Source organism: Klebsiella sp. KE9456 (assembly GCF_043832615.1).
Classification (GTDB): domain Bacteria; phylum Pseudomonadota; class Gammaproteobacteria; order Enterobacterales; family Enterobacteriaceae; genus Klebsiella; species Klebsiella indica.
The window spans coordinates 1-115,343 of record NZ_JBDYQK010000013.1; the positions used below are offsets into that span (position 1 = coordinate 1).

The window sequence follows — 115,343 nt, forward strand, 5'->3', positions numbered from 1 at the left end:
AGCCTGCTCAACGAGCAGGCTTTTTTGCATCTGTAGTCAACGAGGATGAGAACCTCCGGGGGCAGGAGGTTCGACCCGAGCGAAGCGAGAGAACGTTGCGTCAGCAACGGCCCGCAGGGCGAGCCACACAGTGGCGAGTTATCCTCTATCAGCGACCAGATTCGAAAAGCCTGCTCAACGAGCAGGCTTTTTTGCATCTGTAGTCAACGAGGATGAGAACCTCCGGGGGCAGGAGGTTCGACCCGAGCGAAGCGAGAGAACGTTGCGTCAGCAACGGCCCGCAGGGCGAGCCACGCAGTGGCGAGTTATCCTCTATCACCGACCAGATTCGAAAAGCCTGCTCAACGAGCAGGCTTTTCAGATTGCTGACAAAGTGCGTTTTTCCGGAATTGCCCGGCGGCGCTTCGCTTGCGCGGGCCTACGAAAAACCCATAACATGATGATATTATTGGTTTTACATGCCAGGTAAGGCGATAGCCGCCACCCGGCAGAAATGCGAGCACAATATCTAAATCAGGTTTGTCATCAGCCTCAAAAGCCTGCTCAACGAGCAGGCTTTTTTGCGTCCGTCGCCGTGCAAATCCGGAAAACGGTGCCCGGGGAGTCAATTCCTGGGTCGTGGCGTAAATGCTTCACTCCGTCTGGAGCCTCTCCCGAGCAGGCATATCGCGCTACTTCCAGAGGATGCCAGGCAGAGAAAGGGAGCAAATGTCTCAAAACCCCATCGACGACGGCTTTTTGCCATTTGCTCACGATTTTGTGACATCTTCCATTGTATTTTTTTATATATATACCGATCTTTTTTCGCGAAGCTTATGGATAACTTCAGCATTTTCCGCTGTGCGTTTTAACGTTCACGCTATTTATCGCTCACATATTGGTCACATCGCAAGAAATTTTTACCATTTTCCATAATTGCTTATCACTGCCTGTAGAAAAATATAAAGGTATTTATTCTGGGTTTATGCTGATAGCACAAATTTCTCTGCTGGGAATGACGCTATGAACTTTTTTTAATCTTTGTCTGCTGATTCTCACCCCGGATATAAAACCATGTTGGATGTATTGACGTTTCCCCATTCTGTTGACAGATTGTAGGGCATGAGGGGCATTTCATGGAGAATCCGTACTGCAACTCAGTCGTTTTTGTGAAAGGAATCCCCATCTCTCTCAACGCCTTCGGGCACCACCGACTGGACCGGGTATATTCTCATCGTTCTCGTTGCGGGACGGCGCCAGATTTGACGCTCCGCAGTCAGAAATATGACGAATAAAAATAAATAAAGGTCTGGCGGATATATGCAAACAACATCACATTTGGAGCAGAATAATGAGTATTTCCTTGAAAAAATCAGGGATGCTGAAGCTTGGTCTCAGCCTGGTGGCCATGACCGTTGCCGCAAGCGTACAAGCGAAAACCCTGGTTTATTGTTCTGAAGGTTCGCCGGAAGGCTTTAACCCACAGCTATTTACCTCAGGTACCACCTATGATGCCAGTTCAGTGCCGATTTATAATCGACTGGTCGAGTTTAAAACCGGTACGACGGAAGTTATTCCTGGCCTGGCGGAGAAGTGGGACGTTAGCGCAGATGGCAAAACCTATACTTTCCATTTGCGTAAAGGTGTGAAGTGGCAGAGCAGTAAGGATTTTAAACCGACCCGCACGATGAACGCCGACGACATTGTCTTCTCATTCGACAGACAAAAAAACCCAAAAAATCCATATCATCAGGTGTCTGGCGGCAGCTATGAATACTTCGAAGGGATGGGCTTACCGGACCTGATTAGCGAAGTGAAGAAAGTGGACGATTATACCGTCCAGTTCGTACTGACCCGCCCGGAGTCACCGTTCCTCGCTGACCTCGCCATGGACTTCGCCTCGATTCTGTCGAAAGAGTACGCCGATAACATGCTGAAAGCCGGTACGCCGGAAAAAGTGGACCTGAACCCCATCGGGACTGGCCCATTCCAGCTGGTGCAGTACCAGAAAGACTCCCGTATTCTCTACAAAGCTTTCCCAGGCTACTGGGGTACTAAGCCGAAGATTGACCGTCTGGTCTTCTCAATTACCCCTGATGCTTCCGTGCGCTACGCTAAGCTGCAAAAAAATGAATGCCAGATCATGCCGTATCCGAACCCGGCAGATATTGCGCGCATGAAAGAAGACAAAAACATCACCTTGATGGAACAGCCTGGCCTGAACGTAGGCTATCTCTCTTTCAATACTGAGAAGAAACCGCTGGATGATGTGAGGGTTCGTCAGGCGCTGACCTATGCCGTCAATAAAGAAGCGATTATCAAAGCCGTTTACCAGGGCGCGGGCCAGGCTGCGAAGAACCTGATCCCGCCGACCATGTGGGGCTATAACAACGATGTTAAAGACTACACCTACGATCCAGAGAAAGCGAAAGCGCTGCTGAAAGAAGCGGGCCTGGAAAAAGGCTTCAGTATTGACCTGTGGGCGATGCCGGTGCAGCGTCCGTACAACCCGAACGCACGCCGTATGGCTGAGATGATTCAGGCTGACTGGGCAAAAGTTGGCGTCAAAGCTAAGATCGTCACCTACGAGTGGGGCGAATACCTGAAACGCGCGAAAGCGGGCGAGCATCAGACCGTGATGATGGGCTGGACCGGTGACAATGGGGACCCGGATAACTTCTTCGCGACCCTGTTCAGCTGCGCTGCGGCAAAAGACGGTTCTAACTACTCCCGCTGGTGCTACAAGCCGTTTGAAGACCTGATTCAACCGGCCCGCGCTACCGACGACCACAACAAACGCGTTGAGCTGTACAAACAGGCTCAGGTGGTGATGCATGACCAGGCCCCGGCATTGATCATTGCTCACTCCACCGTGTATGAGCCTGTACGTAAAGAGGTCAAAGGCTATGTGGTTGATCCACTGGGTAAACACCACTTCGATAACGTCTCTATTGAATAATTAAAAGTCAGGGGTGCTTTGACACCCCATGCCTGCGGCGCCGCGCTTACCCGGTCCTACCGTAACAGGCCGGACTGGCGCGGCGCCATCTGGCGTAATGCTTTACCCCGCAGTGGTGTATGCGTGGGATAAAATCTGTGAGCAATACAGACGTCCTGTCACCAGACGGGCCGTCACTAAAGAGAATCCGGGTTATGTTGCAGTTCATTCTCCGACGTTTGGGACTTGTCATCCCGACATTTATCGGTATTACCCTTCTCACTTTTGCCTTCGTTCATATGATCCCCGGCGATCCGGTGATGATTATGGCGGGTGAACGTGGTATTTCCCCTGAACGTCACGCACAGCTACTGGCCGAAATGGGCCTTAATAAGCCGCTGTGGCAACAGTACGTTCACTATATTTGGGGTGTGATGCACGGTGATTTAGGCATCTCGCTGAAAAGCCGTATTCCCGTATGGGATGAGTTCGTTCCGCGCTTTAAGGCGACGATGGAACTGGGCATTTGCGCAATGATTTTCGCCGTCATCGTCGGGATCCCGGTGGGCGTGTTGGCGGCGGTCAAACGCGGTTCTATCTTCGACCACGCCTCAGTCGGCCTCGCGCTGACCGGTTACTCCATGCCTATCTTCTGGTGGGGCATGATGCTGATTATGCTGGTTTCGGTACAGCTCAATCTGACGCCGGTCTCCGGGCGCATCAGCGATACCGTTTTCCTTGACGATACCCTGCCGCTAACCGGCTTTATGCTGATTGATACCGCGATTTGGGGGGAGCCGGGGGACTTTATCGATGCGCTGATGCACATGATCCTGCCGGCGGTGGTGCTGGGCACTATCCCGCTGGCGGTGATTGTACGAATGACCCGTTCATCAATGCTGGAAGTGTTGGGTGAGGATTATATCCGCACCGCGCGTGCGAAAGGTCTGACGCGTATGCGGGTGATTGTCGTTCATGCGCTACGTAACGCAATGTTGCCGGTGGTTACGGTGATTGGGTTGCAGGTTGGTACGCTGCTGGCGGGGGCTATCCTGACAGAAACGATCTTCTCCTGGCCGGGACTCGGTCGCTGGCTGATTGACGCGCTGCAGCGCCGCGACTATCCGGTGGTGCAGGGCGGGGTACTGCTGGTGGCAACGATGATTATTCTCGTCAACCTGCTGGTCGATCTGTTGTATGGCGTGGTGAACCCGCGTATCCGGCATAAGAAGTAAGGGGCCATCATGTCACACGTTACTGAAAATAAAATTGTCGCCGCACCGGTGCCGATGACCCCTCTGCAGGAGTTCTGGCACTATTTTAAACGCAACAAAGGCGCCGTCATTGGGCTGGTCTACGTCATGGCGATGATCATTATTGCCGTGTTTGCCAACGTCATTGCGCCCTATAACCCGGCGGATCAGTTCCGCGATACATTGCTGGCGCCGCCGTTCTGGCAGGACGGTGGGAGTATGTCGCATCTGCTCGGCACCGATGATGTTGGCCGCGATATCCTGTCGCGCCTGATGTACGGCGCGCGCCTGTCTCTGTTGGTTGGTTGTCTGGTCGTGGTGCTATCGCTGATTCTTGGCGTGGTGCTCGGCCTGGTGGCCGGCTATTTCGGCGGCGTCGTTGACGCCATCATCATGCGCATCGTTGATATCATGCTGGCGTTGCCGAGCCTGCTGCTGGCGCTGGTGCTGGTGGCCATCTTCGGTCCCTCTATTGTGAATGCTTCGCTGGCGCTGACGTTTGTCGCTTTGCCGCACTACGTGCGTCTGACGCGCGCGGCGGTACTGGTGGAGGTGAGCCGCGATTACGTGACCGCGTCGCGGGTGGCGGGCGCGGGGGCGATGCGCCAGATGTTCATCAACATTCTTCCTAACTGCCTTGCGCCGCTGATCGTTCAGGCGTCGCTGGGCTTCTCTAACGCCATTCTCGATATGGCCGCTCTTGGCTTCCTTGGCATGGGTGCGCAGCCGCCGACGCCGGAGTGGGGCACCATGCTCTCCGACGTGTTGCAGTTCGCGCAGAGCGCCTGGTGGGTCGTGACCTTTCCGGGGATTGCGATCCTGCTGACGGTGCTGGCATTTAACCTGATGGGTGACGGTCTGCGTGACGCGCTCGATCCCAAACTGAAGCAGTAAGAGGTTCGAGATGGCGTTATTAAATGTAAATAAACTATCGGTGCACTTCGGTGACGAAGGGACGCCGTTCCGCGCCGTAGACCGCGTGAGTTACAGTGTCGATCAGGGGGAAGTGATCGGGATTGTCGGCGAGTCCGGCTCTGGGAAATCGGTCAGCTCGCTGGCGATTATGGGGCTGATTGATTTCCCGGGTCGCGTCATGGCGGAAAAACTGGCGTTTAACGGTCAGGACTTGCAGCGCATCTCTGAGAAAGAGCGTCGCAACCTGGTGGGGGCGGAAGTAGCGATGATCTTCCAGGACCCAATGACCAGCCTGAATCCGTGCTATACCGTTGGTTTCCAGATCATGGAAGCGATTAAGGTGCATCAGGGCGGCAATAAGAAAACCCGTCGGCAGCGGGCAATTGACCTGCTGACGCTGGTCGGTATTCCCGATCCGGCTTCCCGTCTTGATGTCTATCCGCACCAGTTGTCCGGCGGGATGAGTCAGCGCGTAATGATTGCGATGGCCATTGCCTGTCGGCCAAAGCTGCTGATTGCCGATGAACCCACGACGGCGCTGGATGTCACCATCCAGGCGCAAATCATCGAACTGCTGCTGGAACTGCAGCAGAAAGAGAACATGGCGCTGATCCTGATTACGCACGATCTGGCGCTGGTGGCGGAAGCGGCGCACAAAATCATCGTCATGTACGCCGGTCAGGTGGTGGAAACCGGCGATGCGAAAGACATTTTCCGCGCGCCGCGTCATCCGTACACTCAGGCGCTGCTACGGGCGTTGCCGGAGTTTGCTCAGGATAAAGCGCGTCTCGCTTCGCTGCCGGGGGTGGTGCCGGGAAAATATGATCGCCCGAATGGCTGCTTGCTTAACCCGCGTTGCCCCTATGCGACCGACAAATGTCGTAGTGAAGAACCTGAACTGAACTTGCTTAACGGCGGACGCCAGTCGAAATGCCACTACCCACTTGATGATGCCGGGAGGCCGGGGCTATGAGTATGCATGAGGCCACCACGCAACAGCCGCTGTTGCTGGCCACCGATTTGAAAAAACACTACCCTGTGAAGAAGGGGCTTTTCTCGCAGGAACGTCTGGTAAAAGCGCTGGATGGCGTCTCGTTCACCCTTGAGCGGGGTAAAACGCTGGCGGTTGTCGGTGAATCCGGCTGTGGGAAGTCAACGCTTGGCCGTCTGCTGACGATGATTGAAACCCCCACCAGCGGTGAGCTCTATTATCAGGGGCAGAACCTGCTTAAGCGCGATCCGCACGCGCAGAAACTGCGTCGGCAGAAAATCCAGATAGTGTTCCAGAACCCCTACGGTTCGTTGAATCCGCGAAAAAAAGTCGGGCAGATTCTCGAAGAACCGCTGCGGATCAATACGTCGCTGAGCCAGGCGCAGCGCCGTGAGAAAGCACTGGCGATGATGGCGAAGGTGGGCCTGAAAACGGAACACTATGACCGTTATCCGCATATGTTCTCAGGCGGGCAGCGTCAGCGTATCGCTATCGCCCGCGGTCTGATGCTGGACCCGGACGTGGTGATTGCCGATGAGCCGGTTTCCGCACTGGATGTGTCGGTACGTGCGCAGGTGCTGAATCTGATGATGGATTTGCAGCAGGAACTGGGGCTGTCTTACGTCTTTATCTCCCACGACCTGTCGGTCGTGGAGCACATCGCTGATGAAGTGATGGTGATGTATTTAGGCCGCTGCGTGGAGAAAGGGTCGAAGGATCAAATCTTTAATAATCCGCAGCATCCGTATACTCAGGCGCTATTGTCGGCGACACCGCGCCTGAACCCGGATGATCGCCGTGAGCGTATCAAGCTGACTGGCGAACTGCCGAGCCCGCTGAGCCCGCCGCCGGGCTGTGCGTTTAACGCCCGCTGTCGCCGCCGTTTCGGCCCATGTACCCAACTACAGCCGCAGTTGAAGGATTATAATGGTCAACTGGTGGCCTGTTTTGCGGTCGATCAGGATCTCAATGGAGAGAAGCCGCTGGCGTAATGCAGTCGGAGATAAAACTGGCGAACCGGACTGAATGCTGGTCAGGTTAGCCTGTTCAGTTGCGTTATCGGCTTTATTGGCGGTCAGACGAGGGCCGCTAATTCCGCGTTTGCTGCCCTGATTCCGCCTGAATGACGGTATGCGGGGACGCGGTAGCCGCAGTGGAGTCCGGGGGAGCAAAACCTCCCCGGGCTGTCCAGACGCTGCGGGTATGACGATAATTTACCCTGATTAAATATGGCGGATTAAGATCAAAAAATATTAAAATGAACGCGCTTTAGTATTCTGCAGGTGTGCATTACGCTTAATTTAAAAGTTTATCTATACCCTAAATAATTCGCGTTGCTTAAAGGCGGCAAGGGCGTGAGTCCCCAGGAGCATAGATAACGATGTGACTGGAGTGAGTGTAGCCAACGCATAAGCAACTTGAAGTATGACGGGTATATAAAATTATTGAGGATACGTCACGACGGTAGGTAAGTAACAATTCGTCGGCAACGAATTTTAACGGCTATCGGCTGACTTGCGCAGAGAGTTGGACTTCTGACAGGAATACTTGTTTGAAATCTGATTTATTCAACAAAGCCTGTCGGTAGTATAAAAACGCCCCTATGCTAATCGCCTGGCAGAGGGTACGCACGAGATAGACAACGCAGCCACCCAAAAAATGGGACTATGATTTTGAAAAAGAATTGATAGTGTAGCTGTATTATCGCGATGAAATGACACCCAGCCTGACTTATTCAAAACAATTAACCTCATATTAACGTTAGCGTAAGGTGGCGGACATAACGCCGGGTAAGGGTCTAAATAAACTCTTTATAAAACTCCCTGATGCATCAAAACGGCAACAGAGAGAGTGACTGACCGCAATGAGCGGCAAATCTGTCAGCAACGGATTCGCATGTCGCGAAGTGGCAACCAGTAACGATGCAGCGCAAGGATGGACCGGGTCCCTGGCCCGCCAACGACGTGGCGGTTTGCCAGAAAATGTCTCTATGCTTTAGCGGCGTTGAATGACAATTAAAACAGATTAAAAATATGATATATTTAAAATCATGAGGTTATCGATGAACCATTATGATGACTTACAGCGCTTCAAGGAAAAAACGCGAACACAGCGTTTACAATTCAAGGACCTTTCATCAGAAACCGCCGTTGGTGAAAAAGGGGATTGGGCTATCCTCAATCAGCTTATGCCCGTAACGGAAGAACCTACTTTAGCGATGGCTGAGACCGTTTCACTTCCCTCACCGCAGTTGGTTTCTGTCGATACGTTTACTCGCGTTGAAAGTCACCCCGTTCAGGCCGTACCTTCGCCATCGTTGGTTGCTCCGGTGGTAACGGCTCCTGAACCTGTCGCGGCATCAGCGCAGCCTGTTTCGGTGACGGAGACCTCCGAACCGGCTGCCGTTGAAACGGTTGTGCAGGAAAACGTCACGGCGCCTGAGCCTGTTACCCGGGCGGTGATGTCCCAACCGACACCGCCCCGCGAGCCTGCGCCCGCAATCAGATCTCGCCCGGCGATAACATCGACGACGGGAGGCTTCGCCCATCTCTTCGCGACGCAAACGGTGACCGCCGGGCCGGTAGCGAAAGGTAAAGATCAGCCTCTGAAATCACTCTTAGAAAGGATTGCAACATGCCGTTGATTTGTGTCTGTTCTCCGAAAGGCGGCGTAGGCAAAACGACCCTCGCGGCAAACCTGGCCTGGGCGTTGGCCAGAGCGGGGAGTAAAGTTCTGGCCCTTGATTTTGATGTGCAGAACGCTCTGCGTCTGCATTTTGGCGTTCCTCTTAGCGATGAACGCGGCTATGTGGCGAAAGCGCTGGAACTCCACGACTGGAGCCAGTGCGTACTGAGCGCCGGCAGTAATATTTTTGTCTTACCCTATGGTGAGGTGAGTCCGGCTCAGCGCGTGGCTTTTGATGAGCATTTGGTTCATGACGAGCACTTTCTGACGCGCGGCCTGGCTGCACTGCTCAATTATCCGGGGCTGATTATTATCGCCGATCTGCCGCCGGGCCCTTCCCCGGCGCTGACGGCGTTGACCCCCCTTGCGGATATGCATCTGATACCGCTGCTGGCGGATACCGCATCGATGTCCGTGCTGTCGCATGTCGAAAAACAGCGCCTGACCGGCGGCGAACTCAACGATAAGCACGGGCACTATTTTGTGATTAACCAGAGCGATAGCCGCCGTCAGGTGAGTCACGATGTCACCGCGTTAATGGAACAAAAGCTGGGTGACCATCTGCTGGGCATTATCCATCGCGATGAAAGCGTGGTGGAGGCAAATGCGTCCCAGAAATCGATTCTTGACTTTAATTCTTCCTCCGCAGCCGCCTTTGATATTGAAATTATCGCCAAAAAAATCTCTGCGCAGTTGGGTATTAATATTGGCGATGGCACGGTGTACAACCCGCCACGCAGGTCAGGACTTTAATTAAATCGCAGGGCGGCTGAATGAAAAAATCTCTTTTTTGGTTACTGGTACTGGTGCTTGCGCCCGTTGCTGCGCTGGTTGTGATCACGCCGATGGACAGCCAAAAGCAGTATATTTTTGGCCTGCTGAGTATCGGTATCCTCCTCATCATGGGGTTCAGCAAGAACCGCAGTGTCTCCGTCATTATGGTTGTGACATCGCTGCTCATGTCGACCCGTTATATGTATTTCCGTTTAACGCAGACCCTGCATTTTAACTCCACCATCGAAGCGATTCTGGGGATGGGGCTGTTTCTGGCGGAAGTGTATATCTGGGTGATGTTGCTGCTGAACTACCTGCAGACGGTCTGGCCGCTGAAGCGTGAAATCGTTCCGCTGCCGGATGATATGAGCACGTGGCCGACGGTCGATATCTACATTCCGAGCTATAACGAACCGCTTGAGGTGGTTCGCGATACCGTGCTGGCGGCACAATGTATTGATTATCCAGCAGATAAGTTAAAAATTTATCTGCTGGATGATGGTAAACGCAGCGATTTCGCCGTTTTTGCCGCCGATGTTGGGGTGGGGTATATCACCCGTAACGATAACAAACACGCCAAGGCGGGTAACCTGAATCATGCGATGACCCTGACCAACGGCGAACTCATTTGCGTTTTTGACTGCGACCATGTGGCGACCCGCGTGTTCCTGCAGGCGACGGTCGGCGGGTTCCTTAACGATCCGATGCTGGCGCTGGTGCAGACACCACACTACTTCTACTCGCCGGACCCCTTTGAGCGTAACCTCTCCGTTGGCCGCAATATCCCCAACGAAGGGATGCTGTTTTATGGCCCGATTCAGCAGGGTAACGACAACTGGAATGCGACCTTTTTTTGTGGATCCTGTGCCGTTATTCGCCGCACCGCGCTCGATCAGATTGGCGGTTTTGCGGTTGAAACGGTGACAGAAGATGCGCATACCGCGCTGAAGTTCCAGCGTCTGGGCTGGAAATCGGCGTTTCTCGATATTCCGCTGGCGGCGGGTCTGGCCACTGAACGCCTGGTCGTACACGTGATCCAGCGTACCCGCTGGGCGCGCGGGATGACGCAAATCTTCCGTCTCGATAATCCCTTATTGGGGCGCGGGCTGACGTTTCAGCAACGCCTCTGTTACCTCAGCGCCATGCTTTACTATCAGTTTGCTCTGCCGCGGGTGGTGTTTGTTACCGCGCCGCTGGCTTATCTGCTGTTTAACCTGAATATCATCTACTCTTCGGCGAGTCTGGTTGTTTCCTACGCGCTGCCGCATCTGTTCCTCGCGATTTATGTTGGATCGCGGATGAATGGTCGCTATCGCTACAGCTTCTGGGGGGAAATTTACGATATCGTACTGGCGTTCCATCTGGTGCTACCGACGCTGGTGACGATGATTTTCCCTAAGCGCGGGAAATTCAACGTCACCGATAAAGGCGGCTTGCTTGATGTCGGCTATTTTGATTTTACGGTCGTCAGGCCGCACCTGGTTGTTGCTGGTCTGCTGGGCCTGGGCGTGGTGGTGGGTATTGTCCGTGCCGTCGGCCACGATTACTTTGGATCGGACCCGTGGGTTATCGCGCTGAACGTTGGCTGGGGGATTTACAGCCTGATCTTCCTGCTGGCCGCTATCGCCGTCGCGCGGGAAAGTCGCCAGGTGCGCAAAACGATTCGTATTGATGTCGATATTCCGGTACTCATCCACTATACCAGCGGCATTGTCTCTCGTAGCCATACTGCCGACCTGTCAATGGGGGGATGCCGTGTTGTCGCGCCGGATAAGCGTCACCAGCAGGATGAGATTGAAGCGATTGAACTGCTCCTCCAGTCCGGGGCGATTGCGATTCCCGTTCGTCAGGTCACAGGCGACGATCGTTTTGTCCGCCTGCAGTTTGATGAACATATCCCGCTGTCCCGTCGCCGCGAACTGGTCCGTGTGGTACTGGCGCGCGCCGATGCGTGGATTAATCCGCCGCGTCCGCAGGACAATCCGTTCCGCTCTTTTGCTACCATTTTGCGCTGCGTATTTGATCTGTTCTGGCTGACATGGAAAACGCGCAGCCAGCGTCGCCAGCCACCTGCGGCGAAACCCGCGCGGGAGGATGGCGGCTTATGAAACGTTTAACGGCGCTTGCGCTGCTGGTTGGTCTGTTCGCTGTGCCTGCGTTGCATAGCGAGGAGACGCCTGTACATTCCTTATCGCAACTGAACTTCCCGTTACCTGATGCGGGGGGCGGCAGCGCGGCGGTTGCCGAATCGGCAGCGGAATCCAATTCAGCGGCCACGACCGAATCGACTTCGCTGCCGGCGATGCCGCCGCCGGTCATCTCTGACACACCCGATACGCTCCCCTTAACGCCGGTTGTCGGTGGTGATTTGAACCTGACGCAGATGGGCCGGCCGGACGGCATTATGCTGAGCGGCGGGCAAAATCAGGGAGGGGCCAGCTTTACGTTGCCCGCCGATCAGGTGGTCACTCATGCCCAACTGATGCTGGAGGTGAAGGTTTCGCCGGAGATGGCGACCCGCAACGCCACGCTGCAATTAATGCTGAATGGCCAGCCGCTTGGTACCTTACCGCTGGGGGCTGAGGGCAAGGACATTTCGCATTATCAGCTGGATATCCCGGCGGAGCTGATGGTTTCCAGCAACAACCTGAGCTTTAAAATTAACGACGGCGATGGCATGCAGTGTCGGCTGGATAACCATGATACGTCGCGGGTGACCATTTTGCCTGCCTCTCACTTTAGCTGGGAGAGTCAGCAGCTCAATATCAGTAATGATTTAAGCTATTTTCCGCGCCCGTTTTTCGACAGTATGCAGATGACCCCGGCGGATATCGCCATTGCCTATCCGCAGAACGCGACGGCGGATATCTTCAGCGCGGCGGCGCTGGTGTCGTCATGGTTGGGGATTCAGGCCGACTATCGCGGTATCGAGTTCGATGCCCTGCGCGATCGCCTGCCGGAGAAACATGGCATTATTATCGGCCATCCAGGCGAGCAGGTTGGGGGGCTGACGCTACCGCAAACCGACAAACCGTTGCTACAGGTTATTGAAAATCCGGGTAATCCCGCCTACAAGCTGCTGCTGATTGTTGGACGGAATGACGCCGCGCTGCGCATGGCCGCCTGGCGGCTGACGCGCGGCGATTTCGCCCCGCAGACTGCCAGTATGACGGTTGCGCCGCAGGCTATTCCGCTCGGCAAACCGTACGATGCGCCGCGCTGGATAGCCACCGATCGCCCGGTAAAACTCAGCGAACTGCTACGTAAAGATCAAAGTATGACCGTTAACGGCGTATGGCATGAGCCGCTACGTGTGGCCTTCCGCGCGGCGCCGGATCTCTATCTATGGGACGGCGAAACCATCCCTTTGCGGATTGGCTATCGCTTCCCGTCCGAGAGCTGGATTAATGAAGATAAGTCGTTGTTAAGCGTGACGCTCAACAACGCCTTCCTCAACAACCTGCCGATGAACAAGCAGGGGCCGCTGGAGAAGCTCTGGCGTTACCTGGGCGGCGATGCGCGCCAGGAGCGTTTTACTATTCCGCTGGCGCCGTATCTGATTTACGGCGATAACCAGCTTTCGCTCTATTTCAACCTGGTGCCGAAGGACAATGCTCCCTGTTCCGTATTGTTGAACAGCAATATCAAGAGCCGTCTCACCGACGATTCATGGATTGATTTGAGCAGTACGCGACACTTCTCTTTGTTACCGAACCTCTCTTATTTTGTTGGTGCGTCATTCCCCTTTTCGCGGTTAGCGGATTACTCGCAAACCACCCTGCTGCTGCCTGAGCATCCTTCCGAGACACAGGTGGCGACCCTGCTGAACCTGGCCGCGCGTTCAGGAAATTCAACCGGGGAAGCGCTGGCGAATAACCGGGTTGTATTAGGCATTCCTGATGGCGGCGCGAGTTTACAGTACCTGCGCGATCGCGATGTGCTGGCGGTGAGCTCCCTTGATCAAAAAGGGTTTAACCAGCGTCTGTTGGCCGACTCTCCCTATAACCCGGTCGATAATCTGCTTAGCGTACGCGAACCGACGCTGTGGGCAAAAATAGAGCGCAAGCTAAGCGGCGACTGGGCTTCGGACGGTATGGACGCTGACCGCTATCTATCCTCCCGAAGCGCCTGGCGCGGTTTTATCAGCTACCGGTCACCGTGGAATGCCCAACGACTGGTGGTGGTCGCGATGGCCAGTAATGACGATCAGCTGGCGAAACTGGAAAACGATCTTAATTCCGCGCGTATCAATGCCGGTATTCGCGGCGATACGGCAGTGATCACCAGTGAGAATGGCGTGCGCAGTTTTCAGGTCAGTACCCCATTCCCCAGCGGCCAGATGCCCTGGTACATGATGGCGGTGTGGTACGCCAACCAGCACTCCGGCCTGCTGGCGTTGCTGGGGCTGATCGCCACATCAATTCTGGGACTGGCGCTGACCGCCATGTTTAAACGTCATGCTCGTAAGCGTCTGGAGGCGGGGGATCGCCAATGAAAAGAGTGAGCAGAATGAATAACAAGGCCGTCCGCCAGATTTCCACGCTGTGCCTGTCCGGCGTGCTGACGCTCGGCGCGTTCAGTGAGGCTCGGGCGGCAGGTAACGATGCGGCGCTGCAGGCATTGTTTGCCCAGGCAAACTACTGGCATGAAAAATCCCACGACGAGCTGGCGATGGAGTCGCTGCAGAAAGTGTTGTCGGTGGATGCCGACAACACCCGGGCGCTATATCTGATGGCGCTGTGGGCGCAACAGGGAGGGGATCTCCAGGCGGCGGCCCAGTGGCGGGAGCGGCTGGCGAAAGTGGCGCCCGATAGTCCTGATTTACAGGAACTGGATAGCGCCAAAAAAATGGCGCAGGTGCCGCAGGGGCAACTGAATCTGGCAAGACAGCAGGCGCGAAGCGGCAATATTCCCGCTGCGCTGGCGACCTGGCGGAGCATGTTTAACGGCAACGTCCCGCCTTCCGGGCTGGCGGCGGAATACTACATGACGATGGCCAGCGACAAGTCGCTCTATCCGCAGGCCCTGAGTGAACTGCGTCAGTATGTTGCGCAGCATCCGCAGGAGAACGGAGCGCGCGTGGCATTGGGCAAGGTGCTGACCTGGCGCGAAGAGACCCGCCGGGAAGGGATTGCTATGCTGGAACCGATGGCCAGCGGCAGCAAAGAAGCCGACAGCGGGCTGCGGCAGGCACTGTTGTGGATGGGGCCGCAGGCGGGGGACGAGCCGTTTTATGATAACTGGATGCAGCGTCACCCGCAGGATAGCGAAGTGCAGAACTACTTCCGCGAACGGCGCAATGGCCAGGCGCGCGGCCAGGGATATGCCGATCTGAACAGCGGTAATATCCCCGCGGCGAAAAAACAATTTGAGCAGGTTCTGCAGGCCAACCCGCAGGATGCGGACGCGCTGGCCGGAATGGGCTATATCGCTCAGCGTAGCGGCGATTTTCAGGCGGCGTCTCAATATTTGAGTCGGGCGGCGGATCTCGGCGGCGATGCTGCGCAAACCCGGCGTCAGCAGGCGGCGGATGCGCTGTTTTATGGTCAGCTCGCGCAGGCGCAGCAGGCCTATAAACAGGGCAACATTAGCCAGGCGCTGGCGCTTTCCGCACCGCTGGCGCAGCAGAGCGGCACGCAGGGCGCGGCGGCGAAGCTCTTCCGCGCTGATGTATTGCGTCACAACAAAGATTTGCCGCAGGCCGAGCAAACGTTGCGGTCATTACTTAATGAACAGCCGCAAAATGGCCCGGCGCGGGAGAATCTCTATTACGTTCTGCGCGAACAAAATAAAACGGCGGAAGCGCAGGCGATGCTGCAAACGCTGCCGGAAAGCCTGCAGCAAAAGCTCCAGCCCAGGGCGATCGTCGGTAATCCGGGTGATTCTCTGCGCCGACAGGCTCAGGCGCAGTCCAGTAACGGCAACGTGGCGGGCGCTATCGCTACGCTGCGCCAGGGCGTCTCGCGCTATCCGGACGATGCCTGGATGCGCCTCGATTTAGCCCGACTGTTGCAAAAGTCCGGCGCTGGCGATGAGGCAAACTCGATTATGACCGCCGCCTGGCACCCTGGCGCCAACAGCGACTCGCTGTACGCCGCCGCCCTTTTTGCCAGTGATAACGGCGGCTGGCAGCAGGCGCAAACCCTGCTGGCGAGAATTCCCGCCGCCAGACAGACCAGCCAGATGCGCGAGTTGCGTCAGCGGGTAAACTACAATCTGCAACTGTCGATCGCGGAAAGTTATCTGGCGCAGGGGAATACCGTCGCCGCGTCCAATACGTTAAGGGCGATGGCCGGGACGCCGCCAGAAGCGCCGGCGGATGTCGGTAAACTGGCGCGACTGCTGGCCGAGAGCGGCGATATCAGCACGGCGGTATCGCTGGTGCGCAACAACATCAACCACGGTATTTCCGGTAATGCCGGAGATTATGCCGATCAGATAACCGTGCTCAATCAGGCGGGTCTGACTCAAGAAGCACAGCAACTGTTGACTAATCCGCAGTTACAGGCAAACAGTACGCCAACGCAACTGGCCAGTATTAGCAATGGTTACGTGATTAATGAAGCGGACCACCTGCGGGAACAGGGCAACTACGCGGCGGCGTACGACAAGCTGATGCGCGCGATGCAGAGCGATCCGCAAAACACAGACTTGATGTTCGCGATGGCGCGTCTCTATCAGAGCGGCAAAATGAACAAAGAAGCCGGGGTGGTGTACGACTATCTGATGACCCACGATACGCCGAATCAGGACGCGCGCAGCGGCGCCATTAATGTCGCGCTATCGGAGGGGGATAACGACCGGGCGGCACAACTGGCGAGCGGGCTGCGGCCGGATAATTCGCCGGACCGTTTACTGCTGCTGGCTCGCGTCGCCGACTCCCAGGGGGAGCACCAGCAGGCGATGACTTACCTGCGTAGCGCCCGCGGCAAGCTGTTGGGGCTGCAGAGCAGCAACAGTGCGCAAACGCCAACAGTCGACGGTTTGCTGGCGGCGGATAACCCGTTTATCGGCGTATCGCGCACAGCAACGGCGACGCGCTCGGGGCTAGCTATGCCATGGCAGGTTTCCCAGGTTTCGACTGGCGATGGCAGTACGTTGCCGGGGATCCTGCGTCCTGATTTGCCCGTTGAAACCGCGCAGGCTCGAACGTTGCGTCAGGTCGATACCATGATGGCGTCTCTGCAGGAAAAAACCGGGACCTGGCTACAGGGCGGCATGGAGATGCGCGGTCGCGATGGTGAATCCGGCACCAGTAAGCTGACGGAATTGAAAACCCCGTTGACCTGGTCTTCGTCGCCGTTCGGTGATTCACGTTTCGATTTCACCGTTACGCCAATTACCTTGAACGCCGGAACCGCAACCGGCGATGCCTGGCGGCGCTATGGCTCGAACCCGTTGTCGAATGCGGCCTCTAATATTATTTCCACCATTACCAGCGAGCAGAAAGCGATTGCGGCGATGACCGCTGATGAAAAGGCAACGTACTTTGCCAGTAACCCAGGCGCGGAGGATCTGAGCGGGATTGGTACCCTGGATCCGGCGGATTATAACCTGACCAACAGCAGCGTAATTAAGGAACTAGAGGGGCTGGTTAATTCTTATCCTGCAGCAGCGCAATATCTGGCGTCTTCTAACCTGAAGCCTGATGTCGATCAAGCCAGCGGCTCCACGAATGCGCAAAAAGCAAACGGCGTGGCGCTGGCGCTGGCGCTGAGCGGTGATGATTATCGCGTCGATATTGGCAGTACCCCGCTGGGACAAGACCTCAATACCCTGGTGGGCGGTGTGAAATGGTCGCCGAAGCTGACCAACTATCTGTCGTTAATTTTTACCGGCGAACGTCGTGCGATCACCGACAGCCTGCTCTCCTATGTCGGCCTACAGGATGCCTACTCCGGCAAAACCTGGGGCCAGGTGACGAAAAACGGCGGTACTTTGCAACTGAGCTATGACGATGGCGATGCCGGTTTTTACGTTGGCGGCGGGGGCTACAGCTACCTTGGGAAAAACGTCGCCAGCAACACCAGTATCAATGCCAATGCCGGGGTATATCTGCGGCCTTACCATGATGAGTATCGTCAACTGCAGGCCGGGTTGAGTATGAGCTACATGGATTATGCGAAAAACCTCAGCTACTTCACCTACGGACAGGGGGGCTACTTTAGCCCGCAGAACTACGTCAGCGTGTCGCTGCCGGTTAGTCTGATGGAGAAATATGATAACTGGACGATGAAGCTTGGTGGCTCGGTGGGCTATCAATCTTACAGTCAGGATAAGAGCGCCTATTTCCCGACCAATACCGAGTGGCAGCAGACCCTGGAAACCGCAGTGACCAACGGTTTCGCCAAAGAAGCCTACTATTCAGCCACGTCGAAGAGCGGCATTGGCTACACCCTGCGCGCCGGGGCGGATTACAAAGTTAACAAACAGATGACGCTTGGCGGACAGGTTGGCTATGATACTTTCGGCGATTATAACGAGAGCACCGCCAGCCTTTATATTCGCTACATGCTGGGAGACAACTGATCATGACGGATAATAATGAGGCTCTGGTCACCACCTGGTTTCAGCAGCAGCAAACGCCAGCCGGATGGTTCGATCTGTTGCTGATTATGGTAGATGGCATGGTCAGCAACGCCGGGGAACGGGAGAGCATTCCGTTTCTGCGACAGATGGGCGAAGCGCTGGCGGATGAGTATCCATTGCCGGAATCAGAAACAGTTGGCCAACTGGAAGCCAGTATTAATGCGCAGTTGAGGCGCTTTCAGTGGGGGCTGGTGAGTATTGAGGTTAGCGAGGATTGCCTGCGATTACGTCATCAGGCGTTGCCGGTCAGCCGCGATGAAGCGCGCCGTGTCCGCTGGTGTAATGCCTTCAGCGCCGTCCTTGAAGGGCTTTATTCCCGCTGGTTACAAGGACAGGGCGGCGGTGCGCATGTGATTTTACAGCGCGAGCGGATGTTTTCGGTTTCTGATGTCCAGTTTATCTATTTCCATCCATAACAGGGGAATTTATGTCCTTACGTGCTTTGGCTGCAGTCGTAATGGCGACGGTGATGATGCTTCCCCATGCGTGGGCCGATACGGCGTGGCAAAGTTACAAATCGCGTTTTCTGATGCCGGACGGGCGCATTATTGATACCGGAAACGGCAATGTTTCTCATACTGAAGGCCAGGGTTTTGCCATGTTGTTAGCGGTGGCCAATAACGATCGTCCGACGTTTGACAAACTCTGGCAATGGACCAATAAGACGCTGCGTAACAAAGATAATGGGCTGTTTTACTGGCGCTATAACCCGGTGGCGCCTAATCCGGTGGCGGATAAAAACAACGCAACCGATGGCGACACGATGATCGCCTGGGCGCTGTTGCGTGCGCAGCAGCAGTGGCAGGATAGCGCATACGGCACGGCATCCGATGCGATTACCAGCGCACTGCTGAAGTTCACGGTGGTCACGTTCGCCGGTCGTCAGGTGATGTTGCCGGGGGCAAAGGGGTTTTACTTTAACGATCACCTGAACCTGAATCCGTCCTATTTTATCTTTCCGGCATGGCAGGCCTTTGCGGCTCGCACGCATCTGACGGCCTGGCGAAAGCTACAGAGTGATGGTCAGGCGCTGCTGGAAAAAATGGCGTGGGGAAAATCTCAGCTACCCAGCGACTGGGTGGTGTTAAACGCAGATGGCAAGATGGAACCGGCAAAAGAGTGGCCAGCGCGGATGAGCTATGATGCGATTCGTATCCCGCTGTATGTCTCCTGGAGTGATCCGCAAAGTCGTTTGCTGACGCCGTGGAAAAACTGGTTCCAGAGCTATCCGCGTCTGCAAACGCCGGCATGGATTAACGTCAATACCGGTGAGGTCGCCCCCTGGTTTATGACCGGCGGGCTGCTGGCGGTACGTGATTTAACCCTCGGGGAAGCGCGGGGTGAACCTGAGATTACGGCTCAGGACGACTATTATTCCGCCAGTCTGAAACTGCTGGCGTGGCTGGCGAATAAAGACCGCCAGTGAGCGCCGGAATGCGTTTTGCTCCCTGCGTTATGCCAGGGGGCGGCTCCGCCGGAGCCAGTGAAATCAGTTAATCAGTGGCTCCGGCAAACTCGTTTTTAGCCCTGATTCAGCCTGAATAATTTCGGCTGGCGTCTGTTTTTATGTGCTTCAGCGTAATGCCGGGGGCATGGGGGCGCGAAACGGCCCCATGCCGTTCACAGGCTGCGGAGATAGCCAGTATCTACCTATTGACAGCGAACGGAACCGGCCACCGATCAAAACCACGCAAAACAAAAATAGACCATTTCGCCACTCCCCTTAAAAAAGACGCTCCCGCCGACCGGTGCAGATTAGCCTGAATTATGCGAGAGAGCGTCACTCCCCGACGCTCTTCGCGTATACTCGTCAGGCTTTGCCTTTTTTGGCAATACAGGCTGATTATTCCCTGATGGACTGGCCCCTGGCTACGGGCGTGAATGACCGATTTGAGTATATAATCAGCCTGAAAACGATCGGTGTGGATGGATCTATACCGAAAATGCGTTCAGTTTCAGTGGAGAACCCCGTTGCGCGTCAGCCGCTCACTTACAATTAAACAGATGGCGATGGTCGCGAGCGTATCCATGGCGTTCGTATTGGTCTTCTGTTCTATTTTGCTGTTCCACTTTGTTCAGCAGAGTCGCTTTACCACGGCCACGCAATTAGAAAGCATCGCGCGTTCCGTCCGCGAACCGCTATCAGCGGCGATCCTGAAAGCCGATATTCCGGAAGCGGAAACGATTCTGAGCAGCATTCAGCCCGCGGGTGTCGTCAGCCGGGCAGACGTTGTACTGCCTAATCAATTCCAGGCGTTGCGAATGCGCTTTATCCCGGAGCGTCCGGTCCCGGTAATGATCACCCGGATGTTCGAACTGCCAGTCCAGATTTCATTGCCGATCTACTCTCTTGAGCGGCCTGCGAATCCGCAGCCGCTGGCTTACCTGGTGCTACAGGCCGACTCCTGGCGGATGTACAAATTCGTGATGAGCGCACTCTCAACGTTAGTAACCGCTTACTTACTGTTGGTGCTGGTTCTGACGGTGGCGCTCACCTGGTGTATCAACCGTCTCATCGTGCGTCCGTTACGTAAAATCGCCCGCGAACTGAATGATGTGCCGCAGCAGGAGCGCCTCGGCCACCAGCTTACGCTACCGCGTTTACATCATGATGATGAACTTGGAATGCTGGTGCGCAGTTACAACCGTAATCAGCAGACTTTGCTGCGCCAGCATGATGAACTCTCTTTGCAATCGACCCGTTTCCCGGAGTCCGAGCTGCCCAATAAAGCTTTTTTGATGGCGATGCTGGAGCAGATAGTTGCCCGTTCTCAGGCTTCGGCACTGCTGATCATTGCCTGTGAAACGCTGCAGGATACCGCTGGCGTGCTGAAAGAGACGCAGCGCGAAATGCTGCTGCTGACTCTGGTGGAAAAGCTGCGCGCGATTATTCCTTCGCAAATGGTGCTGGCCCAGGTAAGCGGTTACGACTTTGCGATCCTGGCCTCCAGCATGGCTGAACCCTGGCAGGCGGTTACGCTAAGTAAGCAAGTACTTACTGTTATAAATGAGCGTTTACCGTTACACGGTATCCAGCTTCGCCCCTGCGCCAGCGTCGGTATCGCGATGTTTAACGGTGAAATCAGCGCCGAACAGCTCTATCGGCGGGCGTTTTCTGCCGCCGTAACCGCGCGTCGTAAAGGTAAAAACCAGATTGAGTTCTTTGATCCGCAGCAGATGGAGAAAGCGCAACGTCGGCTGAGAGAAGAGCATGATATTTTGACGGCGCTCGATAACCAGCAGTTTGCTATCTGGCTGCAACCTCAGGTAGATGCCCGTAGCGGTGAAGTGTGTGGCGCGAAAGTGCAGCTACGGCAGCGCCAGGCGAATGGCGACTGGTCGCTGCCGGGAGATCTGCTTGAGCGCATTGACGCCTGCGGGCTGACGGCTCCAGTCGGCTACTGGCTACTGGAAGAAGCCTGTCGACAGTTGGTCGCCTGGCAGAATCAGGGGATCATGCTGCCGCTGTCGGTTAATGCCTCGTTGCTGCATAGCGACAGCGAGGTGGAAATACTGGCGCTGCTTGCGCGCTACCGCGTTGTGCCGGATACCCTGGTGCTGGAAGTGACAGAAAGCCGTCGAATGGACGAGCCGCAGATGCTGATTTCCCGGCTGCGTCCGCTGCGTGAAGCAGGCGCGCGGATTACGCTGGATGATTTCGCTATGGGTTACGTGGGCCTGCGTCAACTGCAACATATCAAATCGTTGCCGGTGGACATGTTGAAAATCGATAAGACGTTGATCGATATGCTGCCGGATGACATCAGTCTGGTCCCGGCGATTATACAACTGGCTCGTGGCCTCAATCTGCGTATTGTTGCGGAGGGCGTTGAAACCCAGGCGCAGTATACCTGGCTGCAGGCGGCGGGGATCGATATTGCGCAGGGTGGGCTGTTTAGCGGCGCCATTCCGCCGGAAGCATTTATGACCCGCTTTTTACTGAATGATACCGGGGATGCAAATTTGTAACTGTATTGTTAGCTTGTGCGAGTCAGCTCAAATTTATTAACAATTCCGTTGCAAATGTGCACCTTGTTATTTCTGAAATGTTTCACGGGTGTTATTTTTAAGCCACAGACGCAGTACCCTTTCTTTGTCTGTGGTTATTCCCAAAGGACACCCTATGAAAACCTCTTTCTTTAAAAGCCTCTATTTCCAGGTTTTATCTGCCATAGCGATCGGTATTCTGCTGGGCCACTTTTACCCGGAACTGGGTACGCAGATGAAGCCTTTCGGCGATGCCTTCGTGAAGCTGATTAAAATGGTAATTGCTCCGGTTATCTTCTGTACCGTCGTGACAGGGATTGCCGGGATGGAAAGCATGAAGGCCGTCGGCCGCACCGGCGCGGTGGCGCTGCTCTATTTTGAAATCGTGAGTACCATTGCTCTGATTATCGGCCTGATCATTGTCAATCTGGTGCAACCCGGTGCCGGAATGCACGTTGATCCGGCGACGCTGGATGCGCACGCCGTGGCGGTTTATGCCGCGCAGGCGAAAGAACAGGGCATCGTGGCGTTCTTGCTCGATATTATCCCTGGCAGCGTGATTGGCGCTTTTGCCAGCGGCAATATTCTGCAGGTACTGATGTTCGCGGTACTGTTTGGTTTTGCGCTGCATCGTCTGGGCAGCAAAGGCCAACTGATTTTTAACGTGATTGAAAGCTTCTCGCAGGTCATCTTCGGCATTATCAATATGATTATGCGCCTGGCGCCGATTGGCGCGTTCGGGGCGATGGCTTTTACTATCGGTAAATACGGCGTCGGTACACTGGTACAGCTCGGTCAATTGATCGCCTGTTTCTACATTACCTGTATCCTGTTCGTGGTGCTGGTACTTGGCTCGATCGCCAAAGCAGCCGGCTTTAGCATCTTCAAGTTCATTCGTTATATTCGCGAAGAACTGCTGATTGTGCTGGGAACCTCTTCCTCTGAGTCGGCGCTGCCGCGCATGCTTGATAAGATGGAAAAACTGGGCTGCCGTAAGTCCGTGGTGGGGCTGGTGATCCCGACGGGGTACTCATTTAACCTTGATGGAACCTCAATCTATCTGACAATGGCGGCGGTGTTTATCGCGCAGGCGACCGATAGCCATATGGACATTTTCCATCAGGTTACCCTGCTGGTCGTGTTGCTGCTCTCCTCGAAAGGTGCGGCGGGAGTGACGGGCAGCGGTTTTATCGTGCTGGCGGCGACCATTTCCGCTGTTGGCCATCTGCCGGTGGCCGGTCTGGCGTTAATCCTTGGCATCGACCGCTTTATGTCCGAAGCGCGCGCACTGACCAATCTGGTGGGTAACGGCGTGGCGACCATTGTTGTCGCTAAATGGGTAAAAGAGCTGGACGCCAGACAGCTGGATGATGTCCTGAATAACCGCACTCCGGTACGCGAATCGCACGAATTATCCTCATAAATCCATCTGTTAGGCCCGTTCTCCTTGCTGGAGAACGGGCTCCTGCGCATAATTAGGGAGCGCTGTCGTTTGTACAGCGCGACTCTATACCTTAAATAATTCGAGTTGCAGGAAGGCGGCGAGGCAGTGAATCCCCGGGAGCGTACTCCAGTACGAGACTGGGGTGAACGAGGAAAGCCAACGCACATGCAACTTGAAGTATGACGGGTACAAATGTTTATTTAACGTCTACATGTGACATTTTCATCTTCGCGTGGTCTAACCGACGTACTTCACTTACCACATTTTTCGGCGGTCCGTCCGTGGGCTGCTGTTGTAACCAGGAATGTTGATCAGGGGTTCACATGCAGGGCACAAAAATTCGACTCTTAACCGGTGGGTTGCTGATGATGGCGGCAGCCGGTTATGTGCAGGCTGAAGCGCTCCAGCCGGACCCGGCCTGGCAACAAGGGGTGCTTGCAAATGGCTTTCAGTGGCAGGTGTTAGCGACCCCGCAACGTCCCAGCGATCGCGTCGAAATTCGCTTGTCCGTAAATATTGGCTCGTTGAGTGAGAGCACTCAGCAGAGCGGTTTTAGCCACTTTATCCCCCGTCTTGCGCTGACGCAAAGTGGTGCCCTGCCGACCATGCAGGCACGTTCGTTGTGGCAGCAGAGTATTGATCCAAACCGCCCTTTACCCCCCGCGATCGTCTCTTATGACTACAGTCTGTTTAACCTGAGCTTACCGAATAACCGTAACGATTTGCTGAAAGAGGCGTTGAGCTGGCTGGCAAATGCAAATGGTAAGCTGTCAATTACCCGGGAAACGGTCAATCACGCTTTGCAGAGCGAGGATATGGTGGCGACCTGGCCTGCGAATACCAAAGAAAGCTGGTGGCGCTATCGGCTGAAAGGTTCAACGATGCTGGCGCACGATCCGGCCGTGCCGCTGAAGCAACCGATTGATATTGCCAAATTAAAAGATTTCTATCACAAGTGGTATACGCCGGATGCCATGACGCTGATCGTCGTTGGTAACGTTGACAGTCGCAACGTCGCCGAGCAAATCAACAAAATCTTCGGTAGCCTGAAAGGCAAGCGCGAGACGCCAGCGGCGGTTCCTACGCTCTCGCCGCTACCGACAATGCCGGTCAGTATTATGACCGATGCGGTGCGCCAGGATAAGCTGTCACTGATGTGGGATGCGCCGTGGCAACCGATTCGCGACTCGGTTGCGCTCCAGCGTTACTGGCGCGATGATCTTGCGCGTGAAGCGCTGTTCTGGCACGTACAGCAGAATTTACGCAAAAGTAATATCAAGGACATCAACCTCAGTTTTGACTGTCGCGTTCTCTACTTGCGGGCGCAGTGTGCGATCAATATCGAATCGCCGGCCGAACGTCTGAATGCAAACTTAACGACCGTGGCGCGCGAACTGGCGAAAGTGCGCGATAACGGTCTGTCACAGGATGAGTTTGCTGCCCTGATTGCGCAGAAAAACCTTGAGTTGCAGAAGCTGTTCGCCACCTATGCGCGCACCGATACGTATATCCTGATCAGTCAGCGGATGCGTTCGTTGCAAAACCAGGTGGTGGATATTGCGCCTGAGCAGTATCAGAAGCTGCGCCAGGAGTTCCTTAACTCACTGACGGTTGACATGCTAAACCAGTACCTGCGTCAGCAACTGTCGCAGGATATGGCGCTGGTACTGCAGCAGCCGCAGAGCGAGCCGGAATACAACATAAAGGATCTCCAGGCGACGTGGGAGAAAGTGATGGCGCCTGTACCCGCCGCCGCGCCAGCGACTGAAGGCAGCAACGATGTCGCGGAAGGGAACAACGACGTGACGGATACCCCGCCAGCGCAGTAAGAAAAACCGGATAGCCATGCTATCCGGTGAGGCCGATAACAACGGTATCAGCCATTGGGCTTGCGTTTCAGCCGGGCGGCGGCTGGGGCTTTATCCGGCCAGGTAAATCAATAATATCGTTAGGTTACTGATTTAACGTGGGCCGGATCAGCGTTGCGCCGGGGAGATTACTGCGGCATCGCTTCGCGCGGGATAATCGCGCCACGATACTGTATTACCGTGCTGGCGGTCAGATGCCCGCGTTTTGCCGCGGATTCGGCGTCTCCGCCGGTCAGGCGTACCGCCAGATAGCCAGCGCTGAACGAATCACCTGCCGCTGTGGTATCAATCACACGCTCTTTTGGCAGTTTTACCGCCGGAACTTCCTGTTGCGGTTGGCCAGCAATCGCCACCAGGCAGGATTCGGCGCCGCGTTTGACCACCACTTCTTCGACGCCAGCGGCGTGAGTACGCGCAATCACGTCCTCAACCGGTTTCTCCCCCCATAGGGCATCTTCATCGTCAAGGGTCAGGAAAGCGATATCGGTGCAGGTCAGCATCTGCTGATAAACCTGCTGCGTCTCCTCTTTGCTGCTCCACAGGCGAGGGCGATAGTTGTTATCGAAGATCACTTTGCCGCCGTTCGCGCGGCATTGGCGCAGCAGGGTCAGCAGTTTTTCACGGCTGGCGGGACTGAGGATCGCCAGACTGATACCGCTGAGATAGAGATAGTCAAAGGTCGCCAGTGCTTCACAGATCGCCGCAGACTGTTCGCTTTCCAGCCAGAACCTGGCCGCTGCTTCATTGCGCCAGTAGTAAAAGGTCCGCTCGCCGGTATCGTCGGTTTCGATATAGTACAGGCCCGGTAAACGGTCGGCCATACGCTGAATCAGGTCGGTCTGGACATTTTCGCGCTGCCAGGATTCGAGCATCTGTTGACTAAAGGTATCAGTTCCCAGTGCGGTGACGTAGTGCACACTCAGTGCGCTGGCGTCGGTCTGACGAGCGATATAGACGGAAGTGTTTAGCGTATCGCCGCCGAAGCCGCGGTTTACTGCCGCCCCTTTTTCTGACAGTTCAATCATACATTCGCCAATGACGGCAATTTTCTTCGACATAGTGATGACCTGAAATTAAATCAATATTCGTTCTAGTGTGCGCTGGGTCGCTTTTATGGTCAACCATATTAAAACAACGTTCCATTATTTTTTTTGACCTGACGCGGATTATGTGACGGAGACCGCAATTGTCAGCGTCATTGGCTTTTCCGGTGTTTACCGGATGGTCACGTGGCAAGGAACAGGCGAATCCGGATTGGGCGATGTGGTCGCTGATGAAAAATAGCGGGGTGAAATGTCGCCCCTGGCTGCAATGCGCCGGGGGCGAAGAGCGTTACAGCGACTGATGACGCGTTTCGTGAGTGAGCAGCAGGGCAATCATCGTCAGCGTCGCCATTGCGGCCAGGTAGAGCCCCACCGCAGGCAGGCCGTAATTGCCCTGCAGCCAGGCGGCGATATACGGCGCCACGGAAGCGCCGAGGATCGACGAGACGTTATAGGAGAACGAGGCGCCCGTGTAACGAACTTCCGTCGGGAACAGCTCTGGCAGCAGCGCGCCCATCGGGCCAAAGGTCAGCCCCATCAGGCTCAGACCAAGCAGCAGGAAGACAAAGACCAGCAGAGGGCTGCCGGAGCCGAGCAGCGGTTTAAAGGCAAACAGCGCGAAGAGAATGATCAGGGCCGTGATGACGACCATGCTCTTACGGCGGCCAAATGCATCTGCCAGCATGCCGGCAACCGGTATCATCACGCCAAAACCAATAACCGCCATCATCAGCATCCACAGCACTTCGTTGCGCGGCAAACCGAGACCAATCGGGGCAGCGGCGGTGCTGAAAGTCATGGAGTAGACGGTCATGATATAAAACAGCGTGTAGGTCGCCAGCATGATAAAGGTGCCGAGGACAGTAACGCGAATGTGTTTTGTCAACAGCGTGCCTAACGGGATTTTCACCTGTTTCTTCGCGGCGGCGACTTTAGCGAACACGGGCGACTCGTGCAGGGACACGCGAACGTACAGACCGATGATCACCAGCACGGCGGAGAAGATAAACGGCAGACGCCAGCCCCAGTCCATAAATTGCTGGTCGGTCAGCAGCCAGGAGAGCAGCAGGAAGGTGCCGTTAGCGAAGAAAAAGCCGATAGGCGCGCCCAGTTGTGGGAAAGAACCATACAGCGCGCGCTTGCGCGACGGCGCGTTTTCCGTCGCCAGTAACGCCGCGCCGCCCCATTCTCCACCGAGACCCAGACCCTGGCCAAAACGCGCCAGCGCCAGCAGCATCGGCGCCATAATTCCGATAGTCTCATAGCCAGGCAGCAGGCCGATAACCACGGTGGAGATCCCCATGGTCAGCAATGAAGCCACCAGGGTCGTTTTACGGCCTACCCGGTCGCCAAAATGACCAAATACCGCGGATCCGATAGGGCGGGCAATAAAGGCGATAGCAAACGTCGCCAGCGACTGTAGCGTGGCGGCAGCAGGATCGCCCTGCGGGAAGAAAATGTGCGGGAAGACAATGACCGCTGCAGTGGCATAGATATAGAAGTCAAAGAACTCAATGGCGGTACCAATGAGTGAGGCGACCACGACTTTATTGCGTGAATTAACCGGGACGGTTTCCTGAGCGTTGTCGAGTGTTGTGGCTGTGGATTGCATAGATCTTTCTTATTTTTTGCGAACGAAGGGCCATATAGCCACAGCATCAGGGACATTTCAATCTGTAACAAGGGGAGCGATAGCCTGAAAAAGAGGCAAAAAGTGGATAATTTTTGTTACCGGAAAATAACTTCTATGAAATGCTTCACATAATTCAAGTTATGGTTGATAAAACCAGTTTCTGGTTAAAGAAAAGTTACGTGTTGGATTTATCTGCTGAAATAATAGGTTGGGCTGAATTTTGCGTCTTTATTCAGCCCAGTAATGATTTAATCGTGGGATTTGCCCGGCATCCGATGGTCGCCTTTATACTCGGCAGTCGCAATCCATGCGGCGCAGAAAAGCGTCAGGCGGGCGAAGAAATAAAAGAATGCCATTATCCCCAGTACCGAGCCAAATGCCGCTCCTGAAGGGGACTTCACCAGCGCCGGTAGCGTCCAGGTCATAATGATTTTGATTATCTCAAAGCCGACCGCCGCAATCAGCGTGCCGCGAATCAACGCCTTGCGGCGAGGACGGTGGCGCGGTAGTCGCCAGAAAATCCAGAAAAACAGCAGATAGTTGGCGAAAATAGAGATTGCGAGACCAATCAGTCGCCATGCGGGTTTCAGCCATTCGATATTATCGAGATAAAGCGCCGAGATAATTATCCGCTGGGCGGAACCTGCCACTGAAGTGATCGATAAGGTGATCACTAATGCAACCAGCAGGCCGATCAGCGAGATAAGGTCGCGGAAATACTTTACCCAAATCTTCTCCTGATCCTGCGGCGTGCGTTCCCAGACGTCACGCGACTGGGCGCGAATCGCCTCGCGCAGGTTGCCCATCCAGTTAATCCCCGAATAGAGCGCGACCAGCAGGCCGACGATACCCACCGCGGTGCGCTGCTGGACGGCGGTGTTGATGGTATTTTTCAGCGTTGCGGCGAGAGTCGGGTCGCTCACGTTGAGCAAAATTTTATCGAAGATATCCTGTAGTAAGGTGGGATGTGAAGCCAGCACAAAGCCGGCGGCCGCAAAAGAGACCATCAGGATAGGGATCATCGACAAAAATGAGAAGTAAGTGATGGCGGCGCCAAACTGATTGCCAAGCCTGTCGTTGAAGCGCTCGGCGGCGCGAATGAGGTGCGCAATAATGGGGTTGCGCTGGACTTTTTCTGCCGTTCCGGTGACGGTTTTCAGTGCCTGATTGGCCTTTTTCGCCACGGCAGAATCATTAATCGCGGCTATCGTGCTTTTGTTTTTATCCGGCGGCGAGCCAGGTTCCTGGGGCGGGCGTTGAGCGTCGTTTTCCGGCGTCATAACGTTTTTCTTCCTTTTTTACAGCGGTATTCATCAAAATTATATACGTAAAATCGTTGATACGGTGTCTGATTCCTAATCGACATAGGTTTTCATCAGCCCGCCTAACCACTCCATAAACAGATGTACCCGACGTGAAAGATTACGCCGGTGGGGATAAATCAATGAGACCGGTAATGGTTCGGCGCGGTAATGAGGCAGAATTTCTATCAGTTCGCCGGTGCGCAGCATGTCACGCACGCCAGTTCGCGGAACCTGAATAATTCCCAGACCCGCCAGACACGATGCCTGATAGGTTTCTGTACTGTTGACGGTCAGCACGCCGCCGATTTTAACCCAGCGAACCACGCCATCGCTGAATACCTCAAATCCCAGTGGGCGTACGCCGAGGTTGCTCGCGTAGTGGATCAGCGCATGATCGACCAGATCATCAAGAGACTGCGGGTAGCCGAAGCGCGCCAGATAGTGCGGGCTGGCGCAGTTAATTTGCGTGAGTTTACCCAGAGGCCGCGCGATCAGCCCGGAGTCCTTCAGCGTACCGACGCGAACTACACAGTCAAACCCTTCGCGGACGATATCGACCAACCGATCGCTGCTGCTGAGCTCCAGTTCGATACCGGGATATTGTTGCAGAAATGCCGGTAGCCGCGGGATGACCAGCTTTTTCGCTATCCCGACGGGCATATCTACCCGTAAACGACCGCTGACACTGGAGGGATCGAGCTGGAACATGCCGTCCAGTTCATCAAGATTGCTGAGCAGATCCTTTGCGCGTTCGTAGTAAACCATACCGTCCTGCGTCAGTTGTACCCGGCGGGTCGTACGGTGCAGCAGGCGAGTGCCAAGATGGTTCTCCAGCGCCTGAATCTGGCGCGATACGCTCCCTTTCGGTAGGCCGAGGATATCGGCGGCACGGGAAAAACTCTCCAGTTCCGCGACCCGAATAAACAGCTGCATTGCGTGAATTCTATCCATCCCGGGGGCCTATTGTTATTGATACAGAAACAGTAAAACGCAATTTCCTATATTTATTGTTTTTATAGCAGCTAATAAGCTCTTTAACTATGCAAACGCAAGCAAGAAGGGGGTTCTGATGACACAACGTATCGCTTTAGTCACCGGCGGGAGCCGCGGGTTGGGAAAAAATGCGGCATTAAAGCTGGCAGAGAGGGGAACCGATATTATCCTGACCTGGCACAGCAACCAGCAGGCGGCGCTGGACGTTGTCGCTGAAATTGAACGAAAAGGCGTAAAGGCGGCGGCATTACCGCTCAACGTCGGCGATAGTCATCATTTTGACAGCTTTGCTCATAAGATGACGGAATTACTTCAGCAGCACTGGCAGCGGGATAGCTTCGATTATTTATTGAACAATGCCGGTATTGGTCTGAACGTTCCCTTTGCTGAGACCAGCGAAGCCCAGTTTGATGAGCTGATGAATATCCAGTTTAAAGGACCGTTTTTCCTTACTCAGCGCCTGCTGCCGTTGTTAGCTGACGGCGGACGCATCCTGAATGTATCCAGCGGGCTGGCGCGTTTTGCGCTGCCGGGCTATGCGGCTTATGCTGCCATGAAAGGCGCGATGGAGGTGTTGACCCGCTATCAGGCGAAAGAACTGGGGGCGCGGGGAATTTCGGTCAATATTATTGCCCCTGGCGCCATTGAAACCGATTTTGGCGGCGGTGTAGTGCGGGATAACGCGCAGGTTAATCAGTATATCGCCGCGCAGACTGCGCTGGGAAGAGTGGGCCTCCCGGACGATATCGGCGACGCGATTGCCGCGCTGCTCAGCGATGACCTGCGCTGGATGAACGCCCAGCGCGTCGAAGTTTCCGGCGGGATGTTTTTGTAATCTTTTTTCCTCTACGGGGGATGGTCCGGCGAGCCGAAATAATTCGGCTCGCCGGAGAACACCGTCATCAGGTCGTCGCGGGCAGCGATACCGCCGTGGCATAAGACGTCAGGCATGGCAGAGTCCCTGAAGCGCGTATGCCAGGCATCAATTCTGGAAGCCGCGCGCTTTTACAGGGGTTCGCCATACAGACCAATGAGCCGACGCACGACGCCGTTGGTCCAGCCGAAGCCATCCTGCAGCGGATATTCGCCGCCGCCGCCCTCATGCGGGGTGGCGCTGGCGATATGGTACTTTTCGATCAGCTTATGGTGCCGTTTGTAGAAATGGTTTACCGTTTGCAGCCAGCTGTGAGCTATCTCATCCCCGAGCGGATCCTGACCGTACATTTTAAATCCTTGCACCGCCATCCACTGTAGCGGTGCCCAGCCGTTGGGTTTATCCCACTGTTCGCCGCTTTCGTACTCGGTGGCCATAATCCCGCCGGGAGTCAGCAGACGCGCGCGAACCGCATCGGCGAGCCTGTCGGCCTGCTCATGCGTCGCCATACCGACGTACAGCGCAACGATACTGGCGGCGGAGAACAGGGCCAGCTGTTCGCGGCGCCAGTCGTAGTCGCGAAAACAGCCGCCTTCGTCATCCCACAGGTAGCGGGTCACCGCTGCCCGGCGGTCGTTGGCTTTCTGGCGAAAAGCGGCCTCTGTGTCCCGCTCTCCTTTCAGGCCGGAGAGATTGGCGATGGTGTTCTCCAGCTTGAATAAAAAGGCGTTCAAATCAATCGGGATAAACTGGGTGGTGCGAATACTTGCCAGCCTGGTGATATCCCGTAGCCAGCGGCTGGAGTAATCCCAGCCGGATTCCGCTCCGGCGCGCAGATCGCGGTATACTTCGTTTGGCGGTCGCCCGGAGCGCTTCGCGGTTGCCACATCTTCCCCCCAGGATTCATCGCGCGGCGTATCGCGATCGTCCCAGTAGCGGTTGAGCAGCGAACCGTCCGGCATGCGCACTACGTGGCGATAGGCCTGATTGGGCACCAGCGATTCAGCGCCGTCCATCCAGAAGCTGTATTCCATTTGCAGATGGTCAAGATAACGTCTGGCGCCGCGAACGCCATCTTCCTCAAATAGCTCCACCATCAGCGCGAAAACCGGCGGCTGCGAGCGGCTGAGATAGTAGGTGCGGTTGCCGTTCGGAATATGGCCGTAGATTTCAATCATCCACGCGAAGTTGTCCGCCATACATTTCAGCAGATCTTCGCGGCCGCTTTCCGCCAGCCCTAACATGGTGAAATAGGAGTCCCAGTAGTAGGTTTCGCTAAAACGCCCGCCGGGGACGATATACGACTGCGGCAACGCCAGCAGCGACGACCAGGGAATATGATCCTGCGGCTCGCGGGTCAGAATTGGCCACAGGGCATCAATGTGTTCTTTCAACGATCGATTGGGATCGGAAACGTAATCCTCGGCGCGGTTGTCCGGCAACCAGAAATGCTCTTCAATAAACTGGCGTAAATCGAATTCGGACGTGCGTTTTACGCGCCGGTAGTGAAGCAAAATATCCAGCGGATCCTGCTTCGGCGCACAGTCGGGAAAGGTTTTGCTGTCGGCAAAAATACCTGACTTCTGGACATGGGTAAACAGTTCCAGATAGCGGTCTGCAGGGGTCAGGGCATCTGACGCGGGCAGCCCTTCAATAATCTCCGGTTCCGGTTCAACGTCGAACATTTCATCCAGTTTTAACTCGTACGGATCGGCTTCGTAGCATGGATCGTTTTCGATCCTGAGTTCATCGGCATCAGCGTTACGTAATTTCTGGCTGAACATAATGATACGGACCTCCGGATTGCGTCAGTAGAGGATGCCGGGAGCACCCGACCTGTCTATTAAGCGTAGACATTCGCAGCGGGGGAGGGAGGATAAAATGTGCGATAGATCACGTTTTATTATTAAGATGAGGTAACGGGATATAGCCCTAATTAACTGATCTACCGACTTAAAAAACGCTTCATCGTTGGGTGTTCGCCTGACGAATTTAGAGCATTCGTTTTGCAACAAAATCTAAATTTTCGGCTGATGACCAACCTGTCTCAGACATTATGCTCGCATTTTCGCCGGGTAATTCCGGAACAACACGCTTTGTCTGCAATCTGCAATTCCCCGGCATTTGCACGGCGCGCGATTATTCCCATGCGGCTTCCAGCATCTCCAGTAGCTGCTCGCTGGTCAGCATAACCGGGTTGGCTTTCATCGATGATGAGCCGCAGGCGGCAAGGGCCGCTGGCTCCAGCGCTTCGTGCGGTACGCCGAGCTTCCGCAGGTTTCCCAGTCCGGCGCGCTGACTCCACTCGCGGAGGCTCTGCCAGGCGCTGTCCGGCTCAACGCCCAGCCCGGCGGCCAGCCACTGGCGCACATCAGCAAAGCGTTGACGGACCTTCTCGTCACTTATTTGCGCTTCATTCAGCGCCAGACCGAAGGGGAGCAGGCTGCCGCAAAGCGCGCCGTGGGCGGCATGGCTCAGGCCGCCCAGCGGTCCAGCCAGGCCGTGGATCGCGCCAAGCCCGGCATTCGCTAATGCCAGCCCGCCGCACAGGCTCACCCACGCCATCTCATCGCGGCTGTCCGGGCACTCTTTTTCCATCAGCGTTCTGAGGGCCTTAATGCCGCGCGGGATTGCATCCCGACACAGGGCGTCGGTAAAAGGATTCGCGCGGGCGCACAGCCAGGGCTCGATAACCTGCGTGAGGGCGTCGAGACCGGACGCTAAGGTGACTGCGCGTGGCGCATTGTCGGTGAGCGACGGGTCGACAATCGCCAGATCCGGCAGCATCCGGTCGTCGCGCAGGCTGACTTTGCGTTGTTGCCCGGGAACGTTGATCACCGCGTTTTTTGTCACTTCCGCGCCGGTACCGGCGGTGGTAGGAATGGCGACAAACGGCAGCGGATCGGCCTCTAATCCGCGCCCGTTACCGACCACTTCCAGATAGTCGATTGCGGGTCCCTGAACCGGAACCAGCGCGGCAATAGCTTTACCCGCGTCAATCACCGCGCCGCCGCCGAGGCTGACCACCGCGCCGATGCCCTTTTCCCGCGCCAGGCGAACGCCTTGTTCAATATCCTGCAGGCAGGGTTCATGGGCGATTGCCAGCGTTGTGACGTTCAACTGGCAGGTATGTAATTCGTCCAGTAAAGGCTGTGCCCGTTGCAGGCTGGCACCGTGAACCAGCAGTATCTGCGCTGAACGCCCGGCAAGCCAGGAAGCAGCGCTACACGCAAGGCCGCGGCCAAAACGGATATTGCCCGGCGTTAAAAGGTTAAAATTAGTCAACATGTCGGGGTCCTGTATCGAAGAACAATTTTGCAATCCACTATAGCCGAAATCATTCGGGTTGCAGGGAGGCGGTAATCACATGAATTTCGATGGGCCGAGTTCGGTAAGCGCTTTGCCTGAACGCGCGTAACCAACGCTTATGTCCCTGGAAGTACACATTATCCGGCTGTACACATGCGAACGATGGAGTATGGTGAAACTATCATCTCTTTTGATTGAGGTATTGCTGACAATGATAAAAATACTGGGCAAGCGCTCATCAATTAACGTGCGTAAAGCGCTGTGGACCTGCGAGGAAGCGGGGCTGGAGTATCAGCAGGAGGATTATGGCAGCGGATTCCGGTCGATTGAGACCCCGGAATTTCGCGCGCTCAATCCGAATAGCCTTGTGCCGGTGCTGCTGGATGATGATTTTGTGCTGTGGGAGTCGAACAGCATTTGCCGTTATCTGGCGCGGAAAGCGGGGCGGGACGATCTGCTCCCCGCCGTGCCGCAGGCTGCTGCGGAGGTCGAACACTGGATGGACTGGCAGGCAACAGAGTTTAACAATGCCTGGCGCTACGCCTTTATGGGGCTGGTGCGTAAGGACCCGCGGTTTCAGGACCCGGTGGCGATAAAAGAGAGCATCGCCGCCTGGACCCGCTGCGTGCAGATCGTGAATGCGCAACTTCAGCAAACCGGAGCATGGATCACCGGCAGCCAGTTTACCCTTGCGGATATTGTGCTTGGCCTGTCGGTGCATCGCTGGAAAATGACGCCGTTCGCGCACCCTGAAATGGCGCAGGTTGAACGCTGGTATATGGCGTTGAACCAGCGTCCGGCCTTTAAGCGCCACGGGAACAATGGCGTGGCGTAGAGATAAAAAGGCGCGCCGGGGAGTCCTGCTGGTTAGTTAAGGGCAGTCAGTTGTGTTTATGGCTGCCTGAGCGGTTCCGTTAATCGGTGGTGATGGTGGATTTTTCGTTTTACCTATTTGATTCAGTGGCCTGTTCCGTTCACGGTTAATACGAGGATATTCTTCATATGCATTGCGTGTGAACGGCCAGGGGGACGTTTCGCTCGTCCCCCTGGACCCCCGGCATTGCGCTGAAAACCTGCCGCTGCGCGGTCCGCTCCACTCCGGCTTCATCTGGCCGCCCTCTGGCCGCCCTCTGGCCGCCGTCCTGGCGGCCAGTCCTGGATGCGCGCCTGCGTTCTCGCCAGGTTTCCTTGATGCGCCAAACCCCTTGCGGTAAGCCTGAGCTGAAATGGTAACTCCCCAGTCGCTGTAGGCCAGAAAAAATCGACGATGTCGTCAGTCTTGTAGCCGTATCGCGCTTTCACCATAACCACCGAAAAAGCGATTACCGTTGACCAATAAAACAGAAGACAACGCCGGTGACTCGCTTAACCGATCGGCACTACTCCGGTGAGCGTCTTTTGAGTGCCAGATCATAGGATGACGAGCGTTTTAGCGCATGGTCACAAACTCTTCCGCCGCCGTCGGGTGGATCGCCACCGTATTGTCGAAGTCTTTCTTGGTTGCGCCCATCTTCAGCGCCACCGCAAAGCCCTGCAGCATTTCATCCATACCGAAGCCGATGCCGTGAATGCCGACAATTTTCTCTTCCGGGCCGACGCAGACCAGCTTCATGCGGCACGGCTGACGGTGCGAGGTTACGGCGGTATACATGGCGGTAAAAGAGGATTTATACACTTTTACCGCGTCATCGCCGTACTGTTCGCGCGCCTGCGGTTCAGTTAAGCCGACGGTGCCGACAGGTGGATGGCTGAAGACCACGGTCGGGATGTTGCTGTAATCCAGATGTTCGTCCGGTTTGTGGTTAAACAGACGCTCGGAGAGGCGACGACCGGCGGCCACGGCTACCGGAGTCAGTTCAACGGCGCCAGTATTATCGCCAACGGCGTAGATGCCCGGAACGTTAGTATTCTGGAACTTATCGACGATGATATAGCCTTTGTCGTTGGTCTCTACGCCGGCTGCGGCCAGGTTGATGTTATTGGTCGCCGGTTCGCGGCCAATCGCCCAAATCAGGCAGTCGACGGTCTGGCTGCGGCCATCTTCCAGCTCCAGAGTCAGGCTGCCATCAGCGTTCTTCACCACCGCTTTCGGAATGGCGTTGGTATGCAACTCCGGGCCTTCAGCGTTCATCACCTCAACCAGCGTTTCAACGATCAGCGGATCAAAGCTGCGCAGCGGCGCGTGTTTGCGCACGAACAGATGAGTTTCCGCGCCCAGACCATTAATCACCCCCGCCAGCTCAACGGCGATATAGCCTGCGCCAACCACCGCAACGCGTTTTGGCAGCGCCGGAAGCGCGAAGAAACCATCTGAATCGATACCGTACTCGACGCCCGGAATATTCGGATGGCTCGGGCGTCCGCCGGTGGCGATCAGGATATGATCGGCGGTAATGGTTTCGCCATTCACTTCCACAGTTTTCGCATCGACAAAGCGGGCGAAACCTTTAATCACGTCGACCTTGTTTTTGCCCAGCACGTTATCGTAGGAGGTGTGAATACGATCGATATAGGCGCTGCGGCTGGCGACCAGTTTCTCCCAGTCAAAGTGATTGATGGTAGCGTCAAAGCCGTAATCCGGGCCATACAGATGGATTGCTTCGCGGATTTGCGCCGCGTGCCACATCACTTTCTTCGGTACGCAGCCGACGTTAACGCAGGTACCGCCCAGATCTTTGGCTTCAATCAGCGCGCACTTCTGGCCGTACATTGCCGCACGGTTGATGGAGGCGATACCGCCGCTACCGCCGCCGATAGCGATGTAGTCATAATGTTTGGTCATGGCTCTGGTCCTTAATGATTGAATGGCCGCGATTGTAGCGCGAGGCGTAAAAGGTTCCACCGATGGTTGCGATTACTCAGGCACGATCCAACTGACGGTCGCATGGCCGATGCCGGTCGGCACCAGCGTTTTATGCAGCCACGGCAGAACGTTGTTCATCTGTTGCTCCAGCTTCCATGGCGGATTGATCACAATCATCCCGGAGGCGGTCATCCCGCGCTGGTCGCTGTCCGGGCGTACCGCCAGCTCGATTTGCAGAATTTTGCGAATGCCGGTGGCTTCTAACTCTTTGATCATACGCTTAATTTGTGCCCGTAAGACCACAGGATACCATAGCGCGTAGGTGCCGGTGGCAAAGCGTTTGTAGCCTTCATGAATACCGGTTACCACCGCCTGGTAATCGGTTTTTATTTCGTAAGGCGGGTCGATAAGCACCAGCCCACGGCGGGAAACCGGCGGCAGCTTCGATTTAAGCTGTTGGTAGCCATCGGCTTTTTCTACCCGGGCGCGATTGTCTTTCTGAAACTCGGCACGCAGCAGCGGAAAATCGCTCGGGTGCAACTCGGTCATCTGCAGGCTGTCCTGCTCGCGCAGCAGCTGGCGGGCAATCAGCGGCGAGCCTGGGTAGTAACGCAACTGGCCGCTGCGGTTGAAGTGCTGCACAACGGAAATATAGGGTTCCAGCTCGGCGGGCAGATCATCCTGCTGCCAGATGCGGGCGATACCGTCGAGATATTCGCCGGTACGCTCGGCGTGTTCTCCGCTCAGCTGATAGCGACCAGCGCCGGCGTGGGTGTCCAGATAGAGAAACGGTTTTTCTTTCTCTTTGAGTGATTCAATGATCAGGCTCTGAACGGTATGTTTAAGCACGTCGGCGTGGTTGCCTGCGTGAAAGCTGTGACGATAACTGAGCATGGATACGGTGATTCCGGGAATTAAACAAGATAACCGGTAGTTTACCGCAGATCCGCCTCGATTACCGCTGTGGCGCCGTCTTGTTTCGATTCTGGCTAAAGCGTTGCAAAACATAACGCTGTCATAAAAGTGTCAAACGGTGGCGTTAGCGTTGCTGGCAGGCAAGGTAATTATTTGAATATACCCGTCATACTTCAAGCTGCTTATGTGTTGGCTACGCTCGTTCACCTCAGTCACATAGTTATCTATGCTTCTGGGGAATCACTCCCTTGCCGCCTTTAAGCAACGCGAATTATTTAGGATATAAAGGAAAAATAATGAAACTGCAAATCTCACTGCTGGCATCGGCGTTAATCCTGGCGCTGCCGGTTCTGGCGAAGGATATCCCGTTGAATCAGGCGGCGGCAATCGCCAACAGCGTGACGCCAGCCGCCGCCAGCCCGGCCTTTGACGCGCTGGAGAACCAAAGCCTGGCGCAGTTGCGTAACGCGCTGAAGGGCGATGCGCCAACGCTCACTCGCGATCGGTTAACACACGCCAGGCAGAATAAAATTCAGGCGGATAAAGCGTGGCTAAAAGCCAGCGGCTATGACTTCCAGGTTAAAGCCAACCAGCAGGCGGGGATCGCTCTTCTTTCGGCGTTCAGCACGCTGCCGAAGACGGTGATACAGCAAAACCTTGAGACGGTCACCGCGATTAACCGCGATGCGGTACAAACCACCCGCCATCAGGCGCTGGCGGATGCCGAGGGCATCAGCTATCTCTATTTTCTCAGCGATGCAATGGGTCCGCGTCTCGGAAAAGCTTTCCTCTCCGCCTACGATAAAGGCGAACTCAGCAAGGCGGCGGCGCTGATTAAAGCCTCCGAAGTGAGTACCGGAGCGGCCAAAAAACACTTTAACAACCCGCGCCCGTTTCTGATTCAGGGCAATACCATCCATCTGGTGCCGGATGATGTGGTGGTGAAGGATAACAAACCCTATACCGCAGACGGTGGTTCGTTCCCGAGCGGGCATACGAATACCGGTTATACCGATGCGCTGCTAATGGCGGAGATGATCCCTGAGCGGTTTGACGCACTGGTGACCCGCGGCGCGCGTTACGGTTACTCGCGTATCGTGTTGGGCGTGCATTATCCGCTGGATGTGATGGGGTCGCGGATGGTGGCGCAGCGTAATGTCGCGCACTATCTGAATGACGCTAAGTACCGCGCATTGTTCAATGAAGCTCGCGATCAACTACGCACAGCGCTGGCGAAGGAGTGCGGCATGACGCTGGCGGAGTGTGCAAAGGCGCCAGCGAAGGATGATCCGTACCGCGACCCGGCAATGCGCGATTTTTATCGCTTTACTATGACCTACGATTTGCCGCAGCAGAAGGGTGAAAAGCAGCGCCTGAAGGTGCCGGAGGGAGCGGAAGTGTTGCTGGAGTCTGCGTTGCCGACGTTGTCCGCCGCGCAGCGTCGGGCGCTGATGGTCAAAACGGCTTTGCCTGCGGGATATCCGCTGTCGGGTGAAACCAGCGACCAGCAGTTCTGGCAGCGGCTGAATTTGCCTGCGGCATACGAGATGGCGGTCAGCGCGCATTGAAAACAGAGGGGACGGCGTTCCTGCCGGGCGGCGGCCAGCCCGCACGGCGCTTTTGTTGCCCGGCAAGGCGACGTTTAATGTGTGCCGGGCAAGGGGCAGGTTATCGCCGATTTAGCTCTCTTTTGGCGCTTTTACTGCCGGAAGTGCCCGACTGACCGGCACCGGCAGCCAGGCGCGAATCAATAGCCCGCCACGTTCACTGGAACCCAGTTCCAGTTTGCCATTATGGTTATCGATAATGCGCTGGACAATCGCTAATCCCAGCCCGGTTCCGCTGATTGTACGGGCGCTGTCGCCGCGCACAAACGGCTGAAACAGATGCTCGCGCTGCTCCGGTTTAATTCCTGGTCCGTCATCTTCCACCTGGAACCAGGCCCGGTTGCCTTCGCTACCGCTGCTGACTTTAATCCAGCCGTTGCCGTAACGGGCGGCGTTGACCACCATATTCGCCAGCGCGCGTTTGATGGATAGCGGATGCACGCTTAGCAGAATTTCGCCCGGTTGCAGATCGGTGACGATTTCGCGCTCGTAGCCGCTTTCCGCCGCAATCACTTCGCCCAGCACCGAGTTGAGGTCTGCCATCTCCATCGGCATCTCCTGACCGGTACGCAGGTAGTCGATGAATTGTTCGATAATGGCGTTGCACTCTTCGATGTCCTTATTAATGGACTCCGCGAGATAGCCGTCCTCTTCGCTCATCATCTCCGTCGCCAGACGGATACGCGTTAGCGGGGTACGCAAATCATGGCTCACTCCGGCCATCAGCAGCGTCCGATCGTCCGCCAGTTGTTTCACGCCTGCCGCCATATGGTTAAAAGCGCGGGTTACCGAGCGCACTTCAGAGGCGCCGTATTCGCGCAGGGGCGGGGGAATAATGCCGCGTCCGACCTGAAGCGCGGCATGCTCCAGATCGACCAGCGGCCGGTTCTGAATACGAATAAATAGCCAGGCGCCGCCAATCGCCAGCAGCATAATCGCCAGGGTATAGCGGAACAGCGGCGAAAAGTCGCCCTGATGGATTTCGGTCAGCGGGACGCGCACCCAGATATTGGGCGAGAGCCAGGTTTTCAGCCACACCACGGGGGAGCTTTTATTGACCTCCACCCGCACTTCGGTTGGCCCGCCAAGCTGGTGTGCCATCTGCTGGCTTAAAAATTCATAATGCTGCGCCCAGCGCAGGCCTGCGTCTTCCGCCGCTTCGTTAGAATAGAGCGAAATGCCCAGCTCGCGGTAAATCTCGCGGCGAAACGCCGGCGGCACCACCAGTTGCGTGCCATCTTCCAGTTGCAGCTTATCGGTCATCAGCATACGGACTTCGTAGGCCAGAACCTTATTAAACTGCTGAAGACTCGGCAGAATCGCGAAATTCAGCACCACTAAATAGGTCGTCACCAGGCTGGCGAACAGCAGAGTGACGATCAGTAACAGCGTGCGGGCAAACGAGCTTCGCGGCGAAAAACGCACGCGTTTCATGCCTTAGAACCGTCCGGGACGAATACGTATCCCAGGCCCCACACGGTCTGGATATAGCGTGGATGCGCCGGATCTTCTTCCACCATGCGGCGCAGGCGGGAGATTTGCACGTCGATGGAACGCTCCATTGCTGAATATTCGCGACCACGGGCGAGGTTCATCAGCTTATCGCGGGACAGCGGTTCGCGCGGATGGCTGACCAGCGCTTTGAGCACCGCGAATTCACCGCTGGTCAGCGGCATCGGCTCATCTTCGCGGAACATTTCGCGCGTACCGAGGTTCAGCTTGAACTTGCCGAAGGCGATCACCGCCTCTTCCTGCGAAGGGGCGCCCGGCAGTTCGTTAGCCTGGCGACGCAGCACGGCGCGGATACGGGCCAGCAGTTCGCGCGGGTTGAACGGTTTCGGGATGTAGTCGTCGGCGCCGATTTCCAGACCCACGATACGGTCAACTTCTTCCCCTTTCGCCGTCACCATAATGATCGGCATCGGGTTACTCTGGCTGCGCAGGCGGCGGCAAATGGACAGGCCATCTTCTCCGGGCAGCATGAGATCCAGCACCATCAGGTGGAAGGATTCACGGGTCAGCAGGCGGTCCATTTGTTCGGCGTTCGCCACGCTTCGAACCTGGAAGCCTTGCTCGGTCAGATAACGTTCGAGTAGCGCACGCAGACGCATGTCGTCATCGACAACCAGAATCTTATAATTCTCTTGCATTGTTTATACTCCCAAAGGTTCACTGCAATTGTCAGTGCGTATTCTCAAAAAAGCCCGGGTCGCTCACCAGCGAAATCTGGTATATATTCCAGGCTAAATTGTTACAAAGCATATTTAACAGCAGCTTAAGTATACATTTAAGCATAAGCCACATTATTTATCCTGTTGGTATTATTACGTGCGATGAATTGTGCGTAGCATGGTACAACGATCTGCAATCAGGAGCCGGAACCTGCGATGAGAACGCCGCTGATCACCCGTGAAGGGTATGAGAAACTAAAAAAAGAGATGGACACCCTGTGGCGTGAAGAGCGCCCGGAGGTCACGAAAAAAGTGACCTGGGCGGCGAGCCTCGGCGACCGCAGCGAAAACGCTGATTATCAGTACAATAAAAAGCGCCTGCGTGAAATCGACCGCCGGGTACGCTACCTGACCAAATGCCTTGAACATCTGAAAATCGTTGATTATTCGCCGCAGCAGGAGGGGAGAGTGTTCTTCGGCGCGTGGGTGGAAATTGAAAACGATGATGGCGATACCATGCGCTTTCGTATCGTCGGTTACGATGAAATCTTCGGTCGCAAGGATTACATCTCTATCGACTCGCCGATGGCGCGCGCGCTGCTGAAAAAAGCGGTCGGTGATTTAGCGATCGTGAACACGCCCGCCGGTGAGGCGACCTGGTACGTGAACGAAATTGAATACGTTAAATGAGCCCGCAATCCGCGCCGGAACATTCCGAGAGACTGTGGTCGCGGCTGGTATTTTGCCGTGTCAGTCCGTATAACTATGCCCCTGATTTTTGATCCTAAAGATGAATTAACCTCATGATGAATGATTCGCTCTGCCGCATTATTGCGGGTGAACTTCAGGCCAGGGCTGAACAGGTAGAAGCTGCCGTTCGCCTGCTTGATGAAGGGAATACCGTGCCGTTTATCGCACGCTATCGTAAAGAAGTCACTGGCGGTCTGGATGACACGCAGTTGCGTAATCTGGAAACCCGCCTGGGTTATCTGCGTGAACTCGACGATCGTCGCCAGGCGATCCTCAAGTCCATCGGCGAACAGGGCAAGCTGACCGATGAGCTGGCTAACGCCATCAACGGCACGTTAAGTAAGACCGAACTCGAAGACCTCTACCTGCCCTACAAACCCAAGCGTCGCACCCGCGGGCAAATCGCCATCGAAGCCGGACTTGAACCGCTGGCCGACCTGCTGTGGACAGACCCGTCCCACACCCCGGAAACGGAGGCGGCAAAATATATCAACGCTGACAACGGCGTGGCGGACGTCAAAGCGGCCCTTGACGGCGCGCGCTATATCCTGATGGAGCGCTTCGCTGAAGATGCGGCGCTGCTGGCGAAAGTGCGCGATTATCTGTGGAAGAACGCCCATCTGGTGGCGACCGTCGTCAGTGGCAAAGAGGAGGAAGGGGCGAAATTCCGTGATTATTTCGATCATCACGAACCGATCGCCACCGTGCCGTCGCACCGCGCGCTGGCGATGTTCCGTGGCCGCAACGAAGGCGTGCTGCAACTGTCGCTGAATGCCGATCCGCAATTTGATGAGCCGCCGAAAGAGAGCCACTGCGAGCAAATCATCCAGGATCACCTCGGTCTGCGTCTGAACAACGCTCCGGCGGATAGCTGGCGCAAAGGCGTGGTGAGCTGGACATGGCGCATCAAAGTGCTGATGCATCTGGAAACCGAACTGATGGGCTCCGTGCGTGAGCGTGCGGAAGATGAAGCCATTAACGTCTTTGCCCGCAACCTCCATGACCTGCTGATGGCGGCACCGGCTGGCCTGCGCGCGACTATGGGCCTCGATCCGGGCCTGCGCACCGGGGTGAAAGTCGCCGTTGTTGACGGTACAGGCAAACTGGTCGCCACCGATACTATTTATCCGCATACCGGACAGGCGGCTAAAGCGGCGGTGGCGGTTGCCGCGCTGTGCGAAAAACACAACGTTGAGCTGGTGGCGATTGGTAACGGCACGGCGTCGCGTGAAACCGAGCGTTTCTTCCTTGACGTGCAGAAACAGTTCCCGAAAGTGACGGCGCAGAAAGTGATCGTCAGCGAAGCCGGAGCATCAGTGTATTCCGCTTCCGAACTGGCGGCGCTGGAGTTCCCGGATCTGGACGTTTCGCTGCGCGGCGCGGTTTCTATCGCTCGTCGTCTGCAGGATCCGCTGGCGGAACTGGTGAAAATCGATCCGAAATCCATCGGCGTTGGCCAGTATCAGCACGACGTCAGCCAGACCCAGCTTGCCCGTAAACTGGATGCCGTTGTGGAAGACTGCGTAAACGCCGTCGGCGTCGATCTGAACACCGCGTCCGTGCCGCTGCTCACCCGCGTGGCGGGCTTAACGCGCATGATGGCGCAGAATATCGTCGCCTGGCGTGATGAAAACGGTCAGTTCCAGAATCGCCAGCAGTTGCTGAAAGTGAGCCGCCTGGGGCCGAAAGCGTTTGAGCAGTGCGCGGGCTTCCTGCGTATCAATCATGGCGATAACCCGCTGGATGCCTCAACCGTTCACCCGGAAGCCTATCCGGTGGTTGAGCGAATTCTTGCCGCGACCCAACAGGCGCTAAAAGACCTGATGGGCAACAGCAGCGAGCTGCGCAATCTGAAAGCGGTGGATTTCACTGACGACAAATTCGGCGTGCCGACGGTGTCCGACATCATCAAAGAGCTGGAAAAACCGGGGCGCGATCCGCGTCCGGAGTTTAAAACCGCTCAATTCGCCGATGGCGTGGAGACGATGAACGATCTGCTACCGGGGATGATTCTTGAAGGCGCGGTCACCAACGTTACCAACTTCGGCGCGTTTGTCGATATCGGCGTCCACCAGGATGGTCTGGTACACATCTCTTCCTTGTCGAATAAGTTCGTTGAGGACCCGCACACGGTGGTCAAAGCGGGCGATATTGTGAAGGTCAAAGTCATGGAAGTCGACCTGGCGCGTAAGCGCATCGCCCTGACCATGCGTCTGGACGAACAGCCGGGCGAAACCAGTGCCCGCCGCGGCGGCGGCAATAACGAGCGCTCTCAGGGTAATCGTCCGGCAGCGAAAGCGGCGAAGCCCCGCGGTCGCGACGCGCAACCTGCGGGCAATAGCGCGATGATGGACGCGCTGGCCGCAGCAATGGGTAAAAAACGCTAACCGCTTCCCGGCCTCTCTCGCTGAGGGGCCGATTTCCCTCAGCGCTTCACCCTGTTGCGTACACAATTATTAATATTTTCTTATAATCTATTAATAAATACGCGTTGCGCCTGATGATTCAGGAAAAATTATCATTTTCATTTTGTTAACTAACTAAACCATAATTAAACATTGTGTCATTAAGAAAAATGATTAACCCGGTGGCCGTTACAAAATAGAGTTTGCTCAATATCAACAAAAGCTCAATTTCCTGTTTAAAAATAGCGTCAATCGTATTATATGTATTGATGATAAAAACTATTCTCATTATCATTATTTACAGTAATTATTCTGATTCCTTGTTATCTATGCCCTAAATAATTCGAGTTGCGTGACAAACCGGCGAGCCGTTTTGAACAGCGCTTACGCTGGCTCCGAAGGCGTGAGGCCGTAGGCCAGGTCATCCGCAGCCAACGCATATGCAGCTTGAAGTATGACGGGCACATGCCCCTGGGGCGGCACCTCCGCATATACGGAGTACTCTCTTTCGGTTAGCGATATATAAGTAGGTCCTATGCAATTCACTCCTGATAGTGTGTGGAAAATCACTGGTTTCTCCCGCGATATTAGTCCGGCTTATCGGCAGAAATTACTCTCTCTTGGGATGTTGCCGGGTTCTTCTTTTAGTGTGGTGCGGGTCGCGCCGCTTGGTGACCCTATTCATATTGAGACCCGACGCGTTAACCTGGTATTACGTAAAAAGGATCTTGCATTAATTGAACTGGAAGCGGTTGCACAATAATGTCTGACCGGTACTAAGAGCATGAATATGAAAAAATTAACCATTGGTTTAATTGGTAATCCTAATTCCGGTAAGACAACATTATTCAACCAGCTTACCGGCGCGCGTCAGCGCGTCGGCAACTGGTCGGGGGTGACCGTTGAGCGTAAAGAAGGGGGATTCAATACGACGGATAGTCGGGTCACGCTGGTTGATCTTCCCGGAACCTATTCTCTCACCACCATCTCTTCACAAACCTCGCTGGATGAGCAAATTGCCTGTCACTATATTCTTAGTGGCGATGCTGACATGCTGATTAACGTGGTCGATGCGTCGAATCTGGAGCGAAACCTCTATCTGACCCTGCAACTGCTGGAACTCGGTATTCCCTGCGTGGTTGCGCTGAATATGCTGGATATTGCGGAAAAGCAGAACATCCGTATCGATGTCGATGCGTTGGCCGCTCGTCTTGGGTGCCCGGTTATTCCCCTGGTTTCCACGCGTGGGCGAGGTCTCGACACCTTAAAAATGGCTATCGACCGTCATCAGCAAAATCAGTCCATTGAGCTGGTGCACTATCCGCAACCGCTGCTGGATGAAGCAGATAAGCTGGCACAGGTTATGGCGCAGGATATTCCCCAGCGTCAGCGCCGTTGGCTGAGTCTGCAGATGCTCGAAGGCGACATTTATAGCCGTGCCTATGCTGGTGATGCCGCCCATAAACTGGATGTCGCTCTGGCGCATTTGAATGACGCGCTGGACGATCCGGCGCTGCATATTGCCGATGCCCGTTACCAAAGTATTGCCGCGATTTGCGATGCGGTCAGCAATACTCTGACCGTCGAACCCAGTCGTTTTACTGTGGCGATGGATAAAATTATCCTCAGCCGCTTTCTTGGGCTGCCGATTTTTCTGTTTGTCATGTATCTGATGTTTTTACTGGCGATCAATATCGGCGGCGCGTTACAGCCGTTCTTCGATGCCGGTTCCGTGGCCATCTTTATCCACGGCATTCAGTGGATTGGCTATACGCTGCATTTCCCGGACTGGTTGACGGTCTTTCTTGCCCAGGGGATTGGCGGCGGTATCAACACCGTGCTGCCGCTGGTGCCGCAGATCGGCATGATGTACCTGTTTCTCTCTTTCCTTGAAGATTCCGGCTATATGGCACGGGCGGCGTTTGTAATGGACCGTCTGATGCAGGCGCTGGGGCTACCGGGAAAATCCTTTGTGCCGCTAATTGTTGGTTTTGGCTGTAACGTACCGTCGGTGATGGGCGCGCGTACGCTTGATGCGCCGCGTGAGCGCCTGATGACCATTATGATGGCGCCGTTTATGTCCTGCGGCGCGCGGCTGGCGATTTTTGCCGTTTTCGCTGCCGCCTTCTTTGGGCAGGATGGCGCGCTGGCGGTCTTCTCGCTGTATGTACTGGGGATCGTGATGGCGATTGCCACGGGTTTAATGTTGAAACACACCATTATGCGCGGCGAAGCTTCACCATTTGTGATGGAACTGCCGGTGTATCATGTCCCACACGTGAAAAGCCTGATTATTCAGACCTGGCAGCGCCTGAAAGGCTTTGTGCTACGGGCGGGTAAAGTCATCGTCGTTGTCAGTATCTTCCTTAGCGCGCTGAACAGCTTCTCGTTAAGCGGGAAGGTGGTCGATAACATTAACGATTCGGCGCTGGCATCGGTCAGCCGTATCATCACCCCCGTGTTTAAGCCGATTGGCGTACATGACGATAACTGGCAGGCGACCGTCGGCCTGTTTACCGGCGCGATGGCGAAGGAAGTGGTGGTGGGGACGCTGAATACTCTCTACACCGCGGAAGATATCCAGAATGCGGAGTTTGATCCGCAGGCGTTTAACCTTGGCGATGAGCTGCTGGCCGCAGTGGATGAAACCTGGCAGAGCCTGAAGGATACGTTCAGCCTGAGCGTGCTGGCGAACCCGATAGAAGCCAGCAAAGGCGATGGCGAAATGGAAACCGGCGCGATGGGGGTGATGAGCAGCAAATTCGGCAGCGCGGCGGCGGCATACAGCTACCTGATTTTCGTTCTGCTCTATATTCCCTGTATTTCGGTGATGGGGGCGATTGCTCGCGAATCGAGCCGTGGCTGGATGTCCTTCTCCATTTTGTGGGGGCTGAATGTCGCCTATTCGATCGCCACGTTGTACTACCAGAGCGTCAGCTTCAGCCAGCATCCGCGCTATAGCCTGGCGTGCATTCTGGCGGTGATCGTGTTCAATATTGTGGTTTTTGGCCTGTTGCGCAGAGCGCGTAGCCGGGTGGAGATTTCGCTGCTGGCGACGCGAAAAACCCCATCCTCCTGCTGCCATAGCCCGGCTGGCGATTGCCACTAAGGAGCGATAATGGCGTCGTTAATTGACGTTCGTAATATGCTGGCCCTGCAAGGGCGGATGGAGGCAGAGCAACTGAGCGTTCGCCTGCACACGCCACAGCCGTTAATTGATGCCATGCTGCGCCGCCTGGAAGCGATGGGTAAAGCGGTAAAAATGACGGAAGATGCCACGGGCTGCCTCTCCGGCAGTTGTAAAAACTGCCCGGAAGGCAAGGCCTGTCTGCGAGAGTGGTGGTCGCTACGCTGATCAGGCGACGGTACCGCTCCGTGCGGTAACCCGGAGGCGCAGTTCGCCGCCTCCGGGTAGCCATGTACATGTAAAAGAGCCAATCACCGTAACAGGCTACGTATTGCGGCCCAGCTTTTTATCCCATTCAGCTAAACACAATGTTCCCACTGATTCTTCAGCGCCACCAGTGGGGCACAAAACGCCTGTGGATGGGAAATAAACGGCGCATGAGCGGCTTTATCGAAGATGATCGACGCACTTCCCGGCCACATGGCGTCGAGAAGCGGGATGATTTTACGCGGGACCAGACCATCCAGACGACCATACATGCGCAAAAACGGCATGGTGAGCGTCGTCAACGGCTGGCGTAAATCGGCGGTTTTGAGGATCTCCAGCCCGCCGTTTAATACCTCCGGCGATGGCATCGGCAACGACAGCACGGCACTTTTCAATGCCCTGGCGTCCTGACGGGCGCTCTCGGTGCCCAGGGTTTGCAGCGCCAGAAAACGTTCCACGGTACGCTGAAAATCTTCGCTGAGCTGCTGCTGGAAACCGCTCAACACGTCGGGTTTAATTCCTGGCCAGCTCGCGTAAGCGCTAAAACAGGGAGAAGAAGCGACGGTCACCAGCGCCTGTACGCGTTCCGGATAAGTTAATGCAATCTGGCTTGCAACCAGCCCGCCCAGGCTCCAGCCGAGCCAAATCGCTTTCTCTGGCGCGTTGGCCAGCACCCGCTGCGCCATCTCCTCCAGCGACAGGGTGCCAAAACCGCCGCTGCGGCCATAGCCCGGAAGGTCGACGAGGTGCAGTGTAAAATGCGAGGCCAGTTGCGGCGCGATGCAATCCCACACCTGGGCATTCAGCCCCCATCCGTGCAGCAGCACAAGATGACAGTTTCCTTCACCAGCGGTTTGCCACCAGATCTCTTTCATCAGTTACTGTTCTCTTTCCACAATATGAGGGGAAATATGCTAACAGCACACAGCTTATGCTGGCTATGTCAAATGCCGCTGGCCATCGCCCGCTGGGGAATCTGCTCACGCTGCACGTCAGCGCTGCGGGTTTCTGTGCCGCTCTGCCCGCAGTGTGGTCTGCCGGCTCAGGCAAGCGCGTTGCCCTGTGGACGATGCCTGCAAAAACCGCCGCCATGGCAGCGGCTGGTGACCGTCAATGACTATTGTCCGCCACTGAGCCGCCTGATTCACCAGTTGAAATTTCATCATCGGCCTGAACTGGCGCCGGCGCTGGCGCGTTTGCTCCTGTTGCGAATCTATCACAGTCGGGTTCTCCCTCGTCCGGACCGGATTATTAGCGTCCCGCTCTGGCAACGGCGCCAGTGGCGGCGGGGGTTTAATCAAAGCGATCTGCTGTGCCGTCCGCTGGCGCGCTGGACAGGCTGCGCCTGGCGTAGCGATGCGCTAACACGCCAGCGTCGTACTGCCAATCAACATCAGCTCAGCGCCAGATTGCGTAAACAGAACCTGAAAAACGCCTTTCAGCTTGAATTGTCGGTGCAGGGTCACCATATCGCCATTGTGGATGATGTCGTCACAACCGGAAGTACCGTCGCTGAGATATCCCGCCTGCTTTTGCGAAACGGCGCCGCGACGGTTCAGGTATGGTGTATATGCCGTACCTTGTAGACCCCTGCAGATGGGCGTATTATAACCCAGTAAAATAGTCAACTATTAGGCCAACGCTATGATCCGTATTTCCGATGCTGCACAAGCGCACTTTGCCAAACTGCTGGCAAATCAGGAAGAAGGGACGCAAATTCGCGTATTTGTGATCAATCCCGGTACCCCAAACGCCGAGTGCGGTGTTTCCTATTGCCCGCCGGATGCGGTGGAAGACAGCGATACTGCGCTGAAGTTTGAGCAACTGACCGCTTATGTCGATGAACTTAGCGCGCCGTACCTTGAAGACGCTGAAATTGATTTTGTTACCGACCAGCTTGGCTCGCAGCTGACGCTGAAAGCGCCAAACGCCAAAATGCGCAAAGTGTCTGACGATGCGCCGCTGATGGAGCGTGTCGAGTACCTGTTACAGTCGCAGATTAACCCGCAGCTAGCCGGTCACGGCGGGCGCGTATCGCTGATGGAAATCACCGAGGACGGGCTGGCGATTCTGCAATTCGGCGGCGGCTGCAACGGCTGCTCGATGGTGGATGTCACCCTGAAAGAGGGGATCGAGAAGCAATTGCTGAACGAATTCCCGGAACTGAAAGGCGTGCGCGATCTGACCGAGCACCAGCGCGGCGAGCACTCCTACTACTAGGCTGTTTCCCACAGGATTACGGAACACAGCCTGGACCCTCCCGGCCCAATAGCCTCTTCGCTGTTGGGCTGTTTTTTGCGTTACCGCACAACATCCCCTCCAGACATCTCTGCAAAAACCGGGCAAAGAGCATGACTTAAGTCTCATATTTGACATTTTTACCGGCAAAGTGATTCTCAAACTTTATATGTTACCCGTATCATTCAAAACAGATGCCATAGGTTAAAAAATAGTCGGCTATCCTTTCTCTGGGTAAGGATAACGCCAGGTTTTATGGCACCAGACATTTTTTGTTCCTGTTGGAACGGATGAAGTCATTGTTGAAACTATAACGTTACCCATAACAAATTAAGGCCAGGTAAATCATGCCATTAGTCATCGTTGCTATCGGTGTTGCCCTGTTATTATTGTTGATGATCCGTTTCAAGCTTAACGGATTTATCGCTCTGGTTCTGGTGGCGCTTGCCGTCGGGCTCATGCAGGGCATGCCTCTGGATAAAGTGATTGTCTCCATCAAAAACGGCGTTGGAGGAACCCTCGGCAGCCTTGCGCTGATCATGGGCTTCGGCGCTATGCTCGGGAAAATGCTGGCGGACTGCGGTGGGGCGCAGCGTATCGCCACGACTCTGATTGCTAAATTTGGTAAACAACATATTCAGTGGGCGGTTGTACTGACCGGTTTTACCGTCGGTTTTGCCCTGTTTTATGAAGTCGGCTTTGTGCTGATGCTGCCGCTGGTCTTTACCATCGCCGCATCAGCCGGTATTCCGTTGCTCTATATCGGCGTACCGATGGCGGCCGCGCTCTCCGTAACCCACGGCTTCCTGCCTCCACACCCAGGGCCAACGGCGATTGCCACCATTTTCCATGCGGATATGGGTAAAACGCTGCTGTTTGGTACAATTCTGGCGATCCCGACGGTGATTCTGGCCGGTCCGGTTTATGCGCGCTTCCTGAAAGGGATCGATAAACCGATTCCGGAAGGCCTGCATAACCCGAAAACGTTCACCGAAGAAGAGATGCCAGGCTTTGGCGTCAGCGTCTGGACCTCGCTGGTCCCGGTTATTCTGATGGCGACGCGCGCCGTGGCTGAGATGGTGCTGCCGAAAGGTCATGCCTTCCTGCCGATTGCCGAGTTCTTTGGCGATCCGGTAATGGCGACGCTGATCGCGGTGCTGATAGCGCTGTTTACCTTCGGCCTCAATCGTGGGCGTTCAATGGAGCAGATTAACGACACGCTGACGTCTTCGATCAAAATTATCGCCATGATGCTGCTGATTATTGGCGGCGGCGGCGCTTTCAAGCAGGTGCTGGTCGATAGCGGTATGGACAAATACATCGCCTCTATCATGCATGAATCCAATATGTCTCCGCTGTTTATGGCCTGGTCGATCGCCGCGGTACTGCGTATCGCGCTGGGTTCGGCGACCGTTGCGGCTATCACTGCGGGCGGCATTGCCGCGCCGCTGATCGCCACCACCGGCGTGAGCCCGGAACTGATGGTTATTGCCGTTGGTTCCGGTAGCGTTATTTTCTCTCACGTTAACGATCCGGGTTTCTGGCTGTTTAAGGAGTATTTCAACCTGACAATTGGCGAGACCATCAAGTCGTGGTCGGTACTGGAAACCATTATTTCCGTGTGCGGCCTGATTGGTTGCCTGTTGTTGGGGATGGTGGTGTAAGCAGAGGATAAAACAGGCCGGGCGCAGCGAGGCTGTCCCGGCTTTTTAGCCCAGAGCGAAGACTTATCGCAGTAATACCCCGTTCCGGGCGGTGCCCGACATTGAAATTCACCCAACGATCCCCCATTCTAGATCTCATGCTACAGCGCCGGATGTGCGTTTCATTTACCTATTTCAACAGGACTGCGCAATATGACCAATCCATTACTGACGCCTTTTTTATTGCCGCCATTTTCTGCGATCAAACCTGAGCACGTGGTCCCTGCGGTCACCAAAGCGCTGGATGATTGCCGGGCTGCGGTAGAGCGCGCGGTGGCGCAAGGTGCGCCGTACACCTGGGAAAATCTTTGCCAGCCGCTGGCGGAAGTAGACGATGTGCTGGGGCGTATTTTTTCTCCGGTCAGCCACCTGAATTCGGTGAAAAACAGTCCGGAATTGCGTGAAGCCTACGAGCAAACCCTGCCGCTGCTCTCCGAGTACAGCACCTGGGTTGGGCAACATGAAGGGCTGTACAAAGCCTACCGTGATCTCCGTGACGGCGATCACTACGCCACGCTGAATACCGCGCAGAAAAAAGCGGTTGATAACGCGCTGCGTGATTTTGAACTTTCCGGTATTGGCCTGGCGAAAGAGCAGCAGAAACGCTACGGTGAAATCGCCGCGCGCCTGTCTGAGCTGGGTAACCAGTACAGCAACAATGTGCTCGACGCGACCATGGGCTGGACGAAGCTGGTGACCGATGAAGCGGAACTCGCCGGGCTGCCGGAAAGTGCGCTGGCCGCTGCGAAAGCACAGGCTGAAGCGAAAGAACAGGAAGGCTATCTGCTGACGCTGGATATCCCGAGCTATCTGCCGGTGATGACCTACTGTGATAACCAGGCGCTGCGTGAAGAGCTTTATCGCGCCTATTCAACCCGCGCCTCTGACCAGGGACCGAATGCCGGGAAATGGGATAACAGTCCGGTGATGGCGGAAATTCTTGCCCTGCGCCACGAACTGGCGCAACTGCTGGGTTTCGACAGTTATGCCTATAAGTCGCTGGCCACCAAAATGGCGGAAAATCCGCAGCAGGTGCTCGACTTCCTGACCGATCTGGCCAAACGCGCCCGTCCGCAGGGCGAGAAAGAGCTGGCGCAACTGCGTGCATTCGCGAAAGCGGAATTTGGCGTTGATGACCTGCAGCCGTGGGATATTGCTTACTACAGTGAAAAGCAGAAGCAGCATCTTTACAGCATCAGCGATGAACAACTGCGCCCGTATTTCCCGGAAAACAAAGCCGTTAATGGCCTGTTCGAAGTGGTTAAGCGCATTTATGGTATTACCGCGAAAGAGCGTACCGATGTCGACGTCTGGCATCCGGAAGTCCGCTTCTTCGAACTGTACGATGAACACAATGCGCTGCGCGGTAGCTTCTACCTTGACCTCTATGCGCGCGAACACAAACGCGGCGGGGCATGGATGGATGACTGCGTCGGCCAGATGCGCAAGCTGGACGGTTCGCTGCAAAAGCCGGTGGCGTATCTGACCTGTAACTTTAATCGCCCGGTCAACGGTAAACCGGCGCTGTTTACTCACGATGAAGTGATCACCCTGTTCCACGAGTTCGGCCACGGTCTGCACCATATGCTGACCCGTATCGACACCGCCGGGGTTTCCGGCATCAGCGGGGTGCCGTGGGATGCGGTCGAGTTGCCGAGCCAGTTTATGGAAAACTGGTGCTGGGAGCCGGAGGCGCTGGCGTTTATCTCCGGTCATTATGAAACCGGCGAACCGCTGCCGCAGGAACTGCTGAATAAAATGCTGGCGGCGAAAAACTACCAGGCGGCGATGTTTATCCTCCGTCAGCTTGAGTTTGGGCTGTTCGATTTCCGTCTGCATGCGGAATTTATCCCGGAACAGGGCGCGAAGATTCTGGAGACGCTGGCGGAAATTAAGCAGCAGGTCGCGTTGATTCCCGGGCCGTCGTGGGGCCGTTTCCCCCATGCCTTCAGCCATATCTTTGCGGGTGGTTATGCGGCGGGTTACTACAGCTATTTGTGGGCCGACGTGCTGGCGGCGGATGCCTTCTCGCGCTTCGAAGAAGAGGGTATTTTCAATCGCGAAACCGGACAGTCGTTCCTCGACAACATCCTCAGCCGCGGTGGTTCCGAAGAGCCGATGGTGCTGTTTAAACGCTTCCGTGGCCGTGAGCCGCAACTGGATGCGATGCTGGCGCATTATGGGATCAAAGGCTGATTGAGTGAAGATCTGCTTAATTGATGAAACGGGCGCCGGAGACGGCGCCTTATCTGTTCTTGCCGCTCGCTGGGGGCTGGAGCAGGATGATGACAATCCGATGGCGCTGGTGATGACGCCAGCGCATCTGGAACTGCGTAAGCGTGACGAGCCGAAGCTGGGCGGCATTTTCGTTGATTTTGTCGGCGGGGCGATGGCTCATCGACGCAGGTTCGGCGGCGGTCGCGGCGAGGCGGTGGCGAAAGCGGTCGGAATTAAGGGCGGCTATCTGCCGGATGTGGTCGACGCCACGGCGGGGCTGGGGCGCGATGCTTTTGTGCTGGCTTCCGTCGGCTGTCGCGTGCGGATGCTGGAGCGTAATCCGGTCGTCGCAGCGCTGCTCGACGACGGCCTGGCGCGCGGCTATGCGGATGCGGAAATTGGTCCGTGGTTGCAGGCGCGTTTGCAACTGATCCACGCCTCCAGCCTGACGGCGCTGACCGATATCACGCCGCGTCCGCAGGTGGTCTATCTTGATCCGATGTTTCCCCATAAGCAGAAAAGCGCGCTGGTGAAGAAAGAGATGCGGGTGTTTCAGTCGCTGGTGGGAGCGGATTTGGATGCTGATGGTCTGTTGCAACCGGCGCGTCTGTTGGCGACCAAACGCGTGGTGGTCAAACGCCCGGATTACGCGCCGCCGCTGGCGGATGTCGCGACGCCAAACGCAGTGGTGACCAAAGGTCACCGGTTCGATATTTATGCCGGGACAATGGAATAGGGATTATTTATCCGATGATTTTTGGCTGCAAAATGCCCGCATAAGCGGGCGTTGGTCATCAGTGAAGTTAAGTAACCCTCTGTTTATTCCTCTTCTTCGTCACGCAGTGGAACAATGAGCATATCGACGTGAACGGTATTGATGAGCTGACGAGCAGAAGACATCAGCTTGCTCCAGAAATCCTGATGATGACCGCAAACCACCAGATCCATATCATATTTTTTAATCGCATCAACGAGAACCTGACCAAGATCGCCGCTACCACTCAGGGTTTCAGTGATCGGATAGCCGGCGTTTGTAGAGAGTTCGTTTAATGCGTGGTGAGTCTCTTCGGAAATGCGTTTCTGCATGTCGCCCAGATTGACATCAATAAGCCCGGTGTAGAGATCGGAGTAATTTACATCCACGTGGATCAGGGAAATTTTTGCATTATAAGGACGAGCCATAGAAACGGCTTTTTCGACCAGAACTTTGCTTTCCGGGGACAGGTCTACTGCAATAAGGATATGTTTATAAGCCATAGTGTTACTCCTTCCATAAGTTGTCGATGACCATTGGACCTGACAGCCTGTGCTGCCGTTTCGCCCGCGTCCTGCGTGCTACACGCGCGGGGGAGTCCTTAAAGACTTAATTGTAGAAGATATTTCTACCTTATAGTGCCCCTTGCGATCCGTCAATCCACCTTGTTCAACAAACAGTTAAACAAATATATCTGACTTATGCATTGATAATGGTTAACGATGTGGTAAAAAAATTAACTGATCTCCTACACTATTTAATGAGCCGGTCGGATAAATAAAAGTGATCGGAATCGCACTCTTTAACACTACAGTCGGTTTGATATTGGGGAGCGGTAGTCCCGGAGGAAGCCTCTGAGGACAGGTCGCCGGGGAGGAAGTATGATCAGCACTATTGCGCTGTTTTGGGCCCTGTGTATTGTTTGTGTGGTGAATATGGCACGCTACTTCTCGTCACTGCGTGCATTATTGATTGTGCTACGTGGTTGTGACCCTTTGCTCTATCAATATGTTGATGGCGGTGGTTTTTTCACATCGCATGGGCAACCCAGCAAACAGATGCGTCTGGTATGGTATATCTACGCCCAGCGCTACCGCGATCACCATGATGATGAGTTTATCCGTCGCTGCGAGCGGGTTCGGCGGCAATTTATTCTTACCAGCGCGTTATGTGGCCTGGTCCTGGTGAGTATGATTGCCCTGCTTATCTGGCACTAGTCTGGTTAAAGCAAAAAATTGATCCCGGCTTCATGATGCGTATAACACCAGCGATGAATTTGTGGCGATTCGCGTGTTGAGGGGCATAAAAAACAGACGATAGCCGCATCACGCGCGTGGCAGGCAAAACAATTAACTGCGTTGAACACACTTGCGCTGACCCCGAAAAGACGCGTCCCCAGTCACACCGATATTCGTGCTCCTGAGGACGCGTGGCCTTTCTGCAACCTGAAATATATCAGGTCTGTATATGGCGTATGCGTTTAGATAATCTGCAGCGCAAGCCAGTACAGCGCGCTTGACAGCAGAATCGCTGCGGGCAAGGTCAGTACCCATGCCATCAGAATACTGGTGACGGTTTTCTTCTGCAGCCCGCCGCCATCAACAAGCATTGTTCCTGCCACCGAGGAGGAGAGGACGTGGGTGGTAGAAACAGGCATCCCGGTGTAGCTCGCCAGACCGATTGAGACGGCGGCGGTCATCTGGGCTGACATACCCTGTGCATAAGTCATCCCTTTTTTACCAATTTTTTCGCCGATGGTGGTGGCCACGCGACGCCAGCCGATCATGGTGCCGATACCGAGTGCCAGAGCCACTGCCATAATAATCCAGATAGGCGCGTACTCAATGGTACTCAACATATCGGTTTTCAGTTTCTTCAGCAGACGTTTATCATCGGCGCTCACTTCCGGCAGCTTCGCCACTTTATCCGTGGTATCGGCGATGCAGAGCATAATACGACGCAGATGGCTGCGCTGTTCCACGGTGAGCGCATCGTAGCTTTCGATGCCGGTCAGCATTGTCTTCACGCGGTCAAGTGCGTTAATGGTGTTCGCCGGGTGGCAGTGGAACTCGCCGTTTGCGGCAGTTGCTTCCGGTGGCGGGATGAGCTGCTCCGCGCCGGTTGCAATTTGCAACAGATCAGCGCGCTGCTGGAAGAAGTTTTCCACGTTGTTGACTGCATCGCGAGTACGGGTGATTTCGTAACCGGACGCGTTCATATTGACCACGAAGCCCGCTGGCGCAACGCCGATGAGCACCAGCATTACCAGACCAATGCCTTTCTGACCATCGTTGGCGCCGTGCGAGAATGCCACGCCAATGGCGGACAGAATCAGCGCAATACGTGTCCAGAACGGGGGTTTTTTCTTACCGTCTTTCTTTTCTCGTTCGGCAGGCGTCAGGTGAATACGGGCACGCTTTTTCGTCCCGCTCCAGTAACGACGCAGAAGGAAAATCAGCCCGCCCGCGATCACCAGGCCAACGATTGGCGAGATAATAAGCGAACCAAAAATACCGATGACTTTCGGGATGTTCAGTGCATCGACGACTGAGGTGCCGGTCATTAGCGCATTGGTTAAACCAATGCCGATGATCGCGCCGATCAGCGTGTGCGAGCTGGAGGCCGGGAGGCCGAAGTACCAGGTTCCGAGGTTCCAGATGATTGCTGCGAGCAACATGGAGAAAACCATGGCGAGGCCATGAGCTGAACCCATATTAAGCAGTAAGTCGGTCGGCAGCATATGCACAATGGCATAGGCTACGCTAAGACCGCCCAGCAGAACGCCGAAGAAGTTAAACAGGGCTGCCATTGCTACCGCAAGCTGAGACCGTATTGCACGCGTGTAAATCACCGTTGCAACTGCGTTTGCGGTATCATGAAACCCATTAATCGCTTCGTAAAAAAGCACGAAAGCCAGAGCAAGCAATAATAGTATCCCGGTATGTAAATCCAGACCGGCGAATAAATGTAGCATAGGACGTTACGCCATTTTGAGGACATGAACGCGGCGCATTATCAGTGACTTTGGCTGTGCGGGCAAAGTGAAATGTAGACTTTTTTGATTTTCTTTCTGTTTTAATTGTAGCCCGTTGGGAGTATTCCTATATCTTTCAACAAGGTACATAAAAGTGTTTTTTTCATTCTGGTGCGACCAGAGTGAAAAATTTACAATTCCCGACAATCGGGATATGAGGAATGTTGTGTGGAAAGGTTTGATGCCATTGTAATCGGCGCCGGAGCGGCGGGAATGTTTTGTGCAGCGCAGGCAGGGCAGGCGGGCTGCCGCGTACTGTTGATCGATAATGGTAAAAAACCTGGGCGCAAAATTCTGATGTCCGGCGGTGGCCGCTGTAATTTTACTAACATCAATATCGAACCCGCGGCATATCTCAGCCAAAACCCACATTTTTGTAAATCCGCGCTGGCACGTTACACGCAGTGGGACTTTATCGACCTGGTTGGTAAATACGGTATTGCCTGGCATGAGAAGACCTTAGGCCAGCTTTTTTGTGATGATTCCGCCGGGCAAATCGTTAACCTCCTGCTGGCGGAGTGTGAAAAGGGCGGGGTGCAAATTCGCCTGCGCACCGAGATTCTTTGTGTTGAGCGGGATGACGAAGGTTACACCCTGCAACTTAACGGTGATACGGTGGCGGCGAAAAGTCTGGTGGTCGCCTCCGGCGGCCTGTCCATGCCCGGTCTGGGCGCTTCTCCGTTCGGGTATCAGCTTGCTGAACAGTTCGGCCTGAAAGTGCTGCCGACCCGCGCCGGGCTGGTGCCGTTCACGTTGCATAAGCCGCTGCTGGAACAGTTGCAGGTGCTTTCCGGGGTATCGGTTCCGTCAACCATCACCGCGGCAAACGGTATGCGCTTTCGCGAAAATCTGTTGTTCACTCATCGTGGGCTCTCCGGTCCGGCGGTGCTGCAAATTTCCAGCTACTGGCAGCCTGGGGAGTTTGTCAGCATCAATCTGCTTCCGGACTGCCCGCTTGCTGATTTCCTCAATGAGCAGCGCGCGGCGCATCCGAATCAGAGCCTGAAAAACACCCTGGCGATGCAGTTGCCGAAGCGTCTGGTCGAGTGTTTGCAGCAACTGGGCCAGCTTCCGGACGTCACGCTGAAACAGCTTAATCCCCGTGAGCAGCAGACGCTGGTGGATACGCTGACCGCATGGCGCGTGCAGCCGAACGGCACCGAAGGCTATCGCACAGCGGAAGTGACCCTTGGCGGCGTGGATACCAATGAACTCTCTTCGCGCACCATGGAGGCGCGTAAGGTACCAGGGCTTTTCTTTATCGGCGAGGTGATGGATGTCACCGGCTGGCTGGGGGGCTATAACTTCCAGTGGGCGTGGTCGTCAGCGTGGGCGTGCGCCCAGGCGCTGGTTAAAAGATGAACCCGGTTATTTTCATTCTGGGGGAAATAATTAGTTCAGAACAGGTAATGTCATCTTCCCACGGATGGACGCCCGTACCTCCCTGGAGGCTTGCTTGATACCTGCAAGCGGTAACGTATATATCCCCGGGTTATCACTATAATGAGTAAATGCGAGATGGTTATTAGCTGCTCAGGGCTGACCGTCAAACCGATGTATCGCCTGACGCAGGAAATCCACAACTCGCCGGGCTTCAGGGCTCAGTGCCGTTAGCCGCAGGTTTACCACGCCGACATCCATCCATGTCATACAATCGTCGACTGTGCGCCGCATAACACGAAGCCCTTCAAGCGACCAGGGACGCCAGACCAGGTCCGAAAGAATGGTAACGCCTTTACCTTGCGACACAAAAGTACGAATGGCCTCAAAGGAGTTGGTACGGTAATGAATATCCGGTTGCCCGCCGCGCTGCCGCCAGACATCAAGGATCACGGTGGGATAATCATCAGTCTCAAGCAGTAGAAACGGCACCTTCGCAATATCAGACAGCCGCAGCACCGGTTGGCTAAGTAAAGGATGGCCGACAGGCGCCCACAGGCGACGCAGCGAGCGCAGAAAAGTGTCGATACTCAGGTCATCATCGTGGCGAATATTTGATGTCAACACCAGGCAAAAATCGACCTCCTGCTGGCGCAAAGCCGTCATCAGCGCCTGGGATGAGCCTTCCTGAAAGTGGAGCGCCAGCAACGGAAAACGGCGTTCCAGCTCGCTATAAATACCGGGCAGCAGATAAGCGGATAGCGTTTCGGCGATGCCCACCCGCACGCAGCCGGTGGTCATTTCCGGCTGGTTGTGCAAGTCGTTAATCGCGGCTTCGCTATCGGCGATGATTTTGCGCGCATGAACCAGAAAACGTTCCCCATCGACGGTCAGCGCAATGCCCTTTGGATGACGAACAAAGAGTTGCGTATGCATAATCGTTTCCAGATTACGCATCGCGACCGTCATTGATGACTGAGAGATATGACAGCGTCCGGCCGCTTTTGAGATTTGCAGCGTTTCGGCCAGGGCGATATAGAATTCCAGCTGTCTTAGGGTGAACTTCATCGTTTCAAACCATACACCTGAATGAAAACTTTATATTAGCACTGGCCTGTTTGTCAGCAGTAACCTCAATGGCGTAGGTTTAAGGGACATCAAGGAGGTGGTATGCCTTATCTTTTGCTCGCCCTGGCTGCGTGTTTCTGGGGAGGAAATTATGTCATTGGTCGTCTGCTGGTATCGCAAGTTGACCCTATTGTACTCTCGGCGCTGCGCTGGTGGGTTACCGCTATCCTGCTGATGATTCTCTATTTCCGTCAGGTTCAACAACAGTGGTCAGCGATAAAACAGGCGAAAGGCATTGTCTTCTTTTTGGCGCTGTGCGGCCAGGTGTTATTTCCGCTGACGCTCTATATTGGCCTGCAATATACTTCATCATTGAATGCGGCGATTTATTTATCGACAACCCCGGCAATGGTGCTACTGATTAACCGCTTTATCTTTCACGAACGTATTTCGACGGGAAATATCGCTGGCGTAATATTAAGCACCTGCGGCGTTATCTGGCTTATTTTGCAAGGGAATGTGACGAACGGGGCGATTTTGCACCATCTGAACCAGGGCGATCTCTGGACTATGGGCTCGGCGATGAGTTGGGCGGCCTACTGTGCTTTTTTACGACTGAAACCGAAAGCTGTAGTCGGCAACGGTTTTGTCGCCGTTTGCGCCAGCGTGGGGGCAATAATGCTGCTGCCGGTACTGACGGTAAATATGCTACAGGCTGCCAAACTGGATTTGGCCCCTTATTTAACGCCAAATTTTCTACTCGGGCTGGCTTATCTGGTGATTTTCCCTTCCTGGCTCTCTTATTTACTGTGGAATAAAGGTATTGCGGCGATCGGCGCCACCCGCGGGGAAGTATTTTCACACCTTATTCCCCTTAGCGGCGGCCTGTTCAGTATTCTTTTTCTGCACTCACCGCTCTATATGTATCATCTGATCAGCGGGCTGGCGATTGTCTGCGGTATTGCTCTGTGCTCGCGTTCGCGCCGCGAAATTGTATCGCAGGCCCCATGAGTGGGGGGAATGGTCTTTAGTCGGCAAACACGGCAAATGGCCGTGATGCAAGCCGGGCTGGCCTGACGTCATCGCTCCCCCGGAAAATATCGGGGGAGCGGCGCTACTATTTTTTAGTGGTCGGGGCGGTGGTCGCTTTCATAATATAAGGTTGCAGCAGTTTTGCCACGGCTTCAAATACGGGGACCACCACCGAATTGCCAAACTGGCGGTAGGCCTGAGTATCTGAAACAGGAATACGAAATGGCTTGCCATCTGGTTGCTCAAATCCCATCAGTCTGGCGCATTCACGAGGCGTCAGCCTTCTTGGCCTTTTTTTCTGGTTCTCTGGATGAGAAAAATCGATTTCACCGAGCGCTCTATCCCATCCTCTGTCAATAAGAATTTCTGAACCATCTTTATGATAGCGAGCGGATAAGGTCCTGGCGATACTGCTTTCATTATTGGGATCAACCAGACTGAAACCAAACCCATTACCTTTGGCGGCATGCTTTTTGGCATAGTTATAGAGATATCCCCATAACTTAGGGCTCAGAATATATTTATCGTCAACGGCAGGTTCCAGAAGTTGACCAAATGTTGGTCTTTTTTCAGGATAGAATTTATGGATATTCTGTAATGTGAACCCCTGATGGATATTAAGATCCCGGCGGAATCCCACCAGAATAATACGTTCACGATGCTGGGGTAGAAAATGTTTCCCATCAATGATTTTAGGATCGTCTTTTCCCATGATACTGGCGTCTGAAACTTCATAGCCTAATTCATCAAGGGTATCCATAATCACGTTGAACGTTTTACCCTTATCATGGCTCTTAAGGTTTTTAACGTTTTCCAGCACAAAAATGGCTGGCTGCTTAGCCTTAATTATTCGGGCGACATCGAAAAAGAGCGTTCCTTGTGCTTCACATTCGAATCCATGTGCGCGACCGAGCGAGTTTTTCTTACTCACCCCGGCGAGGCTGAATGGCTGGCAGGGAAAACCAGCCAGCAGAACATCATGATCCGGGATCTGTTGATCAATATGAGCATAAGCGCTCTCTTCGGAGATGCCGTTTTCGCCGCTCAGCGTAACTTCCCGAATATCCAGATTGAAAGTGTGTGCGTCTTCATCATTGTACCAGTTCGCTTTATAGGTACGTACAGCTTCTTTATTCCATTCGCTGGTAAAAACGCATTGCCCGCCGATAGCTTCGAATCCTTTACGGATACCACCAATACCGGCAAACAGGTCAATAAAGCGAAAAGCATAGTCAGGATGATGTGCGGGTTTTTCCGGCAGCATTTTCCGTAACAGAGTCTCTTCAGCGATGGTGAGCGATTTTGGTTCACATTTGCCATTTACCCAGCGGTTAAGCGTTTCGCGACTCCAGTCATTTTTGCCGACTTTTCTCAGTCGCTCTGCGACATACTTTTGTCCATAAATCTCAAGTACTCGATCAATCAATTTTCTGTCGTGTGCTTGTCGTCGTTTTTCTTCAGCTTTTGTTTTTTCGAGCAGTTCCTGAGCAAATAAATCGAATTCAGACATAATTCCTCCCTGGGTTTTATGGGTGAAAATATATCACTCATTTGACCCAGATTAAATGACTCATATCTGGATATTTAATCAGTATATGGAGGTAAGAATCGCACTCGTTGTGATTGTCTGGCCGACTTTATGAGTCGGAAGATGCGTCCTCCGTCGGCAGACACTGCAAATGACCGTGGCGCACGCCGCGTTGCGCGATAACGTCATCGGCGAAATGCTGAATATCGCCCATGTCGCCTTTCAGAACGGCAATTTCCAGGCAGTCGTCGTGATTGATGTGGACGTGCAGGGTAGCGACGGACAAATCGTGATGATGATGCTGGGTGGAGACTAAGCGGCTGGCTAAATCCCGCTTCTCATGTTCATAAACATAGGAGAGCACCGCAAACCCCTGAGCGCCGTGATCCTGGATGGTTTCCTGAGCCAGCGCACCGCGCAGGATATCGCGAATAGCTTCGGAGCGGTTATGGTAACCACGGCGCTGGCTCAGGCTATCCAGCGTTGCCAGTAAATCGTCATCGAGGGTGATCGTAATACGTTGCATCTGTTTATACCTTAGCGCGGCTATGAGGGGGTATCGCTGCAGGAAATGCAGGAAGTACCGCATTTTGTAACATGCGCCCGGCATGGGAAGAAAACGTTAATTTGTCACCTACTGTTTGTGTCTCGACGATACGCCCCGCGTCCATCACCATTACCCGCTGGCAAAAGCGTTCTACCAGGCGTAAATCATGAGTGATAAACAGGCAGGCGGTGCCAAACTGCTGTTGCAGTTTTTTGAGCAGGCGGATCACGCCAGCCTGTAGCACTAAATCCAGGCTGGACACGGCTTCATCCAGGATCAGCAGTTTAGGTTCTACCGCCAGCGCCCGCGCCAGGCAGACGCGCTGGAGTTGCCCGCCGCTCAGCTGCGGTGGGCGTTCGTCGAGCACGCCGCTGTCGAGATCCACGGCTTTAAGCATTTCGCGGGCCCGCGCGATTTGTTCTGCTTTGGTCAGCGACAGCAGATGGCGCATAGGCTCGCGTAAAATATCCTCGACAGTTTTACGCGGGTTTAGCGCGCTGATGGCATCCTGAAACACCATCTGAATATCCCGGCGAAACGCCTTTTGCTTTGTGCGATTCAGTCGGGAAAGGGGTTCGCCGCGCCAGCAGATGCTGCCCTGGCTGGGGGATTCCAGGCCGACGAGCAGCCGTGCCAGCGTACTTTTTCCGCAGCCGCTGCGTCCCAGCAGGGCAACGGTTTCGCCACTTTTCAGCGCTAAAGAGACATCCTGTAGCACGTTTACACCTGTATATTGATGGCTAATCGCCGATACGCTCAGTAATGTCATCAGGCCAGCTCCAGACCGTAGAGGGCGAGATGCGCGGCCACCAGATTACGGGTGACGCTGTGCTGCGGGGCGCTGAAGATCGCGCTGACGCTTCCCTGTTCCACGATACGGCCGTTATCCATCACCGCGACATCGTCAGCCAGTCGTGCGACCACGCCCATATCGTGCGTCACCAACAGCATCCCCGGCGCGCGGTTTTGCATAATGCTTGCCAGCAGGTCAAGAATGCGCGCCTGGGCGACCGCGTCCAGATCGGTCGTCGGCTCATCGGCGATGATAAACGGCGCGTCGCACAATAGCGCCATGGCAATCATCATCCGTTGCAGCATACCGCCGCTCATCTCGAACGGGTACAGCTTCAGCACCCGCTGCGCGTTCTCCAGACCCACGGCTTCCAGCGCCGCGAGAAGCGTGGCGTCGTCGGCGGGTTTATCCAGCGCCAGACAGGTCTCCCGGGCATGAGACATCATGGTGTGCAGCGGATTAAAGGCGCTACGCGGGTTTTGCATGATAGTGGCAACGTTGATACCCCGCAGTTCACAGGGCGCAACCGGCCTGCCATCGGCGAGGATTCTCCCTGCGGTTTGCCGTACCCCAGCGGGCAGAATACCCAGGGCCGCCGCGCAGGTCAGTGATTTACCGCTGCCGCTGCCGCCCACCAGCGCCAGCACCCGTCCACGCTTAAGCGATAACGAGACACCGTGTACCAGCGGCTGCCGGGCCTGTAACACAATATTTTGTAATTCAATCTGTTGCGGCATCAGTGGGCATGCTCCGTGATCAGATGAGGATCGAGGCGATCGCGCAGGGCGTCACCCACCATGTTGAAGGCCATCACGGTGATAAACAGCGCCAGACCCGGCCAGAACATCTGCAACGGTTGGGTCCAGATATACTGGCGGGCGTCGTTAATCATGACGCCCCATTCAGCGGTTGGTGCGGTCACGCCGAGGCCGAGGAACGACATACCGGCGACGTGTAGCATCATATGACCAATATCCAGCGTCGCCAGCACCAGCAGCGACGGGATCGCCGCGCTGGCCAGATGATCGATAAACACCCGGATATGCCCTGCACCGGCAAGCCGGGAGGCGAGGACGAATTCACGCTGGCGCAGGGAGATCACCAGACTTCTCACCATTCGCGCATACCACGCCCAATGCGACAGAGCGATAGCGATAATGACATTGGTGAGGCCAGTTCCCAGTACGCCAACCATAAAGAAAGAGAGAATGGAGGTCGGGAAGGTCATAAACATATCCGCGACGCGCATGGCCGCCTGATCGATGCGGCCGCCGATAAGCCCCGCGCTGCCGCCGATGACCAATCCGAGGGCAAGCACCAGCAGCAGGCAGGCCATCACGGAACCGAGCGAGACGCGGGTCGCAGCCAGTAAACGCGAGAAAATATCTCGTCCCAGATGGTCAGTGCCCAGCCAGTGCCGGCCGTCAGGCGCCAGCAAACGCGAAGGTAAATCAATCGCCTGCGGATCATAGGGGAGCCACCACTGGCAGGTGAACGCAATCACTGCCAACAGAACGATGATGATTAACGACAGGCGAACAGGCCAACGTGAAGAGAGAAAAAAGTTCACGAGTGCGCTCCTTCATAACGGCGAATACGCGGATCCAGCGCGGCGTTCAGCAGGTCAACCATCAGGTTACAGACCACAAACACGATGACCATTATTAGCGTAAAGCACTGAATGACCGGATAGTCGCGGTTAAATATCGCCGAGACGGCATAGCGACCCACGCCGGGCCAGGCAAAGATATTCTCAATGATCATCGTGCCGCCAATCAGTTCACCGATATGCATCCCGACGGCGGTGATCAGTGGCAGAGAGGCGTTACGCAGAATATGACGACGCTCCGTTTGCTTCTCGCTCAGACCGCGCAGTCGCGCCCAGGTCACATGACGCTGCCCGGCCACCTCCAGCATGCTGGCGCGCAGCAGGCGAGCGTTAATGGCCAGTGACATAAACGCAATCGACATCGCAGGCAGAATAATATGTTGCCAGCCGCCATAGCCCATAGCAGGCAGCCATTGCAGGTAAACCGAGAAGAACATCACCAGCAGAAAGGCGAGCCAGAAGTTAGGCATCGACACGCCGAGGAAGGCAATAAAACGCACGGCGAAATCCGGCAGGCGATCGCGGTGTCTCGCCGCCCAGATGCCGAGCGGCACGGAGGTGAGCAGGATTAATACCAGCGCCGAGCCTGCCAGCTGTAGCGTGGCGGGCAGGAAGTTAAGCATGTCGTCCAGTACCGGACGTTGAGTCGCGAACGAGATGCCAAAATCCAGATGCAGCGCCTTCCATAGCCAGGTGCCGTACTGTACGACAAGCGGTTGATTCAGCCCCAGCATCACGCGGGTGGAGGCCACCATCTCTGGCGTCGGCGGCAGGTTAGATAAACGTAAATAGTCGAGTGCCGGATCGCCGGTTCCCAGACGCAGCATCAGGAAAATAATCACCGAAGCGGCGAAAACCATCGGCACCAGCAGCGCAATGCGCCGCAACGCATAGCGCAACATCAGGGGTTCACCGGTTTAATCTGTTCGAACGGAATTTCAGAAGCAATCGGCGCATAAGGGATCGCGCCGAGCTTCGGCCTGGAGACCACCATCATTGAGACATAGCTGATGGGGAGATAGACCGCGTCGTTGTGCAGCCGCGTCAGAATGTCGCGGTACAGCGCCTGACGCTGCGTTTCGTCGGTGGTTTCCAGCACTTCGCCAATCTCTTTATCAATAATGGGCTTATCGGCTAAACCCTGCTGGGCCTGGAAGTCGGCGTGCGACGGTACGCGCATTGAACTCATAAAAGCGTGCGGATCGTATGGTGCCCCCCAGGTACGGTTGAAAATCATACCAAAGCGACCATCGCGCTGGCGGGCGTAAATGCTGCTCTCTTCCTCGCCGACCAGCGTCACGTCCACGCCAATCTGGCGCATATCGGCCTGGATAATTTCCGCCATTGATTTACTCAGCGCGTCGGTGCCAATAAACGACAGCTCAATGCGTAACGGCTGGCCATTTTTTTCACGGATCGCTTTACCGTCAGGCTGTATCCAGCCTGCTTTTTCCAGCAAGGCCTTTGCCTGCTGCGGATCGTACTCGCGTGGCTTCAGGCCAATATTGGCGTAAGGAACGGTGGGCGCAAACAGCGTACCGGCAACCTGCTGAGTGCCGTAGAGGACATTATCAATCAGCGACTTTTTGTTTACCGCATGGTTCAGCGCTTCGCGCACCAATAGTTCACTGGTTGGCGGCTTCGCGGAGTTCAGCGCCAGCATCACCGTCTCTATTGGTTGGGAAAGCTGGGTACGGTATGCCGGATTGTGACTGAAGCGCGCGAAGGTATCGAGCGGCAGCAGCCCCTCATTGCCGTACAGCAGATCGATGTCGCCGGTCTCAAAGGCCACCGCGCGGGTGGTGGGATCCGGGATCACGTTGACGGTAATTTTTTGAATCTGCGGCTTTTCACCCCAGTAGCGATCGTTACGTACCAGCACATCGTACTGGTTGAGTTTTGATTCTTTTAACACCCATGGACCGGTGCCAATCGGCGCTTTAATGCCGTGCATGGTCTCATTATCTTTAAACTGCGACGGGGCGATAAAGCGGAATGGACGCGGCAGCGCCAGCTCCTGCAAAAACGGGTAGTAGGCGCTTTTCAGGGTGATTTGCAGTTGGTTTTTGTCGAGCGCTTTAACATCTACGATCTGATTGACCAGCTCCAGCCAGGCGTGGCGTTGGCGGTTATCCAGCACCACGCGGAAGTTCTCCGCCGCGGCACGGGCGTCGAACGCTTCGCCGTTGGAGAATTTAACATCATCGCGCAGGGTAAAGATCCAGGTTTTGCCGTCCGTCGAATGGCGCCAGCTTTTGGCTAGCCAGGGTTTTACCGAACCATCCGCCTGATACTTCACCAGCGGTTCATAAACCATACTCTGGGCGAACATTTGGTTGGGCGTATAAAGATGCGGATTGAGCGGCCCCACATTAACCGGCCATGCGGTGGTGATTTCATCGGACGCAGCGTGGGCCAGCAAAGGCACACAGGCGAACAGCGCCAGCAGAGTAGTACGGATGATAGACAAGGCTTTTTCTCAGCGACAGGAAAGTATGACGATTTTAATGATTTATCATATTTCCGGCGTAAGCTGGATCAATATATAGCCTGAAAGTATAAGAAAATAGTATATACCCGTCATACTTCAGGTCGCCTGCGTGCTGGTCATCCTTCTGCATATTCCCTGGCCCTGCGCCTGTGCTGCCAGCGCAAGCGCTGTTTAAAACCATTCTGCAGCGTAAATGATTTTGCGTATTCTTTCGCAGCCCGTAGATTCATCAAGACGCTCTGAACAACGCCAGCAGGGTGGCCACCTGTTCATCAATAGGCGTTAAATCACGTTTGACAATCAGATGCAGCGGTGTTGCCCGCCGTGCGCCGTGGCCCAGCGGCAGTACCTTCAGAATTCCTTGTTTAAGTTGCGGGCGAATACGCTCTTCCGGTAGCCAGCCGAAACCAACCTGATACAGCACCGCATCAATGGCGGCATCGATGGTGGAAAATGTCCAGGCGTCACGGGGGGCCTGCCGATCGTTGCTACGATCGGTAATGCGTACCAGCGGCCAGAGGGCCAGCGTGTTATCGTCCAGCGGCCCATCGAATGCGGCTAGCGGATGATCGCGATGAGCGACGGCGACAAAATCAATGTTCATCAACCATTCACCGCGACCGGTAATATCCTGGCGGCGGGTCAGGACCATCACATCGGCCTCGGTGCGGGCCGGATGCTCCTGCTCAACATTTTCCAGGACTTCAGTCAGCCTGACCTGGGTTTGCGGATAGCGTTGTTGAAACTGACGCAGAATAGCGAACAGCCGTTCGCGAGGAAAAATACTGTCAACGACCAGATCCAGCCGGGTTCGCGCACCGTCGCGTAGTGTGGCGGCATGCGTTTCAACATAAGCGAAGGCCTGTAATAATGGCTTAACCTGGGTGAGCAACTGCTCACCCGCCGGGGTCAGCACCGCACGGCGGCCCGATGGCGTGAGAAGCGGAACGCCCAGACGCGCCTGCAATAGCGCGAGATTATAGCTGACCGATGACTGGCTGCGGTGGGTCTCTTCCGCCGCTTTCGCAAAGCTACCCAGCTCGACAACTTTTTCCAGTAGCGCCCATTGTTCAAGGGTGGTCTTATGCATAACTCATCTAAAAAGTGGTTTAATTTAATTCAAACATAGCGTTATTTATTCATTTTTTAAAGCAGTATGCTGGTTCTCACCCAATAGAGGAGAACAGATTATGCGTACTTTCGATAAACATGACCTGAGTGGATTTATCGGTAAACATCTGGTTTATACCTACGATAATGGCTGGAACTACGAGATTTACGTTAAAAACGGCACAACGCTGGATTACCGTATTCATAGCGGTATCGTGGCTAACCGTTGGGTGAAAGATCAGCAGGCCTGGATTGTTCGCGTCGGTGAAAGCATCTATAAAATTTCCTGGACCGAGCCGACGGGTACCGATGTGAGCCTGATCGTTAACCTTGGCGACAAACTGTTCCATGGCACCATTTTTTTCCCACGCTGGGTGATCAATAACCCGGAAAAAACCGTCTGCTTCCAGAACGATCATATTCCCCTGATGGTCTCTTACCGTGAAGCGGGTCCGGCTTACCCGACAGAAGTTATTGATGAGTTTGCGACTATTACCTTTGTTCGTGATTGCGGTGAAGATAATAACGAGGTGATTAATTGCCCGGCTAACGAATTACCGGATAACTTTCCTGGCAATCTGTAATAATTTCGAAATATTTTTCAGCTAACACCGGAACGTTTATATTTAGTAAGCAACGTTTAAAAGTGGATTTATTAGAGTCTGGTTTAATATCTGTTTACTTTCCGCCAATACGTTTCTGTCGGTTTTTCATCCGACAGAAACGTTCCTGCTTCTGAAACACCGCCAGAAAAATCTCTATTTCATTGATTTTTAATATTAATGAAATTTCTCCCTCGTCAATGTTCATGTCTTAATCTTATTTTAAGAAAACCAGGCTAAATTTAAGGATATCTGAATGTCCGGCAAAAAAATGTATCAGTAAACTGATTTTGATTTCATTTTCATTTTGTTTAAGTCAGCTGGCGCAGGATATTTGCTGGAATTCCCTATTTCCTTTGAATTATTTACAGAACAGGAAAATGATGAGCGACTTTTTGCCGTTTTCGCGCCCGTCGATGGGCGACGCAGAGCTGGCTGCGCTGCGTGAAGTTTTGCAATCGGGCTGGATCACCACTGGACCGAAAAATTATGCGCTGGAAGAGGCGTTTTGCACGTTAACCGGCAACCGTCACGCTATCGCCGTCAGTTCGGCGACCGGCGGCATGCACGTCACGCTCATGGCGCTGGGTATCGGGGCGGGCGATGAAGTGATTACTCCTTCACAAACCTGGGTCTCGACGCTGAATATGATCTGCCTGCTGGGGGCGACGCCGGTGATGATCGATGTCGATCCCGATACCCTGATGATCACGCCAGAGGCGGTTGCGGCGGCGATCACGCCGCGAACCAAAGCGATTATTCCCGTGCATTATGCGGGCGCACCGGCGGATATTGATGCGATTCGCACGATTGGCGAACGTCACGCTATTCCGGTGATTGAAGATGCTGCTCATGCGGCGGGAGCGTATTACAAGGGCCGCCATGTCGGCTGGCGAGGCACCGCAATCTTCTCATTCCACGCCATCAAAAATATGACCTGCGCCGAGGGCGGCCTGGTGGTGACCGATGATGACGAACTGGCTGCGCGCATCCGTAGCCTGAAGTTCCACGGACTCGGCGTAGACACCTGGGATCGACAGACTCAGGGCCGCGCCCCGCAGGCGGAGGTCATCACGCCGGGCTTTAAATACAATCTTGCTGATATCAATGCGGCGCTGGCGCTGGTACAACTGGAGAAGCTTGCCCATGCTAACCAGCGTCGCGGCGAAATTGCCCAACGCTATCTGGACGAACTGGCGGATACGCCGTTCAGGCCGCTCACGGCGCCATCATGGGCCCATCAACACGCCTGGCATCTGTTTATTATCCGCGTCGATGAAACCGCCTGCGGCATCAGCCGCGATGTCCTGATGGAAAAATTGAAAACCATGGGGATTGGCACCGGTCTGCACTTCCGCGCGGCGCACACGCAAAAGTATTACCGCGAGCGTTTCCCCGATGTTTCATTGCCGCATACGGAATGGAACAGCGCGCGTATTTGTTCTCTTCCGTTGTTCCCGGACATGACCGATGACGATGTCACTCGGGTGATTTCCGCGCTATGCCAGCTGTCAGGATGTTGATATGTTTAGCTATCCTCCCGTGAAAAAAGTGTCGATCGTTATTCCGGTTTATAACGAACAGGAGAGTCTGCCGGCACTTATCCACCGTACCGACACCGCCTGTGCGACGCTCGGACGTCAATATGAAATTCTGCTGGTCGATGACGGCAGTAGCGATGATTCGGCACGGATACTGACCGAAGCCGCTGAGGCTGAAGGTAGCCACGTGGTGGCGGTGTTGCTGAATCGCAACTACGGCCAGCATTCGGCGATTATGGCCGGTTTTAGTCATGTCACCGGCGACCTGATTATTACCCTTGATGCCGACCTGCAAAATCCGCCGGAAGAGATCCCGCGGCTGGTGGAGAAGGCCGATGAGGGTTATGACGTGGTGGGTACCGTACGTCAGAACCGTCAGGATACCTGGTTTCGTCGAAGCGCCTCGAAGATGATCAATCGCCTGATTCAGCGCACCACCGGAAAAGCGATGGGCGATTACGGCTGCATGCTGCGCGCCTATCGTCGCCATATTATCGACGCGATGCTCAACTGCCATGAACGCAGTACCTTTATCCCGATTCTGGCGAACACCTTTGCCCGTCGTGCGGTGGAAATCCCGGTGATCCACGCCGAGCGCGAATTCGGCGATTCCAAATACAGCTTTATGCGCCTGATTAACCTGATGTATGACCTGGTGACCTGCCTGACCACCACGCCGTTGCGTCTGCTGAGTCTCTTCGGCAGCGTCATTGCGCTGTTGGGCTTCGCCTTTGCTCTTCTGCTGGTGGTGCTGCGCCTGATGTTGGGGCCGCAGTGGGCGGCAGAAGGGGTGTTTATGCTGTTCGCGGTGCTGTTCATGTTTATCGGCGCCCAGTTTGTGGGTATGGGGCTGCTCGGCGAGTATATCGGTCGTATTTATAACGATGTTCGCGCGCGCCCCCGCTATTTTATTCAACGTGTTGTTCGCCAGCCGGAAACGGCATCTCAAGAGGAAGATCGTTCATGAAAGCCGTAGTCTTCGCTTATCACGATATGGGTTGTGCAGGTATTCAGTCTCTGTTGGATGCCGGGTATGACATCGTCGCTATCTTTACCCATCCGGATAATCCTGGCGAAAACCCTTTCTTTGGCTCCGTGGCGCGTCTCGCCGCTGAGCAGGGCATTCCGGTATGGGCGCCGGATGATGTGAATCACCCGCTGTGGATCGAACGTATCCGCGAAATGAAGCCGGATGTGTTGTTCTCGTTCTACTACCGCAACCTGCTATGCAATGACATTCTCGATCTCGCGCCGCAGGGCGCGTTCAACCTCCACGGTTCGCTGTTGCCGAAATACCGTGGTCGTGCGCCGCTGAACTGGGTGCTGGTGAATGGCGAAAGCGAAACCGGCGTGACGCTGCACCGTATGATTGGCCGCGCAGATGCCGGGAATATCGTGGCGCAGAAAAAGGTGGCTATTGGCGCGGATGATGTGGCGCTGACGCTGCATCGCAAACTCTGTGCCGCGGCGGCGGATCTCCTGGGCAAGGCGCTACCGGCAATCCGCGAAGGCAAAACCGAAGAGCGTGTGCAGGATGAGCGTCAGGCGACGTACGTCGGGCGCCGTACGCCGGAAGATGGCCGTCTTGACTGGCAGCAATCCGCCCAGACGTTGCATAACCTGGTGCGCGCGGTTTCCGATCCGTGGCCGGGGGCGTTCGGCTATGCCGGGGCGAACAAATTTATCGTCTGGAAGTCCCGTGTGCGCCACGATCTGGCTGCAGCTAAACCGGGCACGGTGATCTCCGTTGCGCCGCTGATCGTCGCGTGTCTGGACGGGGCGCTGGAAATCGTCACCGGGCAGACCGGGCGTGGCGTCTATATGCAAGGTACGCAACTGGCGCAGGCGCTGGGACTTGTGGCTGGCGCGGTGCTGAGCAGTAAACCTGTCGTGGCGATTAAGCGCCGTACCCGCGTGCTGATCCTCGGGGTGAACGGGTTTATCGGTAATCACCTGACCGAGCGCCTGCTCGCCGACGACAACTATGAGATTTACGGTCTGGATATTGGCTCTGACGCTATCGGCCGCTTTCTTGCTAATCCGCGTTTCCACTTTGTTGAAGGGGATATCAGCATCCACTCGGAGTGGATTGAGTATCACATTAAGAAGTGTGATGTGGTGCTGCCGCTGGTGGCGATTGCCACGCCGATCGAGTACACCCGTAACCCGCTGCGCGTGTTTGAGCTGGATTTCGAAGAGAACCTGAAAATTATCCGCGACTGCGTGAAATACGATAAACGCATTATCTTCCCGTCGACCTCTGAAGTGTACGGTATGTGTACCGATAACAACTTCGATGAGGATACTTCCAGTCTGGTGGTCGGGCCGATCAATAAACAGCGCTGGATCTACTCGGTCTCCAAGCAACTGCTGGACCGCGTGATCTGGGCATATGGCGATAAAACGGGCCTGAAGTTTACTCTGTTCCGCCCGTTCAACTGGATGGGGCCGCGTCTCGATAACCTCAACGCCGCGCGTATTGGCAGTTCTCGCGCCATCACCCAACTGATCCTGAATCTGGTGGAGGGTTCACCGATTAAATTGATTGAGGGCGGGAAGCAGAAGCGCTGCTTTACTGATATCAGCGACGGTATCGAAGCGCTGTTCCGGATTATCGAGAATAAAGACGGGCGTTGCGACGGGCAGATTATCAATATCGGCAATCCGGATAACGAAGCCAGCATCAAAGAACTGGCGGAAATGTTGCTGGCCTGTTTTGAACGCCATCCGTTGCGCGACCGTTTCCCGCCGTTCGCCGGTTTTCGCGAAGTGGAAAGTAGCGATTACTACGGTAAAGGTTATCAGGACGTCGAGCATCGTAAGCCGAGTATTAACAACGCTAAGCGCTGCCTGAACTGGGTACCGACGGTGGCAATGGAAGAGACCGTTGAGCGTACCCTCGACTTTTTCCTGCGTACGGTTGAACTGACGGACGACGGTAAATGATGAAACAGGTCGGCTTACGCATTGATGTTGATACCTTTCGCGGTACGCGGGACGGGGTCCCGCGTCTGCTGACACTGTTGGGTCGGCACGGGATTCAGGCGAGCTTCTTTTTTAGCGTTGGGCCAGACAATATGGGGCGTCATTTATGGCGCCTGGTAAAACCGAAGTTTCTATGGAAGATGCTGCGCTCGAAGGCTGCTTCGCTGTATGGCTGGGATATTTTACTGGCCGGAACCGCCTGGCCGGGGCGGAGGATCGGCGCGGGGAATGAAGAGATTATCCGCGCCGCCGCACAGGCGCATGAAGTTGGCCTGCATGCCTGGGATCACTACAGCTGGCAGACGTGGAGCGGTATCTGGCCGCCGGAACGGCTGACGCTGGAGGTGGATCGCGGGCTGCTGGAGCTGGAGCGGATTATTGGTCGCCCGGTAACCTGTTCCGCCGTCGCTGGTTGGCGAGCCGATCAGCGGGTGATCGAGGCTAAAGAAACGTTCGATTTTCTCTATAACAGCGACTGTCGGGGAAGGGCCCCATTTTTGCCGCAACTCGGCAGCGGCATGCCGGGAACCGTGCAGATCCCGGTGACCTTACCCACCTGGGATGAAGCGGTGGGTCGTGTGGTGGATAACGCAGGTTTCAACCGTTACCTGTTGGATTGCGTTCATCGCGATACCGGGACGCCTGTTTATACCATTCACGCAGAAGTTGAAGGGATTGCCTGTGCCGAACAGTTCGATGAACTGTTGACCATGGCCGCACAGGAAGAGATCCGGTTTTGCCCGTTAAGCCAGTTGTTGCCTGCCGATTTGCGCACGCTGCCACAGGGTAAGGTGGTGCGTGGTGAACTGGCTGGCCGGGAAGGCTGGCTTGGATGTGAACAATGACTGAATTCGGTTATTCAATGAAAAGCATTCGCTACAGCATCTCTTTGGCTGCTCTTTTTGTGATCTACTATTTACTGCCACTCAATTTCCGTTTGCTGTGGCAGCCGGATGAAACCCGCTATGCGGAGATTAGTCGCGAAATGCTGGCGAGCGGCGACTGGCTGGTGCCACATTTCCTTGGGTTGCGTTATTTTGAAAAGCCGATTGCCGGATACTGGGTTAACAGTATCAGCCAGTGGCTGTTCGGTCATAACAACTTTGCGGTGCGGTTCGGGGCGGTCTTCTCCATCTCCGCCACCGCCCTGCTGGTGGCCTGGCTGGCGTGGCGGCTCTTTCGCGATAAACGCCTCGCGATCCTGTCACCGGTCATATTCCTGACCGCGCTGCTGGTCTACGGTATCGGCACCTATGCGGTGCTGGATCCGATGATCACCATGTGGATGGCGCTGGCGATGTGCAGTTTCTGGGGAGCGGCGCAGGCGCAAAGCCACCGCGGCAAAATCCTCGGCTACGTCTTGCTGGGTGTTGCCTGCGGTATGGGAGTCATGACCAAAGGCTTCCTCGCGCTGGCAGTGCCGGTCATCGGGGTGTTGCCATGGGTGATGGCGGGCAAACGCTGGCGCGAAGTGCTGACGTATGGCTGGCTGGCGGTAGGGGTTTGCGTGCTGATCGTCCTGCCGTGGGGGCTGGCTATCGCCAGGCGTGAGCCGGACTTCTGGCGCTACTTCTTCTGGGTTGAGCATATCCAGCGTTTTGCCGAAAAAGACGCCCAGCATAAAGCGCCGTTCTGGTACTACATTCCGTTTCTGCTTGCCGGTAGCCTGCCGTGGCTGGCGCTGTTGCCGGGGGCGTTGAAGCGCGGCTGGACCGAACGCGAGGCATCGCGCGGGGCGCTCTATTTGTTGGGATGGGTGGTGATGCCGTTTCTGTTCTTCAGCATTGCTAAGGGTAAACTCCCGACCTACATCCTGCCATGTTTCGCGCCGTTATCGATTCTGATGGCGCGTTATGCGCTGGATGCCGCGAAATCCGGGGCAAGGGTGTTGAAAATCAACGGCATGATCAACCTTGCCTTCGGCCTGATGGGGCTGGTCGCCGTACTGGTGGTCTCGCCATGGGGCTTTATGCACAGGTCGCTATGGCGCCATATTGAGCTGTATAAGTGCCTGCTGGCGGCGCTGATATTCGTCTTCTGGGCGCTGATGGGCTGGCTGGCGATAAAAGACACTGCCCGGCGCTGGACGCTCGCCGCCTGCTGCCCGCTGGCGCTGGCGTTGTTGATGGGTTTCGCTATTCCCGATCGGATTATCGACAGTAAGCAGCCGCAGTTTATGGCGGATATCGTCAGAGACTCGCTGACGCCAAGCCGTTATGTGCTGAGCAACAACGTGGGGATAGCCGCGGGTTTAGCGTGGGAGCTAAAGCGTAGCGATATCATCCTGTATGACAAGCAGGGTGAGCTGCAGTACGGGCTGGCCTGGCCGGATGCGCAGGGCCGCTATGTGAGCCAGCGTGACTTTACCCGCTGGCTGGCCGCGCATCGCCAGCAGGGGCCCGTTTCGCTGGTTCTGCTGATGGATAAAGGGGAGAGTATGGGCGATTTACCGCTACCGAAACCGGACAACTTTTATGTGCTGGGGCGGATGGTGTTTATCCAGTACCTGCCGCAATGAGCGTCTGGATCTGTCTGGTTTTCGCCAGCCTGCTGAGCTGCGCCGGACAACTGTGCCAGAAACAGGCAACCCGCCCGTCTAAATCCGGGCGGCGCGGGCATCATATTTTCGGCTGGCTGGGGTTAGCGCTGCTCTCTCTGGGCGGCAGCATGCTGTTATGGCTGAGTGTGTTGCAGTCGATCCCGGTCAGCATTGCCTACCCCATGCTGAGCCTCAATTTTGTCTGGGTGACGTTTGCCGCATGGGGGATCTGGCACGAGCCGGTCGCGCGGCGCCACTGGTTTGGCGTGGGGCTGATCGTCATCGGGATCGTTATTCTGGGGAGCGGCGTCTGATGGGGTTAATCTGGGCGTTATTCAGCGTCGGTCTGGCGAGCGGCGCGCAGCTACTGCTGCGTAGTGCGATGATCGAGCTACCTCCGCTGACGGATTTACTCACCTTCTTCAGTCACCTGCTGCATCTGCGGGCGGGCGCTTTTAGCCTGTTGCTCGGCCTTATGGGATATCTGTTGTCAATGGTGTGCTGGTACTTTTCCCTGCAACAATTGCCGCTGGCCAAAGCCTACGCGTTGCTAAGCCTGAGCTACATTCTGGTATGGGCCGCTGCGATCTGGCTCCCCGGCTGGCATGAGCCTTTCCACTGGCAATCACTGCTGGGCGTGTTGTTGATTGTCGCCGGGGTGCTGACTATTTTCTGGCCAGTGAAACGGCGGGGGTAATCTGTTTGATATTGTCGGTGGTTAAAAGAAATGGCGTTGGCGTGTAGACCGCAAGGCTGAGTGAGCCTATCTGAATCTGACTGAGCGACAGTGCGGAGGGCTGCGCGCTGTCGATGCCGCTTATCTGCCAGGCACTGCCGCCGCGCTGTTTGAGAATAGCTTCTTTGCGCGTCCAGATTCGCCAGAAGGCCGCCAGTTGTCCTTCTGGCTGTTCGGTCTCTATCTCTGCCTGTTCACCTGCGCTAAAAATTGTATCGGCCAGCGCACGCCAGTTATTGCGTGGTCGCACCACTTCAATATCGCAACCCACTTCTCCTTCGTCACTTAACAGCAGAGCGATATTATCGCCGCTGTGGCTGAGGTTGAACCAAAGCGGCGTTGTAGCGGCGAAGGCGGGTTTGCCGTGCTCTCCATAGATCATTTCCGGCAGCGGTGACAGGAAGTGGGAAAGCAGCATGCGACCAGCCAGCCAGCGCGCGCGGCGAGCGCCCTGCGGCGCCTGTGCGTACAGTGGCGACGGCAGCGCGCCTGTGCTCAGTGTCGAAACTTTTCCCAGAACAATCCGGTACATATCAGGGCCAACGTTTAATAATGATAGAAGTATTGATGCCGCCAAACGCAAAGTTGTTGCTTTGCAAAAATTCACAATCAATCTTGCGGGCTTCACCCATGATGTAATCCAGCGCGCCGCATTGGGTATCCGGCTGACTCAAGTTTAGCGTAGGTGCAAACCAACCTTCACGCATCATTTGCAGACTCATCCAGGCTTCCAGTGCCCCGCAGGCGCCAAGGGTATGCCCAAAGTAGCTTTTTAGCGAGGAGATCGGCACATTATCGCTATAAATTGCGGCCGTTGCCTGACTTTCTGCGATATCGCCCCGATCGGTCGCCGTGCCGTGGGCGGAAATGTACCCTATATCCTGTGCGCTTAAGCCTGCTATTTTCAGCGATTGTTCCATGCAAATCTGCATGGTTTCACGCTGTGGCTGGGTGATATGCGCGGCGTCGCAGTTAGTGGCAAAGCCGATGATTTCGCCGTAAATGGTCGCCCCTCGGGCTTTGGCATGTTCCAGCTCTTCGAGAATCAGCGTTCCTGCGCCTTCGCCAATTACCAGACCGTCGCGCTTTTCATCGAACGGCGAAGGCGTCGTTTTCGGTTCGTCATTGAGCTGGCTGGTGGCGAACAGCGTGTCAAAAACCGCCGCTTCAGACGGGCATAACTCTTCTGCGCCGCCGGCGACCATCACCGTCTGGTAGCCGTGACGAATCGCTTCCCAGGCATAACCAATCGCCTGACTGCCGGAGGTGCAGGCGCTGGACGTCGGGATCACGCGACCTCGCAGGCCAAAGAACAGCCCGGTGTTGACGGCGGTGGTGTGCGGCATCATCTGCACGTAAGTGGTGCCGGTGATGTTGTTGGTGTGTTTTTCCGTCAGCATGGTGGCGAATTCGCTCACCGGGCCGGTACTGCCGGTAGAAGAACCATAGGCAATCCCGGTTTCGCCGTTGGTCAGCACCGCATCGTCGATAAGCCCTGCCTGCTCCAGCGCCAGTTCGGTGGCGCGGGTGGACATGAGCGACACGCGGCCCATCGCCCGAATACGCTTGCGGGTATAGTGTGCCGGTAGGGTGAAATCATCGACTGGCGCGCCGAGCAGCGTATGCAGTCCGTCATAAACCTGCCATTCCGGCATCTGGCGCACGGCGTTTTCGTAAGCTTTCAGTCTGGTGGAAACGTCCTGCCAGTTCTCGCCAAACGCGGTGACGCCGCCCATGCCTGTAATCACAACGCGACGCGTCATAACATCCCTCCATTGATGGATATGACCTGGCGGGTAACGTAACCCGCAATATCCGACATTAAATAACTGGCCAGCCCTGCCACTTCATCTGCCTGGCCCATACGTTTCATTGGGATGATGGACATCGCCTCTTTCAGCGCGGCCTCTTCCATTGCGATCATGCCGGTGTCAATCAGCCCCGGCGCGATGCAGTTGACGGTGATTTTACGTTTTGCCAGCTCAATCGCCAGCGCTTTTGTCGCACCGATAATGCCCGCTTTTGCGGCGCTGTAGTTAACCTGACCACGGTTGCCCATCACGCCGGAAACGGATGACAGGGTAATGATCCGTCCACCCTGACGTGCGCTAATCATTGGCATGATGCACGGCTGAATCACATTGTAAAAGCTGTCGAGATTGGTGTGGATCACGGCATCCCAGTCGTCGTCGCTCAGCGCCGGAAAGGCGGCGTCGCGGGTGATCCCGGCGTTGCTGACCACGCCATACCACGGGCCATGCGCGTCGATATCCTGCTCCAGCACCTCGCGGCACTGCTCGCGACTGGCGACGTCAAAACTGAGCAGACGGCCTGCGCCGCCGACGGCGAGAATGGCGTCCAGCGTTTCTTGCGCGCCCTGCGCGTCACGGTGATAGTGAACCCCGACAACAAAGCCGTCAGCCGCCAGTTGACGGGCGATGGCGCGACCGATGCCTTTGCTGGCCCCGGTAACCAGAACGGAACGACTCATGTTGCAGCTCCCTGTTGAAATAGCGTGGTGAGTTCTTCCTGCGTGGGCTGGAACGTATTTACGCGGCCTGTCGCCAGCGTGTTATCCCCCACGTCGATTGTGCATTCAAAGCTGCCGAAACGCTCATCCTGCATGAGTAATGTGGCCCTGATGGTCAGCGTTTCCCCGGCGGGGAGGGCGCCTGCGGCGCAGACGAGTTCACGCGCGCCGAGCACCATGCCCAAAGAGATAGCGCTCTGACCCTGTTGATGACGATGCCAGCCTGACCAGACGCCGACGGTTTGCGCCATCAGTTCCAGCGCGAACCAGCCGGGCAGATTGCCCTGCGGATCAAGAAACGGGGCCAGCACGCCGCCTGGCGCCACGGTGACGCGGCAGGCGGCGGACTCGTCCGTGACGCACTCGACGTCTTCGAGCAGCAACATGGGGGCGTCATGCGGCAGATACTCGCCGGGTGATAAATAGCGACTCATGAAACCCTCCCGAGCAGAATGCTGGCGTTGTTGCCGCCAAAGGCGAACGAGTTAGATAAGATCACCGGGCGTTCAAGCGCGCGCGGTTGTTCGATGATGCCGCAGCGCGGCAACGCCGGGTCACGCGGCGAATCGCTGAAATCCTGCGGCGGCAGCGGCAAGTCGCGTTGCAGAATCAACATGCTGAGGGCGGCTTCGGTGATTCCTGCTGCGCCCAGCGTGTGCCCGGTCAGATGTTTGGTGGAGCTACAGGGCACATTCTCGCCAAACAGTTCACTCACGACTTTCGATTCGATCTGGTCGTTGAGCGGCGTGGCGGTGCCGTGCAGGTTGATATAACCCACCTGCGTCGGCGTGATGCCTGCGTCATTGAGCGCCTGGGTAATCGCGCGAATCGCGCCTTCACCTTGCGGATGCGGCGCGGAAATATGGTACGCGTCGCTGGACTCGCCGACGCCCAGCAGCGCGACAGGCTGCGGTTCGCGGGTCAGCAGCATCAGCGCGGCCCCTTCGCCGATGGTAATGCCGCTGCGATCCCGGCCGAACGGCAGGCATCGCGTTGGAGAGAGCGACTCCAGGCTGTGGAAGCCGTTAATCGGCATCCGGCTTAAGGTGTCCGCGCCGCCGACAATCGCCACGTCCGCCAGACCGGCTTCGATCAGTCGGCGTCCGCTGATGATCGCTCTGGCGCTGGAGGAACAGGCGGTGGAAAGGGTAAACGCCGGGCCATCAAGCGCCAGCCAGCGGCTGAGAAAGCGCGACGGATCGCCCAGCTCCTGCTGCGGGTACTGCCAGGAGAGGCTTTCCTGGCCGTTTAGCGTCAGGTTGACATGGGCATCACCTTCGTCGAGGCCGGAGGTGCTGGTGCCGAGCACCACGGCGACGCGATCGCGGCCATACTGCGCGATGGCTTCATCCACCCGGGGCTGGATCTGCGCGAGCGCGGCCAGCAGCAGCTGATTGTTGCGCGAACGGTGAGCGGCAAAGTCATCGGGGATGGCGGGCAGTTCGCCGTCAACACCGGCGAGCACCGCCTGCGGATGCCCCTGTAGCCAGCCGGGGCGAGGGCGCATACCAGGCACCACGCCGCGCGTCAGGTTCGTGGCGATCTCATCCGTATCGTTGCCCAGCGCGTTGATCATACCGATCGCAGAAATATAGATCATATCAGTCACCCAGATATTGAATGGTGATGTGGTATTTGAACACATGCTGCTCAATGCTGATCGGCTCGCGTTTGCCTTTGCGGTTCAGATAGATAATTTCCGTCACCAGCTTACCGCTGGCATTGCGCAGCTCGCGTTTGTCGCCGTTGTCGGTGAGCGTCCAGCCCGTCGGCAACTGCGGCTGCCAGGCGCTAATCGGCCAGTGGCTGAGCATTACGTCGGCCAGAACCTGGCTGGCGGGCGGCAGCTGCGGCACCACGATGGACTGCTCGGTGTGCAGCCCTTTCTCATCATAGGTGACCAGGAACAGGCGGATGCCAACCGACGACAGTCCGGCAAGGGTGATTTTTTGCTCGTCGGCATTGAGCATCACCAGCAGCGACTGGGTTTTGCCGTTAAAGCTGCCGGTGAGCAGTTGTTGCGAACTGACCGCCGGAGAGATGCCCGGCGCAGGCAGCGTGACGCGCGCGCCGGGTTCCAGCCACGCCTGCGGGCGGCCTTCCGGCGCTTTCTGCGAGTGGCTGCATCCGGTCAGAATGAGCGCTGCGGTCATCAGCAGAAACAGCCGGATGGCGCTACGCTTATCCGGCCTGCGGTTTGTGCGCTGGCGTAGGCCGGATAAGGCAAAGCCGCCATCCGGCAAAAGGTGTCTCAACCAGTGCGCTGTTTGTTTGATCATCTTCTTTTTTTCTCTTTTTTACCGGGCATTGCCAGAGGCGATAACAGAAATGCGGTGAAAATCCCGCTGACCAGTACGATACCGAAACTGTTGATGGCCTGGGTGGCGCTAAAGACCAGCATGCCGAGGGTCAGCAGCGTGGTCATCATCGCCAGCGTAATCGCCAGTAGCGAGGTCAGCGGCGTTCCGCGTGGGTTGCTGAAAAACAGCGTATAGTTGATGCCGATCCCCAGCACCAGCACCAGCGCCAATAGCGAGAACAGATTGACCGCATGGCCGCTCAATGTCAGCGCCGCCAGACCGCAGCCCAGCGACAGCACTGACGGCACCAGGCTTACCAGCCCTTTGCGCCAGCCAAGCCTGATCATCGCGCCGCAGGCAATGATCGCCAGCGCCACAAACAGCAGTCCCGTCAGCACATTGCGATAGAGGGCGAACAGCGCGTCGAAGGTGCTTTTTCGGTCAACCCACGCCACGCCGGAATATTGCGTGGCGAGGGCGTTCAGCGCGGCGCTCCGCTTCACGCCGTCTACCGGCACCAGCACGCCGCTTTCGCCATTTTCCCGCGTCAGCCACAGCAGCCGCCAGCCTTCGCTGGCCGGGCTGGCAAGCCAGGCGTCCACCGTTACCGGCATGGCGTTCAGATCCGGGTTAACCGTGGAAAGCCCGGCATTCTGTAGCGCGCGGCTCACCGCCGGAGCGGCGTTTTTCAGTAGCTTCAGATCCTGCTGCTGACGGGCGAGCGAGTTGATCGGAAGCGTGCGATAGCCGTTGAGCAGCCCGTCACGTTTTGCCTGTTCCAGCGCAGGGGTAAAGGCTTCCAGCCGCTCCAGCGTTTGCTGTGCGGATTGACCGTAAACCACAAACCATTTCTGATCGACGCTCTGCCCGGTCAGGGCGGTGATCGCTTTTTCCTGCGCCAGAATCTGCTGCGGCAGCGCCTGTAGCTGTGAAATATCGTCATCCACATGCAGCGTTGCGATGCCCGCCAGCGAGAAGATCGCCAGCGCCACCGGCAGGCCGATGGACAGTTTTTTATTGCGCCGCCACGCCGCCAGCCAGCGCAACATCAGCACCATTGCCGGAACGGGGCGCACAGGCAGCCCGCGACACAGCCACGGATGCCAGAAAATGACCGTCAGGCAGGAGGCGCTTAATCCCACGGCGGCAAATACCGCCATCTGGCGAATGCCGGGGAAAGGGGCGAGCATCATGATCAGATACGCCGCGACGGTGGTCAGCAGCGCCAGCAGCAGGGCGTTGCGCACTTTGGCGAGGCTCTGCCACGGCGACGCGTCGTTGCCGTGCACCATGCGCTCGGTCAGGTAATAAAGCGTATAGTCGGCCGAAATACCGATGATGCTCATGCTCATCACCAGCGTCATCAGATGCAGCTCGCCGAAAATCAGCAGGGTGACGACGGTTCCGGCCAGCGCGCCGACGCCAATTGATATCAGGCACAGCAGCAGCGGGCGCAGCGAGCGAAAGACCGCCACGATCAGCAGAATCACGCCCAGAACCGTCGCCACGCCAAGGGTGGAGATATCCTGTTTCGCCTGCTGGCTGGCGTAATCACTGTAAAAAACCGTACCGCGCGACAGCAGCTGCGCCTGCGGATAACGCGTTTTTAGTTCACCTTCCAGCGCGCTGAGCGTGGTGACGAGCTGGTGCGTTTGCTGCATATCAAACGACGAACCGGCCAGCTCGCCGTGCAGCAGATACCAGTAGTGCCCCTGCTCATCCTGAGTGACCAGCCAGCCGTCCATCAGCCGCAGACGCTGGCCGTTTTTCGCCATCGCCAGCTGCGAACCGCGCATCAGCATCAGCGGATCGTTTTGCAGCTCTTTACCGCTCACCCCGGAGAAGGCGGAATACAGCTGAGACAGAATCCACTGCGCCTGCGCGTCGCCTCCGTTTTGCAGGCGAGCGCGGGTGGCCTCATCGATCAGGCCGTTGCGATGCTGCCAGAAAAAGGCGCCCCATGCCTGCTGGCTGTTGGCGTCCATCGGGCCTTTGACGTCCGCCAGCGCGTGGGATTTTTGCAACAGCGCGAGCCAGTCGCGCGCCACCTGCGGATCGGCCTGTTTACCTGGACTTACCAGCCAGACCAGCTGTTGGTCGAGGCGCTGCATGAAACCGTCGTTCAGGCCAGGCGGAATATTCCCTAAAGCCTGTTTTGGCAGCATTGCCAGCACGCTGCTGTTCAGCCGTGACTGGGGCAGCAGCGTCAGCAATGCGCCCAACATAATCAGGCAGGCGACACCCCATAGCAGCGCGAGGCTTTTACGGCTATTGCGCGGTAAAACGTTGGCGTTCGTCATCGGTCAGTTGAGCGGGCGTCAGTTGGTGTTGAGTGAGTGCGATATCCGTGCGATCGCCTTGTTTATCATTCAGTTGGATTGACTCCAGATACGTTTGTCCGGCCAGGTCAATCGTGGCGAAAATCTTGTCCAGCGGCGTGGTGATCGGCGTCAGTCGCAGCGTCCAGCGTCCCTCGCCTTTATCGGCGAAATCGACGCGGAAGTTCTGCTCCAGCACGCTGCGGTCAGCCTGGAACAGCGCGCGCAGCAGGTGATTAAACTGGAACATCTGCGGGTTGTTTTCGGCGGTGATGACCTGCGGCGGCTGACCGTTGATCACCTGCACCATCCGTTTGTCGTCCAGCAGCAGCTGCATCGGGAACGGGGCGGTTTGATCCCACAGCAGCCCCTGGTCGCGAGCGATCAGCATCCTGCCCTGGGATCGCAGCGGCTGCGGCAGATCCTTAATCGTCCGGGTTTGATCGAAGTGAGCGCGGACAACCGGCTGTTCGGTAAAGCGCTGTTGCAGATCGTCGAGCGTCAGAGCGCTCACGAACGGGCTGATGATCAGCGCCAGCAGCGGCAGGAATCTCATGGCGTTACTCCCATACGTTCAAACAAAATATCCGGGCTGACGAAGCACATCTCGCGGCTTTTCTCTTCTACCGCCACCTGGATGGTGTAACCCGTCGTGGCGCGTTTTCCCGTCTGCGCATCAAAAATTTCGTAGCCGATGCGCAGGCGGTTTTCGTACTCTTCAAGGCGGGCGCGCACCCGAATGCGTTGTTCGAATGTCAGCGCGTTGCGGTACTTCACGCGGGTATCGACCACAGGCCACAGGTAGCCGGACGCTTTCATCTGGCGGTAGCCGTAGTCGAACTGGTTGAGCAGCGCCTCACGGGCAATCTCGAAGTAGCGGAAATAGTTGCCGTGCCACGCAACGCCCATCATATCGACGTCGTGGAACGGAATGGTCAGCTCTACTTCAGCAGTAAAACGGGGATCGTTAAGCACCCTTTACTCCTTGTTTTTGGCATCCGGCAGTTGCCAGAAATCGAAAAAATTAAACCAGTCGAGAGGCGACTGTAGCGCGTAGTGCTCAAGGCGTTCGGCGTAGCGGTCGATGGCCTGCTGTAATGCCTGCTGGCGTTCGGCGCGCGGCAACAGCAGCGGGTCGGCGAACGGTTCACAGTGGATATGCCGTTTCCCGTTCTGGCGCAGAGCGAAAATAAGCTGAACCGGGCAGCGCAGGATGGAGGCCAGAATAAATGGCCCCTGCGGAAACGGCGCGGGCTGACCCATAAAACGGCTCCAGCAGACGCGCCACTCGCCGCCACGCTGTGGGTTAACCGCAATACGGTCGCCAACAATGGCGATCCACTCGCCGCGTTCCAGCTTCTCTTTCAGCAGGATGGCGGTGTCCGGGCCGATGTCGGTGACGGGCATCAGGTTCAGCCCGGCCTGCGGCGCCGTCTCGTCCATGATCTGTTTAAAACGTTGGGCATTGTCGCTGAACACCAGAGCGTTGATGGTTTTGCTGCCCTGCAATTGCGCCAGCGCGCGGCAGGCTTCGACATCGCCCAGATGCGAGGCCAGCAGCAGTTTGCCCGTTGGCGCCGTGATGTTGAGCGTCTCTTCTGCGCCCGGCGCAAAGACCACATCGCGGCCAAACTGTAGCTCCCCGCGCCAGCTGGCGATTTTATCCAGCATCGCTTCGCCAAAACGCAGAAAGTGGTGGAAGCTGGTCAGCCGGGACGGAACGGGGCGCTGGCGTGACGTCAGTTGCGTTCGCACGCGGGCCAGCCAGTGTTGCGACGCGTTGCGGGCGTGCGCTGCCGTCAGCCAGTAGACGCCGACCACCGGATAAAGCAGCAGCGAGAACGCCTTACGCCCAAGCAGACGCCAGACCAGCAGCATCAGACGCATTCCCCACAGCCCTTTAACTTCCTGCTGGCGCGCCCAGTGCGGCGACGAGCGGCGAAACAGCAAAGACGGGATGCGCGGCAGCATGCCGAAGAACAAGCGGGTGTGCATCAGTGAAATTCGGCAGTTGTCTTTTAGCGCGTCAAAATGGGACAGTCCGTCCAGCGGATAGGTAACGCGGGTCGGGACAAAATAGCTGGTGTTGCCCTGCCAGTAGAGGCGCACCATGACTTCGGTGTCGAAGTCCATCCGTTTGCCGAGCGTGACGCGCTGCGCCAGTTGCAGCACAGGGGCGACCGGATACACGCGAAACCCGCACATGCTGTCTTTCAACCGGAACGAAAGCGTTTCAATCCATACCCAGACGTGGGTTATCCAGCGACCGTACAGGCGCGAACGAGGAATGGAATCGTCATAGATCGGCTGCCCGGAGATCAGCGCGGCTGGGTTTTCCTGCGCCAGTTCGAGCAGCTTCGGAATATCTTCAATGGCATGTTGGCCGTCGGCGTCCACCTGCACCGCGTGGGTAAATCCCGCGTCTGAGGCCGCCTGTAGCCCACGAATCACCGCAGCGCCTTTGCCCGCGTTTTCCGGCAGGCGGATCAGCGTCAGGTTTGGTTCCTGAGCCGCCAGCTGTGCTAATTGCCGACGTGTTGTTTCGTCACTGCCGTCATCCACCACAATGCAGGGCAGATTAAACGGCTGTAGCCGCGCCAGCACCCGCGCCATCATCGCGCCGTGGTTGTAGCAGGGGATGAGCACGCAGGGAGTGAAGGTCAACGGCATAACCGGATCTTCCCGCTGCTGGCGGTATGCCGCGCGTCGCCATCGTGACGCTGATAGCTAAACGTCAGGAGCTGGCGGGTCTCCTGCCAGCTCAGGGTCAGCGTCACCGTGGTTTCAGGCAGCAGCGGCGCCTGGAATTTGACGTTCTGAATGCTGTGAAAACGCCAGCCGGGCGTGAGCAGCGTGGTGGCGTAATGCATCACCCAGTCCAGCTGCGCGACGCCGGGCAACAGCGGTTGCACGGTAAAGTGGCCGCTGAACCAGAACAGGGAAGGGTCGAGATGCAGGACGATCTCAAGCTGTTGGGGTTGTGCCTGATGGCGCTCAATTTCATGGGGTATCATGAAATAACTCCTGTAATTGCGCATAGACACGCTTGTTCATACTGTTGACCGGGATCTCGTCGATCACGCGCCAGTAGCGAGGTACGGCAACCGGCTCCAGCCACGGCAGCAGCGAACGACGCCAGGTCAGCTCCTGGGCTTTGCCGCCGCAGCGCTGCCATTGTTGGCGGGTTTCGTCATCCAGCACCAGCAGAACGCCAATGCCCTGACGACCGCCGCGTGAAACAGGCAGCGCGACCGCCTCGCGGATGCCCTTCAGCTCCAGCAGCCGCTGTTCAACTTCGCTGAGCGAGATCCGTTTCTCTTCAATTTTGACGACGCGCCCCCGGCGTCCCATCAGGCGGAACTGGCCGTTCTCATCAAACTGGAGGATATCGTCGAGCAACAGGCCGTCCTGCTGCACGATCAGCGGCGAAAAGGCGCGAAATGCTTCGCCCTCCGGCTGGAAATGTACGCCGGGGAAGGGGAGCCAGGCGATCTCCTCCTGCTGGCGGTAGCGCCAGGCGAGAATGCCGGTTTCGGTGCTGCCATAGATTTCATCCGGCCAGATATTGAGCCAGGCGGCGGTTTGCGTGACATCGCCCCAGGGCAGCATACCGCCTGCGGAAAGGATCATGTTGACCGGCGGCGGCGTGAGCCGGTGGTCGAGGCGTTTCAGGAACGCCGGACTGCTGATAAACGCATAGCGGTGGTCGTGGCTTAGCGCGGCAAGCTGCTCTGCGTAGTAGAGCATTGCGGCATGAAGCGGCAGGCCGAGCGCCATCGGCAGGAAAATACGGAAAGTCAGACCGTACAGATGCTGAGGAACGACTGACGCCACGACGCGACAGCCTGCCAGGCGGTCGGCAAAACGCATCGCCAGCAGTTCGGCCTCGCAATCCAGCCGCGCGATGGGTTTGATGATGCGCTTGGGCTGACCGGTGGAGCCAGAGGTAAACAATTCAACGAAGGCATCGGCGGCAATATCGTCGAATGTGAAGGCTTCTGTGCTGAACTGTCGTGATGTATTGACCACCAGCAGCGGGCCGTGCCAGCCAGACGTCTTATCGCTGAGCACGCCGTTGAACAGCGCGCGCTGCTCATCCAGCAGAGAGACGCGGTTATGCCCGGGAATAACGGGCGTTTTTCCGCTATGCAGCGTTGCCAGCAGCGCAACAATAAACAGATAGCTGTTCTCAAAACACAGCGCCCAGCGCTCGCCCTCCTGCTGTTGCAGGTGTTTCACCAGCTGCGCGACGTCATGGCGCAGGTGGCCCAGCGTCCAGGTGTCCTCACCCAGCCAGGCAACAGGCGTTTCATCCGGGCGTGGCGCGGTGAGCCAGCGGGAGAGCGGAAGGGTCTGCTTCATTGTGTTTCTCGTTTAATCACCTGGCGGCGCACCAGCCACTCGCCCGCCATCAACGCGCCCATCAGCAGATAGGCAATCATGCCGTTCCAGGCGGTCCATAGCGCCATGTCGCCGTGTAGCGCGGTAAAGAGCGCAATACCGCCGTTGCCGATGAAAAAGGCGCACCAGATTTGTGTTACGCGACGGGTGTAGCGCACTGCGGCTTCCGGCAGCGCAGGTTCACGCAGTCGCGCCAGACGTTCGACAATCGGCATGGATGTCCACAGCGAGCCGCCAAAAACGGCAAGCATGACGCCGTTAACAACGACCGGGTAAAACAGCAGCAGTTGATGTGTTTTAAGCAGATAGCTGGCGACGCAAAGCGCTATGCCCGCCACCGCCGCCACCTGAGTGACGACGCGCAGCGGCCCCGCCTGTCGCCGGGTCTGACGAAAGCGTAAAAAGAGCAGCAACGCCATCAGCGGCAGCAGCCAGTGGAGGCTGTTATGCGTCAGCCCAAACCAGATCAAAAATGGCCAGGCCAGCAGCATCAGGCCGGTCAGCAACTGAATACCCATACGCGCGTGAGCGCCTGACATGGCGTATTACGCTTCTTTCAGCAGGCGTTCTACGGCGTCGACGACATCCTGCACGGTACGCACCGCTTTGAACTCTTCCGGCTTGATTTTCTTACCGGTTTTCTTTTGCAGATGCACGATCATGTCGACGGCGTCGATGCTGTCCAGCTCCAGATCTTCATACAGGCGCGCCTCAGGTTTGATGTCCTGAGGGTCGATTTCAAACAGTTTGACCAGAAGCGCGGAGACTTCTTCATAAATGGCATGTTGTTCTGTCATAACGGACTCGCCTCAGGCACGTTGAGCGTGAATGAAAGATGCCAGCGTGGCGACGGAAAAGAAGTGCTGACGCATCTCTTCGCTCTCTGCGGAGAGCACCACGCCATACTGGTTTTTCACCGCCAGCCCCAGCTCAAGGGCATCGATCGAATCCAGTCCTAAACCATCACCAAAGAGCGCTGCCTCGGTATCGATATCGTCAGCGGACAGCTCGTCCAGATTCAGCGTATTTATTATGAGATTTTTAATTTCAAGGTAGAGCGCTTGCATCATTAATTCCTGAAAGAGGTGTAGCACCTGGTTGTAATTGAAGCAAAAGATGCCGGTTCAACTGCCTTGCCGCCAGCGCCGGTTCTTGTAAATTTGCATCGTTAAACGGGTCGATCGCGATCCGCTCGCGCACCTCTACGGTAAACAGAGGTTTCGCGGGAGGCACGTCATACCATTTGCTCTGCTTATCCAGCAGATGCTCGCTACAGTGGATAGTCACTACGCGTAAATCGCTGCCGCAGCGCACGGCGATATTGGCCGCGCCGCGTTGCAACGTCATTTTTTCACCGGGTCGCGTTCGCGTCCCTTCGGGGAAAATCAATATTGTGTCGCCCTGATCCAGACGCTGCTGGCAGGCCGGTAACAGCGCGTCGGCCTGGCTGTTGATCAGGTAATCCGCCGCGCGAATAACGCCGCTGACGAACGGGTTTTTCAGCAGTGCGCTCTTCACCAGGCAGTCGGTTTCGGGCATGACGGAAGCCAGCAGCACGTAATCGATAAGCGTGGGATGGTTCGCCACCACCAGACACCCTTTCTCCTGTCGCAGCACGTCGCTCCCTTCAATGCGGTAGTCCAGAACGCCAAGCGTTTTCGCTACCGTTAAAAAGGCGCGAAAACTGGCCGCAATGCTGCGACGGGCCAGGCGGCGGCGTCTGACGGGGTTCCATACCAATAGTAACAATAAGTTGAACCACACGACAGAAAGCAACAGCCCGCCGATGCCGAACAGGGCAAAACAAAAACCGGTCATCACCAGTCGCCATGCCCAATCCAGGCGCGCCAGAAGCGTGTTCACGCGCGGCTCCACTGCCACTCTACCCGCTCGCCCGGCAGCGTAAAGGCGTCGGCGTTTTGTAAGTAACGCTGTAAAAACAGCAGGCTTTGCGGAAGCGGCGTTTCATCCTGAGGCGCGCCGGGCCGCGTGGCGCAGGACAGCGCATTCCCCGCTTCAATGACAAAGGCGACGGCGTAAGGCCAGGTCGGCATCTGCGGCGGTAATCGCGGATGGTAAAACTCGGGCAGGAAGCCATCGAAATCGACCATCAGTACCCGCTGATAACCCGCCTGAAGCAGGCACATCACTTCGCACAACCCTTGCTGGAAGGTGTCTCTCCCGGCGGAAAGCGAGGATGAGACAATCGGCTGTTTTGCGGCAATGGTCAGATTACCGACCGCGGAATTGTGTACTGACAGGGCGAAATCGGTGGGAGAGAGCGCCTGTTCCATCGCCAGCGCGTGCAGGATGCGGTAGTTACGCTCCAGTTCGCCGTGGCGGCTGGTATAGAGCACCGCGTCGATATCGTGGCGACGCAGCATGGTCAGCCCGCACTCCACCGCCAGTTTGCTGCCGGAACTGAGCCGCCGGGCGGTCATCATCGGGAGTTCGTGCAGTTTTGCCTGCGGCGCGGCGGGATCGATGGCGTACGGCTCCCGCGACCACTGCTGCCAGTGGGTCGCTTCGCTAAGTCCTGGGGCTCTGGCCTGCCAGTCTGTTATGTTTAGTGCAAATTTCATCAACGCGCGTCCGCGGTAATCCGGTGATACCAGTGACGTTTTTTTAACGTCACTTTGTTATTTTTTCTTTTGGCATATCAATAAAGTATGCCCAACGCCCAGGTTGTCATGGCGTTCATCCACCTGGAACCCTGCCATGTCCAGATAGTGATAAAACTTCTCTACGCTGTAGAAACGGCTGTTGCCATTTGCCATACAGGTAAAATAAAGCGAAGCCGCATTCAGGCTAAATGACGCCGCTTCAAATTTCTGTGTATCCCAGAACAGCTCTATAATGCAGAGTTTTGAGCCAGGTTTCATTACACGGGCAATTTTGCTGAGAATAGTGATAATTTGTTCAGGAGAAAAACAGTCCAGAAACTGACTCATCCACCAGATATCGGCCTCTCCAGGTAAAGGCGTATCTCCCAGCATATCCACTGCATGGAAATCTATGCGATGAGATAATCCTGCATTTTCGATATTTTTACGGGCAAGTGCAATTTGTTGTGGCAAATCTAATAATGTGACCGCGATATTTTCATCAAACTGGCAGCAACGTAGTGCCCATTTGCCGGTATTTCCGCCCACATCGTACAGGGTTGCCGGGCGACTGGCGAATACATAAGGCAGCGCGGCGTCAAATGCGCCGTCGGAATAGTAATGATCGAAGGCGAACCAGCTGTCACGCGCCGCCTGCGGTAATTGTGATAGCGCGGGATAAATTGTTGGCCAGTCGCCGAATATTTTCAGTCCTGACGGTTTGCCTTCCTTGAGCGCATTTTCCAGATAAAACAGCCCCTGATAGCAAACATCCTGGGTGAAATTCATATTCACACGCGTCATTGTATCGTGTAAAAGGAAATGACCGATTTTGGCGAGGTAATAATATCCTTCTTTGTAGGTGATGATTCGCCCACTTAATCCCATATCCAGCAGTATACTGGCGGCATATTCGTTGATGGTGCTGTTTTCGGTAATCTCTTCGAGAGTAGCGCCGCATTTGCCTTGTTTATCCAACCAGGTGAGCACGCCCGCATTTCGCAGACACAACGCGGTTTGAAAAAGCATTGGCGCAAATGCAATACGTTGTGCTTCAGTTATCGCATCCAGTGCGCTGAGAGAGTCCTGTTCGTACATGTGGGGCAGCCCGTTGAATGGTAAAGAAGAATATTATCGGGCCTGATGCGGCCCGACTTTAAGCGTAATTACAGATTGGCGCCCGCTGACAGGTTGATCTGAATATCTTTATCCAGATTGCGTACCCAACGATTGTAGTTTTTGTGAATTTTCCCGCCAGAAGCCAGCAGATTGAGACTGTTGTCGTATTTGATATCATAGCTGGTGGCGGTATAGGTGATCCGCACTTCAGCTACGTGATCGCGGGTTTGTTGACGTGCTTTGATGACCCCGGGACCCGCTTCAGACATAATCCACTGGCGTTGAACACCGGCTTTCAGGATCGCATTTTTCACCTGGTTCTGAGTGTGTCCCGCGCTAACAGTGGTATGAATTTGATCGATTGGCGCAGTGCGCGCGCAACCAGCCAGGGCACCAACAACCGCGATAGCGGCGAACCATTTAATATACTGTTTCATTAAAACTCCCTATCAAAGTATTGTTTATACGTATGAATAATAAGCTTCGAAAAGATTATCACCCGCGGCCATGAATTATTTTATTTCAGCCAAATTAGTGGGTAGTACCACATAACCGATCGCGGGATGATGGGGTTATCATGTTGTAATATTTATGACTTTCTTCAATGGAAAGTAATGGCACGTCAATATCGTTGCAAAGTATAGGTTGTTCATCCCAGTGTATCAATGAAAATAATCTGCGATAAAGCATCATCTAATTTGAAGGACATTTATTGTTTTTATCTGTTTTGTCAGGCTAATGCTTTAGTGCCCGTCTTCTTGAGTTGAACGACTAAGAGACAATATCATCATCGCTATCTGTTTAAGGTAAACGGGTACATATTTTTGCATGTGTACCAGTTTAACCGCCAAATAAAAAGATAAAAACTACCGTGGTTGGTAGGTTGTCCTGTTAACCCGGCAATCGACTTTTTGGGCGTCCCGGTCCGAGTAATATTGCCAGCTTACTCCCCCCTTTGGTCGTTTCCATCCAGATTTTACATACGCTGGTCAATGGCACCGAAAGCAGCATACCGACTGGACCAAGCAACCAGCCCCAGATCAGCAAGGACAGAAAAACCACCAGCGTAGACATGCCCAGCCGATGGCCCATCATGCGTGGTTCCAGAATATTACCGATAATCATATGCACCACCAGGAAAAGCGCGCCGACCAACATACATTCATAAAAACCATTAAACAGTAGCGCCTGAATCATCGGGGGAACGGCGGAAATCACTGAACCAATATTGGGTACATAGTTGAGCAGAAAAGCCAGTACGCCCCACATCAGCGCAAACTGTATCCCCATTATTACCAGCCCCAGCCAGACAATGACCCCGGTCCACAGGCTAAGTAATGTTTTTAGCGCCAGATAGTGCGAGACGCCTTTTAAGGCACGGTGGAGACCGGCGATGTGGATCTGGGGGTTACTGAGTGCAAAACGCAGTTTATAAGGGACATGACGGACTTCAAAGAGCATGAAGATAACGGTCATGACCAGCAAAACGACGCTGGCCATAGCGCCTGACAGCCCGCTCATTAGCGTGGTCGTTAACGTCATCAGTTTGTCGGAATCAATGCGTTGTAATATTCGCTCCGGAGATATGTGAATATGCAAAAATGGCAGAATCTCTTGCAGCCGCAGGAGCTTGACCGTCAGTTCCTGATTGTACTTCGGCAACATTGCGACGAATTCGTTAATGGAGGCCGCCAGCACGCCAATTAGCGCAGTAAGAACAATGAGCATCACTGCGACCACAATAGTGATGGCCACCGGACGTCGGATGCCACGGCGAATAAACCAGGTTACCAGCGGGTTGAGGACAATGGCGAAGAAAAGCGCCAGTAATAGTTGTACGATGATATCCGCTGCGGCATGAATACCGGCGAGAATAACGACCAGCGATGCCAGTTTGAGCAGAATATGCATGCCTGTTTTATCGGGCTGAGGGGTTGCCATTCACTGTTCCTTTTTGATGATATTCATTAAGTGTAGTGGCTGACTTGTCGCCGGACACAGCCTAATCTTGCTGCTGATTTTCAGCATGCAACATGGTAGAAACGAAACATTGTTGTAAAAATCTGGTGGAACCCGATGCCTGAAACCGTCGCCGAACCGGCGCTCAATGGATTGCGTCTCAATCTGCGGATTGTCTCTGTTGTGATCTTTAACTTTGCCAGCTACCTGACTATTGGCCTGCCGTTGGCGGTGTTGCCGGGTTATGTTCATGATGTGATGGGCTTTAGCGCATTCTGGGCCGGGCTAGTGATCAGCCTCCAGTATTTCGCGACGCTACTTAGCCGTCCCCATGCCGGGCGCTACGCCGACCTGCTGGGGCCGAAAAGCATCGTCGTCTTTGGTCTGTGCGGCTGTTTTTTGAGTGGTCTGTGCTATCTGTTAGCGGTTTTTAGCCATGGCTGGCCCATCGTTAGCCTGCTGTTGCTCTGTCTTGGACGCGTCATTCTTGGTATCGGGCAGAGCTTTGCGGGGACGGGCTCAACGCTATGGGGGGTTGGGGTTGTTGGCTCGTTGCATATTGGGCGCGTTATCTCCTGGAACGGGATTGTGACCTACGGGGCGATGGCGATGGGCGCGCCGCTCGGCGTGCTCTGTTACACCCTTATTGGGCTGCACGGTCTGGCGTGTACGATTATGGCTGTGGCGTTGGTGGCGGTGCTGTGTGCATTGCCGAGAGCGGCAGTGAAGGCGAGCAAGGGCAAAGCGATGTCGTTTCGCGCGGTACTGGGGCGCGTCTGGCTCTACGGAATGGCGCTGGCCCTGGCGTCGGCCGGTTTTGGCGTTATCGCCACGTTTATTACCCTGTTTTATGATGCAAAAGGCTGGAGTGGCGCGGCCTTTGCCTTGACGCTGTTTAGCTGCGCCTTTGTCGGCACGCGTCTGCTGTTCCCGAACGGGATTAATCGTCTCGGCGGGCTGAATGTGGCGATGATCTGTTTTGTCGTCGAGATTATCGGGCTGCTGTTAGTCGGATTTGCCGGTACGCCGCTGATGGCGAAAATCGGCACACTGTTTGCCGGCGCCGGGTTCTCATTGGTGTTCCCGGCGCTTGGCGTGGTGGCGGTGAAAGCCGTACCGCAGCAGAATCAGGGGTCAGCGCTGGCAACTTATACGGTATTTATGGATCTTTCGCTGGGAATGACCGGTCCGCTTGCCGGGCTGCTGATGGCGTGGACGGGAATTTCATCGATCTATCTCGCGACAGCAGGGCTGGTGGCGGTGGCGCTGCTGCTGGGGTGGTGGTTAAAAAGACGGCCCCCGGTCAGGGAACCGGAGGCTGCGGGGTCAGGCCAGTGATTACTGAATGACGATAGTGTTAATGATATTTTCCGCTGCGGTCTGCGCCTGCTGCTGGTTGTCTGCGGGCAGCGTGACCTGAAGGGTCAGCAGCTTGTTATCCACTTTACCAAGAATGACGGAAGACCAGGCGGTCTGCCCTTTGGCAGATATAATGCTGTCCAGCTGTTGCAGGGTGTGGCCTTTAATCTCAATGGATTTATTGGTTACGACCTGCAACTGCGGGTCGCGGCTGCGCTGCTGCTCTTCCAGACGCTGGGCCATCACGCCCAGGTCTTCAGGGGTGTTGTCGCCGACAATCACAATCACCGCTTTCTGGCCTGTGGCATCCGAATAGACGTGCATATTGTTAGCCTGGGTGCCCAGCTTGCCGCTCTGATCGGTCATACCGGCTGGCAGGGAGAAACTCAGTTTGCCATCCAGTAAGCTAATGGGTTGCCCGCTGGCGTTGCTTTCCGCGGCAGCGCCGGTAGTGGCTGTTTTTGTATCGCTGTTATCACAGGCCGCAAGCCCCATAACCAGCAGGCCAATACCGACATATTTAACCAAATTGCGCATTGACATCTTCCTTTCGATAAACGGCCATTAACGGCTCATTCGCTTATCTTATCACATCGTTCCGCCAGTACTCTTAACCTGGCTGCAATGCGGATAAATCAGATTTATCTGCCAGCTTTTTCAATAACATATTCAACAACATGCCATACATTGGCAAGAAGAATACAATGCTAATCAGTACCTTGAAGCAATAATCGACGATAGCGATTTCTCCCCAGTGCGCCGCCATAAACGGGTCCGGGCTGCGCCAGAAGGCGATAAAGAAAAAGGCCAGGGTGTCGCTGATGTTGCCGAAGAGAGTGGACGCCGTTGGCGCCAGCCACCAGCGACGATTCTGGCGCAGGCGATTAAAGACGTGGACATCGAGGATTTGCCCCAGCGCGTAGGCCATAAAGCTGGCGGCAGCGATACGGGCGACAAACAGGTTGAAGTGGGTTAATGCCGCAAAACCCTGCCACCCGCCCATATAAAACAGTGCCGAGACGACGTAGGAGATCATCAGCGCCGGAATCATTACCGCGAGGATAATCCGTCGCGCCAGCGGCGCGCCGAAAATCCGCACCGTCAGATCGGTGGCGAGAAAAATAAACGGAAAGCTGAACGCACCCCAGGTGGTATGAAAACCAAAAATAGAGATCGGTAGCTGTACCAGATAGTTACTGGAGGTTATTACCAGCAAATGGAAGAGCGAAAGCCAGACCAGCGCTTTTTTACGCTGAAGAGATGTAAACGGATTCATATTGTGACCTTTTTATGCCCGTTATACTTCAGGCTGCAGATGCGTTAGCTTTGTTACTCGGCTCATCCATGAGCCTCGCCCTTACGGGCCGTCGCTTCACTGCGTCGTCGCTTGTCTGCAACTCGAATTATTCAGGGACAGAGAGTTGGGGTGAGGGAACCCAATAAAACGGCTGCATAATACTGCGTTGTGTGCGTAATGCAATGGTTGTTTTTCGCGCAATCGTTAACCTGGCTTGCGAACTGGCGAACCAGGGGTAAACTAGGGCCGTTTTGTTAATGTGAGATAAAAATGAGCGAACTTTTCTCCAGCCCCGACCATACTCTTGATGCGCAGGGGCTTCGTTGCCCGGAGCCGGTGATGATGGTGCGTAAAACCGTGCGCACGATGCCGGTGGGCGAAACGTTGCTGATCGTGGCTGACGATCCGGCGACTACCCGCGATATTCCGGGTTTCTGCCGCTTTATGGAACATGAGCTGCTGGCGCAGGAAACCGAAGCGCTGCCGTACCGCTATCTGATTCGTAAAAGCCACTGAGCCCGTTCAGACTTCTCCGGGGCGGTGCTGCGCGCCTGGCCGCAGCGATGTGCCGCTTGTCGCCCGGTCAGCGTTAGCGCCGCCGGGGGCTTGCCGCTGACTGCTTACGCAGTAGCCGCAGGGCGTTGGCGGTGACCAGCACCGTTGCCCCGGTATCCGCCAGCACCGCCAGCCACAGGCCGGTCAGGCCGAGCAGGGTGGTGACCAGGAAAATCCCCTTCAGACCTAACGCGATGGCGATATTCTGCCGGATATTGGCGTGGGTGGCGCGCGCCAGGGAGATCATCTGCGCCAGCCCGGTCAGACGGTTATGGGTCAGTGCCGCATCGGCGGTCTCCAGAGCAACGTCGCTACCGCTGCCCATAGCAATACCAATGGTCGCGGCTTTCATGGCTGGCGCATCGTTGATACCGTCGCCGACCATCGCCAGCGGGGCTTGTGCGTTAAGCGCCGTCACCGCCTGTACTTTATCCTCAGGCAGCAGACCGGCGCGAAATTCCAGTCCCAGTTCGCTGGCGATAGCTGCCGCCGCGCGCGGGTTATCGCCGGTAAGAATTACGCCCTGAACGCCCAGTTGATGCAGTTCATCTACCGCCTGGCGGGCGTCGTCGCGCAGCGTATCGCGTAGCGCCAGAATTCCCAGCAGCATCTCATCGCGCAGTACCAGCACCACGGTTTGCCCGGCCTTCTCCAGTTGCTGGATACGCTCCTCGTACTGTGGGGCGGTATTTTTGCTGGCGGCGCAAATCAGCACCCGCCGTCCCTCGACTTGCGCCTCAATACCGGAACCGGCCAGCGCGCGCTGGCCGCTGGCCGACGGGAGGGTTAGCTGACGCCGTTCCGCTTCGCGTACGACGGCCTGAGCCAGCGGATGGCTGGCGCCCTGTTCCACGGCGGCCGCCAGCGCCAGTAGATCGTTTTCACCCATATCCGCGACGGTAATCGCGGCGGTTACGCGCGGCTGGCCGATAGTCAGCGTACCGGTTTTATCAAACGCGACCTGTCGTACGCGGCCGAGCTGCTCCAGCGCCGCGCCGCCTTTAATCAGCGCACCGTGGCGTGCCGCTACCGCCAGTCCGGAGGTGATCGCCGCCGGGGTGGAGATCACCAGCGCGCATGGACAGCCAATCAGCAGCAGAGTCAAGCCTTTGTAGATCCACGGCAGCCAAACGCCGGCAAACAGTAGCGGTGGAATAACGGCAACCAACAGGGCGACAACCATAATCACTGGCGTATAGATTCGGCTAAAGCGATCGATAAAACGCTCAATTGGCGCGCGGCGCTCTTCCGCTTCTTCAATCAGCTTAAGGATGCGATCGATGGCGCTGTCGCCCGGTTCGGAAATAACCGCCAACTGTACCAGACGATCGACGCTGGTAGCGCCAGCCGCGACGCGTTCACCGGCGTTACGTTCTACCGGCACGGATTCGCCGGTCAGGGCGCTCTCATCAAAGCTGGCGAAGGGCGACAGCAACTGACCATCGGCAGGCAGACGCCCGCCAGCGGCCACTTCAATCACGTCGCCGGGGCGCAGGTCGTGCTGGGCCACGGTTTCGCGCACGCCGTTGCGAATGCGAATAGCGGTATCGGGTTTCAGCGCCATCAATGCGCTGACCCCCTGACGCGCGCGACTGGCGGCCCAGCCCTCAAGGCGTTCGCCAATTAAGAACAGCAGCAGCACCATCGCCGCTTCGGCGGTCGCCCCGATAAACAGCGCGCCAATGGCGGCGACGCTCATCAGGGTTTCAATCGCGAACCAGCTACCGCTTTTGATCAGGCGTATTGCCTGTCGGGCGACCGGCCACAGGCCAACAAGGGTGGTGGCCACGAATGCCAGCTTGCCGAAGGGATGGTTGAACTGCTCCAGCCCCCAGCTTAACGCCATCATGAGGATCAGCGTGATGAGCGCCAGATTATCCCGTCGTCGGGTGGCCTGGCGCCCTTGCTGAGCGGTGTTTTCATCATGCAGTTCATAACCCGCGGCGCGCACGGCGCTTTCGACCTGTGCACGCACATCGCCATCAGCATTGACCAGCAGTTTTTCGGTGGTAAACAGCACCTGCACCTGGCTGACGCCCGGTACCTGGCGAACGGCGTTTTCTACCTTGCGGGCGCAGGCGGCGCAATCCATCCCTTCGATCAGCCAGCGATAGCGTGCGCCACTCAGGATGTTAGTTTCGATGGCGGTTTCGGCGGAGCACGCGTGGTCAGAGCAGCAGCCTTCTGGGGCCTGTGCCACAGGTGTAAATTTTAATGAGGAGAATTGTGGGACTTTTTTATCCTGCGATTCCGATGCCGACATGAGACCCTCCGGGTAATGATAATTTTCTCATTACCCGGAGGATACACTCTGGAGTCGACTCCAGAGTCAAGCGCTTAATTACAAATAAAGCGCCCGGACGATCAGGAAGTGCCCGGCGAAGTAAAATGCCGAAGAGATAGCGTTGTCAGCGCGGAAGCGACGACGATAATGGCTGATCAACCAGACTGCGTTACCGAGCAGCAGGAATGCTGCGCCAACAAAGCCTGACAGCGCGGTATCCGTCGGCCGGGCAAACCACAGTTCACCGGCCAGCCAGACCATCACCAGCGTCATACCAATAAAGGTAAATACCGGAATCCGCATCTCTTCCAGCCGGGTCCAGATAATCGCCAGCAGCAGAGCGCCGAGGATCAGCAGCACCAGCGGCAGCGGCCAGAAGAAAGACAGCGTTAGCTGGCTGGCAAACCAAATGGTGTAGAGCAGATGCGAGAGAAAGAATGCTCCCACGGCGTACATCACTCGCTGACGAGGCAGCAGGGTCAGCGCATCACCGACCAGTGAGGCGCAAAGTCCCGCCAGCACCAGGTAGCTGATGGCGTTAAACATCGGCGCTTGCCAGGCCAGTAACAGAAGCAGGATCAGCGTGACGGGTTTAAACACCCAGCGACGCCAGGCGGGCCCACGATAAGATGCATCGACGTAAAGCCATGCGGAGAAACAGACAGCAATAAATGACCAAAGCATAGTAAGTCCCTGTATCTGTTACCATTAGGTAAATGATTGTGCTGACGGTACTGCATCTCAGTGTAGTGGTTTGCAGTGGAAGATGACAATGTTAATCAAGCCACTGTACTCTTATTCCTGATAATTCCAGGGGGTAGGTGAATGACTAAAATTCCGCTTTTTTTTATTGTTGCTGTTGCCATCATCGCGATCGCCGCATCGTATCGCTATGTGCAGCAGCGTCGGGAAAAGATGGAGAATGATGCCGCGCCGCTGCTACAAAAACAGGTGGTGGTGAGCAATAAGCGGGAGAAGGTGATTAACGATCGTCGTTCACGCCAGCAGACGGTGACGCCTGCAGGGAGTGAAATGCGTTATGAGGCCAGCTTCAGGCCGCAAAGCGGTGGGCTGGAAATGGCGTTTCGTCTGCAGGCGGCGCAATATCATGCGCTCAACGTTGGCGATAAGGGCGTGCTCAGTTACAAAGGTTCGCGGTTTATCCGTTTTACGCCGGATCCCTGAACCCTTTGCCCGGTCTTATTTTTTCTTCATGGTCGCTTTGAGCTTCTTTTGCCAGGCGACCAGTTCAAATACGCCGAAGATGAAAATCCGAATTTGCTCAAAGCGCCCCAGCGGCGGCATCTCTTTTGTCTGCGTCGCCTTCAGCAGCGTCAACTGCAGGCCGTGCATCAGAATCATAAAGATCAGCGCCACGTTAACGAAGATATTCAGCGGTTTCGGGAACGGTTGAAACAAGTTTAGCAATAAAAACGCCCACACGCACAGCATCAGCAAGCGGCCAAAATTAATCAGCATGGGTTTCTCCTTGTGCCTCACGTTGGTAGAGGCGGTAGGCGACCTGTCCGGCCACTTTTTCACGGTGCAGATGCCAGCCCGCCGGCACTGGCGGTAAACCGTTTTCGACTTCACTCTCAATGTAGATGAGCGCTTCATCGCTAAGCCATGCGTTGTTTTCCAGCAGTTTCAGCGTCTCTTCAAGCAGCCCTTTGCGGAACGGGGGATCGACAAACACGATATGGTGCGGCGTGCCCGCCTGCGCGAGAAACGCCAGGGTGTTGGTATTAACGACCTTGCCGTTGCCAGCCTTTAGCGTCGCCAGATTTTTTTGCAGTTGCTGCGCGACGCCGCGTTCCATTTCCAGTAGCGTGGCGCTGGCCGCATAGCGGGAAAGGGCTTCAAGGCCCAACGCACCGCTGCCAGCGAAACAGTCCAGGCAGTTAGCGTCGACGATTGACGGCGCCAGCCAGTTAAATAGCGTTTCGCGGACCCGGTCAGTGGTCGGGCGCAGACCCGGGCTCTCCGGCACCGGTAATTTACGGCCTCGCCATTGCCCGCCGATAATGCGGATCTGACCGCTGCCTGCGTGGTTTGCTTTCTTCATCTCTTTGCTCAAGTCTCAACTTCCGGCCTGCTATTCTAGCGATCGATGGCAGTTGACGAAACCTTAATCCAGGGGCGGTGATGCGAGTTAAGTTAAGTGGTAGACTATCCGACTAATTTCATCATTTTTCAGCTTCCGCTATCAACAGGCCGAAGCTGTGCCATGAATTAACAGCGAGGAGTGTAGTCGCAAATGGCGAAAGACAAAAAACGTGGCTTCTTTTCCTGGCTGGGCTTTGGTCAAAAAGAACAGGCGCAGGCAACAGAAACAGAACAAAAAGTAGAAGCTCAGCAAGAGGGTGCGGAACCAGAACAGAGACCGGAGAGCCAGGCGCCAGCGCCTGTGGCGGAAACGGTTGAGGCGCAAGCGGCGGAAAAAGAAGACGCCGAGGCCTTTGCTGCCGACGTGGTCGACGTGACCGGGCAGGTTGCGGCAAGCGAACAGCCGCAGGCGGTTGTTGAATCGCCGGACGTTGAGGCGCAAACGGCGGCTGCAGAGATCGTCAGTGAGCCTCTGGTTGAAGAAGTGCTTGCCGAGCCGGTGGTCGCGGAAGCGGTGATTGAACAGGCGCCGGAAGAGGCGGTGACTGAAGCAGAATGTGTTGAAAACGCTGGAGATGCTGTCGTTGCAGAATCAGACGTTGAAGACGCGAAAATAGAAGAACCGGAAACAGAAGAGGCGGTAGAAGAGGTCGCACCGGCAATCACCGACGACGATCTGGACACCCAGGCGCTGGCAGCGGCCGATGCGGCGGAAAACGCCGTTGAATCGGCGGCGGATGAAGAAATCGTCACGCCGGCAGAGCAAGAAAAACCGACCAAAGAAGGTTTCTTCGCCCGCCTTAAACGCAGCCTGGTGAAGACCAAACAGAATCTCGGTTCCGGATTTATCAGTCTGTTCCGCGGCAAGAAAATCGACGATGATCTGTTTGAAGAGCTGGAAGAACAGTTGCTGATTGCCGATGTCGGGGTGGAAACCACCCGTAAGATCATTACAAATCTTACCGAAGGCGCTAGCCGCAAACAGCTACGCGACGCCGAAGCGCTGTACGGCCTGTTAAAAGAAGAGATGAGCGATATTCTCGCCAAAGTGGACGAGCCGTTGAATGTTGAAGGCAAAACGCCGTTTGTAATTTTGATGGTTGGCGTCAATGGCGTCGGTAAAACCACCACCATCGGCAAGCTGGCGCGGCAGTTCGAGCAACAGGGTAAGTCGGTGATGCTGGCGGCGGGGGATACTTTCCGTGCGGCGGCGGTTGAACAGCTCCAGGTTTGGGGGCAACGTAACGCTATTCCGGTCATTGCCCAGCACACGGGCGCGGATTCGGCATCGGTTATTTTTGATGCCATCCAGGCGGCGAAGGCGCGCAATATTGACGTCCTGATTGCGGATACCGCAGGGCGTTTGCAGAATAAATCGCACCTGATGGAAGAACTGAAGAAGATTGTCCGCGTCATGAAAAAACTGGATGTCGATGCGCCGCATGAAGTTATGCTGACTATTGACGCCAGTACCGGGCAGAACGCGATAAGCCAGGCCCGGCTGTTTCATGAGGCGGTTGGACTGAGCGGTATCACTTTGACTAAGCTGGATGGCACCGCCAAAGGCGGAGTTATCTTCTCGGTTGCCGATCAGTTCGGTATTCCGATTCGCTACATTGGCGTTGGCGAGCGTATTGAAGATCTGCGTCCGTTTAATGCGGGCGATTTTATTGAGGCACTTTTTGCCCGAGAGGATTAAAAATGATTCGCTTTGAACAAGTCAGCAAAGCCTATCTCGGTGGGAGACAAGCGTTGCAGGGGGTGACTTTCCACCTGCGCGCGGGCGAGATGGCGTTTCTGACCGGCCATTCCGGCGCGGGGAAAAGTACCCTGCTGAAGCTTATCTGCGGTATTGAACGGCCTAACGCCGGGAAAATTTTATTCGGCGGTCATGATATTACCCGTCTGAAGAGCCGCGAGGTGCCGTTTTTGCGCCGCCAGATCGGTATGATTTTCCAGGACCATCATCTGCTGATGGATCGCACCGTTTACGATAATGTGGCGATCCCGCTGATTATCGCCGGCGCCAGCGGCGATGATATTCGTCGCCGTGTATCGGCGGCGCTGGATAAAGTCGGGCTGCTGGACAAAGCGAGAAATCTGCCGATCCAACTTTCAGGCGGTGAGCAGCAGCGTGTGGGCATTGCCCGCGCGGTGGTCAACAAGCCGGCGGTTCTGCTGGCGGATGAACCGACCGGTAACCTTGACGAAGCGCTGTCAGAAGGCATTTTACGCCTGTTTGAAGAGTTTAACCGCGTTGGCGTGACGGTGTTGATGGCGACCCATGATCTGGGGCTGATCTCCAGTCGTCCGTACCGCGTCCTGTCTCTCAGCGACGGGCATATGCATGGAGGCCACATCGGTGAATAAGCGCGAGGCAATGAATCATATTCGCCGGTTCGGCAATAAGTTTGACCGTTTCCGCAATGCATCAGGCTCGGGCGCGAGCGGCGGGCGCAATGCGCCGAAGCGGTCAAAAGCGGCCCCGCCGCCAGCTTCTCGTAAGAGCAACGTGTTTAATGAACAGGTGCGTTACGCCTGGCACGGCGCGCTGCAGGATCTGAAAAGCACGCCGCTGGCGACGTTTCTGACGGTGATGGTGATCGCTATTTCATTAACCCTGCCGAGCGTGTGCTACATGGTGTACAAAAATGTCAGCGCCGCTGCGTCGCAGTATTATCCCACTCCGCAAATCACCGTTTACCTGGAAAAAACGCTGGATGATGATGCCGCTGCGCGGGTCGTCGGCCAGTTACAGGCGGAACCCGGCGTTGCGAAGGTCAACTATCTGTCGCGGGAAGAGGCCCTTGGCGAATTCCGTAACTGGTCAGGTTTTGGCGGCGCGCTGGATATGCTAGAAGAGAACCCGCTACCGGCGGTGGCGATTGTGGTACCGAAGATTGATTTCCAGAGCGTTGAGGCACTGAAGACGCTGCGTGACCGCGTGAGCCATGTTCAGGGGGTCGACGAAGTGCGCATGGATGATAGCTGGTTTGCGCGTCTCTCGTCGTTAACCGGGCTGGTGGGGCGGGTTTCGGCGATGATCGGTGTGCTGATGGTCGCGGCGGTGTTCCTGGTGATCGGCAACAGCGTGCGTCTGAGCATTTTTGCCCGTCGCGACACGATTAATGTGCAAAAACTGATTGGCGCGACCGATGGCTTTATTTTGCGTCCGTTCCTGTATGGCGGGGCGCTGTTGGGGTTCTCCGGGGCGTTTCTCTCGCTGATCCTGTCTGAAATTATGGTTATGCGCCTGTCATCAGCGGTCGCCGAGGTGGCGCAAGTGTTCGGAACGAAGTTTGAACTCAGTGGCTTAGGCCTGGACGAATGTCTGCTGATGCTGCTTATATGCTCAATGATTGGCTGGATCGCTGCCTGGCTGGCAACCGTCCAACATTTACGCCACTTTACTCCCGAGTAGTAAAAATCTGGTATAATCTTTCCCTGCACTGAATATCTCTCTGCAGGGAAAGCGCCCTGATGGCCGTTGCCCTTGACTTCATCTCCATGTCACATTTTGTGCGTAATCTATTCACATCATTGCATGGAACTTGTGGATAAAATCACTGTCTGATATTAATGTGGGTGATATTCTCGTTGCGCATCAATGCTGGCATATTTGTTGCTCTGTTGTGAGGACAGAATGGTGCCAGAAGATATCGATTGAGAGGATTTGAATGACCAAAGATATGCAAACTTTAGCTTTAGCCCCCGTTGGTAACCTGGAATCGTATATCCGGGCTGCTAACACCTGGCCGATGTTATCGGCTGATGAAGAGCGGGAGCTTGCTGAAAAGCTGCATTACCAGGGCGATCTGGAAGCAGCGAAAAAGCTGATTCTGTCTCACCTGCGCTTTGTTGTTCATATTGCTCGTAATTATGCGGGCTATGGCCTGCCGCAGGCGGATTTGATTCAGGAAGGTAATATCGGTCTGATGAAAGCCGTGCGCCGTTTTAACCCGGAAGTGGGCGTGCGCCTGGTTTCCTTCGCCGTACACTGGATCAAAGCGGAAATTCACGAATACGTGCTGCGTAACTGGCGTATCGTGAAGGTCGCGACCACTAAAGCGCAGCGTAAGCTGTTCTTTAACTTGCGTAAAACTAAGCAGCGTCTTGGCTGGTTCAACCAGGATGAAGTGGAAATGGTTGCCCGCGAGCTGGGGGTGTCGAGCAAAGACGTGCGTGAGATGGAGTCACGTATGGCGGCGCAGGACATGACCTTCGAAATGTCTGCGGATGATGAGTCCGATAGTCAGCCGATGGCGCCGGTGCTCTATCTGCAGGACAAAACGTCTAACTTTGCCGACGGTATTGAAGACGATAACTGGGAAGAGCAGGCGGCCAATAAACTGACCGACGCGATGCAGGGCCTTGACGAGCGGAGCCAGGATATCATCCGCGCCCGCTGGCTGGATGAAGATAACAAGTCCACGTTGCAGGAACTGGCGGATCGCTACGGCGTTTCAGCGGAGCGTGTGCGTCAGCTTGAAAAGAACGCCATGAAAAAGTTGCGCGCCGCTATCGAAGCATAATCTGAGCGCCAGCCTCCCCGATAACGCCCCACATTACGTTGGGGCGTTTTGTTTTTCAGCGCCAGCGAGAACCTGCGGGCAGTACCTTTGCAAACACTTCAGCAGCAGGTTAAATGCCGGTTCCATTTGCGCCTCCTCCAGGGAGGCGAAACCTATTAACAACCCTTTCTTACGCCGTTCCGTCAGGTAATAGCGCGACAGCGGACGCACTAAAATAGTGTCTTCGTTCGCATGTCGGGCAATGGTCACATCATCCACCTCATCCGGCAAATTCAGAATCAGATGCAGTCCGGCATTGTCGCTAAAATCCGACAATGCGTGCGGCCCGCAGTGGCGTTGAATCAGCTCGATCAGGCAGGCGCGACGGCGGCTGTATAGCAGACGCATGCGGCGAATATGCGCCGAGTAATGACCGGCGTTGATAAATTCCGCCAGCGCCAGTTGGGTAAGCGAATGGCCACCGCGATAGAGCTCGGCATGGGCGTTTTTGAGGTTGGCTGCCAGAGGGCGGGGGAGCACTACGTAGCCCAGTCGAAGCCCGGGATAAAGCGTCTTACTGAACGTGCCGATGTAGACCACCGGCGCTTCAGGGGCCAGGCCCTGCAATGCCGGTATTGGCTGGCCGGAAAAGCGAAACTCGCTGTCGTAGTCATCTTCTACAATCCAGCTTCCGTGTTGATGAGCCAGCGCCAGCAACCGCTGTCGGCGTTCGAGGCTCATCACCGCGCCGAGCGGATACTGATGAGATGGCGTAACGAAGATCAGCTTCGGCGTTTCGGCGAGGGTTTCGGGCGGGCACAGACCATTAGCATCGACGATAATGGGCTCCGCCTGTACTTCATTCATCGCCAGTACATGGCGAATGCCCCAGTAGGAGGGTTCCTCAACCCAGGCCAGATCGCCCCTGTCGCACAGCATGCGGGTAACCAGATCGATAGCCTGGTGGATCCCCTCGGTAATAAGAATTTGCTCTGCCTGACAATGGACGCCACGGGCTACTCTCAGATAATCGACCAACGCATGTTGTAGCTCGGCAGTCCCGCCGTTGCAGCTGTAGCTAAGCTGCTCTGGCTTTGGCCGTCGGCTGATACGCGCCAGGATTTTAGCGAACAACGGGTGAGGGAACGCGTTGACGTCCGGTACGCCGGGGATAAAGGCACCCCACTGGCGAGGGCTGGCGCTGACGTGGTCCAGCAGATGCAGGCCGCGCCGGGAGATCAGCGCGGTTGACGTTGATGCGGGAGCGTTTTTATCCGCGCGGGTTGCGGGGAGGAACATATCGGGCAGCGTTTTTGCCACGAATGTTCCGCTGCCGCGACGGGAAACCACATATCCTTCTGCCAGAAGCTGTTCGTAAACCGTTAGGATTGTGTTACGTGAAATGTGCAGCTCACCGGCCAGATCGCGTGAAGGGGGCAGGCGGCTGTGGGGCGGCAGAGAACCATCCAGAATTGAGCGGCGAATTGCCTTGTAAAGGCGTTTATGCAATAGCGGGTCTGATTCTTCCTGCAATCTGACCAGTAGCAAGTCTGCGACAAGCGAGCGCAATTGGATCTCTCAGATAATCTGAATTGGTACTCGATTATAGGGCCAAATACGGTGTAAATAAACGACATCATTTCGAATTTGTTGCGATAGCGTGATACACATGACAGGAGATTCTCGGGTGAAAAGTTCAGAACTGAATCAGCGTCGTCAGCAGGCGACTCCGCGCGGCGTAGGGGTAATGTGCGACTACTTTGTTGAAAAAGCAGAGAATGCCACCCTGTGGGATATTGAAGGCAATGAGGTGATTGATTTCGCTGCCGGTATCGCGGTGCTGAATACCGGTCATCGCCATCCTAAAGTGATGGCCGCTGTTGAACAGCAACTGCAGGCCTTTACCCATACGGCTTATCAGGTTGTCCCGTATGAAAGCTATGTCACGCTGGCTGAGCGGATTAACGCCCTGGCGCCAATTGCAGGCCCGGCGAAAACGGCATTCTTTACCACCGGGGCGGAAGCCGTTGAAAACGCGGTCAAGATTGCCCGCGCTTATACCGGACGCCCGGGATTGATTACCTTCGGCGGCGGTTTTCACGGGCGTACCTTTATGACCATGGCGCTGACGGGTAAAGTGGCCCCTTACAAAATTGGTTTTGGTCCGTTTCCGGGATCGGTTTATCACGCCGTGTACCCGAACGCCGTCCACGGCATCACCACTGCCGAAGCGATGAAGAGCCTGGAGCGCATTTTCAAAGCGGACATCGCGGCGGATCAGGTGGCGGCGATTGTGCTGGAGCCGGTTCAGGGTGAAGGCGGTTTTAACGTTGCCCCGCCTGACTTTATGCAGGCGCTGCGCGCGCTGTGCGATACCCACGGCATTCTGCTGATTGCCGATGAGGTGCAAACGGGCTTTGCGCGTACCGGCAAACTGTTTGCGATGCAGCATTATGATGTGAAGCCTGACCTGATGACCATGGCTAAAAGCCTTTCCGGCGGTTTCCCGCTTTCCGGCGTAGTGGGGCGTGCCGAGGTGATGGATGCACCTGCTCCGGGCGGCCTGGGCGGTACTTATGCCGGCAACCCGCTGGCGGTTGCGGCAGCGCTCGCGGTTCTGGAGGTGATCGAAGAGGAGAAGTTGTGTCAGCGTGCCGAACGGTTAGGTCAGCATCTGAAAGAGGTGCTGAATCAGGCGCGTCAGCACTGTTCAGCCATTGCGGATGTTCGTGGTCAGGGGTCGATGGTGGCGGTAGAGTTTAACGACCCGCAAACCGGGGAGCCATCGGCGGAAATTACCCGTCAGATTCAGCAGAAGGCGCAGGAAAACGGTCTGCTGCTGTTGAGCTGCGGCGTTTACGGCAACGTAATTCGCTTCCTCTATCCGTTAACTATCCCGGATGCGCAATTTACGCAGGCGCTGGATATTCTGTCCCGCATACTGAAGGACTAATCCTGTTGTTTGCGGCAGCCTCGGCTGCCGCAGATTTATCATCCCAGAACGTTATATAAGTCCAGTTTATCGTTCTGTGGGTGATGTTTTCTGTTGATGCAGATTTTTATTTGTCACTTATCTGTTACGTCTCTCTCATTTTCTCGTTCCCAATTCTCCTGAATGACGGTATGTTTAGCATAGTGTGCTGCATAAGCGCAGGCGGCAGACCCTAATCTAACTATCATATGCTTTTCTTATGTGTCTAATTAGAATAATGCGCTAGAAAACAACATCACAACAAATGCAAAAACCATGATAATGGGGAGCCTCAGGATGAATATGAAGGGTAAAGCGTTACTGGCAGGATGTATTGCCTTAATCATGAGTAGTGCGGCAATGGCCGAGGACATTAAAGTCGCCGTCGTAGGCGCGATGTCTGGCCCGGTAGCGCAGTATGGTGACCAGGAGTTTACCGGCGCAGAGCAGGCAATTGCGGATATCAACGCCAAAGGGGGTATCAAGGGCAATAAGCTGCAGATGATAAAATATGACGATGCCTGTGACCCGAAACAAGCGGTTGCAGTGGCGAACAAAGTGATTAACGACGGCGTGAAATATGTTATCGGCCACCTGTGCTCCTCCTCCACTCAGCCAGCGTCTGATATCTATGAAGACGAAGGTGTGCTGATGATCACGCCGGCCGCCACCGCGCCAGAATTGACCGATCGCGGTTATAAATTGATCCTGCGTACCACGGGTCTTGACTCCGACCAGGGGCCAACCGCCGCAAAATACATTCTCGACAAAGTGAAACCGCAGCGTATTGCGATCGTGCACGACAAGCAGCAATACGGCGAGGGGCTGGCCCGCGCGGTGCAGGATAACCTGAAGAAAGGCGGCGCTAACGTGGTGTTCTTTGATGGCATCACCGCCGGTGAAAAAGATTTCTCTACTCTGGTTGCGCGTCTGAAGAAAGAGAATATCGATTTCGTTTACTACGGTGGCTATCACCCGGAGATGGGGCAGATCCTGCGCCAGGCGCGCGCCGCCGGGCTGAAAACGCAGTTTATGGGGCCGGAAGGGGTCGCCAACGTTTCGCTGTCTAATATCGCGGGCGCTGCTGCAGAAGGCATGCTGGTGACCAAACCGAAGAACTACGACCAGATACCGGCCAACAAACCGATCGTGGATGCGATCAAAGCGAAGAAACAGGATCCGAGCGGCGCGTTCGTGTGGACCACCTACGCCGCGCTGCAATCTCTGGAAGCGGGTCTGAATCACTCTGATGATCCGGTTGAGATCGCCAAATACCTGAAAGGGACAACGGTGAATACCGTCATGGGGCCGCTCTCCTGGAACGAGAAGGGCGACCTGAAAGGTTTTGAATTCGGCGTGTTTACCTGGCATGCCAACGGTACGGCGACCGACGCCAAATAAATTTAACCTGCATCTTTCGCGCTGCAGGTGCGTTAGTTGCGTGTTTCAACCCCGGTTGCTTACTGATGTAAGCAACCGGGGGATTTCAGCGCTTGCCGCGCGACGGCATTTACCAGCCGCCACCACCACCGCCTCCGGAACCGCCACCAGACGATCCCCTGCCAGAGGAACCAGATCCGCTGTAGCCAGAACCTGATGAACTGCCGCTTCCTGAACTTCGGTCTGGCCTCTCGCTGGCAGCAGAATGACAGCTATGGCAAAAGTGATTCACACTAGCCCAATTTGCGTTCTCAAATACTTCCGACATCGCACCGCTAGTGGCCAGGTATTTGGCAAACGTATTCGCCCACGTTTTCCCTACGTCGAGCGCCAGTGCGACCGGCAATAGTTTTTCAAAGTGTGCAACCATCTGGTTGGGTGGATAAAGCGCCTGAAAGCGTGGTTTTTCAGCCGTTTTGATATACAGCTTCAGCCCTTTGGCTATGGCCAGGTCGTTCAGTCCACTCTGTGTATAGCGCGGGGTTTTCCAGCCAACGAACGCGCACAGTGCAATAGCGGTCAATAATGCGCCAATATAACCGGGTGGAATCTGGGTGACGGGCAACATAGTGAACAAAAAAATGCCACCGCTCAGCGTGGCGAAAGGGCCAAATATGAGCGCCATAAAAATGGGAATAGGTCCCCAACTGCGCCCTGTTTTTATCGGATGGCAAAAAAATTTCAGCAAAAATGACAGCAGCGAAACACCTACAGTCAAAAACAGCAGGCTTGGAATGGTCAGAAACGCTGCTGCCGGATTAAACAAGACGCCGCAAACGATCGGCACAAGCAGCGCTATGTAAATGCAACGCCGAAATGGTTTACCCCATTTTCGGCATAGCTGCGGTTTCTGCTCGTCGCAACGACTTTCCAGCCATTTACGGGCGTTAAGCATCAACTGTTGATGAGGGGTACTGAGGTTGATATTCTGACGTTTAGTGCTGAAAAGTATACTCAGCACCTTTTTGTCGGCGGCATTGAGCTGCCGATTATTTGCGTCGGGTGAGCGGGAAAGCCACTGTTCACCAACCGAGGCTGAAAGCCACACGCTTTCGGCCTTGCTCTTCTTTTTCTTCGTTAATGTCATCGCCCGTTTGGCAACCAGCCCCAGCAGATCGCTGCTGAATGCCACATCGTCATATTTACGCTGCTTGATGAAACGCAAATAGCCTGGCGACATCGCGTCAGGCAGCGAGAATTGTGGCACTACCGGCGGCATTTTTAGCCCTGTGATAGTGACGTTTTTGCGCCACCAGAGCCAGTAGTAGATGATAAGTAGTAACAGGGGGAGCCAGATAGCGCTGGTTGCAAACGTAGGCACCAGTAAATGAACCAGCGGCCAGACAGCTATCGGGGCGGCGGCATTGGTCAGGATGTCGCGCGGCCAGGTATAGACAACGGTTAACCCTTCTCCGGCGGCCAGGGGACGCGATGTCTGGACGCTGCCATCAGGCAAGATTGTCGCATTGTTTGTTTTTACGCCCGATTTACCGGTGTAAACGTCGATAGTACGCAACCTTGCATCTTTACCCTCGGCATCCAGGTTACCGATGGCATCAGGTAGTTCCACGTGAAAACGGACTTTGCTGATTGGCCAGTTCCAGTCGTTTCCTGTGACGTTCCAGTAAAGCTCATCCCACTCTGGAAAACGGCTGAAATGGTTGCTGACCAGGTAGCGGATTTCATAGTTATAAATACCAGGCTTCAGGATCTGTTCGGCGTTGCCTATACGAATGGTCAGCGTTTTTGTCGTATGATCGAGGCTGTATGGTTCTACCACTCCATCACGTAGGACTGATTTTATTGCATAATCCACACTGAAAATTTTGCCATCTTGCCGGTTCCAGGTAAGAGGCAGTGTGCGAAAAATCCCCCGCCGAATCTCGTTACTTAGCGAGAGCACTTTGATGTTTTCCTGCATCTCCATGCTGCCATCCGGATTAAAACGTGCCCGGGAATTGAAAGAGATAATATGTTCATATGCGGGTATCAACCGTGCGTTGCTGGGAAGCTGAGAGGCATCAGTGATGGTAATATTGTCGCTCGCAACTGAGCTAAAACCAATCAGCCACAGGATCAACACACCAAAACCGTGAAGGATCCGGGTGGGCAACCTCGACATGGGATCACTCCATCCTCGGCAATTTGGATTCTTCGAGTGAATCCAGTTCAAAGAAGAGTTCCGCTCTGAAATTAAACAAGCGAGCCAGCAGCAGGCTGGGGAATGATTCCACCAGAATATTATAATCGCGCACTGTACCGTTAAAATAGCGACGGGACATCTGAAGTTGCTCTTCTATTTCGGCCAGGGACTGCTGCAAAGAGAGAAAGTTTTCGTTGGCTTTGAGTTCAGGATACGCTTCTGCCAGGGCGAATATACGGCTCAGCGTCCTGGAGTATTGCTGCTCGCTGTCAGCAACTTGTCGGGGATCCCTCATCATGACGCTGCGCTGGCGAGCGATTTCTTCCAGTAGCTCTTTTTCGTGCTGCGCATAACGTTTTACCAGGCTGAGTAAATTAGGGGCCAGTTCGTGACGGCGCTTGAGCTGAACGGCAATACCGCTCCAGGCCTCGTCTTTAAACCGCCGCAGCGAGATAAAACGGTTATAGGTGATGATGGCCCAAAGAAGCATCACGGCGACAATTGCCGGTCCAATGTACATTTCCATATGGTAATTCCATGATTGTTGTCGATCATTGTCGATCAGATAGTTAAATATGAATGGTATCTGCGCAATTTTACGCGTTGGTGAATCTTACTTCACATGCAATGGTTGGGTAAATTGTGCATCCGTCAGCTGATATCTTGAACTGTCAGGAGAAAACAAACACGCTCTGCTTTACCCGATGAAATCGATTGGACAACGCTTTGACTAGCGCTTTTCCCAACCGCCGGTTTGTGCGCTAAAGCCCAGCGCCTGCATAAACGCCGCCATCACGCTTCTGTTTTCTACGCCGCTATCGGCTATTCGCCAGCAGGTGATTTCCGTGTTATCCCGCAAGGCTTCTTCCACTAAATATTGCCCGACGCCGCGGCGGCGAGTCACTTCACGCACGCA

Annotated in this window: 100 protein-coding genes, 2 other RNA genes and 1 pseudogene (1 of these 103 running past the window's edge); 51 read left to right on the forward strand and 52 right to left on the reverse strand. The window is 55.6% G+C overall.

Annotated features, from left to right (window positions below):
• The first annotated feature begins 24 nt into the window (after nucleotides 1–24).
• The 17 genes and pseudogenes from ABK821_RS14540 (at nucleotide 25) to ABK821_RS14620 (ending at nucleotide 25,384) form a co-directional block, all read left to right on the forward strand.
• Nucleotides 25–158: non-coding RNA, RtT sRNA (locus tag ABK821_RS14540), on the forward strand.
• A gap of 33 nt (nucleotides 159–191) precedes the next feature.
• A non-coding RNA gene (locus ABK821_RS14545) (RtT sRNA) lies at nucleotides 192–325 on the forward strand.
• A gap of 1,005 nt (nucleotides 326–1,330) precedes the next feature.
• Entirely contained in the window at nucleotides 1,331–2,938 is a 1,608-nt protein-coding gene (gene dppA / locus ABK821_RS14550) for a dipeptide ABC transporter periplasmic-binding protein DppA (RefSeq protein ID WP_138359526.1), read from the forward strand.
• Nucleotides 2,939–3,132: 194 nt separating this feature from the next.
• On the forward strand, nucleotides 3,133–4,152 hold the full coding sequence (gene dppB, locus ABK821_RS14555; protein WP_138359524.1) for a dipeptide ABC transporter permease DppB: 1,020 nt from the start codon (nucleotides 3,133–3,135) through the stop codon (nucleotides 4,150–4,152).
• 9 nt (nucleotides 4,153–4,161) lie between these two features.
• A complete protein-coding gene (dppC, locus tag ABK821_RS14560) occupies nucleotides 4,162–5,064 on the forward strand; it encodes a dipeptide ABC transporter permease DppC (protein ID WP_138359522.1) in 903 nt (300 codons plus the stop codon).
• A gap of 10 nt (nucleotides 5,065–5,074) precedes the next feature.
• Complete coding sequence (gene dppD, locus ABK821_RS14565) at nucleotides 5,075–6,058, forward strand: dipeptide ABC transporter ATP-binding protein (protein WP_138359520.1); 984 nt, start codon at nucleotides 5,075–5,077, stop codon at nucleotides 6,056–6,058.
• Nucleotides 6,055–7,068: a dipeptide ABC transporter ATP-binding subunit DppF gene (dppF, locus tag ABK821_RS14570; RefSeq protein WP_138359518.1), complete on the forward strand. Its 1,014-nt coding sequence runs from the start codon at nucleotides 6,055–6,057 to the stop codon at nucleotides 7,066–7,068. Before dppD ends, dppF begins: the two co-directional genes overlap by 4 nt.
• Nucleotides 7,069–8,138: 1,070 nt before the next feature.
• The gene (bcsO, locus tag ABK821_RS14575) at nucleotides 8,139–8,720 is read left to right on the forward strand and encodes a cellulose biosynthesis protein BcsO (protein ID WP_343178100.1); all 582 of its coding nucleotides are present in this window, start codon (nucleotides 8,139–8,141) and stop codon (nucleotides 8,718–8,720) included.
• 1 nt (nucleotide 8,721) lies between these two features.
• Nucleotides 8,722–9,514 (forward strand): annotated as a pseudogene (locus ABK821_RS14580) (cellulose synthase operon protein YhjQ/BcsQ).
• Between the two features lie 20 nt (nucleotides 9,515–9,534).
• On the forward strand, nucleotides 9,535–11,643 hold the full coding sequence (gene bcsA / locus ABK821_RS14585; RefSeq protein ID WP_343178099.1) for a UDP-forming cellulose synthase catalytic subunit: 2,109 nt from the start codon (nucleotides 9,535–9,537) through the stop codon (nucleotides 11,641–11,643).
• A complete protein-coding gene (bcsB, locus tag ABK821_RS14590) occupies nucleotides 11,640–14,030 on the forward strand; it encodes a cellulose biosynthesis cyclic di-GMP-binding regulatory protein BcsB (protein WP_343178098.1) in 2,391 nt (796 codons plus the stop codon). The genes bcsA and bcsB overlap by 4 nt, the downstream gene beginning before the upstream one ends.
• Nucleotides 14,027–18,064, forward strand: a complete 4,038-nt coding sequence (locus ABK821_RS14595; RefSeq protein WP_395033974.1) for a cellulose synthase subunit BcsC-related outer membrane protein — start codon at nucleotides 14,027–14,029, stop codon at nucleotides 18,062–18,064. The genes bcsB and ABK821_RS14595 overlap by 4 nt, the downstream gene beginning before the upstream one ends.
• Nucleotides 18,064–18,540: a cellulose biosynthesis protein BcsD gene (bcsD, locus tag ABK821_RS14600; RefSeq protein WP_185929293.1), complete on the forward strand. Its 477-nt coding sequence runs from the start codon at nucleotides 18,064–18,066 to the stop codon at nucleotides 18,538–18,540. Before ABK821_RS14595 ends, bcsD begins: the two co-directional genes overlap by 1 nt.
• An 11-nt stretch (nucleotides 18,541–18,551) precedes the next feature.
• Nucleotides 18,552–19,550, forward strand: coding sequence for a glycosyl hydrolase family 8 (locus tag ABK821_RS14605; RefSeq protein WP_343178096.1), 999 nt, complete (start codon nucleotides 18,552–18,554; stop codon nucleotides 19,548–19,550).
• 545 nt (nucleotides 19,551–20,095) lie between these two features.
• Nucleotides 20,096–22,093, forward strand: a complete 1,998-nt coding sequence (locus ABK821_RS14610; RefSeq protein ID WP_343178095.1) for a sensor domain-containing phosphodiesterase — start codon at nucleotides 20,096–20,098, stop codon at nucleotides 22,091–22,093.
• A gap of 154 nt (nucleotides 22,094–22,247) precedes the next feature.
• Nucleotides 22,248–23,534, forward strand: coding sequence for a dicarboxylate/amino acid:cation symporter (locus ABK821_RS14615; protein ID WP_138359500.1), 1,287 nt, complete (start codon nucleotides 22,248–22,250; stop codon nucleotides 23,532–23,534).
• Nucleotides 23,535–23,878: 344 nt separating this feature from the next.
• Nucleotides 23,879–25,384 (forward strand): pitrilysin family protein, encoded by a 1,506-nt coding sequence (locus ABK821_RS14620; protein ID WP_138359498.1) that lies wholly within the window; start codon nucleotides 23,879–23,881, stop codon nucleotides 25,382–25,384.
• Between the two features lie 167 nt (nucleotides 25,385–25,551).
• Here the strand turns inward: ABK821_RS14620 and ABK821_RS14625 are convergent, their stop codons facing one another.
• Complete coding sequence (locus ABK821_RS14625; protein ID WP_138359496.1) at nucleotides 25,552–26,481, reverse strand: sugar kinase; 930 nt, start codon at nucleotides 26,479–26,481, stop codon at nucleotides 25,552–25,554.
• A 128-nt stretch (nucleotides 26,482–26,609) separates the two neighbouring features.
• Between ABK821_RS14625 and ABK821_RS14630 the strand changes: the two genes are divergently transcribed.
• The gene (locus ABK821_RS14630; protein ID WP_171034814.1) at nucleotides 26,610–26,768 is read left to right on the forward strand and encodes a hypothetical protein; all 159 of its coding nucleotides are present in this window, start codon (nucleotides 26,610–26,612) and stop codon (nucleotides 26,766–26,768) included.
• Here the strand turns inward: ABK821_RS14630 and ABK821_RS14635 are convergent.
• From ABK821_RS14635 to ABK821_RS14645, 3 genes are all read right to left on the reverse strand, one after another.
• Nucleotides 26,756–28,078, reverse strand: coding sequence for an MFS transporter (locus ABK821_RS14635; protein ID WP_138359492.1), 1,323 nt, complete (start codon nucleotides 28,076–28,078; stop codon nucleotides 26,756–26,758). The two genes, ABK821_RS14630 and ABK821_RS14635, sit on opposite strands and share 13 nt — an antisense overlap.
• 269 nt (nucleotides 28,079–28,347) lie before the next feature.
• On the reverse strand, nucleotides 28,348–29,379 hold the full coding sequence (yhjD, locus tag ABK821_RS14640) for an inner membrane protein YhjD (protein WP_138359490.1): 1,032 nt from the start codon (nucleotides 29,377–29,379) through the stop codon (nucleotides 28,348–28,350).
• A 75-nt stretch (nucleotides 29,380–29,454) separates the two neighbouring features.
• On the reverse strand, nucleotides 29,455–30,354 hold the full coding sequence (locus ABK821_RS14645) for a LysR family transcriptional regulator (protein WP_138359488.1): 900 nt from the start codon (nucleotides 30,352–30,354) through the stop codon (nucleotides 29,455–29,457).
• Between the two features lie 118 nt (nucleotides 30,355–30,472).
• Between ABK821_RS14645 and ABK821_RS14650 the strand changes: the two genes are divergently transcribed.
• On the forward strand, nucleotides 30,473–31,231 hold the full coding sequence (locus ABK821_RS14650) for an SDR family NAD(P)-dependent oxidoreductase (RefSeq protein WP_138359486.1): 759 nt from the start codon (nucleotides 30,473–30,475) through the stop codon (nucleotides 31,229–31,231).
• Between the two features lie 170 nt (nucleotides 31,232–31,401).
• Here ABK821_RS14650 and ABK821_RS14655 read toward each other — a convergent pair whose 3' ends face one another.
• Complete coding sequence (locus ABK821_RS14655) at nucleotides 31,402–33,054, reverse strand: alpha,alpha-trehalase (protein ID WP_142503131.1); 1,653 nt, start codon at nucleotides 33,052–33,054, stop codon at nucleotides 31,402–31,404.
• 355 nt (nucleotides 33,055–33,409) lie between these two features.
• Entirely contained in the window at nucleotides 33,410–34,558 is a 1,149-nt protein-coding gene (locus tag ABK821_RS14660; RefSeq protein WP_343178094.1) for an iron-containing alcohol dehydrogenase, read from the reverse strand.
• A gap of 232 nt (nucleotides 34,559–34,790) precedes the next feature.
• On the opposite strand from ABK821_RS14660, the gene ABK821_RS14665 reads away from it, so the two are divergent.
• Nucleotides 34,791–35,414: a glutathione S-transferase family protein gene (locus tag ABK821_RS14665; RefSeq protein ID WP_138359480.1), complete on the forward strand. Its 624-nt coding sequence runs from the start codon at nucleotides 34,791–34,793 to the stop codon at nucleotides 35,412–35,414.
• A gap of 594 nt (nucleotides 35,415–36,008) precedes the next feature.
• Here the strand turns inward: ABK821_RS14665 and gorA are convergent.
• Nucleotides 36,009–37,361, reverse strand: coding sequence for a glutathione-disulfide reductase (gene gorA / locus ABK821_RS14670; RefSeq protein WP_343178093.1), 1,353 nt, complete (start codon nucleotides 37,359–37,361; stop codon nucleotides 36,009–36,011).
• A 72-nt stretch (nucleotides 37,362–37,433) separates the two neighbouring features.
• Entirely contained in the window at nucleotides 37,434–38,276 is an 843-nt protein-coding gene (locus tag ABK821_RS14675; protein WP_138359476.1) for a 23S rRNA (adenine(2030)-N(6))-methyltransferase RlmJ, read from the reverse strand.
• Nucleotides 38,277–38,593: 317 nt separating this feature from the next.
• On the opposite strand from ABK821_RS14675, the gene ABK821_RS14680 reads away from it, so the two are divergent.
• Complete coding sequence (locus ABK821_RS14680) at nucleotides 38,594–39,865, forward strand: phosphatase PAP2 family protein (protein ID WP_142503128.1); 1,272 nt, start codon at nucleotides 38,594–38,596, stop codon at nucleotides 39,863–39,865.
• A 111-nt stretch (nucleotides 39,866–39,976) separates the two neighbouring features.
• Here ABK821_RS14680 and envZ read toward each other — a convergent pair whose 3' ends face one another.
• Both envZ and ompR read right to left on the reverse strand, forming a co-directional pair.
• A complete protein-coding gene (gene envZ / locus ABK821_RS14685) occupies nucleotides 39,977–41,338 on the reverse strand; it encodes a two-component system sensor histidine kinase EnvZ (RefSeq protein ID WP_138359472.1) in 1,362 nt (453 codons plus the stop codon).
• Nucleotides 41,335–42,054: a two-component system response regulator OmpR gene (gene ompR / locus ABK821_RS14690; protein ID WP_001157751.1), complete on the reverse strand. Its 720-nt coding sequence runs from the start codon at nucleotides 42,052–42,054 to the stop codon at nucleotides 41,335–41,337. Before ompR ends, envZ begins: the two co-directional genes overlap by 4 nt.
• A gap of 237 nt (nucleotides 42,055–42,291) precedes the next feature.
• Between ompR and greB the strand changes: the two genes are divergently transcribed.
• From greB to feoC, 5 genes are all read left to right on the forward strand, one after another.
• Complete coding sequence (gene greB, locus ABK821_RS14695; RefSeq protein ID WP_138359470.1) at nucleotides 42,292–42,765, forward strand: transcription elongation factor GreB; 474 nt, start codon at nucleotides 42,292–42,294, stop codon at nucleotides 42,763–42,765.
• A gap of 113 nt (nucleotides 42,766–42,878) precedes the next feature.
• Nucleotides 42,879–45,212, forward strand: coding sequence for a Tex family protein (locus ABK821_RS14700; RefSeq protein WP_343178092.1), 2,334 nt, complete (start codon nucleotides 42,879–42,881; stop codon nucleotides 45,210–45,212).
• 553 nt (nucleotides 45,213–45,765) lie between these two features.
• A complete protein-coding gene (feoA, locus tag ABK821_RS14705) occupies nucleotides 45,766–45,993 on the forward strand; it encodes a ferrous iron transporter A (protein ID WP_138359466.1) in 228 nt (75 codons plus the stop codon).
• Between the two features lie 27 nt (nucleotides 45,994–46,020).
• Complete coding sequence (gene feoB, locus ABK821_RS14710; protein WP_395033975.1) at nucleotides 46,021–48,339, forward strand: Fe(2+) transporter permease subunit FeoB; 2,319 nt, start codon at nucleotides 46,021–46,023, stop codon at nucleotides 48,337–48,339.
• A gap of 9 nt (nucleotides 48,340–48,348) precedes the next feature.
• The gene (feoC, locus tag ABK821_RS14715) at nucleotides 48,349–48,585 is read left to right on the forward strand and encodes a [Fe-S]-dependent transcriptional repressor FeoC (protein ID WP_142503126.1); all 237 of its coding nucleotides are present in this window, start codon (nucleotides 48,349–48,351) and stop codon (nucleotides 48,583–48,585) included.
• 131 nt (nucleotides 48,586–48,716) lie between these two features.
• Here the strand turns inward: feoC and bioH are convergent, their stop codons facing one another.
• A complete protein-coding gene (bioH, locus tag ABK821_RS14720) occupies nucleotides 48,717–49,499 on the reverse strand; it encodes a pimeloyl-ACP methyl ester esterase BioH (protein WP_343178090.1) in 783 nt (260 codons plus the stop codon).
• A gap of 36 nt (nucleotides 49,500–49,535) precedes the next feature.
• On the opposite strand from bioH, the gene gntX reads away from it, so the two are divergent.
• From gntX to rsmJ, 5 genes are all read left to right on the forward strand, one after another.
• Nucleotides 49,536–50,210, forward strand: coding sequence for a DNA utilization protein GntX (gntX, locus tag ABK821_RS14725; RefSeq protein WP_138359460.1), 675 nt, complete (start codon nucleotides 49,536–49,538; stop codon nucleotides 50,208–50,210).
• A 58-nt stretch (nucleotides 50,211–50,268) separates the two neighbouring features.
• Nucleotides 50,269–50,844: a Fe-S biogenesis protein NfuA gene (gene nfuA, locus ABK821_RS14730; RefSeq protein WP_138359458.1), complete on the forward strand. Its 576-nt coding sequence runs from the start codon at nucleotides 50,269–50,271 to the stop codon at nucleotides 50,842–50,844.
• A gap of 365 nt (nucleotides 50,845–51,209) precedes the next feature.
• Nucleotides 51,210–52,526, forward strand: coding sequence for a gluconate transporter (gntT, locus tag ABK821_RS14735; RefSeq protein WP_138359456.1), 1,317 nt, complete (start codon nucleotides 51,210–51,212; stop codon nucleotides 52,524–52,526).
• A 192-nt stretch (nucleotides 52,527–52,718) separates the two neighbouring features.
• On the forward strand, nucleotides 52,719–54,761 hold the full coding sequence (gene prlC / locus ABK821_RS14740) for an oligopeptidase A (protein ID WP_142503124.1): 2,043 nt from the start codon (nucleotides 52,719–52,721) through the stop codon (nucleotides 54,759–54,761).
• A gap of 4 nt (nucleotides 54,762–54,765) precedes the next feature.
• Nucleotides 54,766–55,518, forward strand: a complete 753-nt coding sequence (gene rsmJ, locus ABK821_RS14745; protein WP_308561660.1) for a 16S rRNA (guanine(1516)-N(2))-methyltransferase RsmJ — start codon at nucleotides 54,766–54,768, stop codon at nucleotides 55,516–55,518.
• An 83-nt stretch (nucleotides 55,519–55,601) separates the two neighbouring features.
• On the opposite strand, the gene uspA is transcribed toward rsmJ, so the two are convergent.
• A complete protein-coding gene (uspA, locus tag ABK821_RS14750) occupies nucleotides 55,602–56,039 on the reverse strand; it encodes a universal stress protein UspA (RefSeq protein ID WP_138359450.1) in 438 nt (145 codons plus the stop codon).
• A gap of 378 nt (nucleotides 56,040–56,417) precedes the next feature.
• Here uspA and uspB point away from each other — a divergent pair, with 378 nt between their 5' ends.
• Nucleotides 56,418–56,753, forward strand: a complete 336-nt coding sequence (gene uspB, locus ABK821_RS14755) for a universal stress protein UspB (RefSeq protein WP_138359448.1) — start codon at nucleotides 56,418–56,420, stop codon at nucleotides 56,751–56,753.
• Nucleotides 56,754–57,016: 263 nt separating this feature from the next.
• On the opposite strand, the gene pitA is transcribed toward uspB, so the two are convergent.
• Complete coding sequence (gene pitA / locus ABK821_RS14760) at nucleotides 57,017–58,510, reverse strand: inorganic phosphate transporter PitA (protein ID WP_138359446.1); 1,494 nt, start codon at nucleotides 58,508–58,510, stop codon at nucleotides 57,017–57,019.
• A 228-nt stretch (nucleotides 58,511–58,738) separates the two neighbouring features.
• On the opposite strand from pitA, the gene ABK821_RS14765 reads away from it, so the two are divergent.
• On the forward strand, nucleotides 58,739–59,932 hold the full coding sequence (locus ABK821_RS14765; RefSeq protein WP_343178088.1) for an NAD(P)/FAD-dependent oxidoreductase: 1,194 nt from the start codon (nucleotides 58,739–58,741) through the stop codon (nucleotides 59,930–59,932).
• 171 nt (nucleotides 59,933–60,103) lie between these two features.
• Here ABK821_RS14765 and ABK821_RS14770 read toward each other — a convergent pair whose 3' ends face one another.
• Complete coding sequence (locus ABK821_RS14770; protein WP_343178087.1) at nucleotides 60,104–61,018, reverse strand: LysR family transcriptional regulator; 915 nt, start codon at nucleotides 61,016–61,018, stop codon at nucleotides 60,104–60,106.
• A 102-nt stretch (nucleotides 61,019–61,120) separates the two neighbouring features.
• Here ABK821_RS14770 and ABK821_RS14775 point away from each other — a divergent pair, with 102 nt between their 5' ends.
• On the forward strand, nucleotides 61,121–62,029 hold the full coding sequence (locus tag ABK821_RS14775) for a DMT family transporter (protein ID WP_138359430.1): 909 nt from the start codon (nucleotides 61,121–61,123) through the stop codon (nucleotides 62,027–62,029).
• Nucleotides 62,030–62,135: 106 nt separating this feature from the next.
• On the opposite strand, the gene ABK821_RS14780 is transcribed toward ABK821_RS14775, so the two are convergent.
• The 8 genes from ABK821_RS14780 to ABK821_RS14815 form a co-directional block, all read right to left on the reverse strand.
• The gene (locus tag ABK821_RS14780) at nucleotides 62,136–63,560 is read right to left on the reverse strand and encodes a DNA cytosine methyltransferase (protein ID WP_138359428.1); all 1,425 of its coding nucleotides are present in this window, start codon (nucleotides 63,558–63,560) and stop codon (nucleotides 62,136–62,138) included.
• Nucleotides 63,561–63,687: 127 nt separating this feature from the next.
• Nucleotides 63,688–64,104, reverse strand: a complete 417-nt coding sequence (gene nikR / locus ABK821_RS14785; protein WP_138359426.1) for a nickel-responsive transcriptional regulator NikR — start codon at nucleotides 64,102–64,104, stop codon at nucleotides 63,688–63,690.
• A 4-nt stretch (nucleotides 64,105–64,108) separates the two neighbouring features.
• Complete coding sequence (gene nikE, locus ABK821_RS14790) at nucleotides 64,109–64,894, reverse strand: nickel import ATP-binding protein NikE (protein WP_138359424.1); 786 nt, start codon at nucleotides 64,892–64,894, stop codon at nucleotides 64,109–64,111.
• Complete coding sequence (gene nikD, locus ABK821_RS14795; protein ID WP_138359422.1) at nucleotides 64,894–65,655, reverse strand: nickel import ATP-binding protein NikD; 762 nt, start codon at nucleotides 65,653–65,655, stop codon at nucleotides 64,894–64,896. The genes nikE and nikD overlap by 1 nt, the downstream gene beginning before the upstream one ends.
• On the reverse strand, nucleotides 65,655–66,488 hold the full coding sequence (nikC, locus tag ABK821_RS14800) for a nickel ABC transporter permease subunit NikC (RefSeq protein ID WP_343178086.1): 834 nt from the start codon (nucleotides 66,486–66,488) through the stop codon (nucleotides 65,655–65,657). The genes nikD and nikC overlap by 1 nt, the downstream gene beginning before the upstream one ends.
• Nucleotides 66,485–67,429, reverse strand: coding sequence for a nickel ABC transporter permease subunit NikB (nikB, locus tag ABK821_RS14805; RefSeq protein WP_343178084.1), 945 nt, complete (start codon nucleotides 67,427–67,429; stop codon nucleotides 66,485–66,487). The genes nikC and nikB overlap by 4 nt, the downstream gene beginning before the upstream one ends.
• Nucleotides 67,429–68,997, reverse strand: a complete 1,569-nt coding sequence (gene nikA, locus ABK821_RS14810) for a nickel ABC transporter substrate-binding protein (protein WP_343178082.1) — start codon at nucleotides 68,995–68,997, stop codon at nucleotides 67,429–67,431. Before nikA ends, nikB begins: the two co-directional genes overlap by 1 nt.
• A 250-nt stretch (nucleotides 68,998–69,247) precedes the next feature.
• Nucleotides 69,248–70,108: a LysR family transcriptional regulator gene (locus ABK821_RS14815; protein WP_138359414.1), complete on the reverse strand. Its 861-nt coding sequence runs from the start codon at nucleotides 70,106–70,108 to the stop codon at nucleotides 69,248–69,250.
• A gap of 97 nt (nucleotides 70,109–70,205) precedes the next feature.
• Between ABK821_RS14815 and ABK821_RS14820 the strand changes: the two genes are divergently transcribed.
• From ABK821_RS14820 to arnF, 8 genes are all read left to right on the forward strand, one after another.
• Entirely contained in the window at nucleotides 70,206–70,712 is a 507-nt protein-coding gene (locus ABK821_RS14820) for a phenolic acid decarboxylase (RefSeq protein ID WP_171034819.1), read from the forward strand.
• 401 nt (nucleotides 70,713–71,113) lie between these two features.
• Complete coding sequence (gene arnB, locus ABK821_RS14825; RefSeq protein WP_343178101.1) at nucleotides 71,114–72,253, forward strand: UDP-4-amino-4-deoxy-L-arabinose aminotransferase; 1,140 nt, start codon at nucleotides 71,114–71,116, stop codon at nucleotides 72,251–72,253.
• 1 nt (nucleotide 72,254) lies between these two features.
• On the forward strand, nucleotides 72,255–73,238 hold the full coding sequence (gene arnC, locus ABK821_RS14830; RefSeq protein WP_138359410.1) for an undecaprenyl-phosphate 4-deoxy-4-formamido-L-arabinose transferase: 984 nt from the start codon (nucleotides 72,255–72,257) through the stop codon (nucleotides 73,236–73,238).
• Complete coding sequence (gene arnA, locus ABK821_RS14835; protein WP_308561640.1) at nucleotides 73,235–75,217, forward strand: bifunctional UDP-4-amino-4-deoxy-L-arabinose formyltransferase/UDP-glucuronic acid oxidase ArnA; 1,983 nt, start codon at nucleotides 73,235–73,237, stop codon at nucleotides 75,215–75,217. The genes arnC and arnA overlap by 4 nt, the downstream gene beginning before the upstream one ends.
• The gene (gene arnD, locus ABK821_RS14840) at nucleotides 75,217–76,101 is read left to right on the forward strand and encodes a 4-deoxy-4-formamido-L-arabinose-phosphoundecaprenol deformylase (protein WP_138359686.1); all 885 of its coding nucleotides are present in this window, start codon (nucleotides 75,217–75,219) and stop codon (nucleotides 76,099–76,101) included. Before arnA ends, arnD begins: the two co-directional genes overlap by 1 nt.
• 17 nt (nucleotides 76,102–76,118) lie before the next feature.
• Nucleotides 76,119–77,774: a lipid IV(A) 4-amino-4-deoxy-L-arabinosyltransferase gene (gene arnT / locus ABK821_RS14845; RefSeq protein ID WP_142503163.1), complete on the forward strand. Its 1,656-nt coding sequence runs from the start codon at nucleotides 76,119–76,121 to the stop codon at nucleotides 77,772–77,774.
• Complete coding sequence (gene arnE, locus ABK821_RS14850; RefSeq protein WP_138359406.1) at nucleotides 77,771–78,109, forward strand: 4-amino-4-deoxy-L-arabinose-phosphoundecaprenol flippase subunit ArnE; 339 nt, start codon at nucleotides 77,771–77,773, stop codon at nucleotides 78,107–78,109. Before arnT ends, arnE begins: the two co-directional genes overlap by 4 nt.
• Nucleotides 78,109–78,492 (forward strand): 4-amino-4-deoxy-L-arabinose-phosphoundecaprenol flippase subunit ArnF, encoded by a 384-nt coding sequence (arnF, locus tag ABK821_RS14855; RefSeq protein WP_343178080.1) that lies wholly within the window; start codon nucleotides 78,109–78,111, stop codon nucleotides 78,490–78,492. Before arnE ends, arnF begins: the two co-directional genes overlap by 1 nt.
• Here arnF and acpT read toward each other — a convergent pair.
• From acpT to ABK821_RS14955, 20 genes are all read right to left on the reverse strand, one after another.
• Nucleotides 78,461–79,063 (reverse strand): 4'-phosphopantetheinyl transferase AcpT, encoded by a 603-nt coding sequence (gene acpT, locus ABK821_RS14860; protein ID WP_343178079.1) that lies wholly within the window; start codon nucleotides 79,061–79,063, stop codon nucleotides 78,461–78,463. The two genes, arnF and acpT, sit on opposite strands and share 32 nt — an antisense overlap.
• Nucleotide 79,064: 1 nt before the next feature.
• On the reverse strand, nucleotides 79,065–80,294 hold the full coding sequence (locus ABK821_RS14865) for a beta-ketoacyl-ACP synthase (protein WP_343178077.1): 1,230 nt from the start codon (nucleotides 80,292–80,294) through the stop codon (nucleotides 79,065–79,067).
• On the reverse strand, nucleotides 80,291–81,022 hold the full coding sequence (locus ABK821_RS14870) for a 3-ketoacyl-ACP reductase FabG2 (protein WP_012135608.1): 732 nt from the start codon (nucleotides 81,020–81,022) through the stop codon (nucleotides 80,291–80,293). Before ABK821_RS14870 ends, ABK821_RS14865 begins: the two co-directional genes overlap by 4 nt.
• Complete coding sequence (locus ABK821_RS14875) at nucleotides 81,019–81,495, reverse strand: 3-hydroxy-fatty acyl-ACP dehydratase (protein ID WP_104868076.1); 477 nt, start codon at nucleotides 81,493–81,495, stop codon at nucleotides 81,019–81,021. The genes ABK821_RS14870 and ABK821_RS14875 overlap by 4 nt, the downstream gene beginning before the upstream one ends.
• Entirely contained in the window at nucleotides 81,492–82,661 is a 1,170-nt protein-coding gene (locus tag ABK821_RS14880) for a beta-ketoacyl-[acyl-carrier-protein] synthase family protein (protein WP_275165911.1), read from the reverse strand. The genes ABK821_RS14875 and ABK821_RS14880 overlap by 4 nt, the downstream gene beginning before the upstream one ends.
• Nucleotide 82,662: 1 nt before the next feature.
• A complete protein-coding gene (locus ABK821_RS14885) occupies nucleotides 82,663–83,214 on the reverse strand; it encodes a DUF3261 domain-containing protein (protein WP_096753934.1) in 552 nt (183 codons plus the stop codon).
• Nucleotides 83,215–83,336: 122 nt separating this feature from the next.
• Entirely contained in the window at nucleotides 83,337–85,661 is a 2,325-nt protein-coding gene (locus ABK821_RS14890) for an MMPL family transporter (protein WP_343178075.1), read from the reverse strand.
• A complete protein-coding gene (locus tag ABK821_RS14895; protein ID WP_230009670.1) occupies nucleotides 85,630–86,235 on the reverse strand; it encodes an outer membrane lipoprotein carrier protein LolA in 606 nt (201 codons plus the stop codon). The genes ABK821_RS14890 and ABK821_RS14895 overlap by 32 nt, the downstream gene beginning before the upstream one ends.
• On the reverse strand, nucleotides 86,232–86,654 hold the full coding sequence (locus tag ABK821_RS14900; protein ID WP_012135602.1) for a thioesterase family protein: 423 nt from the start codon (nucleotides 86,652–86,654) through the stop codon (nucleotides 86,232–86,234). The genes ABK821_RS14895 and ABK821_RS14900 overlap by 4 nt, the downstream gene beginning before the upstream one ends.
• 3 nt (nucleotides 86,655–86,657) lie before the next feature.
• Nucleotides 86,658–88,349: a glycosyltransferase gene (locus ABK821_RS14905; RefSeq protein WP_343178074.1), complete on the reverse strand. Its 1,692-nt coding sequence runs from the start codon at nucleotides 88,347–88,349 to the stop codon at nucleotides 86,658–86,660.
• Complete coding sequence (locus tag ABK821_RS14910) at nucleotides 88,340–88,693, reverse strand: beta-hydroxyacyl-ACP dehydratase (protein ID WP_049011356.1); 354 nt, start codon at nucleotides 88,691–88,693, stop codon at nucleotides 88,340–88,342. The genes ABK821_RS14905 and ABK821_RS14910 overlap by 10 nt, the downstream gene beginning before the upstream one ends.
• Nucleotides 88,680–90,041: an acyl-CoA synthetase gene (locus ABK821_RS14915; RefSeq protein ID WP_114848079.1), complete on the reverse strand. Its 1,362-nt coding sequence runs from the start codon at nucleotides 90,039–90,041 to the stop codon at nucleotides 88,680–88,682. The genes ABK821_RS14910 and ABK821_RS14915 overlap by 14 nt, the downstream gene beginning before the upstream one ends.
• Nucleotides 90,038–90,619: a hypothetical protein gene (locus ABK821_RS14920; protein WP_024131036.1), complete on the reverse strand. Its 582-nt coding sequence runs from the start codon at nucleotides 90,617–90,619 to the stop codon at nucleotides 90,038–90,040. Before ABK821_RS14920 ends, ABK821_RS14915 begins: the two co-directional genes overlap by 4 nt.
• 6 nt (nucleotides 90,620–90,625) lie before the next feature.
• Nucleotides 90,626–90,877, reverse strand: a complete 252-nt coding sequence (locus ABK821_RS14925) for an acyl carrier protein (protein ID WP_012135597.1) — start codon at nucleotides 90,875–90,877, stop codon at nucleotides 90,626–90,628.
• A 12-nt stretch (nucleotides 90,878–90,889) separates the two neighbouring features.
• Nucleotides 90,890–91,147 carry a phosphopantetheine-binding protein gene (locus ABK821_RS14930; protein WP_024131035.1) on the reverse strand — a complete coding sequence of 86 codons (258 nt, stop codon included), beginning with the start codon at nucleotides 91,145–91,147 and terminating at the stop codon, nucleotides 90,890–90,892.
• On the reverse strand, nucleotides 91,128–91,898 hold the full coding sequence (locus tag ABK821_RS14935; protein WP_228096617.1) for a 1-acyl-sn-glycerol-3-phosphate acyltransferase: 771 nt from the start codon (nucleotides 91,896–91,898) through the stop codon (nucleotides 91,128–91,130). The genes ABK821_RS14930 and ABK821_RS14935 overlap by 20 nt, the downstream gene beginning before the upstream one ends.
• 41 nt (nucleotides 91,899–91,939) lie before the next feature.
• Nucleotides 91,940–92,662, reverse strand: coding sequence for a beta-ketoacyl synthase chain length factor (locus ABK821_RS14940; RefSeq protein WP_343178073.1), 723 nt, complete (start codon nucleotides 92,660–92,662; stop codon nucleotides 91,940–91,942).
• Nucleotides 92,663–92,719: 57 nt separating this feature from the next.
• On the reverse strand, nucleotides 92,720–93,781 hold the full coding sequence (locus tag ABK821_RS14945) for a class I SAM-dependent methyltransferase (protein ID WP_343178072.1): 1,062 nt from the start codon (nucleotides 93,779–93,781) through the stop codon (nucleotides 92,720–92,722).
• A gap of 68 nt (nucleotides 93,782–93,849) precedes the next feature.
• Nucleotides 93,850–94,227, reverse strand: a complete 378-nt coding sequence (locus ABK821_RS14950) for a hypothetical protein (RefSeq protein WP_138359682.1) — start codon at nucleotides 94,225–94,227, stop codon at nucleotides 93,850–93,852.
• A gap of 466 nt (nucleotides 94,228–94,693) precedes the next feature.
• The gene (locus tag ABK821_RS14955; RefSeq protein ID WP_138359374.1) at nucleotides 94,694–95,743 is read right to left on the reverse strand and encodes an AI-2E family transporter; all 1,050 of its coding nucleotides are present in this window, start codon (nucleotides 95,741–95,743) and stop codon (nucleotides 94,694–94,696) included.
• A 135-nt stretch (nucleotides 95,744–95,878) separates the two neighbouring features.
• Between ABK821_RS14955 and ABK821_RS14960 the strand changes: the two genes are divergently transcribed.
• The gene (locus tag ABK821_RS14960) at nucleotides 95,879–97,099 is read left to right on the forward strand and encodes an MFS transporter (protein WP_138359372.1); all 1,221 of its coding nucleotides are present in this window, start codon (nucleotides 95,879–95,881) and stop codon (nucleotides 97,097–97,099) included.
• Here ABK821_RS14960 and ABK821_RS14965 read toward each other — a convergent pair whose 3' ends face one another.
• Together ABK821_RS14965 and ABK821_RS14970 are read right to left on the reverse strand one after the other, a co-directional pair.
• A complete protein-coding gene (locus tag ABK821_RS14965; RefSeq protein ID WP_138359370.1) occupies nucleotides 97,100–97,657 on the reverse strand; it encodes a DcrB family lipoprotein in 558 nt (185 codons plus the stop codon). It lies immediately after the preceding gene.
• 73 nt (nucleotides 97,658–97,730) lie between these two features.
• Nucleotides 97,731–98,396 carry a 7-cyano-7-deazaguanine/7-aminomethyl-7-deazaguanine transporter gene (locus tag ABK821_RS14970; RefSeq protein ID WP_343178071.1) on the reverse strand — a complete coding sequence of 222 codons (666 nt, stop codon included), beginning with the start codon at nucleotides 98,394–98,396 and terminating at the stop codon, nucleotides 97,731–97,733.
• A 291-nt stretch (nucleotides 98,397–98,687) separates the two neighbouring features.
• On the opposite strand from ABK821_RS14970, the gene tusA reads away from it, so the two are divergent.
• Nucleotides 98,688–98,933, forward strand: coding sequence for a sulfurtransferase TusA (tusA, locus tag ABK821_RS14975; RefSeq protein ID WP_004106582.1), 246 nt, complete (start codon nucleotides 98,688–98,690; stop codon nucleotides 98,931–98,933).
• 73 nt (nucleotides 98,934–99,006) lie between these two features.
• On the opposite strand, the gene zntA is transcribed toward tusA, so the two are convergent.
• The gene (gene zntA / locus ABK821_RS14980; protein WP_343178070.1) at nucleotides 99,007–101,235 is read right to left on the reverse strand and encodes a Zn(II)/Cd(II)/Pb(II) translocating P-type ATPase ZntA; all 2,229 of its coding nucleotides are present in this window, start codon (nucleotides 101,233–101,235) and stop codon (nucleotides 99,007–99,009) included.
• Between the two features lie 78 nt (nucleotides 101,236–101,313).
• Nucleotides 101,314–101,940, reverse strand: coding sequence for a lysoplasmalogenase (locus ABK821_RS14985; RefSeq protein WP_138359364.1), 627 nt, complete (start codon nucleotides 101,938–101,940; stop codon nucleotides 101,314–101,316).
• Nucleotides 101,941–102,090: 150 nt separating this feature from the next.
• Here ABK821_RS14985 and ABK821_RS14990 point away from each other — a divergent pair, with 150 nt between their 5' ends.
• A complete protein-coding gene (locus ABK821_RS14990; protein WP_171034818.1) occupies nucleotides 102,091–102,441 on the forward strand; it encodes a DUF2500 domain-containing protein in 351 nt (116 codons plus the stop codon).
• A gap of 15 nt (nucleotides 102,442–102,456) precedes the next feature.
• On the opposite strand, the gene ABK821_RS14995 is transcribed toward ABK821_RS14990, so the two are convergent.
• A complete protein-coding gene (locus ABK821_RS14995) occupies nucleotides 102,457–102,735 on the reverse strand; it encodes a DUF1145 family protein (RefSeq protein ID WP_138359360.1) in 279 nt (92 codons plus the stop codon).
• Complete coding sequence (gene rsmD, locus ABK821_RS15000; protein WP_138359358.1) at nucleotides 102,725–103,321, reverse strand: 16S rRNA (guanine(966)-N(2))-methyltransferase; 597 nt, start codon at nucleotides 103,319–103,321, stop codon at nucleotides 102,725–102,727. The genes ABK821_RS14995 and rsmD overlap by 11 nt, the downstream gene beginning before the upstream one ends.
• Nucleotides 103,322–103,513: 192 nt before the next feature.
• Here rsmD and ftsY point away from each other — a divergent pair, with 192 nt between their 5' ends.
• The 4 genes from ftsY (at nucleotide 103,514) to rpoH (ending at nucleotide 107,894) form a co-directional block, all read left to right on the forward strand.
• Nucleotides 103,514–105,061: a signal recognition particle-docking protein FtsY gene (gene ftsY / locus ABK821_RS15005; protein WP_343178069.1), complete on the forward strand. Its 1,548-nt coding sequence runs from the start codon at nucleotides 103,514–103,516 to the stop codon at nucleotides 105,059–105,061.
• Nucleotides 105,062–105,063: 2 nt separating this feature from the next.
• Nucleotides 105,064–105,732, forward strand: coding sequence for a cell division ATP-binding protein FtsE (gene ftsE / locus ABK821_RS15010; protein WP_138359354.1), 669 nt, complete (start codon nucleotides 105,064–105,066; stop codon nucleotides 105,730–105,732).
• Entirely contained in the window at nucleotides 105,725–106,783 is a 1,059-nt protein-coding gene (gene ftsX / locus ABK821_RS15015; protein WP_138359352.1) for a permease-like cell division protein FtsX, read from the forward strand. Before ftsE ends, ftsX begins: the two co-directional genes overlap by 8 nt.
• A gap of 256 nt (nucleotides 106,784–107,039) precedes the next feature.
• Nucleotides 107,040–107,894, forward strand: a complete 855-nt coding sequence (gene rpoH / locus ABK821_RS15020; protein ID WP_138359350.1) for an RNA polymerase sigma factor RpoH — start codon at nucleotides 107,040–107,042, stop codon at nucleotides 107,892–107,894.
• Between the two features lie 33 nt (nucleotides 107,895–107,927).
• Here the strand turns inward: rpoH and ABK821_RS15025 are convergent, their stop codons facing one another.
• A complete protein-coding gene (locus ABK821_RS15025) occupies nucleotides 107,928–109,442 on the reverse strand; it encodes a PLP-dependent aminotransferase family protein (RefSeq protein WP_138359348.1) in 1,515 nt (504 codons plus the stop codon).
• A gap of 118 nt (nucleotides 109,443–109,560) precedes the next feature.
• Here ABK821_RS15025 and ABK821_RS15030 point away from each other — a divergent pair, with 118 nt between their 5' ends.
• The gene (locus ABK821_RS15030; protein WP_138359346.1) at nucleotides 109,561–110,826 is read left to right on the forward strand and encodes a 4-aminobutyrate--2-oxoglutarate transaminase; all 1,266 of its coding nucleotides are present in this window, start codon (nucleotides 109,561–109,563) and stop codon (nucleotides 110,824–110,826) included.
• Between the two features lie 315 nt (nucleotides 110,827–111,141).
• The gene (locus ABK821_RS15035; RefSeq protein WP_138359344.1) at nucleotides 111,142–112,245 is read left to right on the forward strand and encodes a branched-chain amino acid ABC transporter substrate-binding protein; all 1,104 of its coding nucleotides are present in this window, start codon (nucleotides 111,142–111,144) and stop codon (nucleotides 112,243–112,245) included.
• Nucleotides 112,246–112,354: 109 nt separating this feature from the next.
• Here ABK821_RS15035 and ABK821_RS15040 read toward each other — a convergent pair whose 3' ends face one another.
• The 3 genes from ABK821_RS15040 to panM form a co-directional block, all read right to left on the reverse strand.
• Complete coding sequence (locus ABK821_RS15040; RefSeq protein ID WP_343178068.1) at nucleotides 112,355–114,406, reverse strand: DUF2207 domain-containing protein; 2,052 nt, start codon at nucleotides 114,404–114,406, stop codon at nucleotides 112,355–112,357.
• Nucleotides 114,407–114,410: 4 nt separating this feature from the next.
• Nucleotides 114,411–114,953, reverse strand: a complete 543-nt coding sequence (locus ABK821_RS15045; protein WP_138359340.1) for a LemA family protein — start codon at nucleotides 114,951–114,953, stop codon at nucleotides 114,411–114,413.
• A 204-nt stretch (nucleotides 114,954–115,157) separates the two neighbouring features.
• Nucleotides 115,158–115,343: the 3' portion of an aspartate 1-decarboxylase autocleavage activator PanM gene (panM, locus tag ABK821_RS15050; protein WP_138359338.1), read on the reverse strand. 198 nt of this gene lie beyond the right edge of the window; the window shows 186 of its 384 coding nt (coding positions 199–384); the start codon falls outside the window, past its right edge; the stop codon is at nucleotides 115,158–115,160.

Excerpts from the sequence above, each read along its gene's own strand:
- ABK821_RS15045 (WP_138359340.1), bottom strand. The coding sequence starts at position 114,953 with ATGGAAATGTACATTGGACCGGCAATTGTCGCCGTGATGCTTCTTTGG.
- ABK821_RS14620 (WP_138359498.1), top strand. The coding sequence starts at position 23,879 with ATGCAGGGCACAAAAATTCGACTCTTAACCGGTGGGTTGCTGATGATG.
- feoB (WP_395033975.1), top strand. The coding sequence starts at position 46,021 with ATGAAAAAATTAACCATTGGTTTAATTGGTAATCCTAATTCCGGTAAG.
- uspB (WP_138359448.1), top strand. The coding sequence starts at position 56,418 with ATGATCAGCACTATTGCGCTGTTTTGGGCCCTGTGTATTGTTTGTGTG.
- ABK821_RS14775 (WP_138359430.1), top strand. The coding sequence starts at position 61,121 with ATGCCTTATCTTTTGCTCGCCCTGGCTGCGTGTTTCTGGGGAGGAAAT.
- rsmD (WP_138359358.1), bottom strand. The coding sequence starts at position 103,321 with ATGAAGAAAGCAAACCACGCAGGCAGCGGTCAGATCCGCATTATCGGC.
- ABK821_RS15040 (WP_343178068.1), bottom strand. The coding sequence starts at position 114,406 with ATGTCGAGGTTGCCCACCCGGATCCTTCACGGTTTTGGTGTGTTGATC.
- feoA (WP_138359466.1), top strand. The coding sequence starts at position 45,766 with ATGCAATTCACTCCTGATAGTGTGTGGAAAATCACTGGTTTCTCCCGC.
- ABK821_RS14595 (WP_395033974.1), top strand. The coding sequence starts at position 14,027 with ATGAAAAGAGTGAGCAGAATGAATAACAAGGCCGTCCGCCAGATTTCC.
- ABK821_RS14665 (WP_138359480.1), top strand. The coding sequence starts at position 34,791 with ATGATAAAAATACTGGGCAAGCGCTCATCAATTAACGTGCGTAAAGCG.
- ABK821_RS14680 (WP_142503128.1), top strand. The coding sequence starts at position 38,594 with ATGAAACTGCAAATCTCACTGCTGGCATCGGCGTTAATCCTGGCGCTG.
- ABK821_RS14970 (WP_343178071.1), bottom strand. The coding sequence starts at position 98,396 with ATGAATCCGTTTACATCTCTTCAGCGTAAAAAAGCGCTGGTCTGGCTT.
- zntA (WP_343178070.1), bottom strand. The coding sequence starts at position 101,235 with ATGTCGGCATCGGAATCGCAGGATAAAAAAGTCCCACAATTCTCCTCA.
- ABK821_RS14650 (WP_138359486.1), top strand. The coding sequence starts at position 30,473 with ATGACACAACGTATCGCTTTAGTCACCGGCGGGAGCCGCGGGTTGGGA.
- ABK821_RS14780 (WP_138359428.1), bottom strand. The coding sequence starts at position 63,560 with ATGTCTGAATTCGATTTATTTGCTCAGGAACTGCTCGAAAAAACAAAA.
- arnD (WP_138359686.1), top strand. The coding sequence starts at position 75,217 with ATGAAACAGGTCGGCTTACGCATTGATGTTGATACCTTTCGCGGTACG.
- uspA (WP_138359450.1), bottom strand. The coding sequence starts at position 56,039 with ATGGCTTATAAACATATCCTTATTGCAGTAGACCTGTCCCCGGAAAGC.
- ftsE (WP_138359354.1), top strand. The coding sequence starts at position 105,064 with ATGATTCGCTTTGAACAAGTCAGCAAAGCCTATCTCGGTGGGAGACAA.
- ABK821_RS14925 (WP_012135597.1), bottom strand. The coding sequence starts at position 90,877 with ATGACAGAACAACATGCCATTTATGAAGAAGTCTCCGCGCTTCTGGTC.
- bcsB (WP_343178098.1), top strand. The coding sequence starts at position 11,640 with ATGAAACGTTTAACGGCGCTTGCGCTGCTGGTTGGTCTGTTCGCTGTG.
- nikD (WP_138359422.1), bottom strand. The coding sequence starts at position 65,655 with ATGCCGCAACAGATTGAATTACAAAATATTGTGTTACAGGCCCGGCAG.
- ABK821_RS14645 (WP_138359488.1), bottom strand. The coding sequence starts at position 30,354 with ATGGATAGAATTCACGCAATGCAGCTGTTTATTCGGGTCGCGGAACTG.
- arnC (WP_138359410.1), top strand. The coding sequence starts at position 72,255 with ATGTTTAGCTATCCTCCCGTGAAAAAAGTGTCGATCGTTATTCCGGTT.
- envZ (WP_138359472.1), bottom strand. The coding sequence starts at position 41,338 with ATGAAACGCGTGCGTTTTTCGCCGCGAAGCTCGTTTGCCCGCACGCTG.
- tusA (WP_004106582.1), top strand. The coding sequence starts at position 98,688 with ATGAGCGAACTTTTCTCCAGCCCCGACCATACTCTTGATGCGCAGGGG.
- pitA (WP_138359446.1), bottom strand. The coding sequence starts at position 58,510 with ATGCTACATTTATTCGCCGGTCTGGATTTACATACCGGGATACTATTA.
- dppF (WP_138359518.1), top strand. The coding sequence starts at position 6,055 with ATGAGTATGCATGAGGCCACCACGCAACAGCCGCTGTTGCTGGCCACC.
- arnA (WP_308561640.1), top strand. The coding sequence starts at position 73,235 with ATGAAAGCCGTAGTCTTCGCTTATCACGATATGGGTTGTGCAGGTATT.
- ABK821_RS14865 (WP_343178077.1), bottom strand. The coding sequence starts at position 80,294 with ATGACGCGTCGCGTTGTGATTACAGGCATGGGCGGCGTCACCGCGTTT.
- ABK821_RS14955 (WP_138359374.1), bottom strand. The coding sequence starts at position 95,743 with ATGGCAACCCCTCAGCCCGATAAAACAGGCATGCATATTCTGCTCAAA.
- ABK821_RS14675 (WP_138359476.1), bottom strand. The coding sequence starts at position 38,276 with ATGCTCAGTTATCGTCACAGCTTTCACGCAGGCAACCACGCCGACGTG.
- arnE (WP_138359406.1), top strand. The coding sequence starts at position 77,771 with ATGAGCGTCTGGATCTGTCTGGTTTTCGCCAGCCTGCTGAGCTGCGCC.
- ABK821_RS14985 (WP_138359364.1), bottom strand. The coding sequence starts at position 101,940 with ATGCTTTGGTCATTTATTGCTGTCTGTTTCTCCGCATGGCTTTACGTC.
- rpoH (WP_138359350.1), top strand. The coding sequence starts at position 107,040 with ATGACCAAAGATATGCAAACTTTAGCTTTAGCCCCCGTTGGTAACCTG.
- ftsY (WP_343178069.1), top strand. The coding sequence starts at position 103,514 with ATGGCGAAAGACAAAAAACGTGGCTTCTTTTCCTGGCTGGGCTTTGGT.
- dppA (WP_138359526.1), top strand. The coding sequence starts at position 1,331 with ATGAGTATTTCCTTGAAAAAATCAGGGATGCTGAAGCTTGGTCTCAGC.
- bioH (WP_343178090.1), bottom strand. The coding sequence starts at position 49,499 with ATGAAAGAGATCTGGTGGCAAACCGCTGGTGAAGGAAACTGTCATCTT.
- ABK821_RS14920 (WP_024131036.1), bottom strand. The coding sequence starts at position 90,619 with ATGTCAGGCGCTCACGCGCGTATGGGTATTCAGTTGCTGACCGGCCTG.
- arnB (WP_343178101.1), top strand. The coding sequence starts at position 71,114 with ATGAGCGACTTTTTGCCGTTTTCGCGCCCGTCGATGGGCGACGCAGAG.
- ABK821_RS14605 (WP_343178096.1), top strand. The coding sequence starts at position 18,552 with ATGTCCTTACGTGCTTTGGCTGCAGTCGTAATGGCGACGGTGATGATG.
- nikE (WP_138359424.1), bottom strand. The coding sequence starts at position 64,894 with ATGACATTACTGAGCGTATCGGCGATTAGCCATCAATATACAGGTGTA.
- ABK821_RS14880 (WP_275165911.1), bottom strand. The coding sequence starts at position 82,661 with ATGATCTATATTTCTGCGATCGGTATGATCAACGCGCTGGGCAACGAT.
- ABK821_RS14910 (WP_049011356.1), bottom strand. The coding sequence starts at position 88,693 with ATGATACCCCATGAAATTGAGCGCCATCAGGCACAACCCCAACAGCTT.
- ABK821_RS14875 (WP_104868076.1), bottom strand. The coding sequence starts at position 81,495 with ATGAGTCGCTATTTATCACCCGGCGAGTATCTGCCGCATGACGCCCCC.
- ABK821_RS14965 (WP_138359370.1), bottom strand. The coding sequence starts at position 97,657 with ATGCGCAATTTGGTTAAATATGTCGGTATTGGCCTGCTGGTTATGGGG.
- ABK821_RS14895 (WP_230009670.1), bottom strand. The coding sequence starts at position 86,235 with ATGAGATTCCTGCCGCTGCTGGCGCTGATCATCAGCCCGTTCGTGAGC.
- bcsA (WP_343178099.1), top strand. The coding sequence starts at position 9,535 with ATGAAAAAATCTCTTTTTTGGTTACTGGTACTGGTGCTTGCGCCCGTT.
- nfuA (WP_138359458.1), top strand. The coding sequence starts at position 50,269 with ATGATCCGTATTTCCGATGCTGCACAAGCGCACTTTGCCAAACTGCTG.
- ABK821_RS14625 (WP_138359496.1), bottom strand. The coding sequence starts at position 26,481 with ATGTCGAAGAAAATTGCCGTCATTGGCGAATGTATGATTGAACTGTCA.
- acpT (WP_343178079.1), bottom strand. The coding sequence starts at position 79,063 with ATGTACCGGATTGTTCTGGGAAAAGTTTCGACACTGAGCACAGGCGCG.
- ABK821_RS14960 (WP_138359372.1), top strand. The coding sequence starts at position 95,879 with ATGCCTGAAACCGTCGCCGAACCGGCGCTCAATGGATTGCGTCTCAAT.
- yhjD (WP_138359490.1), bottom strand. The coding sequence starts at position 29,379 with ATGACGCCGGAAAACGACGCTCAACGCCCGCCCCAGGAACCTGGCTCG.
- ABK821_RS14770 (WP_343178087.1), bottom strand. The coding sequence starts at position 61,018 with ATGAAGTTCACCCTAAGACAGCTGGAATTCTATATCGCCCTGGCCGAA.
- gntT (WP_138359456.1), top strand. The coding sequence starts at position 51,210 with ATGCCATTAGTCATCGTTGCTATCGGTGTTGCCCTGTTATTATTGTTG.
- ABK821_RS14890 (WP_343178075.1), bottom strand. The coding sequence starts at position 85,661 with ATGACGAACGCCAACGTTTTACCGCGCAATAGCCGTAAAAGCCTCGCG.
- prlC (WP_142503124.1), top strand. The coding sequence starts at position 52,719 with ATGACCAATCCATTACTGACGCCTTTTTTATTGCCGCCATTTTCTGCG.
- dppD (WP_138359520.1), top strand. The coding sequence starts at position 5,075 with ATGGCGTTATTAAATGTAAATAAACTATCGGTGCACTTCGGTGACGAA.
- ABK821_RS15035 (WP_138359344.1), top strand. The coding sequence starts at position 111,142 with ATGAATATGAAGGGTAAAGCGTTACTGGCAGGATGTATTGCCTTAATC.
- ompR (WP_001157751.1), bottom strand. The coding sequence starts at position 42,054 with ATGCAAGAGAATTATAAGATTCTGGTTGTCGATGACGACATGCGTCTG.
- ABK821_RS14635 (WP_138359492.1), bottom strand. The coding sequence starts at position 28,078 with ATGCAATCCACAGCCACAACACTCGACAACGCTCAGGAAACCGTCCCG.
- ABK821_RS14945 (WP_343178072.1), bottom strand. The coding sequence starts at position 93,781 with ATGTACGAACAGGACTCTCTCAGCGCACTGGATGCGATAACTGAAGCA.
- ABK821_RS14615 (WP_138359500.1), top strand. The coding sequence starts at position 22,248 with ATGAAAACCTCTTTCTTTAAAAGCCTCTATTTCCAGGTTTTATCTGCC.
- dppB (WP_138359524.1), top strand. The coding sequence starts at position 3,133 with ATGTTGCAGTTCATTCTCCGACGTTTGGGACTTGTCATCCCGACATTT.
- ABK821_RS14915 (WP_114848079.1), bottom strand. The coding sequence starts at position 90,041 with ATGAAGCAGACCCTTCCGCTCTCCCGCTGGCTCACCGCGCCACGCCCG.
- ABK821_RS14940 (WP_343178073.1), bottom strand. The coding sequence starts at position 92,662 with ATGAAATTTGCACTAAACATAACAGACTGGCAGGCCAGAGCCCCAGGA.
- arnF (WP_343178080.1), top strand. The coding sequence starts at position 78,109 with ATGGGGTTAATCTGGGCGTTATTCAGCGTCGGTCTGGCGAGCGGCGCG.
- ABK821_RS14870 (WP_012135608.1), bottom strand. The coding sequence starts at position 81,022 with ATGAGTCGTTCCGTTCTGGTTACCGGGGCCAGCAAAGGCATCGGTCGC.
- arnT (WP_142503163.1), top strand. The coding sequence starts at position 76,119 with ATGAAAAGCATTCGCTACAGCATCTCTTTGGCTGCTCTTTTTGTGATC.
- nikB (WP_343178084.1), bottom strand. The coding sequence starts at position 67,429 with ATGTTGCGCTATGCGTTGCGGCGCATTGCGCTGCTGGTGCCGATGGTT.
- bcsO (WP_343178100.1), top strand. The coding sequence starts at position 8,139 with ATGAACCATTATGATGACTTACAGCGCTTCAAGGAAAAAACGCGAACA.
- gorA (WP_343178093.1), bottom strand. The coding sequence starts at position 37,361 with ATGACCAAACATTATGACTACATCGCTATCGGCGGCGGTAGCGGCGGT.
- ABK821_RS14930 (WP_024131035.1), bottom strand. The coding sequence starts at position 91,147 with ATGCAAGCGCTCTACCTTGAAATTAAAAATCTCATAATAAATACGCTG.
- ABK821_RS14885 (WP_096753934.1), bottom strand. The coding sequence starts at position 83,214 with ATGACCGCAGCGCTCATTCTGACCGGATGCAGCCACTCGCAGAAAGCG.
- ABK821_RS14815 (WP_138359414.1), bottom strand. The coding sequence starts at position 70,108 with ATGCATAAGACCACCCTTGAACAATGGGCGCTACTGGAAAAAGTTGTC.
- nikR (WP_138359426.1), bottom strand. The coding sequence starts at position 64,104 with ATGCAACGTATTACGATCACCCTCGATGACGATTTACTGGCAACGCTG.
- ABK821_RS14660 (WP_343178094.1), bottom strand. The coding sequence starts at position 34,558 with ATGTTGACTAATTTTAACCTTTTAACGCCGGGCAATATCCGTTTTGGC.
- ABK821_RS14905 (WP_343178074.1), bottom strand. The coding sequence starts at position 88,349 with ATGCCGTTGACCTTCACTCCCTGCGTGCTCATCCCCTGCTACAACCAC.
- feoC (WP_142503126.1), top strand. The coding sequence starts at position 48,349 with ATGGCGTCGTTAATTGACGTTCGTAATATGCTGGCCCTGCAAGGGCGG.
- greB (WP_138359470.1), top strand. The coding sequence starts at position 42,292 with ATGAGAACGCCGCTGATCACCCGTGAAGGGTATGAGAAACTAAAAAAA.
- ABK821_RS14700 (WP_343178092.1), top strand. The coding sequence starts at position 42,879 with ATGATGAATGATTCGCTCTGCCGCATTATTGCGGGTGAACTTCAGGCC.
- ABK821_RS14995 (WP_138359360.1), bottom strand. The coding sequence starts at position 102,735 with ATGCTGATTAATTTTGGCCGCTTGCTGATGCTGTGCGTGTGGGCGTTT.
- dppC (WP_138359522.1), top strand. The coding sequence starts at position 4,162 with ATGTCACACGTTACTGAAAATAAAATTGTCGCCGCACCGGTGCCGATG.
- ABK821_RS14655 (WP_142503131.1), bottom strand. The coding sequence starts at position 33,054 with ATGTTCAGCCAGAAATTACGTAACGCTGATGCCGATGAACTCAGGATC.
- ABK821_RS14935 (WP_228096617.1), bottom strand. The coding sequence starts at position 91,898 with ATGACCGGTTTTTGTTTTGCCCTGTTCGGCATCGGCGGGCTGTTGCTT.
- gntX (WP_138359460.1), top strand. The coding sequence starts at position 49,536 with ATGCTAACAGCACACAGCTTATGCTGGCTATGTCAAATGCCGCTGGCC.